We start from the raw sequence: 115343 nt of genomic DNA, 5'->3' as shown, positions 1-115343 counted from the left end.
GCTTTTTGAACTGGCTACACCGACCCGAGATGCGTTGTGCAGCAACAGATTCTTTCGGTGACCATCCGACCCAATCCATTGAGCTAATGTGTTTGCGAAACTATCATGGCCGTAAGCGATATTCTCTGCGGCACGATCCGATCTTGAAGAGGCTACACGCGAATTGAACGGCGCGAGCACACTATGGTCGAGCGTCTGTTTGGAGGCCATGGCAGTGGCCTGTTCCTGTGCAATCTTAGTGAGCGCAGGATCCAGGGTCACCCGCCCTTCGCCGTGCTGAATGCGATAGTTCGAGATCATTTCCGCCGGAGTTGGAGGCGCTGGTTGGGCGAATGCCTGTGCATAAGGGATTAGGGTCAGCCCAAGCAAAACGAGGCACACTGACTTGATAGGGCCTCGCCGTGAGAACAGAACAAAATTCATCGATTTATTTTCGATCAATCGAGCAACGAGAACGACACCCAAAGCTCTGGCTTATGTGAAGGCGAATTGAGCCTTTCAGTTGACGTTGTGGCTTCTTGGAAGGCGTAGACCAGTCTCCATACGATGGAGACTAAACCACATGAAAACGAATGTCGTTGACCTCGCGGTCCGGTGTGCGATCTGTGCGATCGGGCTCGGGATTTGCGCAATTATTTTTACGGCCGGCAGCGCAAATCCATCGTGGGCAAAACCTAAAATTCACAAGACTTGCGACCAAAAGGCCGAGGAATGCCACAAAAGATGCCTCCATCGTTACCCAAACAACGTTGAGCAACAGGGTAGTTGCGTAGGGCGCACCTGCGCAAAACAAGAAAAAAACTGCTTCGATGCGGAAAAGAAGCCAAGTAAAAGAGACGGCAGTTCCACCCGACGGGACCAAAATCCGGGCCCGGTGCAGCGCAAGTGCCACCGAAGCTTCCGCCTAGAGTTGGTGCCGGTACGCCTCCAAACGGTGGAATTCTCAATCAAGGATCGCCGGGATTTACGCCTTCGCGTCCGTCAGCAATAGGGACGCGGGCTCCAAACTGATTGGGCCACAAACTGGGCCACATGGATTTGGCGGCCCTCTGAAAAACTCAGTAAAATAAGGGTTTTTGGAGGGTCGTTGAGCTGGGTGGCGCTCCCTAGCGGAATCGAACCGCTCTCTCCACCGTGAAAGGGTGGCGTCCTAACCGATAGACGAAGGGAGCGAAAACGTCCGCCTGGCCACGACCGAGGCTGGTCGGGGCATCGCCGTTTCGCTGTGGTCACAAACAAATATACCCGGCAAATCAACGCTTTGGCTCGCGATGACGCCGTACCGAACCCGGACCGTGGCGAATTGATCCCGATGGCGGCGGGCGAACGTATAGTGGCGTTTGCGCGGCCGGGCAAGCCGCCGGGAAATTGGTTTTTCGTGGCGGGCCGAGCGCCTTCGGTGCAGCGAGAACCGCCCAAACATTGACCGAATTTCAACGGTTCTCGCGGCTCTCCTTGGGGTGGGGCCGAACTCTCAGCTTAATGGCCGCAGCCATGAAGGAAGCGGGGATTGCGCAGCCCGCTGCGAGGCCGGAGCTGCGAAGTGGTCTGGCGCCGCGGCAAGTCGGTCGGCCTCAAGTCCGTCCGGTAGCCTAAACAGGCCGCAGGCGATAAAGAGACGGGATGAGAAATATCGTCCTTGCGATTGCTGCTATGGCGCTGCTGCCGGCTTCGATGGCCGCGGCCGAGCAGTCCGGTATTCGGAAGTCGGACAAATCCAGAGCCTCAGCCAGGCCGCTCCCGCTGAAAGATGCAGCCCGCCGCAACTCCTGCGCCGACTATGGTCCGGGGTTCGCCAAGATCGAGGGCACCGAGACCTGCATGAAGATCGGTGGCGCGGTCAGCATCGGAGTGGGTAGTTCCAGCGGCTGGCGCTGAGCGGCAACAGGACGAGCCATTGCACCTCGATATCATCGTTCCCGTCGTGATGAGTTGCGCGCTGCTGTGGTGGGTGAGCCGCGGCATGAGCTGGACCGCGCGCCTGGCGGTGGCGGTCGTCACGCTGCTCTTGATTATTTGCATTGTGCTGTTCGAGCGATCGGGGATCTAGCACTGGATCGCAAGGACGCCTTCTCAGAACAGCGGCGGCGCAACGAATTGCGCAAATCCTGCGCGGCCGGCGAGCTGCGCAAACCAGCGCTCGAGATGTGTTAGCTGCGGCTTGCTGATGCCTTCGACCCCGAACCAGCGCCGCGCATAGGCGCCGAGCGCGATATCGGCGAGCGTAAAATCATCGCCTTCGATGAACCGCCGCGTCGCCAACTGCCTATCGACGATGTGCCATTGCTCCGCTTCGGCATCGGCGTCCTTCTGGATTGCGGCCATATCGCGCTGTTCGATCGGCGTTCGTACCAGCGCCCAGAACACCGGTCGATCGACCGGCTGCAAGGTCGACAGCGTCCAGTCCAGCCACCGATCGACGGCGGCGCGCTGTCTCGGCGCCTGCGGATAGAGCGATGTGCCCTCGCCATAGGCGAGTACGAGATAGCGCATGATCGAATTGGATTCCCAGAGCACGAAACCGCCGTCCACCAGCGTCGGCACGCGCCCGTTCGGATTCATCGCGAGATAGTCGGCATCGCGATTGCGGCCGAACTGCATGCCGGCATCGACGCGTTCATACGCGAGATCGAGTTCGCGCACGCACCACAGCACTTTTTGAACATTCACCGAATTGGCCCGGCCCCAGATCTTAAGATGCCCCCGATTGTTGTCCGCCACGCGTTTGCACTCCCAATGATTGACCCTGGGTCATATCGGAATTTTTGCAAAAAAGCGTCCGCCGCCGCGGATTTCCCAGTCAATCACGCTCTGCAAAAAGGCCGCGCCATTAGCCGGGCCTGATTGACGCAACCAGATCGATCCTTCGCGGTCAGTGGCCAAGGAACAACCACAGCAGAATAATCACCGGAATTGGCACACCTAACAGCCAAAGCAGAATTCCTCGTCCCATCATCTCCTCCATAAACACCTCTTGGTTGAGAACGCGAGAGGGAGACGCCGGTTCCGGTGAAAGCAACGCAAAACCGGATTTTGCAAATTTGCCTAACGCGGCGCGACCAGGATGGGCCCTGGCATTGGCGGCCGCGGCTTACGGCTCTGGAATTTCGGAAAGCGGGAGGCCGTTTTTGAAAAGCGAGTAGCCGTCTCGATCGAACGGCCTTGCGTACTTCTGCGTCGACGTCGATGGCCTCGTGGCTGCGGCTAGATCGCCAATCGTCTTCGGATGCGCCTGGCGAAAACGGCGCATCCGCTCTCGTCACCAGCCGGTCGAAGGGATGCCGGAGATGCACAAAGAATTTATGCAAGGTTTACCAGTGCCCGGTGTTTGGCATCGAGGTCCACGGCTCCGCCGGCGGCTTCGCGTCGCCCTTTTGCAGAAGTTCGATCGAATGCAGATCGGGCGAGCGGACAAAGGCCATCTGGCCGTCGCGCGGCGGGCGGTTGATGGTGATGCCCATTTTCATCAGACGGTCGCAGGTCGCATAGATGTCGTCGACCTCGTAGGCGAGATGGCCGAAATAGCGGTCTTCACCGTATTTTTCCTCGTCCCAGTTGTAGGTCAGTTCGACCAGTGGCGCGCCGCGTCCCTTGGATGCTTTCAGCAGTCCCTCGTCTTCGGGGGCGCACAAAAACACCAGTGTGAATTTCGCCTTGTCGTTGTCGACCCGGCGGACTTCCTTCAATCCCAGCGCGTCCTGGTAAAATTTCAGCGCGGTATCGAGATTGCGCACGCGCAGCATGGTGTGGAGATAACGCATGTTTCTCTTGCTCCCTGAGATATTGAAGAGATTGTGCTTGGTTTCGAAGGCTTCAATAGCAGCAAAACAGGAATGAGGGCAGGGGGCGTTGCGTGCGGATCCCTCTTACTTTCGTGCTGATCCGAAAACCTGTAGCCCGCATCAAGCGCAGCGAAATGGCGGTCGGTCTTGATGAAGGTGGGGTAAGCCCCGGTTGCGCTGCGCTTCGTGGGGCCACGTTTGCCATCCAGCATTCACAGGCCACGCCGACAATTGAGAATTGCAGGCGCGCCCAGTCCGCTGCCGTAGTTTGGAATTTCCTGATGACCTGGTTTAACCGGCCGGTGTATCCAAATCTGCAATGACTCTATCCCTCAAATAATTTCTGTTCGGTTTCAGCCGCGGACGGTTCCATCGGTTCCGGCATGGCTCCCCTTCCTCAGCTTTCGTTTTCCCGGGCGTTGTCTTGGGGAAGGGAGGGCAATTATGCCGACTTATAGAGCTTATCTGATTGATGGAGACAATCGCGTAGCCTCGTCCAAGCCCATTGACGCCGAAACGGATGCGGAGGCCTTGAAGGCCGCGCGTCAGTTTGTGGACGGCTGCGATGTTGAAGTTTGGTATCTAGATCGCAAGATCGGGCGGCTTGAAGGCCAGAAAAATTAGCGTTTCAACTTTGCTTATGATGTCGAATGCCGTTGAAGCGTGCGAGCGCGTTCGCGCATGGACGCGCTCGCAGGCGAGGCCACATCAGACACGCGATGCCCCGACGCCGCGGTTTCGTTCCGGCCAGCTCATTTTTTTGCAGGACCAAACGGGTGTTCTGCAACGTCGGGTCCGTCGGTCGCGATTCCCGCTGCGGAACCCCTGGGGTTCCTGCGCAACCATGCAAAAGCGTTTGCGTTATCTGTGGGGCACTCAATGGAGGGAGATGCGTATGAAAAAGACGTTAGCAATCCTGGCGACGGTTGGTGCGGTTGCGACAACCGCCGTGAGCGCGCCGGCTGAGGCGGGGGGTCGGGGTGTCGGCCCCGGATTGGCGTTCGGCCTCGCTGCAGGTGCACTCGCCGCCGGAGCCGCCGCTAGCGCGTACCCGTATTATTACGGACCGGGCTATGGTTACGGCCCGCGCTCCTATTATGGACCGGGGCCTTACGCCTACTACGGCGGGCCTTACTACCGGCACCGCTACTGGCGGCACTACTAGTCCTGGTCATCGAAAAGCCCGGAGCATCGCATCCGGGCTTTTTGTATTTGCTGTGACGGCGCTCGAAAGTTCGCCATAGGGCCAGAACGGCGACCGCTCAAAGTGACGAATTTTCGGAGTGACGCGCGTTTTCCAGCGTGGTGATGAAATATTCCTCGCGCTCGCGTTCGAACTTTTCCTGAGTGGCTCTGAAAAGTGCCAGGCGCGCTGCGATTTCTTCCCGTTCCTGAGCGGCGCTGTCTTTTTGGTCGGCCATGCCCATCCCCCCTTTTCAAGTCGTATCCCGACACTCATTGATGGCCTCGATTGGGGCACGAATTGGGAGGAGGCGTTGCAGGATTGTGATTGCCGCGCGCCGACCTTCACGGTGGATAAGACCTCCACCGTGCTTGTGGCTTGCGCGCCGCCCCGGTAGCCAGAAGAAAACCGGAGGCCCCCATGGCAAAAATCGACCTGGATTCGCTTGGTATTGAAGAACTCGCCGCGTTACGCGACAACGCGACCGACAAATTGATGGAAAAGGTCGCGGCGCGGCAGGCCGAGCTGGAAGCTGAGTTGGAAAGATTGTCGCAGTACGGCAAGCCAGCGAAGAAATCGTTCGCCTCGGCGCCGGTCGCGAAGATCAAAAAGAGCGACGAGAAGAAGAGCGACGAGGCCAAGGAGCCGATCGCAGAGGCGGCGTGAACGCAGCGCCCGATGCCGGCGCGGTCAACTGATCTCTGACCCAGCGAAGGTGCAGTCCGACGGGCCGTGCTATAGTGCACGCGTTCAAGTTTTTCGGATTACTCCCATGATCGCATCGGATCTTCGCAACGGCGTGGAACGGCTCGGCGATATGATCGCCGAGGCATCAACCATCGTTCCCTTCACAGGCGCCGGCATTTCGACCGAATGCGGCATTCCCGATTTCCGCTCACCCGGCGGATTGTGGACCCGCAACCGTCCGATCCCTTTCGACGAGTTCGTCGCGAGCCCTGACGCCCGGGATGAGGCATGGCGGCGGCGCTTTGCGATGGAACCGACATTCGCGGCCGCGCGGCCGGGGCGCGGCCACCGCGCGCTCGCCTCGCTCTACAGGGCCGGCAAGATTCCCGCCATCGTCACCCAGAACATCGACAATCTGCATCAGATATCGGGGGTTGCGGCGGATCACGTCGTCGAGCTTCACGGCAACACCACTTACGCCCGCTGCATCGGCTGCGGACATGCTTACGATCTCGTCTGGGTCAAGCAGCGCTTCGACGAAATCGGCGGCGCGCCGGACTGCACTGTCTGCGACGAGCCGGTCAAGACCGCCACCATCTCGTTCGGACAGGCGATGCCGGAGGATGCGATGCGCCGCGCCACCGAGCTTGCCCGGCATTGCGACCTGTTTCTTGCGATCGGATCCTCATTGGTGGTCTGGCCGGCCGCCGGGTTTCCGATGCTGGCGAAAAACTGCGGCGCCAAACTGGTGATCATCAACAACGAGGCGACCGAACAGGATGATATTGCCGATCTGGTGATCCACTACGATATCGGGGAAGCGCTCGGGCCGTTCGTCGGGAACTGATTGCCTAATTGATTCGCGGCCGCGCAAGACTGTTCATAGCTTTCGACGAATTTGTTTTTTGTCTATCCACCGCACGCGGGAGTGTTATCTTTTGATTCGAGAGATTCGTGTGGCGTCATCATGGCAATTCATGAATGGACGCTTGTTCCAGTGCCGTCGCGCTAGACGACGGGCTGCAATCATGTGTGGGGTCCGGGGTCATGGGGTCGGACGGTTTTGAGTCCAAGAAGCTCGGCGGCCCGCCATCAGGCGGTACGGTATCGAACCAATTCGGACCGGGCGAATTTTCAGGCAGGATCGAGCGCGATCCGGCGATGGATGCGCTTTCCGGTCTCGGCGACAGCGCCGCAGACCTCGTCGAAATCTCCGGCGTCATCAAATGGTTCGACGCATCAAAGGGCTACGGCTTCATCGTTCCCGACAATGGCTGGCCCGATGTGCTTTTGCACGTAACGGTGCTTAGGCGCGACGGCTATCAAACCGCTTACGAAGGCGCGCGACTGGTCTGCGAATGCGTGCAGCGGGCCAAGGGCTATCAAGCGTTCCGCATTCTATCGATGGACGAATCGACGGCAATCCATCCGGCGCAAATGCTGCCGCCGCGAACCCATGTCAGCGTCACCCCGACCAGCGGCCTGGAGCGGGCGCAGGTCAAATGGTTCAACCGGCTTCGTGGATTTGGATTCCTGACCTGCGGCGAAGGGACGCCGGATATCTTCGTGCATATGGAAACCCTGCGGCGCTTCGGGATGACCGAGCTCCGCCCTGGCCAGTATGTGCTGGTGCGGTTTGGGCCCGGCTCCAAGGGGATGATGGCCGCCGAAATTCAGCCGGAGAAGGGCGCGCCGGGACTATCCTCGCACTAGAGCCTCTTCCGTTTCGATAGAATCGAAACGGCGCTCTAGATTCTTGTTTTGACGCGTTTTCTTGACGCCAACCGGTCTCCACTTCGCTTGAAAACACTCTAATCGAGCGGCTTCCCGTACCCCTGAACGGGACCGCCGGCCGTCACGCAGCCTTGAAGACGATCTGAACGGCATGGGTCTGGTATTTGCCAGGATCCTCGGGCTAGGGTTCCCCAAATCTTCACGGCTGGGTAAAGCGTTGTCTATGAGTTTCTCTCGAGGTGTTCATCCCCATCGCGCGCGCGGATGGCTTTGGGTTGCTGTCGCTGCGGTCGGCGTGCTCTGCGCATTTGCCGGCGCCAGCGCCCGTGCGGCTAGCTTCCAGCCGCTCGAGATCGTCACCAAGTCAGGCGTGCAGGTTTTCTCGGTCGAGATGGCAACCACCGACGAGGAGAAGGAAACCGGCCTGATGTACCGCAAGGAATTGCCGGACGGCAAAGGCATGCTGTTCGACTTCTCGCCGGAACGGCAGGTCTCGATGTGGATGAAAAACACCTACATTCCGCTCGACATGATTTTCATTCGCGCCGACGGCCGTATCCTGCGAATTGCGGAGAATACCGAGCCGCTGTCCACCAAGATCATCTCGTCAGGGGGCCCGGCGAAGGGGGTTCTGGAGGTGATCGCAGGCACGGCGCAAAAATACGGGATCGCGCCCGGCGATCGTGTGGCGCACCCGCTGTTCAATGGCCGCTGAAACGGCCGGAGCCAGCCTTGCTGGCGGGACTTTAAGCGTGTATCGACGTGGTTTCCCAAACAGATCGGGGTATAGCGCAGCCTGGTAGCGCGGCAGTTTTGGGTACTGCAGGTCGTTGGTTCGAATCCAGCTGCCCCGACCAAAACGCTAATGAAATCAATTGTTTATAACGATCGATTGATTCCTTCGCGCGACAGTACTTCGCACTGCAGGTCGTGTGCAGAATCCCTCGCAAATTCTAGTGCTTTCCTCGCATCAGCATCAGCAGTGTCACTTGGGGACGCACGCGCAGGCCCCAATACGGGCTACGCGCCGCGAATGACACGCGCCTGTTCGGTCTCGCCGCACCGTCGCCTGCTAGGTCTGCCTTACGACAAAGTCGAGGCCGTTTGGGACCGAGAGGCGCTTCATCACGTCTAAGATACCTTCGGCTGGGTCGGCGGATAGCTCTCTACCAATTTTGTCGTCGCCTTTGTTACAGCGCAGCCCATCGGCGATAAGTTCCCCAACTGATGACGATCCTGTAACGCGCTGTAGAATGGGCTTGGATGCCAGGGGAGCTTTGACCGAAAGGATGCGATCCCTCTCGTAGACCCACACATACGAGGACTTTTTGGAGCGTCGGTGCATCTGCTTGCACTGATTTCCCAAACGTTGTGGCTCACCGCTCCTGAGCATGGCATCTCGTCGTTTCGTTTGGACCAACATGCCTTTGCTTATTTGATTGTCCGTGTTCTTGCGGACAACCGAGATGTAGAGGTCGGCGCCGGCCACTTTTTCCTGCGGCTTGGTGAACTCCTCCGCGTGCACATCCAATACTAAGCCGGGTGCTGTGATTGGATGGCTGCGAATGGCAGAGTTGATGGCCTGCGCCAAACGTGAAGTCGTGTACTCCTCATGCCTGCCGAATTGCTGTGACTCGTTTGCGATACCGTTGGCTACAGCATCAACGCGCTCGGTCAATTCGTGGAGTAGCTGTTCAAATGGATCGTGAAAAGCAGAGCCGGTAAGCGTAGTGAGACTCATCAAAATCACGCGGGGGTTAGCTACGCGGCGGCGCGACGAGGGTCGTGGATCTGACAGTGTTCGAACTCGGGCGGAAGCTTCAGCCCCCTCGAGGGGATGAGTAACTCAGTGCCGGTTCGTTTGATTTGTACCGAATAGTTGAGGGCGAACTTTTCGTAGAGGAAAATGCACTCAACGCCGATGTCTTCGATATCCATGGACGATTAGCCCCCCAGCTAACGCGGCGCTGCCCACGCCTATTGATGACCACGGCTCCTCGTGCGCAGAATAGCAACTAACAGGTGCAAACGGGTGAGCTTCCCGAATAAAGAGACTCAATTCAAAAAAGGCAAGAGCGGAAATCCCGCCGGACAGCCAAAAGGGTTCATCAGTTTGGATACAATGGTGCGCCGCATCCTCGAAGGCGACGAGATGCAGCCTGCCATTGACCATCAAGGGAGCTATGGCTTTGGTCCGCTCGAAAGGGACGGAGGTGAAAATGACGTCGAAATTGGCGTTGAAAGCGAACGACGAGTTCATTCAGGACTTCCGCCGCTACCTGAATGACGTGGATGGCGTGTCCAACGTTATTCTGAGAGGGCACCTGGAAATTGAGGGCCATCTCGACACGGTGCTCGATCTGATCTTCTTTCGGCCCGAGTATCTCCGGAAGGTGCGGCTCGACTTCTCAGACAAAATCCTATTGGCGAAAGCGTATTGCCCAGACCCGGATGCGAGGGACTGGGCCGTGATCAAGCCTCTAAATGAAGCGCGTAATTCGATCGCGCATAGGCGGACGGCTGAGGTTCGTGCCACGAAGGTAGCAGCAGTACGTCAATCGATATCGAAATTTGGAACGGAAGCCTTTCAGAAAGACGTTCGTGAAGCGGACGACAAAGAGGTCATTGTATTAGCGGCGGCCGTGGCTTCCGGGTTTCTTGCATACTTGGAGGATTGCGTCCGGAACGTACGGCGCGTTATCGCGGAGGCGCTCGAAGTTCCGAAACACGCGGAGTCGTAAGATTGATCGCTTTATCTCGGGCATATATTCGAGGCGAGGGGATTTTAGACGGTTGTGCGCAGCATGATCTGAGGCTGCTTCATCCAGATTGAGCCACGGCAAGATCCGAGACATGCAGCGACTGTCTGAAAGCGAAATCTGCTTAAGTTCTTCAGGTCCCGGGGACCTGAAATCGCGATACTGCTTGAATGCAAATGGCCAATGTGACGAGGTTGGAATCAGCAAATTCAATGGCTTAGCGTTTGCAGCGCGTGCCAGCTTGACCATACGAATGCAAAGGAAACATTTTTGGGTACTGCAGGTCGTTGGTTCGAATCCAGCTGCCCCGACCAAAAATTAACGGTCCGTTCCGGACACATAGGTCACGTTTCATACCGAAGACATAGGTAACAGTTTCGGCCCGAAGGGGTTTGCAAGGGGTTCGAGCCTGCAAGTCTCGTCGTCGAAGTAGCCGAGATCATAATCCATAAAACTGACGAGCCGCCTCAACGGACCTTTGAAACCGGACTGGGTGATACTGTGAACTGGTATTTGCAATGGTTCCGCGCGGCTCGGCGGGTTGTCTGCGCCGCCACGTCTTGGGTCATGGGGTATATGTCGTCGGTGAGTTCGCAAAATTTCGAGGCGCTTTGTGTATAAGGCTTCGCTACTCTAGCCTCGCTGCTATCGTCCCCGGCGACCACCAGCATCACGTCGGCGCCTTGACGCTCGATGCGGTTTCGTACGCGGTACGAAGCAGGGCGCGTGTTCACTCTCACGCCGCCATCGGGTGCAGGATCGTGCGCCGATGTAGAAATCTCGTCAATTTCACGTATGGTGCGTTCAACGGAGTTAGATATGGCAGGTAGGCAGCGTCCTAATTTGCGGGAATCTTGAGAAGTGCGTCGAGTATTTATTCATCGAGAAGGTCGGTTCTACAAACCCTCGGATAGCGTTGTTCTTGAAGGGGCACTTCAGGAGCGGACGAAACTACGACTGTGAGAATATTAAACAACTCTTGTTTCGCTTTGATTCCGAGTGGGGCGAAACCTTTGGTAAGTTTGTTGAGAGCAACGGTTTGGTCAAAGAAGGTGTCTCAGGATGTTACTCGGCGCGTAATTCCATAGCTCATGGCGGCGGACAGTCTCTCGGTCCGCGCTTGTTGAAGCAGTATTACGAAGCATCGTTCACGTTAGTTGCCGAACTGGAAAGATGATTCGTTAGAATTGACAGCGCCGGCGAGCTGTGCACACAAGGCGGCACGCATCATGGCGGCGCGCTGGCACAGAGGTCGTCGTCCGATTGAGTTGGCTCAATCGCATGCGCCGAGGTTTTTAATGCTGCAACCCGCCGCGATCTTCGATCCAATCGCCAGCGAAATTTATTTCGGTCTTAAAAAGAAAATCAGGTGCACTGGTCGACCGATGCACCTGATTTTTATTTTTTGTTCGAGCCTTGCGTAGCGACGACGCCGATTGAGCCGCGATCAATACCGGCAGACGGTGCGACCCCAACGGGGGCTCCAGTAGCATCCGCGGCCGACGCCGCCGTAGTAGCCATAGCCGCGACCCCAACCTCTGCCGCGGCCCCAACCGCCGTAGCCGCGACCCCAACCCCTGCCGCGACCCCAGCCTCCGCCGCGGCCCCAACCACCGCCGCGACCACGGCCTCGCGCCTCGGCTTGGGTGGTGGATGTACCTACCAGGATGGCAGACGTGCTGACGAAATAAATGAATACTAATGCCATCGCTGCGATGCAGCGGCTAACGATATTGTAGCGTTTAGCCATTCTAGATCTCCCACCAAAACTTCCAAGCCTGTCTCATCTAAACTTGCGAGACCTGCTTTCGGTTCCGATGTATCCTAAGGTCATTTGCATTATTGCTCTTGTGACCTTTTAGAATGCTATGGGGAAGCGCAACCGGGGTCAAGTTACACAGTCTATCGGCGAAAGTGAGGAAGGGTTCAAGCATCGCAGCCGTGTTTATCGAGTCGTACATTGCGTTTGTTTCGCGCACGGCGAATGAACGTTTCAAATCTGCCGAAAATGTGACTTGGCAAGCGGCAACGTTCGACCTCGCAAGCCTGACAACTCATCTTCGATCAAACCCCACAGCCATCCTTCCAAACAGCCATCTTTCCAAAGAGTGTCGATGCCCAAACAACACTGCTACGTTCTCGGCCTGAACACCTACGATCACGATGTGAGTGCCTGCCTGCTGCGCGATGGCGCTATTGCGTTCGCCATCGCAAAAGAACGAATCACGCGCGAAAAGCATGCCAGTGGCTTCTACAGGGAGGTTATCGACTATTGCCTGGATGCCGAAGGCATCACCCTTGATGACGTCGAGCTGATCGTCCGCAATTGCTACGTCCTCCCCGTGGCGGAAATGGAAGAACGTCTGGCGTATCAGGACATGCCGGGCTTCCTTCCCCCACACGAGCGGACCGAGGCCTCCAAACATCCGTTGTATCTGTCGCGTTCCGACAAGGTGGTGTCGATCTCCCATCATCTGGCGCACGCCTACAGCGCGTTTGCCGTGTCGCCATTTGAAGAAGGCGTCGTGATGATTGTCGACGGCGTCGGCAGTTATCAATCCGACGTCGCCGAATCCTATCCATCGACCGATACCGCGACCCCGCTCGCCCGGGAATCCGAGAGTTACTACAAATTCAGCGGCTCAAAGCTCGAATGCGTGAAGAAGGTCTGGATGGAGCCCGACCGCGGCTTCCTGAGCGATGAATTTTACAACATGCCGGGGCTTGGCGCGCTCTACAGCCGCGCCTCGACTTATATTTTCGGCGACTGGAACAAATGCGGCGAGCTGATGGGACTTGCACCCTACGGCCGGCGCGAGCAGGCCAAGCATCTGCTCGAACTCACCGACGGCAAATTGCACGTTCCGCATTGGACGACCGAATTCAAGCAGCCTTACGTCATGGATAGCGGCAGCTGGGAAGGCAGTCCCTCGATGCGACATTGGGAGGATCTGGCCTGGCGGGTTCAGGATGACACCGAAAACGTGCTGCTGGCGCGGGCCCGGTGGCTGCGCGAGACAACCGGCGCCAAGAATCTGTGCATCGCCGGCGGCGTCGCGCTGAATTGCGTCGCCAACGGCCGGGTTGCTCGGGAGGCGGGTTTTGAGAATGTCTGGATTCAGCCGGCGGCTGGCGACGACGGAATTGCGATCGGCTGCGCCTATTACGGCTATCTCGAAATTCTGAAGCAACGCCGATCGTTCGTCATGGATCACTCCTATGTCGGCAAGCGCTATACCAACCAGGACATTAGCAACGCCACGGCGAAGTTTCTCGTGCGGATACAAACCTCAGCCGTTGGCAGACACGATATCTGCCGCGACACGGCAAAACTGCTCGCCGACCAGCGCGTGATCGGCTGGTTTCAGGGCAGCTCCGAATTCGGACCGCGCGCGCTCGGCAATCGCAGCCTGCTTGCCGATCCACGCAAAGCCGAGATGAAGGATATCCTGAATAAGCGGGTCAAGCACCGCCAGGCGTTTCGGCCGTTCGCGCCGATCGTGCTCGCCGAACGGGCCAAGGAGATATTCGAGGGCGAGGAGGACTCGCCGTTCATGCTGATCGCCAAGCGCGTCCGGCCGGAGTGGCGCGACAAGATTCCGGCCGTCGTCCATGTCGACGGAACGGCGCGCGTTCAAACGGTTCGCGAGCAAACCAATCCGGTTTTGTATCGGCTGCTCAGGGAATTCGAGGCGCTGACTGGCGTTCCCGTGTTGATCAATACCTCATTCAACGTCAAGGGTGAACCGATCGTGGAGACGCCGCGCGACGCCGTGATCTGTTTCCTCACCACAGGGATCGATAATCTGATCCTGCACGACACGGTGATCTCGAAAAATGCGCTGCACAGGATCGTTGCGCCGCTGGTGGAAATTTATTCCGACGTTGCGACCATGGTCATGACGAGCACACAGCCGACGTGAGTTGGCGCACCCGCTGGACGGCACGCACGTATTCCGCAAACATAAAGACCGTCTTTTGCGATTAGAACACACGCAAACCGTTGAGCCGCGTCAGCCGGACTTGGCCGCCGCCGGTTTGGGAAGCGGTTTGTCCTGCCTTTTCGACCAGGAGATGTAGTAGGCAACGACGGTCATGATCGCTATTCCCGTCACGCTGATGAAGATCTGCGCGAACAGCGAGCCCGAGCTTATCATCAATTCGAAATGCCCGACAAAGGAGAGGAACACGCCGACGCAGAACACGGCAAGCGATTGCTGACCGCAGACGATGAGCGGATCGAATACCTTCCATTCCAGGCCCGGCCAGTCCTTCGGTACGAACCGGATGACCATGATCACGATCACCACGAAATGCAGAAAACGATAGGGCGCGAGGTTGGTCTTGTCGTTGGGATTGAAGGTCGAATAAAGCCACTGCGGGAACAGCGCGCCGAAATCCGGAAATTTGCCAGCCATCGTCATGACAAGCGCCAGGATCAGATAGCCGATGCAAAAATAGAGGGTGATGGGCGAATTGATGATCGACATCGACGTCCGGGCGCCGCCCAGCGCGCACCATGAGCCAAACACGAACAGCAACTGCCAGCAGAACGGGTTGAAGTACCATGTCCCGGCGGGATAGCCCGGCAGGTTCCAGCCGAACTGCCGGGCCGCGAGCCACAGCGCGATCGAAGCCAGCAGGGTCAAATTCGGCTGGCGCAGCATGATCCACAGCACCGGCGGGAACAATCCCATCAGCACGATGTAAAGCGGCAGCACGTCCAGATTGACCGGCTTGAATTTCAGCAGCAATCCCTGGCGCAGCGTTTCAATCGCCTGGTCGCCGGCTAAGCCCGCGAGGTTGAACTCGTTGATGATCTGCGGATCGCTGAAACGCAGCGCGACATAACCGATCGAAACAATGTAGATGACGAACAGGACGATATGCGCGACGTAGAGCTGCCAGACGCGTTTGGTCAGCCGGGTGGCGCCGACGATAAAGCCGCGTTCGATCATCATCCGGGCGTAGACAAAGGAAGCCGTATATCCCGAAATGAAAACGAACAGGTCGGCGGCGTCGCTGAAGCCATAATTTCGCGTGGTGACCCAGTTCACGACGTTGTCAGGAATGTGATCCAGAAAAATCGCCCAGTTCGCGATTCCGCGAAACAGATCGAGCCGGAGGTCGCGTCCTCTATCAGGCAGGGTTGCGTTGATTTTCATGAATGGTGCCGTTTCGCAGTAATGCCTTCGAGAGGATCGAGCCGCGGGCGAGGGGCGTCAGCCGCGCGAGCGGCGAAGATTGTCACAGCGCAGCATAGTGACTATACCGGTCAGGAAAATGTAACATCCATGGGGAATCACCGATCAAAACACTTGAAAGGTGTCTCTATACTATCTTGGCCGTTTCCACTACCCGCTCCGATGCCGCATATCTCACGGGACCCGATCATTCATGACCGCACGCATCTTTAAGCCCGCCAAAAACGCGATGCAATCAGGGACCGCCAAAACCAAGGAATGGCAGCTCGATTACGAGCCTGAGCAGCCCCGAGCGATCGAACCATTGATGGGCTGGACCAGCTCCGGCGACATGAAGCAGCAGCTCACCATCCGCTTCCACACCAAGGAGGAGGCGATAGCATATTGCGAGCGCAAGGGCATTCCCTATCAGGTGATCGAGCCGAAGGAGCCGGTGCGGCGGCCGGCCGCCTATGCCGACAATTTCGCATTCCGGCGCGCCGAACCCTGGACCCATTAGCGGTCGCCATCGCTGAAGCCACTTCCCGGTATGCAGTGGGAGCGAAAGTTCTGGGTTGCCTAAGACGGCGGCGCAATGACACCATGGCGCAACCCCGTTGCCGGATTTGCGGCGCACCATAAACTGCTGAAGGCCATGCCGCTTCATTCCAGCACTGACCCCACCTCGTCCGATTTTGCCAGCAACGCCGAAGCCATGCGCGCGCTGGTCGCAGAACTCCGCGAGAAGCTTGATCAGGTGGCCGGCGGCGGCGGCGAAGTGTCGCGTACCAGGCATACCTCACGCGGCAAGATGCTGGCGCGCCAGCGGGTCGATCTCTTGATCGATCCCGGCACGGCGTTTCTCGAACTGTCGCCGCTCGCGGCCTATGGCCTGTACGGCGGCGACGTGCATTCGGCGAGCATCATCACCGGTGTAGGCCGGATATCGGGGCGCGAATGCGTCATCGTCGCCAATGATGCGACCATCAAGGGCGGCACCTATTATCCGATGACGGTGAAGAAGCATCTTCGCGCGCAGGATATCGCGCGGCAGAATAATCTGCCCTGCGTCTACATGGTCGATTCCGGCGGCGCATTCCTGCCGATGCAGGACGAGATTTTCCCCGACGAACGGCATTTCGGCCGCATCTTCTACAATCAGGCTCAGATGTCCGCGCTGGGCATCCCGCAAATCGCAATCGTGATGGGCTCCTGTACCGCCGGCGGCGCCTATGTTCCGGCGATGTCGGACGAGAGCATTATCGTACGCAACCAGGGCACGATCTTTCTCGGCGGGCCGCCGCTGGTGAAGGCTGCCACCGGGGAAGTGGTAACGGCGGAAGAACTCGGCGGCGCAGACGTCCACTCGCGGCAATCCGGCGTCACCGATCACTATGCGCAGAACGACAGCCATGCGATCGGCGTTGCACGGCGCATCGTCGCCACGCTGAAGCAGCCCACACGCGTTGCCCTGAACATGCGCGAACCGCGCGAGCCGCTGTTTGCGCCTGAAGAGCTTTATGGCGTCGTTCCCGCCGACGGCCGCAAGCCGTACGACGTGCGCGACATCATCGCGCGCGTGGTCGACGGTTCGGAGTTCGATGAATTCAAGAAGCTGTACGGCCAGACCCTGATTTGCGGTTTCGCCCATATCTGGGGCTATCCAGTCGGCATCATTGCCAACAATGGCATCCTGTTCAGCGAGAGTTCGCTGAAGGGCGCGCATTTCATCGAGTTGTGCTGTCAGCGCAATATTCCGCTGGTGTTCCTGCAAAACATCACCGGCTTTATGGTCGGCAAGAAATACGAAGCCGGCGGTATCGCGCGCGACGGCGCCAAGCTGGTGACGGCGGTTGCGACCGCGGGCGTGCCGAAATTCACCGTTGTGATCGGGGGCTCTTATGGGGCCGGCAATTACGGGATGTGCGGCCGCGCCTATAGCCCGCGTTTCCTGTGGATGTGGCCGAACGCCCGCATCTCCGTGATGGGCGGCGATCAGGCCTCGATGGTGCTGAGCCAGGTCCGTCGCGATAACGTCGAGGCGAAGGGCGATGCGTGGTCGGCGGAGGAAGAAGACGAGTTTCGCAGCCCCATACGCGCGCAGTACGAAAAGCAGGGCAATCCCTATTACGCCACCGCGCGGCTCTGGGACGACGGCGTGATCGATCCCGCCGATACGCGGCTGGTGCTCGGCCTCGGGCTTTCGGCCGCAGCCAATGCGCCGATCGAGCCGACGCGCTTCGGCCTGTTCAGGATGTGATGATGAAACCGGCAGCTCAGTACCGGCGATTTCGCACCCTGCTGATCGCCAATCGCGGCGAGATCGCCTGCCGCGTGATCCGCACCGCCCGGGCGATGGGCCTGCGCACCGTGGCGGTCTATTCCGAGGCCGACCGCGACGCGATGCATGTCGCCATGGCCGACGAAGCCGTGTTACTCGGACCGGCGCGGGCGCGCGACAGCTATCTCAACATCGAGCGTGTGATCGAAGTGGCGCGCAAGAGCGGCGCCGAAGCCGTGCATCCCGGTTACGGGTTTTTGTCGGAAAGTGCTGAATTCGCGCAAGCCTGCGCGGGCGCGGGATTGGTATTCGTCGGCCCGACCGCCGAGATGATCAAGGCGATGGGCTCGAAGTCCGGCTCCAAATTGCTGATGGAAAAGGCCGGCGTACCGCTGGTGCCGGGCTATCACGGGGAGGCCCAGGACGACGCGACACTGGCGAAGGCCGCCGACCAGATCGGATTTCCGGTTCTGATCAAGGCATCCGCAGGCGGCGGAGGGCGCGGCATGCGCATCGTGCATTCGCCCAGCGAGCTTGCCGCGGCCGTCACAAGCGCCAGACGCGAGGCGAAGGCCGCCTTCGGCGACGATCGCATGCTGATCGAAAAATTCGTCGAAAATCCGCGCCACATCGAGGTGCAGATCATCGGCGACAGCCACGGCAATCTACTTTCGCTGTTCGAGCGCGAATGCACCTTGCAGCGGCGGCATCAGAAGGTGGTCGAGGAGGCGCCATCGCCGACGCTTAATGCCACGCAGCGCGTGGCGGTCTGCGCCGCCGCGCGCAAGGCCGCGGCCGCGGTGAGCTATGTCGGTGCCGGCACCATCGAATTTGTCTCCAACGGCAAGGACGTGTTCTTTATCGAGATGAACACGCGGCTGCAGGTCGAGCATCCCGTGACCGAACTGATCACGGGCATCGACCTCGTGGAATGGCAGCTGCGCGTGGCGTTCGGCGAAAAGCTGCCGCTGGCGCAAAATGAAATCAAGTTGCACGGGCACGCGATCGAAGCACGGGTCTATGCCGAAAATCCACACAAGAATTTCATGCCGTCGGTCGGTCGTATCCGGACCTGGCGCACGCCCGATCAGTCGAACGGGTTGCGGATCGATGCCGGATACCGCGAGGGGGACGCGGTCTCGCCGCACTATGACGCTATGCTGGCCAAGGTGATCGCGTGGGCGCCGACCCGCGATGCCGCGATCGAGCGGCTTAACCGCGGGCTCGAGGAGACGGATGTTCGCGGCATCGTCACCAACATTCCCTTCCTTTCGGCGCTGGTGACGCATCCGGACGTGCGCGCCAATGCCATCGACACCGGCTTCATCGAGCGTGAGTTGAAGGAGCTGACGCCAGTAGCTGCGCCGCCCGGCGATCTCGAGCTTTGCGCGGCCGTCGCGGCCATTCTCGGCGAAGAAGCGAAAGCGGCGCGCGCGGAATCGCATTCGCCGTGGCGAACGTCCGGCTGGATGCCGGTGGGCCGGCGGCAGCGGTTATTCACCTTCCGCCATGGCCAGGCGACTGAACAGATAAGCCTCACATACGGTAACGGTCCCGCGACGCTCTCGATCGGCGAGCGCGAGTTTGCGTACGCCTTTTCATCCAGCGACGACCGCAGGTTAGATCTCACGCTTGACGGCATGAAGTCCCATATCGTCGCCGTCATCGAAGGCCATGAACTCTATCTGCGAACCCGCAACGGGCGTTTCGACCTGCACTGGGTCGATCCGTTCGGCGGTGAAGACGAGGAGCAGGTCGGCGAGGACAAGATCGTCGCGCCCTTGCCGGGCACAGTGGTGGCGTTGCTGGCCGAGGAGGGCGCCCCGCTGGAGAAAGGCGCGCCGATCCTCACCCTTGAAGTGATGAAGATGGAACAGACGCTGCGCGCACCATTTGCCGGCGTGCTGAAACGGATAAAATGCAAGGTGGGCGATATCGTGCAGGAGGGCGTCGAACTCGCCGAGGTCGAGCCTTTGGCTACGTGAAATCAGCATGAGCGATTCCGTTCGCATCGTTGAAGTCGGCCCGCGCGACGGTCTGCAAAACGAAAAGACGCCGGTCAGCGTCGCCGATCGCATTGCGTTCATCGAGGCGCTGATCGGCGCCGGGCTGCACACGGTGGAGGTCGGAGCCTTCGTGTCGTCGAAGGCGATCCCGCAGATGGTGAATTCGGATCAAGTGCTGCGCGGCGTCAACCATCATCCCGAGAGCGAATTCCATGTGCTGGTGCCGAACGAAAAGGGCTATGAGGCCGCGCGCGCGGCCGGCGCCAAGGTAATCGCGGTGTTTGCTTCGGCCTCTGAAGGCTTTTCGCGCGCCAATATCAACTGCTCGGTCGCCCAATCGATAGAACGATTCAAGCCGGTCGTCATCAGAGCGAAAGCCGATGGAGTCAAGGTGCGCGGCTATATCTCCTGCGTGCTCGGTTGTCCCTATGACGGCGAGGTCAAGCCGCAAGCGGTCGTGGATGTCGCGAAGCTGCTGTGGGATCTCGGTTGCTACGAAGTTTCGCTCGGGGACACCATCGGCGTCGGCACGCCGCTCAAGGCACGGCAGTTACTACGCGCGGTGGCCGGCGCCGTGCCAATGGCCAGCCTCGCGATGCATTTTCACGACACCTACGGCCAGGCGCTCGCCAATCTCTATGCCGGATTGGAAGAGGGAGCGCGCGTGATCGATTCCGCGGCCGGCGGTCTCGGCGGCTGCCCCTATGCGCCCGGCGCAACCGGCAACGTCGCGACCGAGGACGTGGTGTACATGCTGGAAGGCATGGGGATCGCGACCGGCGTGGATATGCCAAGATTGGTAGCGGCCACCAACCAGGTGAGCGGCTTGATCGGCCGGCCGCCGGTAAGCCGCGTGGCCGCGGCCTTGAATGCGAAGCGGGCGATTTCGTAGCGCGGTCATCACCCGCGGCAGGACACGGCGCACTTTTGGCGGAAAAATTTTGAGCCGCGGGTAACAAACGGGACCAAGGACCGTTGAGATCATAGCGGCATCAGTCGCTTTCAACCCCAATTGCGAAGGACCAACCTATGACCATCAGCACCCGCATCGCCCTCGGCGTATCTGCCGCCGCTCTTTCGCTTAGCCTGGCGCTTGCGCCCGCCGCCTTCGCCCAGGACAAGATGGGCAAGGACGACGGCATGAAGAAAGATTCGATGTCGAAGGGCACCACGAAGAAGGACACCATGTCCAAGGGCACGACGTCCAAGGACACCATGTCCAAGGACACCATGTCGAAAGACGGCATGAGCAAAGACGGCGGAATGAAGAAGAACTAACCGCCGTTCGCTCGGTGCAGGCTCGCCTCTTCAGGGGCGGGCCTGTGACGTCTGGAAGTTACGGCGAACAAGATGTTCGGCTATTTGCGCTTCTTGCGCGCGGCATAGCGGGCGTCGCGCGCCGCCTTGCGTTCGGCCTCAAGCGCGGCCTCTTTCACGGCAGCCTCTTCCTTTTCGCGCGCGAGCTGGGCAGCGGCCTGCGCCGCCGCCTCGGCCTCGCGGCGTTTTTCCTCGGCCTGGGCGGCCTCGCGCGCCAGTTTGGCCTTGGCCCGCGCGGCGGCCTGGGCTTCACGCTCGGCCTGCCGCTGCATCACCGCGGGATCGTCGGGACCCGGTTGGCTGCGAAACTTGTTCAGGATGTCTTGCCTGGCCTGCTGCGCCGCCTTCTGTCGATCTGCAAAGCTAGGTTCCTTAAATCCACTCATTGAACGCCCTTGTTGCTTTCATTGTTTGTTGTGAGACAATCGGTTTTCGCGGTCGCGGTAGCGCGCGACAAAGATGCTCGCACGATTTGGAGCGGTGTACAGCCGCACGCGGCGGGAAGCCATCAATTAATCCGCCAGCCAGCGCAATGTCGCGCGAAAACTGATGCTTCGGCTACCCACCAGGGAAGTGCCAAAAACCTCGGATTCGCCTCCTCGATAGGTCCCGGAAAAGCCCGTGGTTACTTCCCGGCCTGCAAAGACGGGACGCGCCGCGCTGTCGCGATACGGTGTGTGCTGGTTGGTGACCAGTTCACCCTTCCAAGTGGCTTCCTTGCACGTGTAGGTGCCCACCGTCCAAAAATAGGGGTCGCCCCCGATCAGCCTGCCGTCGTGAAGGATGATCACACCGCTGGACCAGCCCTTCACCCCGTCGAGCATCTGGATGTGGATCGAGTAGAGCCCGTTCTTCATAATGTTAATGCCGCCCGAAAGGTCACAACCGGAGGGGGCCATGTATTTTTCTTGGAGATGACGGATGCCGGGCGTCCGGCGTCTCCCGTTATCGACCCGATTATTTCTCATACAGGAATAAATCGTCATCATGTGTCCAATCGTTGATTTCGCATCGCGAAATTCCCCCTAGCCGGCGTTTTGATGATGAAAGGAGGCCATGACAGCCGCTGACGCGGCGGGGTACTGAAGCAAGATGCTGAAATATAGAAGGATTTTCCGGCAAGATTCGATGCCATCTGCCTTCCTGATGGCGAATACTTGAAGCCTTCCGGCCCTATCAGAGCTTCCAGATGGCGCTGAGTTACTGGATCGGGGAGCACGTTCATGCCGCCGTGCCCTGACTGCTCCCTATCTCAACGGCGTGATCGACGCTGTACTCGATTGATGGTCTGCGAAACGCCATCGCGAGAGCCGCTTTGAGTGCAGCGACGCGCGGGGGGGGGGGGCGGGGCCGCCGGCGGGAGGTTAAAAAAGCCGGCGACCCCTGTCGTGCAATTGAAATCGTTGGTGTGATGCGACTCACGACCAGCTCTGCGCGACGTAAAGTTAAGTTTTCCCGAGCGCTATTGGGTTCGACCAGGTTCGACAAATTTATCGATCAAAAACAGTTGATCGTGGGGAATAATTTAGGGAAGTGCCTGAAGTTGGGGAGGGGGCGGACGCGCAACATCCGACGCGAGCCTTCAGCGACCGTGCCATAGCAACTTAAGCTACCGGCTTGGGTACATCTGGAAGTGGAGAGGTGAAAGGGAACTGAAGCCGACCGCCTGCGCCAAACGCTGCGGTTCAGCCCAGAAATCTGATGCCAAGTGTATTCCCACGACGCCAAACGACTTCGCACGGACGCTTCGGTGCGCGCGGCACCAGAGAAATAGCGAACTGACTTCCAACCTCCGCGGCGATGCCGGTTATTTTCGCGCCAGCTTGTGAAACATCCTCCACCCGGCATTCGCAATCGGCTTTTTCTCCATCAAACGCGATCCACGCGGATTGACGGCGACGCCTGCGCGTTGGTTGGCGCTTTAGTTTGAGTTTTTGTCTCATTTTGTCCACACACCGTCCCTTACCGTTAAACGGTTAAGGTTCGCTAACGGCAATGCGTCGCTTTTGGGCGTAAAAAGAATCTGGCCAATCATGCAGACGGACCGAGCTTGCAGGACCGGGCTTGAAGGATCGAGCTTGCGGGATCGAGCACGTCATCAACCGCGCGCTGAGCGCCGCCGTCGCTTTTTCTGCTGTCCGATCTACCAGACTTTCGATGCTCAACGTCGCGATACTCCGCGCGCTTTTCAGGCAATCGTCGCGCGAGGGTACCGGCGCATTTCAACCAGCCGTGCTCGGCAATACGCTCGGTAAAGTAAGCTGATGAACGTCCACATGATCGAACCCCGTTGTCTGACTACCGGATTGACTCGTAGCAGCCATTCGTTTCAGGCCGTCGGCGCGGGGCGGGGAAATGGTTTCGTGGGCGCTGCGGGTTGTTTCGTGGCCGCCAGGCCCATGAAACCTGTTCACGGGTTCGAGATCAGCAGGCGGACGAAAAACGGAAGGCGATGCCCAACAATGGAGGGCGATGCCCAACGTCGATATGATCGATTTCAACCGACGCCTGCGTGACCGCGTTAGCGAGCCGATGAGCCGCGATAGTCGCGGTCGCCCGTGGCGCCCTGTGGCACGGCACGGGACCGGCCGCCGGTTCATGCCGGCGGAGGGCAAGGTTTGGACATTTCAGTTCAGTGCCAGTAAGCCTGATTTCAAGCTGTCTTGGCGAACATCGTCAGGACACCGTCGGCGATATTGATAGCAACGACGTGTGACGAAGAGAGGCCCTTGGCTTTAAGCGCGGACGCCGCCTCCGGTGTCGCGTCGATGGCTTTCCGGAGTGACTGAATATCTTCGTCGCTTGTGCGCGCAACGATCTCATCGACCTTGGAGCGCACCGCCGGTGCCAGTTCCTTGATGTCGACGACCTGTATGCTTCGTATGACCGTACTGGACTGGGCAGGCGGTGTCTGGGCCTCGGGTTGCGCGGGTGTTCCCTGTGCCTGCACGAAAGCCGGCGTCCCGAGGGAGAGGGCTGCAATAATGACGGATGCTGTAAAGATGCGCATGGTCATTCCTTTCCACGTTGAAAAACAAGAAGATTGCTATTCACGAAATTTGGTTAGCGTCTGATTCTCATGTGGCCATTCGGTGAAACCAATGCGGCTGCAATGCGCTCGCTCAAGGGCTGTTCATTGCTCACATGCGGCGGAGGCCTAGAAACCGGCCGATACCAACAAAACTGCACCGATTGCCAAAAGGACAATGCCGGGCCAGTTCGTTCCGACCCCCAAGAATCCCAAGCCGCGCCGTGGTGGCTCCAGCGTGTCGCGAGGCGGCTGGGAGGAATCCCGGCCGCTAAGTGGTCCCCGCCAAATGGCGGTACGTGCCATGTACAAGATTCCGCCGAGAACGAGCAGCGCGCCAAGTCCCATCAGGAACATTCTCGCCTCTCAATTCATCGATGCCACGCACAAAGAACCCAGGATTCAAGCCGGCGGCCACCGATTCGTTCCGAGCATCCCGACCGAACCCTGTAGGGCGGCCGTGTGTCTAGCGAAGGTCGCCCAAAATAGCGCCACCAATTTGGAGGTTCGTTCCGTGGATCAAGAATTAGGCCAAAAGTAACGGCCTCAGCTGTTGGGTGAAAGCTGAGGCCGTTGGATTTGCGCCGAGCCGGCGAGGAATCGGCGCGCGGTATAAGCTGCCAATGTCAAATCGGTTCCAAGCCGCAAAATCTTCACGAGACTCTTGGGGGAGGGCGGTGACGTTTTTCAAAATGTTTGCGTGCAGAGGACTTTCGCACGAACTTCTTACTTCAAACCGAGTTGATTGAGCGGGCTGTGAACAATGCTCCCGCGTGACCCTGCTCATCCCCCAACGGCCACCAGAGGGCGGGGCTGCGGCTTCCCATTCGGAGGAAACGATGGACGATCTGAAGAAAAAAGGCGCGGCCACGCGCACCAGGATAAGCGTGCACATAACAGACATGCACAAGATAAACGTGCATGAGCCATGGGAAATGGATCATTGGACCAAAGAGCTGGGTGTCTCGAAAGGCGAGTTGCAGCGACTGATCGAAAAGGTCGGCAATTCATCTGCCGCCATTCGGAGGGAATTGGGGTTGTGAGGCAAACCTCTCCACCAATTTACCCACATTGCGCGCTGCTAGAACTGGGTTCGACCTGACTACCACAACAGGCAATGCCATTCGAGGTTCCCCTCGTTGCATGGCAGTTTTTGCCCGATTTATGTCATTTCGGACAGGCCATGAGAGCAGCGGCTACGAGTTAAGACACGTAACTGTAGACCGTTGAGGCAAGTATCCATGAATTGGCGGCTTGTATTGTGGAGCGGTTTGGGCGCCGCCGCACTTCTCGTGACAATCGGCGGCGCCTGGATTTTCACGCTGCCTCCGGCGCCGTCGTTTGGAGCCGCGCCGCCGATCGCGAAGGACGAGGCCGACGCCACGATCGCCGCCTTGAAGCCGCCGAAACGCCAGCGCCCGCTGATCGCGATCGTCGGCGTTAATGACAGCAGCGAGACCACCGACTATCTGATGCCCTATGGCGTCCTCCAGCGCGCCGACGTCGCCGATGTGGTGGCGCTGGGAACGAAGCCGGGACCTGTGACGCTTTTTCCGGTGCTCAAGGTTGAGCCGCAGGCGACGGTCGCGGACTTCGATGCGCAGCATCCGGAAGGCGCCGACTATGTCATCGTCCCCGCCATGAGCCGCGATGACGACCCGGCGGCCCTGCAATGGATCAAGAGCCAAGCCGCCAAGGGCGCGATCATCATCGGCGTCTGCGCCGGAGCCAAGGTCGTCGGCAATACCGGACTACTCGACGGCAAGCGGGCGACGACCCACTGGTATTTCCTCAAAGAGCTGCGCGACAAGCATCCCGCGATCCACTATGTCGCGGACCGTCGGCTGGTGGTCGACCGGGACGTTGCGACGACGACGGGGATCACCGCGTCGATGCCGATGTCGCTCACCCTCATCGAAGCCATCGCCGGCCGGGACAAGGCCGAGGCGGTCGGCCGGGATCTCGGCCTCACCGAGTGGGACGCCCGTCACGATAGCAACGCGTTCCAGTTCACGCGGCCGTTCGCGTTGACGGCGATCCGCAACGCACTAGCCTTTTGGAACCAAGAGCAGCTCGGCATCGAACTTGTGCCCGGCGTTGACGAAGTGTCGCTAGCCCTCGTCGCGGACGCCTGGTCGCGGACCTATCGCTCACGCGCGGTGACGTTTGCTGGCGCCAATGGTGCGCAGCAAACCCGCGGCGGCTTGCGCATTTTGCCTCATCAGGTCGCCGCAGGCTGGCCCCCGGAACGACTGCTGCCGGCGATCGGGGAGCTACAACCAGCGAAAGCATTGGACCAAGCCCTTTTCGGAGTGGAGGCCCGCTACGGAATGCGCACAGCCGACTTCGTCGCCATGCAGCTCGAATACCCCAGGCATAGGGCATCGCATTGAAGAGGCCGGGCTGGACTATCCCCGCCCGCCCGGGCGGCTTTCGTGGGGTGATCGAGTTCAGGCGGTTCGCTGGACATGTGCTGAGAGGCCCGAAAGGGCGTAGAGCCAGCCCAGCAGTGTGACGACCGACAGCAGCGTTGTGATCGAGACTGTGGCGGTGACCAGATCCTCCTCCACCTTGTACTCGCCGGCGAGGATGAACACCGTCTTTGCAGTCGGCACGGCGGCGCAGACGACGGCGGCAATGGTGTAGAGCGGATTGAGGCCCGAGATCGCGCACAGGCCGTACACGACCAGCGGCATGATCACGAGCTTGACGACCGTCAAGGCGAGGGACGCCGCGAGCTTCGAGCGCATGGCTTCGACCGACAGGCCGAGCCCGATGGCGAAGAGCGCGCACGGGGTTAGCGCAGCCGCGAAGATGTTGAGATAGGCCGCGATCGGCGCCGGGACCGGCCAGCCTGTGATCGCCCACGCGAGACCCACGAGGGTTGATAGCACCATCGGATTGAGCGCGATCTGCTTCACCAGGACGACGGGACGCGCGGAGGACCCGGGCCGGCCGTGTCCCTCGCTTTCCAGCAGGATGACGCTCGCGGGGAACATCACCGCTGCCACGAACACGGTCGCGATGGCGGCGGGCAGAACGGCGGGCTGACCGTAGATGGAGTGCAGGATCGGCAGCGCCACAAATCCGGTGTTGGTCATCGCCGCCGTCATTCCCAGGATCGTGCTGCTGGCGAGATCGCGTCCCCAGGCGATGCGAACCACCAGGAATACCAGCGCGAAGCAGAGGACGGACCCGCCTCCGAACGCCATCAGGAAGCGCCATTCCAGGAGATTGCGCGCCGGTTCCTGCGCGACGGTGATGAACAGCAGCGCCGGCATCGCGACGTTGTAGGCGAAATGCACGAGTCCGTCGGCCAGCGAGCGCGAGATGTAGCCCAGCCGCCCGGCCAGCCAGCCGGTGACGATGACCGCAAATACGGGAAGTACGAGGTCGGCGACTTCCATAGGTCTGCCTCCTCGCTGTTCTCGATCCGAGTTTCGGACCAATAGGCGCGCGCGTGCACGAGGCTATCCCCTGTAGTTTGTGACACTTCTGACTGTCCCGGGCAATGCTCGCGGGTAGTTCGTGGTCACCCGTGGTGGGACCTCCCGCAGCCGAGATTTTGGAACCGTCTAGGTAGATCAAGCGGCTGCGTGATGCCGATCCTTGCTTGCTCTCGCCAACGTCCGCATCGGAGCGCATTACGGACTCAAGTTAGACACCGCGTCAGGTCCGAAATGTGCCACCCCGGACTTTCGCCCGATTTCGGCTTTTTGATCCTAAGCGGAATACCGATTATGTCTGGTGCCCTCGAGAAGGTGCTACGTTGTGGCCGGCGCGGTTCTTCGTGCCGCAAAGGCCGGCAGGAATGTTCCTAATTTGCACGGGAAATTCCCCGCCACGATGATGGAGCATCGGATGCGGACGACACGCCGAACGTTCGTGCGGGCCTCCTTGGCGACGGCCGCTGCGGCGCTCCTGCCAATTTCTCTGCATGCCCAGGAAGGCTCGCCCGCCCGCCGTCCCATACCCTCGACCCGCGAGGCCATGCCGATCGTAGGGCTAGGGACCTGGATCACCTTCAACGTCGGCGGCGATCCGGTGCTCAGGGACGAATGCGCTGATGTCATGGCCGCCTTCTTCGAGGCAGGCGGCCGCATGATCGATTCCTCCCCCATGTATGGCTCGTCGCAACCGGTGGTCGGCTACGGCCTTCAAAAGCTCGGACGACCCTCCACGCTGTTCTCGGCTGAAAAGGTCTGGACGTCCTCGGCAACGGCAGGCCCGACCCAGATCGAGCAATCGCGTCGCTTCTGGGGCGTGCCAAAGTTCGACCTCGTTCAGGTTCACAATCTCCTCGCATGGAAGGCGCATCTGCAGACGCTCTTTCAGATGAAGGCGGCCGGTGCGGTGCGCTATGCTGGAATCACCACGTCGGAAGGGCGCCGTCATGATCTTCTCGAACAGATCATGCGGAACGAGCCCATCGATTTCGTGCAGTTCTCCTACAACGTCGTCGACCGCGAGGCGGAGCAGCGGCTGCTGCCGCTGGCGTCGGAGCGCGGCATTGCCGTGATTATCAACCGGCCGTTCCGGCAGGGCGCGCTGACCCACCGGCTCAAGGGTGAGCCGCTGCCCGAATGGGCGATCGAACTCGGGGTGTCGAGCTGGGCGCAGCTCGTCCTGAAGTTCATCCTCTCTCATCCAGCCGTCACCATCGCAATTCCGGCGACCACCCGCGTCGACCACGTGCGCGAAAACCTCGCGGCTGCCGCCGGACCCATGCCGGACCTAGCCATGCGGGAGCGCATCTCGGCCTACGTGCAGGCTCTTTGATGTCGGAGTGGTGGACCTACCGACCGGAAAATTTCCTGCTCTTTTCTCCACGTGTCTACTGGCGGATGTTCGAATTGCACAATGCGGCGCTCTGGCCTCTGCAAGTGCTCGCGCTCGCCGCCGGCCTCATCATCATCCTGCTCGTCGCGTGGCGGCCGAGAAGCGCTGCACGGTGGCTCGCGCTCCTCCTCGCGATTCTCTGGATCTTCGTCGGATGGTCCTTCCTGTGGAACCGCTATGCGACCATCAACTGGGCTGCCGCCTATGTCGCGCCGGCCTTCGCCGTTGAGGGCGTGTTGCTCCTCGTCTCCGGGCTTTTGCTCGACGGCCTCGCCTTCGACCGGCGCGGGCTTGCCGGTTGGACAGGATACTTCATCCTTGCCTTCGCACTCGCCGGACAGCCCTTGCTTGCGCCGCTGCAGGGACGTGGCTGGGCCTCGTCCGAGGTTTTTGGCATCGCGCCGGATCCGACGGCGATCGTGACGCTCGGCCTTCTGCTCCTCGCCCGCGGCAGGCTTTTGCCATTGCTGCTGCCAATCCCCGTTCTCTGGTGCCTCTTGAGCGGCATAACCCTTCGGACGATGGGAGAGCCGCAAGCGTGGGCTCTTCATGCCGCCTTGGCGCTGGCCGCTGCAGCCGGCACCTGGACGATCATCCGTCAGCGCGGATCGCCTCAAACCGCGTGATGCAGGGATGGAACCGTATCCATCGTCGCCGAGCGCGACGCCGAAGGCCCGGTGCGCGTCGTTCGGAGCATAGGCATCGAACGCCTGATACACGCGACCGCCGTCGCGAAGGCCATCGTGGCATTTCTGCCGGAGGCCGAACTTTAGGGCCTGCTGCCGCGGCTACGTTACAACGCCTTTGCGTCCTGGATGCAGGAACTGCATCAGTGTAGGGCCATTCGAAGGCGAGGATGCAGGTTACCGTTGTAGCCAAATAGATCAAAACGCAATGCTATCGTGATCTATCTGATATTGGCTTGGGTGAGGGGTAACCGCCACTTCCGGCGTTGTCCTTCTGACAAACTCTCAGCAAACAGGCAGGTCGACATGACGTCACCGACAAAGCAGCCGAGCTTTTGCACGGCCATCAAGGCAGCGGTCGGCGACCACAAACAATCTTGGCTGCCGCATTGTCAGACCGACTTTGCCAGCAGGTCTTCACAGTATCGATCCACCTTTCTCTGAGAGGATCAACCTGATGCTCGGAACTGCCGGACTTCGTTTGGCGCAAGCCGACGGTGCCCTCCCGGCTACGCTGGCAGCTGGGAGCGCGCCAGGCGAAAGTGGCCTTTCAGTGCTCAGCGTACGGTTTCGGGACGGTGCTCACTTCAATGTTGAGACCCGAAAGCACCTCGTCTGCTTTGTCTCACAGGTGTCCATCGATTGCCGGATGGCAGGAAGGGCGCTCCGGCACGAGGCGCCGGCCGGGTCGCTGGCCATCTGTCCTGCCGGGATAGACGCCCGCGCGGACGCGGAAAAAAGCGTCGATGCTATTCTCGTTACAATCGATCCAAGCAAATTTGCGCTGGCAGCCGCGGACGATGCGGCGCTCGAAGCACAGTTGGTAGAGCGCCTGTCAGGCTATGACAAGGCGCTGCTTCAACTTGCGCAGACCCTGGCGTCGGAGAGCGCGCGCGGCTATCCGAACGGACCGCTGTTCTGGAACGAGATTGCCAGCGGCTTCATTGATGGGTTGGTTGTCCGTCATACGTCGGAGCACGAACTCCCGGCACGCGGCGCGCTGGGCAAGGACGTCCTCGCGCGCCTAAAAGAGTATGTAATTGATCACATTGACGAACCGATCGAGGTCTCCACTCTTGCAAAGATAGCGGGGCGCAGCCAGTACCACTTCACCCGCATCTTCACCCGATCCGTGGGTATCAGCCCCCATCGCTACATCGTGCATCTGCGCCTGCAACGCGCGATCGAATTGGTTCGCGATGGTCGATCCGGTCTGGCTGAAATCGCAATACGCACCGGTTTCGCCGATCAAAGTCATCTCACCCGTTGGGTCCGGCGCGTTCACGGGGTTTCCCTTACGCAACTGGTCGGCTGACCACGCCCCCAAACAGCATAATTTTTCAAGACGATTTGCCCCGCTCTCTCTACGTCGCAACGCTCGGCGTACGCTGTCGCGTTGGCGCCTCCACCGGGAGAAAGAGCAATGACGGATCTGATTGAAAGGAAACTTCATCGTCTGGCCGGAAAATTGTCGGGACGATTGTCGAGGCCGGGCCAACAGCTGTACGCCGCAGCAACGGCGATCTGGGCAAAACCGGTCGGCCGCATGCCGAGCGTGGTGGCTCATTGCCAGACACCCGAAGATGTGCGGGCAGCAATCCAAACCGCGCGCGATTGCGAGCTCCCATTGTCAGTCCGCGCCGGAGGTCATGATTGGGCCGGCCGCGCGTTGTGCGAAGGGCTCGTCATTGACTTGAGCGGCATGAACAGTGCGGTCGTCGACTCCGTCAAGCGCACCGCTCAAGTTGCGGGAGGCGCACGTGCTTCGGACGTTCTCGCGGTAGCGGATCCGCTCGGCCTCGCGGCCGTGACGGGCTCGTGCAGTTCTGTCGGTATGGCGGGGCTCACACTTGGCGGCGGTTATGGATCGCTGATCGGCCGATTTGGTCTAGCGCTCGATAATCTGCTTGCCGCTGAGGTGGTCCTCGCGGATGGGCGCATCGTTTCCGCCCGGCAAGACAGCGAAGCAGAGCTATTCTGGGCACTGCGCGGCGGCGGCGGAAATTTTGGCGTCGTAACAGCAATGCAGTGTCGCTTGCACGATGTACCCAACGTGCGCTCTGGCATGCTGCTTTTCCCGTTCGGCGAGGCCAAGGCTGTTCTCGAAGGATGCGTAAGTATCACGGCTAATGCGCCCGAAGAGTTGACGGTTCAGCTTGGTCTCGCTGGCGGGCCCGACGGCACGCCGCTGGCGATGGTCGTCCCGACATGGTGCGGCCCGCCGGAGGCGGGCGAAGCGCGCCTCGAGCCGTTTTCCAAGCTCGGAACGGTGGTCGCAGGCGCCATGGACGCGATGTCTTATGGCGACTCGCTCGCGGCATTCGATCCGTTTCTGGTCATCGGACAGCGCGTATTCATGGAGAGCTGTTGGCTTCCCGCACTCGACGGCAGGAGCATCGATGCCTTTATTGAGGCGATTGCAAATGCGGTGTCGCCGGGATGCGCGATTTTTACCCACGAGTGCCGGGGTGCCGCTTCCCGCGTGCCGGTGGAGGCAACGGCCTTCGGTTTGCGCCGCGACCATGTGCTGGTCGAGATTCTCGCTACCTATGCCGATCGTTCAAATCCAGTGGATGAGGACCAGCACCGACGGTGGGTTCAAGATACGCTCGATGCGTTCAGCACGATGGCACTTCCGGGCGGATATCCGAATTTTCTCCCCAGCGGCGACGTGGAGCGTGCAATGAAGAGCTATGGCTGCAATGTCGATCGGCTGATCAAAGCCAAACGGCACTACGATCCGGACAACGTATTCGGCTCCGCCATTCCGTTGCCGGCTTCTATGCGGACGTTGGCTGCCGAATAGCCCCGCACCTCAAACTTAGCGAGCGCCGCGTCGATCGGCGCTCGCGCTGCACTAAGCGATTTGGGGACATCCGGGTTTTTCAGCACTCATCCCCAACGGGATATTGGGGTCGCGGCGCGAACGGCTTTCCTTGCCACTGAAATGTGAGAGTTGCGGGTGCTGGCCTGACGGCCATGACCGTTTTCCAATCTAGACTGGTTGCAAGCCGAGCGCCTGCGCGCTCTCCATCCAGACCGGCAATTCGCGCTGGTATAAAGCATTGCTTTCCTTAAAGTCGAGCGGCGATTCCAGCACGAACGTGCTGAGAATTTCCTTCACTTTCGGATCGTTGTTGGCCGCCACGCAGAGTTCCGCTAGCCGATCGACGATCGGCTGCGGCGTCGCCTTCGGCAACGCCCATCCCGTGAAACCGCTCACGGTGAAGAACCTCGATGTCGCGCCTTGTTCAGGCAGAGTCTTGACGTTCGGGATCGCGTCGACCTTCTTCGAATGCACCGCGAACACAATGCCGCGATCACTTTGCAGGACGGATTGCGCGGCCGTGTAGCTGCCCATCGCGACATCGAGCGTGCCTTCCGCCAGCCCCGTCCACATCGGCGCTTCGCCTCGGTAGTGGATCGGTTCGATGTTGAGATCATACTGCTTGTTGAGTTCATTGATCGTGATGTGCGGGGCTGAGCCCGCGCTATAGGTGCCGAAGTTCACCTTGCCGCTCTTACGCGCGAAAGCGACGAATTCGTCCAACGTTTTGACGCCGGACTTCGGGCTCGCGACCAGCAGCAGCCCGGCGCCCGGGATGACACTGACGAGCGTCAGGTCTTTGTCCATGTCGTAGCCGGGGTTCTTCATCATTATTCTGTTCATCACGTAGGTGGTCGAGATGGAGCACAGGATTGTGTGGCCGTCTGGCTCCGCGCGCGCGACTTCCGCCGCGCCTATAGAGCCGGAAGCGCCCGCTTTGTTTTCTATGACGACGGTCTTCCCCACCTGCTTGGAGATGAATTCGCCGAAGGCGCGCGCGAGCAGGTCGGTCTGCCCGCCCGCCGGGTAGCTGCAGATCATACGGATCTGCCGCGACGGCCATGCGGCCTGCGCCGAGGCCCTGCGCAAGAGGAAAGGCATCGCGGCGGCTGCCGTACCGGCAGCGATGAAGTGACGGCGATTAAATTTCGCGAACATGATTGCCTCCCTGAATTTTCTACGACGGTATCGCATCGTCAGGCTTCTGCCACGTGCGACAGACGGGACAGATTGGCGCATTCAAACAAAAAGTCGGGCTTTCCTCCCATGACCCGCGATTGCCCGTAGTCCTGAAAGCGGGAGCTAGGACAAAGACGCTCCTGGCTCAACCGAAGGGAAATGGTTCGAGCCCGGCTACTAGAAAGGATTAAATAGCGTGCTGGATATCTATCGCCGAAAGCCTTGGCCTCAGCGTTTTTAAAGCCGAAGAAGAGCCCTAGCGAAACGTCCTAGGCTGCCGGCTTCGACTTAAGAGAGATAACGCTGCTGCCAACCTGCAGAGTTGACAGAACCGTCCTGTTCACGATCAGTCAGCGCTTGTGCCGCAATGACAACTTCGAGGCGATTGCGAGCGTGAAGCTTCTGCATGAGGATTGTCATGTAGTTCTTGACAGTCTTCTCGCTGATTTTTAACGAAACAGCGATCTCTTTATTGGTATTGCCCCGCAACAATAGCCGGACGATCTGCTCTTCGCGGATGCTGAATCTGACGGCTTCAGCCGCCATCCGTCGCAGTGACGTGTTTCGCAAGGCTGCAATGACCTGGCTCGCAAAGCTTTGCGTAATGTATGTCTCGCCATGCCGAACCGATTTCACAGCCTGGATGAGCTCTTTCGCGCTACTGCCTTTTAGGACGTATCCGCTTGCGCCGGCATCGAGTGCTCGGATCGCGGAATCCACGCCGGTTGCGGCAGTGAACGCGACAACTTTTGTGTTCGGCGCGACTTTGATGGAAGTTGCAATCGCTGCGTAGACATTGCCCGGCATGCTCAGATCGACAATGAGGACGTCTGGACGGAAGCGCATCGAAATGTCGATGATATCTCTTGCCGTCGAACCAGTCGACAATACCTGGAGACCCTGAGCGCGCGACAAAAGGGCGACAATACCCTCAATCATCAAAGGATGATCGTCTACCAAACCAATGGAAACCGTACTCATACTGGCTCCATAAAATACGCTTGGTACATATCATTTTGAAAAATTAACTCAACGATGTGGCGAATATAGCTCAAGCAAGTGGGAAATGTAAATGTCGATGTTTATGCACCATTAATTCGTTAATGACCATCTGTGCGCGAATGTACAAACGTCTGCTCGTGAAGAGACACACGCACCAATCGACTGCAATTCTAGCTTTCCGTGCGAGCGATTGGAAGCTTCGCTCGAATTGTGGTTCCACTGCCGCGCTGCGATAGCAGTTCAAAGGTGCCGTGGAGCGCTTCGACACGGTTCCGCAGACCTGTGATGCCGAGGGCTCTTCTGCTGCGCGAGTCCCGGTGATTGTCTTCGGCACATCCGGAACCGGTATCGCTTACCGCGATGGCGATCCACTGCGTATCCGCCGACACCGCTACGCGCTGTCCTTTTGCCTTCGCATGATGGAAAGCATTGTTCAGTCCCTCCTGCACGATTCTGTACAGGCATATTGTTAGCGGCTGTGTCAGGTCTTCGGGCAAGTCGCCAATTCGACAGCCAACCTCCACCCCCGTCGCGTCCTCGTACTGTTGCACGGCGAGCCAGAGTATTTCATTCGGCGTCAATCCATCCAATTGGGGCAGCACAAGACCGCTCGAGATATCGCGGAGCTCGGTTAGTATCCGTGCGGTCAGGACTTGGAGGCTGGCGTCACGCGGACCGTCATATCCAGTTCCCGCCGATTTTCGATCGTTCGACTCGGTCAGCTTGAGCATCAAGAGGCTGACGAGTTGGATCGGACCATCGTGCAGATCCTGTCCAATCCGGCCAAGGAGGTTCTCGTTGGAACTCCCGGCCTCAAGCCGGGCGTCGTCTGCCATCCGTCGCAATCTGTCGTTCTGCGTGGCGAGGTTCTTTGCCTCGATCACCTTTTGGACGAGGGACGTTTGGTGGCTGGTGACCAGGTCTGAAGCACGACGAACCATGAGGAACAATATCAGCATCATCGGAGCGCTGACTGCGCCAACGATCCCGATGGCTGTGAGCCGGATCGAAGCCAGATCGGCCGCGAGTCGCCTGCCGTCGTTATACACCTCGCCGACGGCGATGATCTCCGGTGTCCCCGTACGGAATAGCGGCGCATAGATTTCGACGACTGCAACATGCAGCTGGCGCTCGGTAGCATTTTCGATGTCGTCCAGATAATCGAAATGGCCAAACACCTTGCCTTCGACGGCCGCGGTGATATGAGGCGAAGGAAATCGTCCGCCGATGGTTTCCTTACTGGTCGAGTATACGAGCGTGGCGTCGGGCAACCAGATCTTGATCAACCTCACACGTTCGCCAAGCTTTCCCGCAAGCAAATCATCCAGATTTTTTACGCTCTCTGGAGACAAGGTGCGGGAAGTGGCGAGTTCTTGCGCGGACGGACCGAGGAAGAATTCGGTGAAGAGGGCACCTTCTTCGGCCGCCGTTTGCATCATGCTGGCTTCGATACGTTGCGAGATTGCGAACGAAAGCACCGCCATCGAGACGGCTATCGTTATGCCGGCCGCGGCAACAAATTGGTGAGAAAGTCCAAGCCGAGAATTCTTGCCGGTCCTAACAGACGGCCAAATCATCGTCATGTGTCCTTGCGCAAAGCGAGGTGCAGCGTTTGAAATTCATGCGCGCTTTAAAAAACGTTCCTCATCTTCGTCGATCGTTTAGATTGGTGCACACGCGATTGTAGCACATCCACGGCGCGAAGTAGCACCCGACTGAACTTAAGGGAGTTAACGCTAACGGCAGCGGCGCAATCGATCAACGAAGCAACCTCAGCCAGACGATGTTTCGGGACCTTGGTCCTGATTTTTAACGGGACCTTGGTCCTCGCCTTCCCGGGACCTTGTGCCTCGTTCTTCTCGGGACCTTGTCCCCTTACCGACGCCCTTCGAAAAATTTTAGATGACATCGGAGAAGCGCATTTGCGCAGTGAGACCAGCCGCCATTGCGGTCGGGTTCAACAACGGGTGAGGGCGTCATGGTTGCATATATCAGAAGCGACTTGGATTTCATTCTCGCGCAGATCAAGATTGCCGAGGCACATGCGGCCGGTCAGCCGCTGTATGGGCCGGGCGGCCTGATCCCCACCTATAATCTGGCTTGGGGTCTGCGGACGGTCGATGGCACCTACAATAACCTGCTGAACTCGGAGCTCGGCGCAGCCGACAACGAATTTCCCGAATCGCTCGGCACGGATTTCCGCACGATCATGGTCCCAGCCGGCCCCGGTGGCGCACTGGTTCCCGTGAGCTATACGCCGGGTGTCGACAACGATGGTGATGGCCCTTCGGACCCAAGCGATGTGTTCGATCCCCACGTTCGCACCATCTCCAATCTGATCGTCGACCAGACGCTAGGCAACCCGTCGGCAATCCTCACTGGGCTGCAGCGCGCCGGGATTGTCGCGCCTGCGGACCAGATGACCGTCACGGCGCAGATTTCTGCGGCCTACGAACCACTGGCGCCGCTGTTCAAGGATGTGTCCGAGGCTGAACGGGAGAACGCTGCAGCGCAGGCGGCGGCTTCCGCCAGCCCCGGTAACGCGGCTCTCCAAGACGCGGCTGCAGCGACCGCGGCGGCTCTCGAAGCCGCACAAACGGCGCTGAATGCGGTTGATGATGACCTTATGGCGCTGCTCAGCGCAATTGGCATAGAACTCGATGGCGCCAATGTCGTGATCACCAATACCGCGCCGGACGGGGGTCTGTCGGCTCCGTTCAACTCCTGGTTCACGCTGTTCGGCCAGTTCTTCGATCATGGCCTCGACCTGGTCGCCAAGGGTGGCAACGGCACCGTCTTCATCCCGCTAATGCCGGACGATCCGCTATACGTCCCCGGTGGCACCACTAATTTCATGGTGTTGACCCGTGCAACGCTGGCAGGGCCTGGCGCCGATGGCGTGATGGGAACCTCCGACGACACCGACCGTCCCGTGAACACCACCACTTCATTCGTCGACCAGAACCAGACCTATACGTCGCACCCGTCGCACCAGGTCTTCCTGCGTGAGTATGTGCTTAACGCCGCTGGCGACCCGGTCGCTACCGGCAGACTCATCGAGGGTGGCAATGGCGGCATGGCCACCTGGGCCGATTTGAAAGTCCAGGCCGCTGACCTTCTGGGCATCCAATTGCTCGATTCCAACGTGGGCAACATTCCGCTCCTGGCGACCGATCAGTATGGCAACTTCATTCGCGGTTCGAATGGTTTCCCGCAATTGGTGACGTCAGCAGGACTGATCGAGGGTGATCCGTCCGCGAATGGCGGACTAGGTATCCTTGTCGATGACCCCGCCCACGTCCCCCCTTACACTGCCATCCGGACCGGCCACGCCTTTCTCGCCGATATCGCACACAATGCGGTTCCAGACGGCCTCGCGGATGGCGACATCGAGATCGGCCTCGGCAATGGGGACGGTAGCGCGACAGACAACAACTACGACAACGAATTGCTTGACGCGCATTACGTCGCAGGCGACGGCCGCGCCAATGAGAACATCGGCTTGACCGCCGTCCACCATGTCTTCCATTCCGAGCACAACAGGCTCGCCGAACACACCAAGACCGTGGTCTTCGCGGATGCCGAGGCCATGCTCGCCGACGGGGCGTCACAGGCACAAGCCGTGGCCTTCCTCAATGAGTGGCTGATCGACGACGTGGCGGCGGTCCCGGCCGGGCCAGAGGGGCTGATCTGGGATGGCGAACGGCTGTTCCAGGCGGCCAAGTTCGGCACCGAGATGCAGTACCAGCATCTGGTGTTCGAAGAATTCGCTCGCAAGATCCAGCCCAACATCAACGTCTTCCTGGTTCCCGATGGGTACGACGTCACCCTCGATCCCTCGATCGTCGCCGAGTTCGCGCATGTGGTCTACCGCTTCGGCCACTCGATGCTGACCGAGACGATCGATCGCTTCGACCCCACCTTTAACGCCAATCACATCGGCCTGATCGAGGGCTTCCTCAACCCGCTTCAGTTCGAGAACAACGGCACCGGTAGCACCGTCGACGCCAATATTTCGGCGGGCGCTATCATCCGCGGCATGACGCGGCAGGTTGGCAACGAGATTGACGAGTTCGTCACCAGCGCGTTGCGCAACAACCTGCTGGGCCTGCCGCTCGATCTCGCCACCATCAACCTGGCTCGCGGCCGTGACACGGGCGTTCCGTCCCTGAACGCTGCCCGTGAGCAGTTCTACGCCGCAACCAACCAGGATGCGCTGCTCAAGCCATACGAGAGCTGGGCGGATTTCGCCGGGCATCTCAAGCATGAAGCATCGATCATCAACTTTATCGCCTCATACGGCACCCATGAATTGATCACAAGTCAGACCACGATCGAGGCCAAGCGCGACGCGGCACTGACCATCATCACTGGCATTTCCGTCGGCGGTCTAGCAGTTCCGGCGGATGCCACCGACTTCCTTAACGCCACCGGTGCTTACGCCGGCGGCACGCTGGGCGGCCTCAACAACGTCGACCTCTGGATTGGCGGCCTTGCGGAAGCAATCATGCCGTTCGGCGGTATGTTGGGCTCGACCTTCAACTTCGTCTTCGAAGTCCAGATGGAGAACCTGCAAAGCGGCGATCGCTTCTACTATCTGCAGCGGCTCGACGGTCTGCATCTCTTTGGCGAGATGGAGAACAACTCTTTCGCCGCCATGATCATGCGCAATACAGATGCAACCCACCTTCCGTCGGACGTATTTTCTACTCCAGGTCTGATCTTGGAGGTGGATACGACCAAGCAGTTCAACGACCTGGATGGCGATGGCATTTTGGAAAGCGCCGACCCGATTGGCGGGGGAATCCTGACGCCACTTGTCGTGCGCAATAATCCAGCGACCCCGGGCACCGACACGAACTACCTCAAGTATACCGGCGGTGACCATGTCGTCCTCGGTGGGACCAACAATGCCGACATCCTCATTGCCGGTATCGGTGACGATACCCTCTATGGGGACGCCGGCAACGATCGGCTGGAAGGCGGCTTCGGCAACGACATCATCAATGCCGGCGCGGGCGATGACATCATCGTCGACTCCGGCGGCGACGACAACATCAAGGCCGGCGCAGGTAACGACGTGGTCCATGCCGGTCCCGGCCTCGACCTCGTCATGGGCAATGATGGCCAGGACTTCATCGTCCTGGGTACCGACATGGGCTCGGAGGTGTTCGCCGGCACCGGCAACGACTTCATCTACGGCAACAAGAACGCCGAACGCATTCTTGGCAACGAAGGCAACGACTGGATCGAAACCGGCACCTTCGACGGCGCCCCGGGCGACAACTTCGACGAAATATTCGCCCATGACGGTATCGACGGTCATGATGTGTTTCTTGGCGACGGCGGCTTCGACGAGTTTATCGGCGAGGGCGGCGACGACATCATGGTCGGCAGCGCCGGCCGCGGCAAGATGGTGGGTATGTCCGGCTTCGACTGGGCGACCTACAAGGACAACGCCATCGGCGTGAACGCCGACCTGTCCATCCCGATCATTTTCGACGAGGCGCCGACCTTGCCGCAGAATGCGGCGCTCGATGAATACGAGTCGATTGAAGGGCTCTCCGGCACGAAGTTCAACGACGTGCTCAAGGGCACCGAAGACGTGGCCGCGGATCGGTTACCACTGTTGGCCGGCGGCACGACGGGCTACCTCGGCAGCGTGCTGGATGCGGAAGGCATCGCCCTCATCGCAGGCTTGCAGGAAGTGCTTGGTGCCGGCGTCACGTCCTTCGATGGTGGCGACATCATCTTGGGCGGCGACGGCAGCGACACCATCACCGGCAATGCCGGCGACGACATCATCGACGGCGACAAGTGGCTCAACGTGCAGATCGGCGTCTTCGCTCCCGGCGATACGGAGCATGCCGGCGAACCGATCGCCCTGCACAATTCCATGACGACACTCGCCGCCAGCATGTTCAACGGCTCGATCAATCCGGGCCAGCTGGCCATCGTGCGGACGATCCGCAACAGCAACGATGAGACCGACAGCGATGGTATTCCTGATATCGATCGGGCGGTCTTCTCTGGCGCCCGGGCCGAATACGACATCGACTTCAATGCCGATGGAACCATTACCGTGGCCCATACCGGGGGTCTGGCGACCGACGGCACGGACACCATCCGCAATGTCGAAGTGCTCGACTTCACCGACCAGGACATCCTGCTGCAAGCGCCGACGCTGGACCTGCATGGCCCCACCACGGTCACAACCACCGCGACTGTGGCGCAGGCCTACCGGGATACGTTTGCCGCCAATGCCTACAACAACAACAATGGCACTTCGAGCTGGACGGGGAACTGGACCGAGACTAACGATGACGGCAGTGCCACGACTGGAGACGTCAGAGTCGCGGGCGGCAGACTGCAATTCATCGAGGGAACTGATGGCAATGAAACCATTGCCCGTGCGGTCAACCTTACGGGTGTCACCAGAGCCACTCTGTCCTTTGACTATCAAGCCGACGACCTCGACGGCGGCGAGAACGTGGTGGTCGAAGCGCGCAACAGCACGACTGGAGCGTGGACCACGCTGACCACGCTGGGCGGCGATGTGACCGACGACTTCTCCATCCAGTTGCCGACTGCGCTGGTCGGGGCGAATACGCAGATCCGCTTCCGCGCCCAGGGCACCTATGATGCGGGGCAAGGCGAGAACTTCTTCATCGACAATGTCAATATCCAGACCGAAATCGACACGATCACACCGGTTCCGGGCGCGCCCGGCAACAACTACGAGACTAACTACGCAGAGAATGCCGCCGGGGGCGTCGCAATCACCGCCGGCACCGTGGTCACCGATGACGGCGGGACCATCGGATCGGCTCGCGTCGTCCTCACCAATGCCAGTGCAGGTGACGTCCTCTCCGTGGCAGGTGCGTTGCCAAGCGGCATCACCTCCGCAGTCAACACCAGCGTCTTCGGGCAGATCACCCTGACCATCACCGGCAATGCGTCGCCGGCGAACTACCAGACTTACCTTCAGCAAGTACGGTACTCCAACTCCTCGGAGAACCCGGCTGCTGCCGACCGCATCCTGCAGGTCACCGTCAATGACGGCCTGCTCGACAGCGCGGTCGCGGTGACCACTGTCCACGTCTTGCCGTCGAACGATGCGCCCTCCGCCAACAACGACGCGGTCATCACCAACGTCGCCGCGAACACTTCGTTCTCCATCTCGCAGGCAGCCCTGCTTGCCAACGATGCGGATCCCGAAGGGTCAGCCGTCACCATCTCGGCTGTTGGCGGCGCGTCCGGCCTTGCAACCGGACCCACGGTGGGGGCCGGCGTGATCACTCTCTCCGACAATACTACGGCCGGAGGCTCCTTCACCTACACCGGCAGCGACGGGACGGCCGGCGATCTAGCGACCGTCAGTGTCACCCGTGTCACGACGGCCAACATCGCCGGCACCGGCGCCAGCGAGATCATTGTTGGCAACACCGGAATCAATTCGATCACCGGCGGCGGCGGCAATGACAACATCAATGCCGGCGACGGCGGCGACGCGATCAGCGGCGGCACCGGCAACGACATCATCCTTGCCGGCACTGGCAACGACACCATCACGTGGAGCGCCAATGCTTCGGGTGACACGGATGGCTTCGACATGGTGGATGGCGAAGCCGGTGGCACCGACACCTTTGTTGTGAACGGGCGGGCCGGTACGGCCGAGACGTTCCGGATCTATGCAAGGGAAGCCGCTATCACGAGTGGAATTACGGTGCTGGGAGCCACCACCGAGATTGTAATCACTCGCACGGTCGCAGGGGTAACAACGGTCATTGCCGAACTCGACAATATCGAGGAGATCGCCATCAGCGGTCTCAACGTATCGGCCAACGACGGAAACGGCGTCCCGAACAGTGGCAACAGCGTGCCGGCCGGCGACACCATCCAAGTGATCGGCGACTTCAACTCCCCGTTCACCAGCCTCAACTTCAGCACCATCACCATCGACGGCAACGCCGGCGATGATACCATCGACATCTCGTCGCTCGACTCGGCTCACCGCATCGTGTTCCGCTCAAACGGCGGCCACGATACGATCGTCGGCACCCTGCGGCCGCAAGATGTCATCGAACTGCTCGACGGCGAGACGGTCGATGACTACGTCCAGACCGTTGCCAATGGTGTGACCACCCTGACCAATGGGAATCACAGCATCTCGTATGTCGCCACTGGTGATGGGCCGCAGATCGGCAATAACGACGATGACGAGACGACATCGGCAGCTCGAACCGGGACTGCGCAGTCGGATGTGCTGATCGGCACGGCAGGCGACGACAACATCATCGCCTTTGCGGGAGACGATGTCGCCATGGGTAATGGCGGCGCCGATGCGATCTCGGCCGGAGAGGGCGCCGATTTCGTCAATGGTGGAGCCGGGAGAGATGTGATTTTCGCCGGAGCCGGCGATGACCACGTGTTTGCTGGTGCGGACGCTGACATCGTTTACGGTGATGCTGGTGCGGATCGTATCTTCGGCGAGCAGGGCAACGATCTGATCACAGCCGGAGCGGGTGATGACACCGTCTTCGGCGGCGCCGGGGATGATCTGATCGTAGCGGAAGTTGGCGACGGCAACGACGTCTACTTCGGCGACGAAGGCGGCGGAGGCACCGGCATCGACACGCTCGATATCTCCGCGGCGACCGCGAATGTCACCGTCAACCTGGGATCCGGCCCGTTGTCGAACGGCACCGCGTCGAGTTCCCAGACCGGCAACGACACGATCTGGGGAATCGAGAACGTCAATACCGGGTCCGGCAACGACACCATCACCGCGAGCAACGCAGTCAACGTGATCAATGGCGGCGCAGGCAACGACACCTTCAAGTTCACGTCGGCTTCGGCCGCCGATGGCGACACCATTCTCGGTTTCGAGCCTGGCGACCGCCTCGATCTGACGGCGATCGACGCCAATGTGGGTGCTGTTGGGGACCAGAGCTTCACGCTGGTCACCGCGGCGGCCTTCACCGCGGCGGGGCAACTCGCAGTGAGCTTCGAGACGCGCACCGATGGCGACTTCACCGTGGTCCAGGGCAACATCGACGGCAACGCCGATGCAGACTTCAAGGTCGAGATCGCAGGTCATCAGAACCTGACCAACGCGAACCTCGGTCTCTAACGGGCCTGCAATGACGATCGGGAGGCAGGTGCCAATCCTGCCTCCCGTTCGGCGTCGCCTCTGCCGCTTTCGATGCCATCACTTCAACCGGGGCGCATCACATGGCTAACTCAAAAGAGCTAACTCCCGCAAAACGCCGCAACCTTGCGGAGCTCACGCGCGGCTTCCGCGGCATCGTCCTGTTTCTGTTTTTGATCTCCGGGATGATCAACGTGCTGGCGCTGACCGGCTCCTTGTACATGATGCAGATTTACGACCGGGCGCTGACCAGCGGCAGCATCCCAACCCTTCTCGTTCTTTCGGGCCTGGTCATTGGCCTTTATCTCTTCCAGGGCGGCTTCGACGTCATCCGCTCGCAGGTGCTGGTGCGTGTCGGGGCACGGCTGGACCGGAAGATCGCGCCATTGGCGCACCGGGTGGCGATCGACATGCCGCGGTTCGGTTTCTCGACGTCCGAGGCGCTCGAACGGGGGCGGGACGTCGATACGGTCCGCGGCTTTCTCGGCAGCCAGGGGCCGGCGGCGCTGTTCGACCTGCCATGGATGCCGATCTATCTCGCCTTCATCTATTTCCTGCATCCGCTCCTGGGCGCGCTGACATTCGCGGGCGCGTTCGTGCTTACGGTTCTGACCGTCGTCAGCGAAATCATGACGAAGCGCCTCAGCCTTTCCACCCGGAAGGCAGCGATGGCCCGCAATAGCATCGCCGACAGCAACGCGCGCAATGCGGAAGTACTCAAGGCGATGGGCTTCGCGGGCCGTGCAGTGAGCCGCTTCAACGACGCCAACGGCGAACATCTGGAGCTTCAGACCAAGGCGAACGACATCACGGGTACATTCGCTGCGGTGTCCCGGGTGCTGCGCATGCTGCTGCAGTCAGCGGTGCTTGGCCTCGGTGCCTATCTCACGATCAAGGGCGAACTTACCGCCGGAGCCATCATCGCGTGCTCGGTGGCATCCGCGCGCGCCCTCGCGCCGGTGGACCTGGCGATCGGCAACTGGAAATCGTTCGTCGCGGCGCGGATGGCCTACCAGCGGCTTCGCGACACGGTCGTGGCACTTGCCGCCGCCGACCAGCCGATGAAGCTCCCCGTGCCGAGCAAGCGCCTCAGCGTGGAGAAGATCACGGTCGCGGTGCCCGGGTCCGGGCAGGTCATCTTGAGCGACGTCGGCTTCGAACTGGAGGCAGGCCAGGCGCTCGGCATCATCGGACCCAGCGCCGGCGGAAAGACGACGGTGGTGCGCGCTCTTACCGGCATCTGGCCGGTGCTGCGCGGCAGTGTCCGGCTGGACGGCGCGGATCTCACTCAATGGCGCGAGGACGAGATCGGACAGCATATCGGCTATCTCCCGCAAGAAGTCAGCCTGATGGATGCAACGATCGAAGAGAATATCTGCCGCTTCGAGCCTGAACCAGATTACCGGAAAGTTGTCGAAGCGGCGCAGGCGGCGGGCGTGCACGACATGATCGTGAGAATGCCGGACGGATACCGGACACAGCTCGGCCCCCAGGGTGCGGCCTTGTCGGCCGGTCAGCGGCAGCGCGTGGCGCTGGCGCGCGCGCTCTACGGCAATCCTTTCGTCGTCATCATGGACGAGCCCAACTCGAACCTCGATGGCGAGGGAGAGGCTGCCCTCACTCAGGCGATCGAGGGCATCAGCGCGCGGGGCGGCATCACGATCGTGATCGCGCACCGGCCAAGTGCACTCGTCGCCGTGGATCTCGTCGCCATCGTGCAGAACGGCCGCATGGTTGCGTTCGGCAAGAAGCACGACATCATGACGCCCGGACTCCAATCGACGGCGAGGCCTGTTTCCGAAGAACTCCAAGCGCAAGTGAGGAGGCCGGCATGATCAGCGCCAAAGCGTTCAAACCAGCATCGAAGCTGTCGCAGCCAACGCGTGACGATTACGCCGAGCCGGAACCAGAGAAAAGAAAATTCCTGCCTCTCGCTTTCCTGCTATTTCTGACCGGATGTGCTGCGTATCTGAAGAGCTTTCTCCCCGCAAAGCTGGAAGCGCGCGAGGAGCGGCAGGATAGTAAGCGTAGTGATAGCGAGCAAAGTGACCCGCAAAGAGACGACGAAATCGGCGCTGCGACGGATGGAGATACGACCACGGGAGCGACCGACCGCGCCACCAAATCTTCCGACAATGTAGTCCCGATCCGGATCGTCCTGCCGCAGGAGATCGGCGATTTCCTGGCGAGTGATTCTCCGCCCATTGACTTCAAGGCACTAACATCTCCTCGTGTCGACGCCTATCCGATCGGTGATCCAGTTCGGGCCGGCAATGACAACCGCCCACCCGCCCAATCCAATTCCGGCGCAGGAGGTAGCGGCGGCGGTAGCGGCGGCGGTAGCGGCGGAGGAGGTGGCGGGGACGACAAGCAACACGAACGGTCCCCTAATCCACCAAGGCCTGGCGGGACGGACGTCGACCCTGCTCGCAATCGCGCGCCGCGGATCAGCGGGCCGGTCCATCTGCGCGATGTGGTCGGCTGTGAGGCATTGATGATCTCGGTGCTGACCCTGCTGTCCGGCGCCACCGATCCGGACGGCGACAATATGAGGATCGTCAGTCTCTCGGCGAGCTCCGGCACCATCACACTGGCGCAAGACGGCAGCTGGGTGTTCGCCCGTGACGATGGGATGATCGGCGACGTAACATTGACGTATAGGATTAGCGACGGCACGGCATCGGTCGTGCAGACAGCCTATTTCAGGGTGGTCGAGGCGCCGCCGATCATTGGGACCGCCGCGGACGACAATCTTCTCGGCACACATTGCGCCGATACCATCGACGCCGGCGCGGGCGACGACAACATCGTCGCCCGCGAAGGCAACGATATCATCATCGGGGGATCCGGTGCCGACCACATCGTTGCGGGGACCGGCAACGACGTTGTTTACGCAGGAGCTGGCAACGACGTGGTGTTCGCGGGCGCGGGCAACGACATCGTTTTCGGTGGATCCGGTGATGACCGTTTGTTTGGCGAGGAGGGCGACGACACGATCATGGGTGAGGACGGCAACGATTTCATCTCGGGCGGTCCAGGCCCGGATGTTCTGATGGCCGGCCCTAACAACGACACCGTGCAGGGCGATGCCGGCAACGACAAGATCGACGGCGGCCCTGGCGACGACACGCTCGACGGTGGTGAAAACGACGACGTCATTGCGGACGGCGCGGGGCGTGACACGGCCCGCGGCGGCCCTGGCGACGACCATGTCATGGCTGCAGCCGACGCGGACGATGATGTCTACGATGGCGGCGACGACCAGGATACTTTGGATTATTCGACCGCAACGTTGAGCGTAACGGTCGATCTCGGAAGGGGCAAAGCCGACGGGCAAGATATCGGTCACGACCTGATCTCAGCCTTCGAGAAGGTGCTGGGCGGATCCGGCGATGACCATATCGTCGCCGGATCCACCTCCGTCTCAATGACCGGCGGCAAGGGACGTGACACGTTCGAATTCCAAAGATCCTACGATGATGACTCGCAAGCGATGATGGTTCGCAAGATCACCGATTTTACGGTGGGCGACCGGATCGTCGCTGCGACCTACGAGATCAGCTACCTCCGGGAGGAGGGGGCCGAAGACCAGATCTCCGACATGTTCGACGACATCTATCTGTCAGCAGACGGCAACCACCGGCCGGTGCGTTTCCGCTTAGAGCAGATCGACAGCAACGATGTAACCTTCGTCGATGTACACGACCGGTCCGACTCCGATGATTTTTATTCCATCGAAGTTCTCGGACATCATCATCTTCAGTTCACCGTTGCCGTCTCGTAAGCCAATCGAGGAAATCAGGCCATGAAACATTACGGTTCGAAAGATTTTACCTCCGACGGCTCGCCCTCCGCCAGCGCTCACTCTTCGGAACGGTTTTTCCGGCTGTGGCCACGGGTGCTGGGTGGTCTGGCGCTTGTGGTTCTGTTGGTGGTCGGCTGCGGTGGATGGGCGGCTATCGCGAAGCTTGAAGGCGCTGTCGTCGCCTCCGGTATCGTGAGAGTCGACCAGAACCTCAAGGAGGTCCAGCACAGAGATGGTGGCATCGTGAAGACTCTCGCGATTCGGCAGGGCGATCTTGTCAAGGAAGGCCAGGTTCTGGCGACTCTGGACGACATCCAGATCAAGGCAGAGCTTCTTATCGTGCGCTCGCAGCTTGGCGAAGCCTTGGGCCGCCAGGCGCGGCTGGTGGCGGAACGAGACAATCTTTCCTCGATCGAATTCCCGTTCGACCTCGGGCGGACATCGAGCGCTGCGAACATGGTGATCCACGGAGAAAGCCGCCTGTTTGCGGGTAATAAATTGGGCAGGGACAGCCAGAAAGAGCAGCTGGAGCTTAGCATCAATCAGACCCAGGAAGAGATTAAGGGAATGGAGGCGCGGCTCGCCGCCAAGGAGGAGGAAATCAAACTGGTTGGCGCCGAGCGCGACAAGCTGGAACTTCTGTTCGAGAAGAAGATCGTCGAGTACACGCGGGTCTATTCGGCGCACCGGGATTGGGCGAGGATATTGGGGGAGCGCGGCGAGATCTCGGCCAGCATCGCCCGCGCGAAAGTCCGCGCCAGCGAGATCAGAGTGCAGATCATCGCTGTTGATCAGAACGCCAGCACCGAGGCGCAACGCGACCTGCGGACTGTAGACGCCCGCATTTCCGAACTGAGTGAACGCAAATTGGCGATCGAGGACCGTCTGTCCCGCACCGAAATTCGATCCCCCGTTTCGGGCTACGTAAACGAGCTGTTCGTGCACACGGTCGGCGGGGTCATAACGCCGGCGGCGAAGATCGCTACAATCGTTCCACAAAATGCAGAACTCAAATTCGAGATCAAGATTTCCCCGGCCGACATCGACCAGGTAAGGGAAGGGCAGCCCGCTCGGGTCCGTCTCACCGCGTTTAACCGAACCACGACGCCGGAGATGAAGGGCAGTGTCGTCATGGTTTCACCTGCCTCGACGCGCGATCCAACGAACGGCCAGGAGTATTACATCGCATACGTCAATCTGCTCCCGACCGAGGACGCCATTGTTCAACTAAATGGAATGAAGTTGGTGCCAGGCATGCCAGCAGAGGTGTTTGTTTCGACCCAGGAAAGAACGGTGGCCTCCTATCTGGTGAAACCATTCACCGATCAGATGAATCGCGCCTTCCGCGAACGCTGAGCATTGGCCGGCAGCCAGAGGAGCGAGCTATGTCTTGCGTGCGAGTTTCGCGAGGGCTAAACGCATTATGTCCGGGTGAGTCTGCCCAAAGCGGGCTTGGGTAATGACTTGGGCGAGGTCTTCGATCGGCAGCAGATTTCTCCACTGCTCGTAATTCAGCTCAGCTGTGCCGAGCAAATCAGCATTCGGATGCATCATCACCACCACTCTTGGGGTTTCGTCCGAAGTTCAACGTGAAGACTTCCAAATCAGATTTTTCCATGGACCGCACTTGTCAAATCTCGGAGACGCGCGCAATCGTGATATTGGAAGAGCCCGGCCGGTGCAGGGTCGGCGCGGCGTTCACCGTCGACGGCGGTTATCTGAGCTGAACCGCCGCATTCCTAAGCGGCGTCTTGTTCAACCCGGCAGGTGCGTCAAATACTCATAGACCGCACGGAGTTCTTCATCGCTCATTCTTCCAATTGGCCGCCACGGCATGTCCTTGCCAAGTTCATGGCCATTGGGATCGACGCCGGTGCGCATGGTTGCGACGAAATCCTCAAGCTTCCACCCCTTTACGAGATTGAGGTCTGGCCCGAGCGGCCCCAACTGCCCTGGCGCGCCGCCGGTCAGATTGGCACCGTGGCAGGCGCGGCAGTCCTGATACGACAGGATGTATTCGCCATACTGCAACGTGGGACCCGCCAACGGTGCCTTGACGATGCCGGTCGATACCGGTTTCCCCTCCGGCAGCATGCCGACGCCTAGCATCACGATTCCCAGCAAGTTGAGACGATCCGGTGGATTCCCGGTCGGCTTTCCGGCCGCCGGCAGACTGCGGATATAGGCGGTTACGGACCGTATATCGTCATCGCTCAGTTTTCCGGCATTGGTATAGGACATCATGACTAGCCAGCGCCCGTCCCGGTCAACACTGTTGCGAATCGCCCGAAAGATGTCGCCATCCGACCAGCTATTCAATTGCCCGGCGGGGGTAAGGTTGGAGGACACGAACGAGCCGACAGGCATGGGAAAGTGCTCGCCGAGGTCGAGGCCGCCCGTGAGCGTGCCGGTCTTTGAGTGGCAGGCGCTGCAAAAGCCGTCGGAGATTGCTTTACCGCGTTGAATTTGTTTTGGGGTGCCAGCCACTTTCAAATCTGGTGCCGGGGCGCTGCGGGCATGCACCTTGAACAGCCCGACGATTGCGATCACGCTGATTAAAGCGGTGGCAGTCGAAAAAAAAGCTGCCAGCCCACCGCCGCCCCACTTTATGAAAGGGTTGCTTGTCCGCCAGGCGCGAAGGCCCGACCAGGCGAGCAGTGCGGCGATGATGATCAGCATCGCCAGCCCGAATAGATCAAGCATAGTTCTTCCCCGGAAATATCGAGCAGAATAAGGTCCGCTGTCACCCGCGGCACGGCAGTGCTAGAAAGACCTACGCTACGGCTGGAAAAATTATGAAGCGATTTCGATACGGGCTTGTTGAGTTACGATTGTAACGTTAAGCGCCGTGGCGACGTCGAAGGCTTAGCGGCTGGTTCATCATGTGAAAGACGACGCGATCGCTCGGTCCAACTCCGCGCGCCGCCATTCCCAGCGCGAGGCGTCGTAAGTCCAAACCTCGTCATGAAAGGCAAGCGCCGTGCTCGTCGGCCGGGTCTGCGCCTAGTGCATCATGGCGCTTGCTGGGGTCATTTTCACTGGCCGGTCTCCCGCTGCTGATACGCAGCCAAACTGGGCGCGCTCCGCCACGGCACTATTTCAGCCTCGGGAAAAGCGTTGCGATTGTAGGCGCGAGAACAACAGATGTAGAGCCGATGTCGACAAACGATGTCGCGACAAGGATGCCGCGGCGCCGAACGAATGCGACATCGCGTCAGGCGCAACCGTCGAATTCAAATCAACATCAGCACGCTCACATCGCCGCCGCGAGAAGTTCGTTACGAACCCGTAATGAAAATGCATCTTCTTGCATAAGGCTTTGCATCGCGCGCTCATCACATTTGGATCGCACGAATTTCATTCGAAACGTCTCGTGGATCGGCGATCAATGCCCTTGCAGCATTCAGCAATGACACTGGATCTGTTCAAAAAAAGGGAAGAAACATGCTTAAGAAACTACTCGGCGCAGCCGCAATGGCTGCCGTTGCCTACGCCGTCGTCCCAGCCTCCGCCGCGAAAATGGCAGGCTGCAGCGGTGAAAACCTAGAGAAGACCGAAGCCGCGACCGAAGCCATGCCCAATGGCGCCGGCAAGATCGCGGCACAAAAAGAGATCGCGCAGGCCTAGGAGGCCATGCTCGGCGGCAAGAGCGGTGCATGTGCGATGCATCTATCCAGGGCGATGCACGCGGGCACGATGAACCATGCCGCGTACGGCGGCACGATGAACCAAGCCCCGGCCGAAACCACAACCCAAGCCCCGTACCAATCCCAAGGGCAATGGCAGTGGAAACCGATCCAAGCTGCGAAGTAAGCCTGGCAAAAGGGCCGATTGCCTCGCGATCGGCCCTTTAGGCCGCAGGATTTGTTCCATCTGGGCCATGGTGGCTACTCAGCGCGCGAACCGACTGCGCGCACGTCAGACCAACGGCGTCAGACGGCCGTAGCGACCGTATCGGTGGTACGGTTCAGCTATGTCACGCCTTCGTCGGGAATATTCAGGACCGTGCCGCACGCCTTGCAATGCACGGCATCGCTGTCGTGGCGCTGCAGGCCGCAGGTCGGGCAAGGAAACCGCACCTTGTTCGGGCTCAACAGCGCGCGGGCGAGATTGAAGAACAGGGTCACGCCAAAAATCATGATGACGACCGAGATCAGGCGGCCGACCGTGCCTGGCAGGGTGATGTCGCCAAAGCCGGTTGTCGTCAGCGCCGTGACGGTGAAATACAGCGCGTCCGCATAGTTCGTGATCTGATCGTTGCGAAACTTCTGGGTTTCGTAAACGATCGCGGTCATTACGAAGATGAACACAGCAAGGTTGGTGACGGCAAAGATGACTTCTTCATTGCGCCGAAAGAACGGGCTATCGACGCGCAGCCGCACCAGCATTTGATAGTCGCGCAGCAGCCGCAACGTTCGCAGGATACGGAGAAAGCCGCCGGCCTCTCCCGCGAGGGGCGCCAAAAATGAAACGATCGCGACTATGTCAGTCCACGTTGAGAAGCGGGTGAAATCGCGCAGCCGATGCCGGCTGACGAGCAGTCGTGCTGAGAAATCGGCAAGTATCGCGATACCGAACAAGACGTCGAGCGTTTCAATTATCTCGCTGGAGGGCAGGAACGACGTCGCGATGATGAACAGCACTGTGACCATATCGAACGCCAGCAGGGCATAGCGGAAACCGACGCCGCTCGGCGTAGCGCCCTCGTAAAGGCGACGGATACTCCTGCTCAGGGAGGCGAAGGTTTTCAGGGAGGCGACAGTCATAGCGACATATTCAGCGGTTTACGCCTAATATTGCAAATCGTGGGACCGTGGCGGGCTGGAGCATAGAATTCAGCCGTTGGCTTGCCGAAATAGGGGCGGGGCCTTGATCTAGGAGCGAAGTCGCTCCGGCGGGTCACGCCGGCCGGTCTTTCTGCCGCAGCCGGGATGGCTCCCAATAAAATCGTGCGACGTAGAATCATCCTGATGCTCGGTCGGGCCGGCAGTTGAGGATGTCTGACCTACGAACACAGCCCGATGCCGTTCGACCACCGCAATGGCATTCGGCGGGCGGGCGACGCGAAACCTCAGCGTCGCGCCTGAAGCCGTCATACTGAAGCTAAAGAGTGCGTCCCGATTCAAGGCTTCGCACGCCGCGACCGACAGCTTCGTTCCACCCTCGCGGCGTCCCGACGGGCAATGGTTAATAAACCGTCACCGCGTTGTAACTAACGGCTGTTTATACTCCGCTCGTTGACGCCACACACAACCTCACACGCGTCCCCCCAATTTCAAATGCTGCACGAGCCCTTCGTGCCGCTGCGGTTTGCTTTTGTCTATTTCGCAATGGAGATTTATCAATGGCCACGACTCGCATCTTCTCGGAGAACTTTGCTAACTTCACTGCGGATGGCTTCAATCCGAATCCAGTCGCTGGCCAACTTGATTCAGACATCTGGCGTGTGGCGGGACTGAGCGATAACCCAAACCCTGCCTATGGTTTTTCTGCCGGTGGCGACAATGCGAACAATGATTTCTCGCGCGGTGATATCGCTGCAAACGATCCAACGACTGCAGGCGTCTACTCGCCTACCTCCAATCGCGCGCTCATGCTCCAGCCAACCGGGGCTGAGCTTGACAACAACGGCTTCATCGAAGCGCGCATTCAGAACACCTCCGGCACGGCTGCGAACAGCTTTGCGATCAACTTCGACTGGGCATTCCGCAACAGCGGCGATCGTGCCGACAATCTTCAACTTTCTTTTTCCACAGACGGACTGACCTTCACGCCAGTCACGTTGGCAAATTTTTCAACCCCAACGACTGCTGTCGCCGGCTCGGCCTTCAGCCTTCAGAATGAAGTGATCAATCTGACCGGTCTCAATGTGGCCGACCAGGGCTTCCTTTTTCTGCGCTTCACGCATCCGAATTCGACGGGCAGCGGCAACCGCGACGAGGTCGGCATTGACAATCTGACGGTGGATGTCGTCACGCCTGACGCGCAACCCCAGACCGTCGCTTTCGCGGCCGGCTCTGTCTCGATTTCCCAGGCGGAAGGCAATGCCGGAACAACCAGTTTCACGTTCACGGTCGAGCGTGCGGGTGGCACCACCGGTGATGTCAGCTTCAGCGGTCAGGTTTCATCGGCTGCTGCCGACGCCGCCGATTTCAGCGGACCGGCGTCTGTGCCGTTCGCCTTCAACGGCACGATCCCAGCCGGTCAGACCTCGGCTATTGTCACCATCCAGGTGCAAGCGGATGCGATGATCGAGCCGAGCTTGCGAGCGAGGTTGGCCGCGAGCTGCGTGAGATCGACGGAAAGGTAAATGAGTACACTGAGCGGAAGGTGGCTGCCGAAGATCAACTGCGGCGGACCGATATCCGCGCCCCGATTTCAGGTACCGTGCATGAGATGAACGTCCATACGGTCGGCGGTGTGATCAGCGCGGGTGAGCAGTTGATGCTGATCGTCCCGGCGGCCGATCGCCTGACGGTGGAGGCAAAGGTGGCTCCGCAGGACATCGATCAGGTGCGCGTCGGCCAGGTCGCGTCGCTTCGTTTTTCTGCATTCAGCCAGCGCACCACACCCGAAATCAACGGCACCGTCAGTCGCGTGTCTGCCGACGTGACCACCGAGCAGCGCACCGGCATCACGTACTACACGGCGAGAATTGCAATCGAGCCGGCGGAAGTCAGTCGGCTGGGCGACGTCAAGCTGGTACCCGGCATGCCGGTTGAGGCGTTTATCAAAACGGGGGACCGGACCGTGGGCTCCTATCTTACTAAGCCGTTGCTCGACCAGGTTGCCAGAGCATTTCGTGAACGATAGCTTTTTTCAGTCTTGCGGGACTTTGACGAAGCGAAACGACGCAGCAGCAATGGTTCGTTCGCCTACTATTCGCGAATCCTTCATGCCCGCCGTCAAGGCCATCAATCAGGAAGCGAAGAAGCGGAAGCACAACAAGAGCCTCAATTCCGCCTCCTAGCGTTCCGCCTTGGAGGCATCGCAGGACCTAGCTTCGAAGCGCCGGACTCGATTGAGCGGTGCTCGCGGCGCCTTCTGGGGTTTTCACCTCAGGCCCTGCCGGTTCACGCCGGCGGGTTTTTTTCTACTTGCGACGGATATCCTGTTTTCAATGTCGCAAAGTGAACAGACGGCCAAGCGCGCATCGGCTTTAAGCCTTCGCGTTTGAGTACCGAAATAGTTGGGTTCTCAGGCTCAAGGCCCGACGTATGTCGTCCGGCAACGTCGTGCGTCGGGCCGCCTTTCCTGCTTTCGATCGCTCCCCGTTCGAACACCACAAACCAGAACAAATAACGAAACGCCGTGTTGCGTGGACTGAGCGGGACTAGACGGGAAAGCCTGAGATCAAAGGGCAGGGCTTTTTACATTACAGAACGCAACACCAAAAACGACCCGCCGAAACAATCATCTCGTTGATATCATTGGCGATCCCAGCAGGATTCGAACCTGCAACCCACGGAGTAGAAATCCGTTACTCTATCCAGTTGAGCTATGGGACCGTCGGGCATTCATAGCACTCCCAATATGAAAAATCCGCTTTCCCGCCAAGCCCGTTCCGAACCGTTTTCATGGACCGAGCGACAAAGCCTAAGCGGTGGACCGCTGCGTCAGTCCACCCTCAACGTATTGCTCCGCCGCGCCGCCGACGGCCGGCGCAGCGAGGGGTTCGCTTTGGCCATGTCGTATGCGACTTTTTTGCCGCCTTGTTCCATCGCCATGAGCCCGTCACCTTCCAGCGCACCTCTGTTCATCACGCGGCCTTCGTCCGCGCAGGGAGTTCCATCATGATTGGTTTGGTTCGCGCCGCAACGCTTTGCGCAACGCTGGCGCTTGGCCTCGTCACGGCGCAGGCGGCGGACAAGGCGTTCAAGCGCGACGATCTGGCCGATTCGGCGCTCAAGCTGGAAGCCCAGATCAAGAGCGAAGCCGGGCCGGTCGCGAAGTCGGGGGCGACCTTGCGGACCGACGCCGATGCCGCCTTCAAGCGCAGCGACTTCCGGACCGGCCTGCAAATCCTCGGGCAAATTGCAGCCGTCGCCCCGGAGGATAGCGGCAATTGGCTGCGGTTGGCCCGCGTCATCTTCCAGATCGGGCCGAAGAACAGCAGCGAGCAGACCTTGCTCCTGGAACGCGCCTCAACCGCTGCCTACATCGCCTATCAGCGCGCCGGCAATACCGGGGAAGAGGCCGACGCGCTCGCCGTGCTCGGACGCGCGATGTCGGAGCGAAAGCTGTGGCGCCCGGCGCTGGACACGCTGCGGCTGTCGCTCGATCTGCGTGAAGTCGCCGAGGTGCGCGGGCCATACGAAAAGATGCGCGACGAGCATGGTTTCCGGCTGCTGGATTACACGGTGGACTCCGACTCGGCGTCGCCGCGGGCCTGTTTCCAGTTCTCCGAGGACCTCGCCAAACGCACCGACTTTGCGCCATTTTTGGCGCTGGCGGGCAGCGACAAGCCGGCGCTGTCGTCGGAAGCCAAACAACTCTGCGTCGACGGCCTGAAGCACGGCGAGCGCTACAACATCAATCTGCGCGCCGGGCTGCCGTCCACTGTCAAGGAAACCCTGCCCAAATCGGCTGAATTCAATATCTATGTGCGGGACCGCAAGCCGTTCGTGCGCTTTACCGGGCGCGCCTATGTGCTGCCACGGACTGGCCAGCGGGGCATCCCCCTGGTCAGCGTCAACACCCCTGCGGTAACGGTTGACGTGTTCAGGATCGGCGATCGCAACCTGATCAATACGGTGATCGGCAGCGACTTTCAGCGGGCGCTGAGCAAATATGAGCTTTCCGACCTCGGCGACGAGCGGGGTGTGAAGGTCTGGTCGGGCGAACTCGCGACCGCGACCACGCTCAATCAGGACGTCACCACGGCATTTCCGGTCGACCAGGCGCTCGGCGATCTGCAGCCGGGCGTCTACGTCATGACGGCTGCGGCCAAAGGCCCGGGCAGCAACGACGACTCGTCGCTGGCGACGCAATGGTTCATCGTTTCCGATCTCGGCCTTACGGCATTTTCGGGCAACGACGGCATCCACATTTTTGTCAATTCGCTGGCGTCGACGGGTGCGGTCGCGAAAGCCGAGGTGCGTCTGGTCGCGCGCAACAACGAGATTCTGGCAACCCGGAAAACCGACGATTCCGGTCACGTGCTGTTCGAGGCGGGGCTCGCGCTCGGCGAGCGCGGTCTGTCGCCGGCAATGTTGACCGTGACCGGCGAAAAAACCGACTACGCGTTCCTCAGCCTCAAATCCAACGCCTTCGACCTCTCCGACCGCGGCGTTTCGGGGAGGGCCGTGCCCGCAGGCGCCGATGCCTTCGTCTATGCCGAACGTGGGGTCTATCGGTCCAGCGAGACCGTGTATCTCACCGCGCTGCTGCGCGACGGCCAGGGCAATGCCGTGACCGGCGGGCCGCTGACGCTGGTAGTCGAGCGGCCCGACGGCGTCGAATTTCGCCGGGCTGTGTTGGCGGACCAAGGTGCGGGCGGTCGCAGCATGACATTGCCGCTCAATTCGGCCGTCCCGACCGGGACCTGGCGGGTGCGGGCCTTCACCGATCCGAAGGGCTCGTCAGTTGGCGAAACCACTTTCATGGTCGAGGATTACGTCCCCGAGCGCATCGAATTCGATTTGTCCAGCAAAGACAAGCAGATCAAAGCTGAATCTCCCACAGAACTTAAGGTCGACGGCCATTTTCTTTATGGCGCGCCTGCTTCGGGGCTGCAGTTGGAGGGTGACCTGCTGGTCGCCCCGGCCTCGAGCCGGCCGGGCTTCCCCGGCTATCGGTTCGGCGTCGCCGACGAAGAGACCGCTAGCAACGAGCGCACGCCGATCGAAAATCTGCCCGAGGCTGACGCCAACGGCGTCGCGACTTTTCCGGTAAGCCTTCCAAAGCCGCCGTCATCGACCCGTCCGCAGGAAGCCCAGATCTTTATCCGCATGGCGGAAGCCGGCGGCCGCGCGGTCGAGCGCAAGCTGGTACTGCCGGTCGCCCCAGTGGCGGCCATGATCGGCGTTAAGCCTCTGTTCGGCGACAAGAGTGTCGCGGAAGGCGACAAAGCCGGTTTCGACGTTGTGTTCGTCGCCCCCGACGGCAAGCAGCTGGCGCGCGATGGACTGCGATACGAGCTGTTGAAGATCGAATCCCGCTACCAATGGTATCGCCAGAGTTCGTTCTGGGAATACGAGCCAGTCAAATCGACCTCGCGCGTCGCGGATGGCGATCTCGGCATTGCTGCGGACAAGCCGTCGCGGATCACCCTTTCGCCGCAGCCCGGTCGCTATCGCCTCGACGTTAAATCGGTCGAGGCCGACGGGCCGCTGACGTCGGTGCAATTCGATGTCGGCTGGTATTCCGACGGCAGCGCCGATACGCCGGACCTTCTGGAAACCTCGATCGACAAACCGGAATATCAATCCGGTGATATCATGGTGGTGTCGGTCAATGCGCGCTCGGCCGGCAAATTGACCATCAATGTGCTGGGCGATCGGCTGCTCACGACGCAGACTACCGACGTCAAGGAAGGCACGGCGCAGGTCAAGATTCCCGTGGGCAAGGATTGGGGCACCGGCGCCTATGTCGTGGCGACGCTGCGCCGCCCGCTCGATGCCGCCGCACTTCGGATGCCGGGACGGGCGATTGGGTTGAAATGGTTCGGCATCGACAAGAAGACCCGCACGCTCCAGGTCAATCTTTCGCCGCCGGCTTTGGTGCGTCCCAACACCACGCTGAAACTGCCGGTCAAGCTCGGCGGCCTCAACCCGGGCGAGGACGCGAAGATCGTCGTCGCCGCGGTCGACGTCGGTATCCTCAACCTGACCAGTTACAAGCCGCCGGCGCCGGACGACTACTATCTCGGCCAGCGCCGCATGACGTCGGAAATCCGCGATCTCTACGGGCAGTTGATCGACGGCATGCAGGGCACCCGCGGCCAGCTCAAGACCGGGGGCGATTCCGCCGGCGCGGAGCTGCAGGGCAGTCCGCCGACGCAAAAGCCCCTGGCGCTGTATTCCGGGATTGTCACGGTCGGCGCCGACGGCTCGGCCGAAATCAGCTTCGACCTTCCGGAGTTCGCCGGCACCGCACGGGTGATGGCGGTGGCGTGGACCGCCACCAAACTTGGGCGAGCCACGACCGACGTCACGGTGCGTGATCCTGTGGTCCTGACGGCGACGCTGCCGCGCTTCCTGCTCAATGGCGACCACGGCACCCTGAGCCTCGATCTCGACAACGTCGAGGGCGCGCCGGGCGACTACACTATCGACGTCAAGACATCGGGGCCGGTGAAGGTCACTGGCAATCCCGCGACCACGGTGAAGCTCGCGGCCAAGCAGCGGACCTCGATGTCGCTGGGGCTCGATGCCGGCGGCGCCGGAACCGCCCAGCTCGACGTCGATATCAGGGGACCGAACGGGCTGACGCTGGCGCGGCACTATGCGCTCGACGTCAAGGCGGCGACGCAGATCCTCGCGCGCCGCGCGATCCGCACGCTGGCTAAGGGCGAAAGCCTGACCCTGACCTCCGACATGTTCTCGGACCTGGTCCAGGGCACCGGCGGCGTCTCGCTATCCGTCAGCCTCTCCACGGCACTCGATGCCGCGACCATCCTGAAGGCGCTGGACCGCTATCCCCATGGCTGTTCGGAACAGATCACGAGCCGCGCCATGCCGCTGCTCTATGTCAACGATCTGGCGGCCGGCGCGCATCTGGCAATGGACACTGAGATCGACCAGCGCATCAAGGATGCCATCGACCGGCTCTTGGCGCGGCAAGGTTCGAACGGGTCGTTCGGACTGTGGTCGGCCGGCGGTGAGGACGCCTGGCTTGATGCCTATGTGACGGACTTCCTGACCCGCGCCCGCGAAAAGGGATTTGCGGTGCCGGATGTCTCGTTCAAGAGCGCGCTCGATCGCATCCGCAACTCCGTCGTCAACGCAAACGAGCCTGAAAAGGACGGTGGGCGCGTTCTCGCTTATGGCCTTTACGTTCTCGCCCGCAACGGCGCGGCGCCGATCGGCGATCTGCGCTATCTCGCCGACACCAAACTGAGCAATCTGGCGACGCCGATTGCAAAATCGCAATTGGCGGCGGCGCTGGCGCTGGTCGGCGACAAGACCAGGGCAGAGCGGGTCTATGCCGCCGCACTCGAAAGCCTCGCGCCGCAACCGGTGCTGCAGTTCGGACGCGTCGACTACGGTTCGGCGCTCCGCGATGCCGCAGCATTGGTTTCGCTTGCGAGCGAAGGCAACGCACCGAGGGCGACGCTGACGCAGGCGGTCGCGCGCGTGGAGGTGGCACGCGGGCTGACGCCGTATACGTCGACCCAGGAGAATGCCTGGCTGGTGCTGGCCTCGCGCGCGCTGTCGAAGGAAACGCTGACGCTCGATCTCGATGGCGCGCCGGTCAAGACGGCGCTCTATCGCAGCTACAAGGCCGCCGAGATGGCCGGCAAGCCGATCAAGATCACCAACACCGGCGATGCGACGGTGCAGGCGGTGGTCTCGGTCAGCGGCGCGCCGATCACGCCGGAGCCGGCGGCGTCGAACGGATTCAAGATCGAGCGCAATTACTTCACACTCGACGGCAAGCCCGCCGATGTGTCGAAGGCCAAGCAGAACGATCGCTTCGCCGTCGTTTTGAAGATCACCGAGGCCAAGCCGGAATACGGTCACATCATGGTGTCGGATTATCTCCCGGCCGGCCTCGAGATCGATAATCCGCATCTGGTCTCGTCAGGCGATACCGGCACGCTGGACTGGATCGAGGATGGCGAAGAGCCGGAAAATACCGAATTCCGCGACGACCGTTTCACGGCGGCAATCGACCGCGCGGCCGATGACCAGGCGGTCTTTACGGTGGCCTATGTCGTGCGTGCGGTGTCTCCGGGCAAGTACGTGCTGCCGCAGGCCTATGTCGAGGACATGTACAACCCCTCACGCTACGGCCGCACCGGCACCGGTTCAGTCGAGGTGCGTGCGGCGAAATGAGCACTTCGACACCCATAGCGCCGGAGACGCATCGAGAGCGGCGTCGGCGAAGGATCAAGCCGGTAGCGGCGGTCACCGCCGCTCTTGGCTCGATCCTGATGAGTGTCTTTGTGGCGTGGGTCGTCTCACTCGGGCCGCTGCCGCTGGCTCAGGCCAGAAAGGTCTCCATCACCATCGTCGACCGCAATGGCAAGCTGTTGCGCGCTTACGCCATGGCCGATGGCCGCTGGCGGCTGCCGGTCGATGCCAAAACCGATGTCGATCCGACCTACCTCAAGCTGCTGCTGAATTACGAAGACCGACGCTTCTATTCCCATGCCGGGGTCGATCTTCTGGCCTTGGGCCGCGCCGCGTTTCAGCTGATCACGCGTGGCCACATCGTTTCCGGCGGCTCCACCATCACGATGCAGCTGGCGCGGTTGATGGAGCCGCGTCGCGAGCGCTCGGTTTATGCCAAGCTGCGGCAGATGGTCCGGGCGCTGCAAATCGAGCGGCAGCTGAACAAGGAACAGATTCTCGATCTGTATCTGGCGCTGGCACCGTTCGGCGGCAATCTCGAGGGCATTCGTGCAGCCTCAATCGCCTATTTCGGCAAGGAGCCGAAACGATTGTCGCTCGCGGAATCGACGCTGCTGGTGGCTTTGCCGCAGTCGCCAGAAACCCGCAGGCTCGATCGTTACCCCAATGTCGCACGTCTGGCGCGCGACCGCGTTCTCGACCGCATGGCTGAAGACGGACGCGTGCCGGAGGAAGACGCCGCTCACGCGAAAGCCGTGCCGGTGTCAAAGCTGCGCAAGCCGATGCCCATTCTGGCGCCGCATTCCGCCGATCAGGCGATGGCCATCGTGAAAGATGCAACCGTCCTCAAGCTGACGCTGGATTCCGGTTTGCAGAGAAATCTGGAAGCGCTGGCGCGCGACCGCGCGGCCGCATTGGGCCCAAATATTTCCGTCGGCATCATCGCGGTGGATAGTGAAAGCGGCGACGTGCTGGCGCGGATTGGGTCGCCTGATTATTTCGACGACCGGCGAGCAGGGCAGGTCGATATGACCCGCGCTGTGCGCTCGCCGGGATCGACGCTGAAACCGTTCATCTATGGTCTCGCGTTCGAAGACGGCTTCGTTCATCCGGAAAGCCTGATCGACGACCGGCCGATCCGGTTCGGCAGCTACGCGCCGGAAAATTTCGATATGACGTTTCAGGGAACGGTCCCGGTGCGCAAGGCACTGCAACTGTCGCTGAACGTACCGGCGATCGCGCTGCTCGATCGCGTCGGCGCCAGTCGGTTGTCGTCGCGGTTGAAGCAGGCGGGAGCCAATCTGGTGCTGCCGAAGGATGAGGCGCCGGGCCTTGCGATGGGTCTCGGCGGTGTCGGCGTCACGCTGCAGGATCTGGTGCAGCTTTATTCCGGGCTGGCGCGGCTCGGAAACACGCGGACGCTGCGCGAGATCGCGAAAGACGACCAGGGCGATACGCTGCGGCTGCTCGACCAGGTCGCAGCGTGGCAGGTCGGCAACGTGCTGATTGGCACGCCGCCGCCTGAGAACGCCGCGCACAACCGTATCGCGTTCAAGACCGGCACCAGCTACGGCTATCGCGATGCCTGGTCGGTCGGCTTTGACGGCCGCATGACTATCGGGGTCTGGGTCGGACGTCCCGACGGCGCACCTGTGCCCGGTCTGGTCGGCCGTACCGCCGCGGCGCCCATTCTGTTCGATGCCTTTGCCCGGACCGGAAAACTCCCCGCAGCCCTGCCGAAGCCGCCAAAGGGGGCACTGGTCGCGAGCAATGCCAAACTTCCGCTGCCTCTGCGGCGATTTCGTCCTGTGGGCGACCTGGTCCGGCCTGGAAGTGAGCAGGCACCGCGCATCCAGTTCCCATTGAACGGTTCGCGGATTGACGTGGACCGCTCCGGCGGCACGGAATTCTCCGCGATGCCGGTCAAGGTTGCTGGCGGCGTGCTGCCGATGACCATGCTGGTAAATGGCGTGTCGGTGGGTGAAATCGATGGTCGGCGCCAGCGCCTGATCGATCCGCCCGGCCCGGGCTTTGCCAGATTGACCGTGATCGACGCCATGGGCGCCGCGGACACAGTTGTCATCAGAATTCAATAGAAGTTCCCTAACCGGTTGTCCTGATAGCGGTTTCGGCGTATGCGGAACCGATGGTCGAGACCTATGCCAGCCCCCGATTTGGAGCACCGCGCGAGCCGAAAAACCGGGCAAATCCGGGTAGCAGGCTCGCCGGAGTGCTCGATTTCGTCACGAGCAGCCATTTCCGGGCGGTCGCGTTCCTGACCCTCTGCGGTCTGTTGTTGTTCCTGCCGGGTTTTTTCAACATCCCGCCGATCGACCGCGACGAGGCGCGGTTCGCGCAGGCGACCAAACAAATGGTCGAGACCGGCGATTTCGTCGACATCCGTTTCCAGGACGAGGTGCGCTACAAGAAACCGGTAGGGGTGTACTGGCTGCAGGCAGCCGCGGTCGAAACCGCCTCCGCGTTGGGCTTGCCGCGGGCGCAAGTGCGCATTTGGCTCTATCGCGTTCCGTCCCTGATCGGTGCGATCGGCGCGGTGCTGCTGACCTACTGGACGGCGCTGGCGTTCGTGACGCGGCGCGGCGCGATACTCGCCGCGCTCATCCTGTGCAGTTCGGTGTTGCTCGGCGCTGAAGCTCGGCTCGCCAAGACCGATGCGATGTTGTTGCTCACGGTCGTCGCGGCGATGGGCGCGCTGGCGCGGGTATATCTGTCCTGGCAGCGGGGCGAAGATCCCGTGCATCCGCCATGGACATGGCCCGCGATTTTCTGGACGGCGCTGGCCGGCGGCATCCTGCTCAAGGGACCCTTGATCCTGATGTTCGTGGCGCTGACGATCGGCACACTCGCGATCCTCGATCGGTCCGCAACGTGGCTGTGGCGTCTGCGTCCGGTATGGGGCCTGATGTGGCTACTGGTGCTGGTGCTGCCCTGGTTTGTCGCGATCTTCTGGCGTGCCGGCGATACATTCTTCGCGGATTCGATCGGCGGCGACATGTTGAGCAAGCTGGGCGCGCAGGAATCCCACGGCGCGCCGCCTGGGCTTTATCTGCTGCTGTTCTGGGTGACATTCTGGCCCGGGGCGCCGCTGGCGGGAATGGCGGCGCCGGCGGTGTGGCGCGCGAGGCGGGAGCCCGGCGCGCAGTACCTGCTGGCGTGGCTGGTTCCTTCCTGGATCGTCTTCGAGATGGTGCTGACCAAGCTGCCGCATTATGTGCTGCCGCTCTATCCGGCGATCGCGATCCTGACGGTCGGCGCGCTCGAGCGCCGCGTGTTGTCGCGATCCTGGCTGATGCGTGGCGCAGCCTGGTGGTTTGTCATCCCGGCTCTGGCTTCAATCATCGCCGTCATCGGCGCGATTACGCTGACGCGTCAGCCGGTGTTTCTGGCGTGGCCCTTCGTGGCCGCGTCGCTCATTTTCGGACTGTTCGCGTGGTGGCTTTACGACGACAATCGCGCCGAACGCTCGCTGCTGAACGCGGTGGTCGCCGCGATGTTTTTGGCCGCGGCCATCTATGGCGTCGTGTTGCCGGCGCTGACCCGGTTATTCCCGAGCGCCGAGATAGCGCGCGCGCTGCGCAACGTCGTCTGCGTCGGACCGAAAGCCGCCGCAGCGGGGTTTCACGAGCCGAGTCTCGTGTTCATGACCGGCACCTCGACGCTGCTGACCGACGGATCGGGTGCCGCGGACTTTTTGGGCCAAGGCAGTTGCAGGTTCGCGCTCGTGGAGTCCCGCTCCGAACGTAGTTTTGCCCAGCGCGCCGAGGCCATCGGGCTGCGTTACAACGTCGCCACCCGCATCGACGGCTATAATATTTCGCAGGGCAAAGCGATTTCGATTGCGATCTTCCGCTCCGAGGGAACGGAGTAAGATGTCCTCTCAGAGCGGAACCGGCGTACAATCGAACTATCTCTCACGGTTTTTCACCCTGGTGGTGCTGTCGGTGACGCAACTCGTGCGGCCGCCATCGCACTCGCAGCGCGCGGAGGCGGCACGGAGAGCGGCACGCCACGTATGGCTCGCCACCGCAGGCATTGGCGTCGTCATCATCGCGATGATGTACATGCTGGATGTGCGAGAGATCGGCCTGATGCCGCCGCGCGGCACGGCGAGCCTCTGGCCGGTTCGCATCCTCACCGACTTCGGGAAATCCGCCTACGTGCTGTGGCTGTTGGCGGCGATGCTGTTCGTCGTTGCGCTTGCTTCTCCACGTTTGCACGGAGCCTCGCGATCCCTGCTGCTTGGCCTGGGCACACGGCTGCAATTTCTGTTTTTTGCCGTGCTGGTGCCGGTCCTCACTGGCGAAGTCCTCAAATGGATGGTGGGACGCGGCCGGCCTTTTGTCGGCGGTGAAGCCAACGCGTTCAAGTTCGCGCATTTCGATGGGAGCGAAGCCTATGCCAGCTTCCCTTCGGGTCATGCGATCACGAGCTTCGCCTTGGCTTTCGCGGTATCAGCGATTTGGCCTCGGGCCCGGATTGCGATGGCAGTATATGCTGTTCTGATCGCGCTCAGCCGCCTCGTGTTGCTGGCCCATCATCCCAGCGACGTGGTCGCGGGCGCATTGATCGGTGTGATCGGCGCAATGGCCGTTCGATACTGGTTCGCGGCACGCCGTCTGGGCTTCGCCATCCGCCGCGACGGCGCAATTGTGCCGCTGACCGGACCCTCGCTGGGCCGTTTCAAAAGGGTTGCCCGCGAGGCGTTCGCCCCATAAGAAGCGGACGCCGCAAAGCACTGGCACGGCGGTTCCGGGCGCAGGCCTACTCAAACCATGAGTGTCGAATTGCCTTCCTCTGACACAGCCGCTGTGGCCGTTTCTATCGTCGTTCCCGTGCGCAACGAAGCCGAGAACGTAAGTCCGCTGATCGCCGAGATCGTTGCTGCCCTCGACGGCCGATGGGCTTATGAAATCATCTACGTCAATGACGGCTCAACCGATGCGACCGCGGAGCGGCTTGCAGCTGTTATGAAGCAGCGCGCAAATCTGCGTCAGATCCGCCACGCGACATCGTCAGGTCAGTCGGCGGCGGTGCGCAGCGGGGTTCGCGCCGCGCGCGGCACGATCGTGGCGACGCTCGACGGCGACGGGCAAAACAATCCGGCATTCCTGCCGGATTTGATTTCGACGATCGAGAAAGGCGGCGACCGCGTCGGTCTTGCCGCCGGGCAAAGGGTCGGACGCAAGGACACCGGGTTTAAGAAGATTCAGTCGCGCATTGCCAACGGCGTGCGCAGCGCAATCCTGCGCGATGGCACCCGCGATACCGGCTGCGGCCTGAAGGCATTCCGACGCGAGGTATTCCTGATGATGCCCTATTTCGACGGGTTGCATCGCTTTCTGCCGGCGCTGATGCGCCGCGAAGGTTACGAGATCGCCTATGTCGACGTGATCGATCGGCCGCGCCGTTCCGGCGTGTCAAACTATGGGTTCTTTGATCGGCTGTGGATCGGGATCATGGATCTCGCAGGCGTATGGTGGCTGATCCGCCGCAAGCAGCCGACGCCTGTTGTGACCGAGGTGACGTGCCATGACTGAAATCTTCAACGCACTGGCCACCTATCTGCACGATGTCTTCGTCATCAAGTTCGATGGCTGGGTCGTCCTGGGATTCGTGGCGCAGGCGTTTTTCACCATGCGCTTTGTGGTGCAATGGATCGCCTCGGAGCGCGCGCGCAAGAGCGTGATCCCGGTGGCGTTCTGGTTCTTCTCGATTGGCGGCGGCGTATTGCTGTTGATTTACGCGCTGTATCGCAGGGACCCTGTATTCATCGCCGGCCAGGCATTCGGCCTCGTAGTCTACATTCGCAACCTGTATTTCATCATCGTCAACGGACGCCAGGCCTCGACAGCGGGCGACTGAGCGTTGCGCACCACTAAGTATCCGCTGCGGGATGGTTACTGCGGCATTTATAGCGATTCACGGCAATTCGAGATGTGTCTGCGGAATTAGATAAAAAGAATTCAAAAAGAAAGATACATTGCAACAGGTCCTGCTAGGCAGATTCCAACGATTCTTCTTTAAAAGCGGTCGGAATGGCGGAAGAACCATTATCGAACAAGGTGAAGGATCGACATGTTGGCGAATCGGCGTGGAAGTGAACGTCGTCTATGTAGAAGTATCGCGAGGATCCAATTCGGGACCGGCTCGTTGCCGCGCGACTGCTTGATCACGGACGTGTCGGAAGGCGGGGTGAAGGTAATCGCCGAATATCTCGACATTCCACGCGAGTTCACCATCATATTCTCAACAGGTCGCCCGCGCCAATGTCGGCTGGCATGGCGGATCGGTTGCGAATTGGGCGCTCAATTCATCGACTAGATCGAAAGGCCCCCGTCAAGGCATCGAGGCCGGTCAGCGCCCTTGGTCCATAAGCGCGAGGCCGGCCCCAACGATCTCGCTCAGGTCGCCCGTGACCGCAACCGGGGGCATACCGCCGGTTTAACCGGAACTTAGGGTTAACCTGCGAGCATTTTCTGGTCGGTCGCCCGACCAGAAGGTCAAAGTACATGCTCCAGCACTGTCGCTTCGCGAGACTTCTCGGATCCACAGCATTGTCCGCGATTTTGGTGTTGGGGCTGAGTAGCTGCCAGACCGCGGGCCCGTCGGATATCACGGGGTCGCTGGGTGAGAAAACCGAGGCAAGCGGCGCGGCCGACCCTCGGCGCGAGGTAGAGCTTTATCGCGATCGCTTTCGCGCTAACCCCAACGACGCCGTCACGGCGTTACAATACGGAAAGGCGCTGCGAGCCGCGGGGCAGCGGTCCCAGGCGGTCGCGGTGCTCGAACAGGCTACGATCGCTCACCCCAGTGACAAAACGCTTCTTGCTGGTTATGGGCGAGCGCTGGCGGACAATGCCAATTTCCAGCAAGCATTCGACGTCCTCAGCCGCGCCCATACCCCCGACGATCCCGATTGGCGGATCCTCTCGGCTCAAGGAACCGCACTCGATCAACTTGGCCGATACGACGAAGCGCGGCAATACTACGCGAGCGCGTTGAAAATTGTGCCCGAAGAACCCTCAGTGTTGTCCAATCTCGGTCTGTCGTACGTTCTTTCAAAAGATCTGGCCAAAGCGGAGGAGACTTTGCGCCGTGCGCAGAGCCGCCCGGATGCTGATCAACGCGTGCGTCTGAATTTGGCGTTGGTGGTTGGCCTGCAGGGCCGTCTTGCCGAGGCTGAAAGCATTGTGAAGGCCGATCGGCCGGCCGACGAAGCGGCGGCGAATGTCGCTTATCTGAGGCGAATATTGTCTCGGAAAGGGAATGCGCGTGCGGACGCGGCTAAAATGCCGGCGACAGCTATCGGGCGCCCTGATTGACCTTTGACGAATGGGCTTCGGGTTCAGTCGTCGGCGATCCCTTATGGCTTACGAACCGCCGGCGGTCTTTGCTCGCAACTTCTTGATGATAGGCGAGAGGAACGAAGCCCGCGGCTTTTTGGTTTCGCCACGGCCTGTCAACCGTTGCGCGATCTGCAGGAACATTTCAGTGGTGCGGTGTTTGGCGTTGATTTCCGCGATCATCTGACCGTTGTTGGCAGCTGCGCCGAACATTCGCGAATCGAACGGAATAGCCGCGATCGGCTGGCTCTCGATGGTCTTGGCGAATTCGCGCGCGGTGATTTCCGGGCGCTTCGGCATCCCGACCTGATTGAGACAATACAACGGCGGCCGGTCGTTGGGCCGCGACGCTTTCAAGATATTCAGCATGTTCTTGGTATTGCGTAGATTAGCGAGGTCCGGCTCGGCAACTATCAGAATGTCATCCGCCCCGACCAGAGCGCGCTTGGTCCATCCCGACCATTGGTGTGGAACGTCCAGCACGATGCAAGGCGTCGTCATGCGTAACGTATCGAAGATCGAATCGAAGGCGTCGTCGCCGAAGTCGTAGACCCGCTCGAGCGACGCCGGCGCCGACAGCAGGCTGAGGTGGTCCGTGCATTTCGCCAGCAAGCGTTCCATGACTGCGGTATCGAGCCGATCGGGCGAAAACACCGCATTGGCGATTCCCTGCAATGGATCCTGATTGTAGTCGAGGCCGGCGGTACCGAACGCGAGGTCGAGATCGATGACGACGGAATCCAGCGCGACATCGCGCGCGATCGCCCAGGCTACATTGTGCGCAACGGTGGATGAGCCGACGCCGCCTTTTGCGCCGACGATTGCGATGATCCGACCGACGGTTATTGCTTCCGACGCAGAGAACAAGCCGCAAATCGAGCGCACGACATCAAGGGTGTCGACCGGCCCGACTACGTAGTCGCTGACGCCACGACGCACCAGTTCGCGATAAGGCGCGACATCGTTGTCACTGCCGATCACGACGACGCGGGTGCCGGCATCGCACACGGTTGCGAGCTGATCGAGGCCGGCAAGGATATCGCTGCGGCCTTCGGTTTCCAGGATGATCACGTTCGGAGTAGGCACAGTGCGATAGGCTTCGATGGCGGCTGCCACGCCGCCCATTTGCACCGAGAGATGGGCCTTGCCGAGACGGCGGTCTTCGCCCGCCGATCGCACGGCGGCTCCGGTTTCCGCGGTTTCGCAAAAGGCCTGCACCGACACACGAGGTGCCGGAGCGATGTAATCGTCCGCGGGCGGTGCGATGTCCGGCTGCTCTTGGGGATTTTGGCGGGCGTGACTGATCATTTGCCTGTACTGCTGAGTTTGGCCTGGTCCGCTTCGGGATAGGTGGTCGTGGTCGACTCGCCTTTGCGATACTTCTCGAAAGCGGCCGTGCGCCGCGCCGTATAGGCGGGGGTTTCAGAGCGCGGCTGCACGAGGTCCGACGGGTTGTCGACCATCGCCGCCAGGTTGCGCTGGTTGGCGCAACCGAAATTGTGATACGGCTTGTTTTCGAAGTAGTTCTTGTTCTCGATCGAAGGTCCGAGATCTTCCGGCCACAGACCGCAGGGTCCGGCAACCGCCGCAATCCTTGGATAGCTCAGCCTGATCGTCGCGAGCGTTCGAGGGTCATTCGGACGGTAGTGACGCAGCTTAATTCCGCGTGGAGGTACGCCGCCCGCGGCAAGTAGCGCCTGAACTTCCCGGAAGGTAGCCCCCGCGGCGCGTGCATTCGGCGTGTCGACCGGCACATCGACCACAATCGCACCGGTGCCTTCGCGAACCCATGTCTGCGCCAGTCCAACGACGTCAGCGCGTTGTGAAGCGGACAGTCCGCCGCGTGCATGACCGACGAAAATGACGACTGAGCGGTCGGCTTCCTGAATCGCGATCGGATGACGCAGGCGGTAATCATTGGGGACACTCGCCGTCACGACTTCTCCACCCGTACTGGTGCACGCACCCAGCGCGGTTGAAAGGCCAACTATTGCGCTCAATAAGCGCAGGGTCCTAAGGCGATCGACCGGTATTCTGTTTATCATCGTTCTGTCCTCGTCCCGCATTGGTCGGGCGCTCCGCCTCAGTCAGTGATAAAGCCAAAGTTGCTCTGATAGCTGCCAACTGGTTCGACGGGGCCGGAAACGCCGTAAATCCGGCTGATCTGGGCCAGCAGTGTCGATTGGGCATCCGATGCAGGCGCAAAGCCGTCATCAGGACGCGACAACTCTTGCTGGGCAACCGCCCGAACGACATAGGGCGTCACGATGACCATCAGCTCGGTCTGGTTGTTGACGAAGTCCTGGCTCCTGAAAAGCTGCCCAAGAATCGGCACCCGGTCGATGCCGGGCATTCCGTTGACGGCTTGCTTGGTTTGCTCCTGGATCAGGCCTGCCATCGCCAAAGACCCGCCTGACGGAATTTCCAGCGTGGTTTCCGCGCGACGGGTCTTGATCGAAGGAATCGTCGTTCCACCGGCGCCGCCAGTCAAAGCGTTTTCGGCCGAGACTTCCGACACTTCGGTCATCACGCGCAGGCTGATCCGTCCTTCGGTCAGTACCACCGGCGTGAAGTTGAGCGAGATGCCGAATTTCTTGAAGGCGACCGTCTGGACGCAATTGCCGAGCGCGCCCCCTGTCGTCGTTTGGCAGGTCACGCCGGTCGGAATTGGAAACTCACCGCCCGAGATAAATGTCGCCGACTCGCCGGAGATCGCTGTCAGATTCGGCTCTGCCAGCGTCCGCACCACGCCAGCGCTCTCCATCGCGCGCAGGGTAGCGACGACCGAGGGGAGACCCTTGGTTAGGGCCGCTGCGCTCAAGTGGTTGTCAGGGACGAGCGGCGCATTGTTTGCAGTGAACGGATTACTATTGTTGAAATTGACCACGGCGGTGCCGTAATTCATGCTGGCACTGAGATCGACGCCGATCTGTTTGACGATGTCCCGCCGCACTTCCGCGACTGTGACCTTCAGCATCACCTGATCGCGGCTGCGGACCACGATGGAGTTGACGACCTTGTCGGCACCGCCCACCAGCCGCGCGGCGACATCGCCCGCCTGCTGGGCCTCGATCGGACTGGACACCGAGCCCGTCAGCATGACGCCGTCGCCGATGCCTTCGGCCTGAATTCCCGACGTAGGCAGCATTTGCCTCAGCGCGGCGCGCACGCCGTTGAGATCGCGCTTGACCGCGATGTCATAGGCTAAAATCTGCTGGCCTTCGGCATCGAAGAATACGACGTTGGTCTGACCGACCGCGGCGCCGATAATGTAGGCGCGCTGCGCGGAACGTATGACTGCGTTTGCAATCTTCGGATCGGCGACCAGCACGTCCTTGGCCTCACGCGGCAAATCGATCACGACGGATTTCCCAATGCCCAGCGCAAGGAAGCGAGTCTTAGTTTGTCCGCCAGCGACGGCTGGCGTCGCGTAGTCGCTCGCCACAACCGGCGTCAAAGCCGGAATAAGTGTCAGCGCAGCGACCGCCGAAAACGACAAGGCGCGGACCAGAAAGGTTCGCATCGCCAGCTGATTTTCCCCGCATTTCATAGCAAACGTCCCTTCAGTCACTTCTATGTCGTCGTCGGGCTGGAGACGCCGCGGCGAATAAAGCTGTTGTTTGCGGTCGCTGCCGGCCAGATCTGCCATTGCAGGGTCTCAGGTGCGACCGACCGGCCAAGGCCGATGTCGGACGTCGCAACGAGAGCGTCCACGGTCTGCCGCTGGGCAACCGGTGTGATCGGAGAAGGCTTGTTATCAGAGCCGCTCGCAAGATCTGCGGCAACGCTGCCGGCACTGAGGGCGATGGTCAGGACGACGATCCGTGCGGTATACATACGCTTTCACTATCTGCATTTACGCGCAATGCCTGGACTGCATGCGGTGACAGCCTCTCCTGCAAGCATGACTAAGCAGCAAAGGTATAAGCGAACTTGCGGGCAGACCGATTTTGCAGAGAGGAGGTCAGGGATTTATTCTCATGGTGAACGGAGTGTTATTGTCCGGAGCCAGCCCCGCAAATCTGCGTGCCCTGCGCTAGCTGATCCACAACGTCCCGATTCACGAGTAATGGCTTGGTTTGCGAAAATGCCTGAGCGTGAGGCGGTTTACCATCGTCAACGGACGGCAGGCATCCCGCTGGCGATGGATAGCGTTACTGCGGCGTGGGGTGCGCCGCGGGCGCGGGGCAGGGTGCCAAAATCGCTTTCCGCGCTCTGCCGGGCCGGCAGTTCGCCGGCTGCCTTGAGCACGGGATAAGCCAACGAGCAGATATGCGAGATTGATGGCGAAGGAAATGATCTCCATCGCCGGCTGTCTCTCGCGCTCGCCGAGGCTTCCGCGATTGAGCTTGGTCGGGTAGAGTTTGATCGCCCCGTCAAGGCCGTCGGAAGGCAGCCTCCCGCGCGCTATGCGGCATTGAATGCCGCGAACCCGCGCTCAAGATCGGCTTTGAGATCCTCGACATTCTCGAGGCCGATGTGGAGGCGCAGGGCCGGGCCGCCCGGGGCCCATTTGGTCGCCGTACGATAGGGCGCGCAGTCGAATGGGATGACGAGGCTCTCGAATCCGCCCCATGAATAGCCCATGCCGTATAGTTTCACGGCGTCGAGCAATGCATCGACGGCCTTCTGCGGCGCGGGTTTTAGAACGATACTGAACAGCCCGGATGCACCGGTGAAATCCCGTTTCCAGATCGCGTGGCCCGGATCGCTTTCCAGAGCAGGGTGTAACACCCTGATGACCTCCGGTCGCGTCGCGAGCCATCGCGCCATCTCGAGCCCGGATCGATAATGCTGTGCGAGCCGCACCGCGAGCGTGCGCAAACCGCGCAGCGCCAGGAACACATCGTCCGGACCTGCGCAAACGCCGAGCAGCCGGATCGCCTCGGCAACCATCGGCCACGCCTTGGCGTTCGCCGAGATGGTTCCGAACATGATGTCGGAATGTCCGCCGATATATTTGGTCGCCGCCTGCATGCTGATGTCGACGCCTTGATCGAGCGAGCGATGATATAGCGGCGTGGCCCAGGTGTTGTCGTCGATCACAAGCGCGCCGCGCGCATGCGCGACAGCGGAGATGGCCGGAATGTCGGGCATCTCGAAGGATTGCGATCCCGGCGCTTCGACCAGCACCGCCTTGGTGTTCGGCTTGAACAATTCGGCGACGCCGGCGCCGATCAAAGGATCGAAATAGGTGGTCTCGACGCCATAGCGGGCAAGCAGGCCATTACAAAAATTGCGGGACGGCCGGTAGGCGTTGTCGCAGACCAGCAGATGATCGCCGGCGTTCAGCACCGCGAGCAGCGTGGTGGCGATTGCCGACAGGCCGGAGGGCGCAAGACCGACGCCCGCGCATTGCGGGCCTTCGAGCGCCATCAGCGCCTCCTGCAGTGCCCTGGTGGTCGGCGTCCCGTGGCGGCCGTACTGGAACTCGCCGCGATGGGCATGCAGATCCTCGGCCGTCGGATAGAGCACGGTCGAGCCGTGGACGACCGGGGGATTGACGAATCCTTTCTGCCCCTTGGTGTCGCGGCCCGCAGTCGCCAGCGTGGTTTCTACCTTTGGCGGATTAGATCGTCCGTCGTCTCTTGAAAAACTCATGCGTCTGCCGCCACCAAAGACTTTTTCCACAGCCGCGATGCTTCTTCGACCGCCGGGCGGCGGGTTCGGGCTGGGTTGGTTAATAACAGGACACGGAAGCCGGCCGTCAACCCCTTGACCCGGCAGGCCAATCGTTCTGTGATGCTTGGGAGCTATTCTATCGCTGCACGTTGAGGGGCCTGCCGCGATCCCAAAGATCCATCGTTTGGCTGGACTGCGTGTTAAGCTACCCGTCGGGCTGGCGTTTGCAGCAGTGGATCACGGGGTTGGCCCATCGGCAGGCGCGATGATAAGCAAGACGTTCCCGGACGACCTTGAAAGGCTTTGCCATGAAACGCGTATCCCTGGTTTTTACCCTTGCTCTCGCTGCCGGTCTTTCGACCGAGGCCGCCACGGCGCAAACGCTCAAGACGGTCAAGGACCGCGGTATGTTATCCTGCGGGGTAAGCCAGGGCTTGCCGGGCTTCTCGACGCCCGACGACAAGGGCAACTGGACCGGACTGGACGTCGACGTCTGCCGCGCGATCGCCGCCGCGATCTTCAACGATGCGACCAAGGTCAAGTTTGTGCCGCTGTCCGCCAAGGATCGCTTCACGGCACTGCAGTCCGGGGAAATCGACGTGCTGTCGCGCAATACGACCTGGACGCTTTCCCGCGATACTTCGCTGGGCGCCAATTTTACCGGGGTGACCTATTATGACGGCCAAGGCTTCCTGGTGAAAAAATCGCTCAAAGTGAATTCCGCGCTGGAATTGAACAGCGCATCGGTCTGCGTGCAGACCGGCACCACGACAGAGCAGAACCTCGCCGACTACTTCAAAGGCAACAATATGAAGTATGAGGTGATCGCGTTCGGCACCGCGGACGAGACCGTCAAGGCTTACGAGTCCGGGCGCTGTGACGTCTTCACGTCCGACATTTCGCAGCTCTATGCCGAGCGTTTGAAGGTTTCAAAGCCAGCCGATCACGTTGTGCTTCCTGAGGTCATCTCAAAAGAGCCGCTCGGTCCGATGGTGCGCCATGGCGACGATCAATGGTTCGATATCGTGAAGTGGACGCTGTTTGCGATGGTTGGCGCTGAAGAACTCGGCGTTACCCAAAAGAACGTCGATGAGATGGCAAAATCGGACAAGCCCGAGCTCAAGCGGGCCTTCGGCACCGATGGCAATCTCGGCGAACAGCTCGGGCTGACCAAGGATTGGCTATCTCGGATCGTCAGGGCGGTCGGCAACTACGGCGAATCTTTCGATCGCAATGTCGGCGCCGGTTCGAAGCTCGGGATTGCCCGTGGACTCAATCAGCTCTGGAACAAGGGTGGAATTCAGTACGCCCCGCCAATCCGCTGATCGCAACCAGCGGCTGCGGCGATGACCGTCGAGCCCCGAAAACCACCGCCGCAGTTCGTCGCAAAATTGCGGCGTGCCCTCGGCGGCCGTGCGGGCTGGGGAGGATTTGTCCTCCAGATCTTGTTCGTCGCCGCGCTGGTCTGGATCGGCTATGAGATCGTCGCCAACGCCCGCGCCAACCTGCAGGCGCAGCGGATCACGTCCGGTTTCGGGTTTCTGAACAATACGGCGGGCTTTGACGTCAGCCAAAGCCTGATCCCGTATTCCGGATCCGACACTTATACCCGCGTGTTCCTGGTTGGTTTGCTCAACACGCTGTTGGTCTCGATCATCGGCATCTTCTTCGCCACCGTGATCGGTTTTCTCGTTGCGCTGGGCCGGCTGTCGCCGAACTGGCTGCTGTCGCGCATCTGCGGCGGCTATGTCGAGCTGATACGCAATTTGCCGCTGCTGTTCCAGATCCTGTTCTGGTATTTGGCGGTCCTCAGCACCCTGCCAAACCCGCGGCAAAGCATCTCGCTGTTCGGCAGCTTCTTTCTCTCGAACCGCGGGTTCGTAATTCCGAAGCCGATCGCCAATCCTGGCTTCGAGCCGTTCGTTTTCGCTATCCTGATTGCGCTCGCAGCCGCGTTACTGTTGCGGCGCTATGCGCGCCGGCAGCTGTTCGAGAGCGGCCGATTGGTAACTATCTGGCCTTACGTGGTGGGCTTGCTGATCGGGCTGCCGCTCGTGACCGCGCTGGTGTTTGGCGCGCCCGTTGCCTTTGAAGTTCCCGAGCTCAAGGGCTTCAATTTTTCCGGAGGCTCGCGCATCATCCCGGAGTTTGTGGCGCTGACGCTTGCGCTTTCCACCTATACGGCTGCCTTTATCGCGGAAATCGTGCGGGCCGGAATCCAGTCGGTACATAAGGGGCAGATGGAAGCCGGCTCATCGCTCGGGCTGCAGCGTGGTTCTGTGTTGCGATTGATCGTGGTGCCGCAGGCGATGCGGGTCATCCTGCCGCCGCTCACCAACCAGTATCTCAATCTCACCAAGAACTCGTCGCTGGCGGTGGCGATCGGATATCCCGACCTGTTCTCGGTGTTTGCGGGAACGACGCTGAGCCAGACCGGGCAGGCGATCGAGATCATCGCAATCACCATGGGCGTCTATCTCCTGATTTCGCTGGTGACCAGCGCGGTCATGAGCTTCTACGGATGGCGGCTTGGCCGGAGCATGGGTTAATGAGCGACATCACGGCTTCGTCTTTCGTCCGCCGGGACCTCGTTCCCGAGCGCGCCGCGCCGATCAAGACCACGGGCCTTGTCGGTTTCCTGCGCACGCGCCTGTTCAATTCGCCGACCAATATCCTGCTTACCATCGTCAGCGTGCTCTTGCTGTGGTTCACCGTCGTCCCGGCGGTGAAATTCCTGCTGCTCGATGCGGTCTGGACCGGTAAGGACCGCACCGCATGTCTTTCGGAGACTGCGGGACACGCCGTGGGCGCATGCTGGCCTTTTGTGCAGGCCAAATTCAGCCAGTTCATTTATGGTTTTTATCCAGAAGCCGAGCGATGGCGCGTCAACCTGACGTTCTTTCTCGCAGCGTTGTTGCTGCTGCCGCTGTTGATTCCGCGGCTGCCGGCCAAGGGCCTCAACGCCGGTCTGTTCTTCATTGCGCTTCCGGTGATCGCCTTCTTCCTGCTGCACGGCGGCGGGTTGGGCGGTTTCGGCGTCAGCTGGACGGCCGAACTGTTGTCAGGGTTCAATGACAGCATCGGCGACGGCGGTCAGAAGCTTGCGAGAGCAGGCGAGGCCACGGCAGTCGTCGGACCGCTGCTGTTGTTGTTGGGAAAGCTTATCGTCCTGCTCAGCACCGCCATTTCTTATGTGATTTGGCCGCTGACCTGGCTTCGCGATCAAATTCAGGCTTCGGTGCGCCCGGTATGGACTGATCTTGCCGCGACCGCCGCGATCATTTCGATCCTGCTGTTCGTCCTCAATGGCGGTATCCGCACCGGTTGGCGTTCGCTCATCGTCAGCCTCGCGACCTTTGCCGGCATCGGCATCGTAATTGCGGTCATGGCCCTGGACCGCGGTGGGTTGCCGGTCGTCGATACCAGGCTTTGGGGTGGCCTTCTGGTGACGCTTGTGGTCTCGGTTACCGGCATCGTCGCCTCGATGCCGGTCGGTATTGCGCTCGCCCTGGGCCGACGTTCGACGATACCGCTGATCCGCGTTTTTTCGGTGGCCTTCATCGAATTCTGGCGCGGCGTTCCCTTGATCACGGTGCTGTTTTTCGCAACCTACATGCTGCCGCTGTTCGTGCCGACGGGCTTCACGATGGATGGGCTGGTGCGCGCCTTGATCGGCATCGCGCTATTTGCCGGCGCTTATCAGGCCGAGGTGATCCGCGGCGGGCTGCAGGCGATCCCGCGCGGGCAGGGCGAGGCTGCGAGCGCGCTAGGCTTGTCCTATTGGAAGACGACAGGGCTGATCGTGATGCCGCAGGCCCTTCGCCACGTCATTCCCGGCCTGGTCAACAGCTTCATCGCCCTGTTCAAGGACACTTCCCTGGTGTCGATTGTCGCGCTGTTCGATCTGCTCGGACAGTTGCGCGCCGCATTCGCCGATCCGGTCTGGGCGACACCGTCGACATTGTTTACCGGCTTTGCCTTCACCGGACTGATCTACTTCGTCTTCTGTTTTGGAATGTCGCGCTATTCGCTGTTCGTCGAGAACAGGCTGAACGCGCACAGGCGGACCTGAGTGAAATCATCATGACCACGAATTCGATTGTCAGCATTAAAGGCCTCAACAAGTGGTTCGGCGATTTTCATGTGCTGCGCGACATCAACCTAGAAGTCGCGAAAGGTGAGCGCATCGTGATCTGCGGCCCCTCGGGCTCGGGCAAATCCACGCTGATCCGCTGTATCAACGCGCTCGAGGAATTTCAGGAAGGTGAGATCGTCGTCGACGGCATTGAGTTGGGGCCGAACCTGCGGCGTGTAGACGAGGTCCGGCGCGAAGTCGGCATGGTGTTCCAGAGCTTCAACCTGTTTCCGCACCTGACGGTACTGGAAAACTGCACGCTGGCGCCGATCTGGGTGCGCAATATTCCGAAGAAGGATGCCGAAGCGGCGGCGATGAAATACCTGGAGCGGGTGAAAATTCCGCACCAGGCGAATAAGTATCCCGGCCAGATGTCCGGCGGTCAGCAGCAGCGCGTCGCGATCGCACGAGCCCTGACCATGAGCCCGAAGGTCATGCTGTTCGACGAGCCGACCTCGGCGCTCGATCCCGAAATGGTCAAGGAAGTGCTCGACACCATGGTCGACCTTGCCAGGGAAGGCATGACCATGCTCGTCGTCACTCACGAAATGGGATTTGCCAGGGAAGTGGCGAACCGCATCGTGTTCATGGATGCCGGGCAGATTATCGAGTCCAACACGCCGGAGAATTTCTTCGCCAATCCGCAGCACGCGCGGACGAAATTGTTCCTCAGCCAGATTTTGCGCTAGTCTGGAAGAGCGCGCGTCCCAGCTTCCGTCAATGCGAGGAGCGAGGCGACGAAGCAATCCGGTCTTTCCTTGTCGCTCTGGATTGCTTCGTTTTGCTGAAATGACGAATGCAAGGCGTCATCAGACCTTCTCGAACGGCACGTCGATCTGGCTGCGCTTCTCCAGCCATGCCGGCACCGGCAGGTTTTTCGAGCGCATGAATTCCGGATTGAACAGTTTCGACTGATAGCGGTTTCCGGAATCGGCGAGCACCGTCACAATGGTATGACCCGGCCCCAATTGCCGGGCGAGGCGGATCGCGCCGGCAACGTTGATGCCGGTGGAGCCGCCGAGGCAAAGACCTTCGTGCTCGAGCAAATCGTAAATGATGGGCACGGCTTCTTCGTCCGGAATAAGATAGGCCTCGTCCACCTTGGTGTCCTTGATGACAGGCGTGACGCGCCCGAGCCCAATGCCTTCGGTGATCGATCCGCCCGGCGTCGCCTTGGCTTCGCCGTGCTTGAACAATTCGTACATCGCCGCGCCCCGTGGGTCGGCGACGCCGATCACGATACCCTTGCTCTTTTCGCGCAAATAAGCGCTCGCGCCCGCCAGCGTCCCGCCGGTCCCGATCGAGCAGATAAACCCGTCGATCCTGCCGCCGGTCTGCTGCCAGATTTCGGGGCCGGTCGAAACGTAGTGGGCCTTGGGATTGTCGAGGTTGTTCCACTGATCGGCGAACAACACGCCGTTCGGCTCGGATTTGCGCAGTTGATCGGCAAGGCGCCTGGCGACGTGTTGATAATTGTTCGGGTTGCTGTAGGGCAACGCCGGAACCTCGACGAGCTCTGCACCGCAGAGCCGCAGCGTGTCCTTCTTTTCCTGGCTTTGGGTTTCCGGAATGACGATCAGGGTTCGGTAGCCGCGCGCATTGGCGACGACCGCAAGACCGATGCCGGTATTGCCGGCAGTGCCTTCCACCACGAGGCCGCCGCGCTTCAACTCGCCGCGCTTTTCGGCTTCGAGGATCATCTGCTTTCCCGCGCGGTCCTTCACCGACTGGCCCGGGTTCATGAACTCGGCCTTGCCGAGAATGGTGCAGCCGGTCGCTTCGGAAGCTTGCTTCAGCTTGATGAGCGGCGTGTTGCCGATCGCTTCGACGACGTCGTTGTTGATGGTCATGTATGCAATTTGCCGGTTGTTGCTCAATCGCCCCTTTGACCCTAATGGACCCCCGCAGGGCGCACAAGCCAACGACGCGCGATCGGATTTGGGAGGACGGGCGTGCCGTCATTTCCGATTTCGGAACCGGTCGTCGAAAGCGAGCGGCATCAGGTTCGGCCAGGCCGCGCGGAAATTGTTCCGCCAAGTCGCGAGCGTCTTGGCATAATCTTGCCCGAAAATGCGTTCGCGAATGACGGGGAACGCTGAACCGCTCGCCGAGCGATTTCAGCACCTGCGGCGAAGACAGCATTCCGCCGGGAAAAACGTAACGCTGGATGAAATCGACCTTGCATAGGTTTAGCGGCGTATTCCGCAAAGCCGCCCCAGCGAAGTTTTGGTAACGGTCAGAGACGCTTGGAAGCGGTTGTCCGACCATGGAAGCCAGATGAAATCTTGGTAAGATTGCGACATCCGGCGGACCGCGTCGATTCGCAAAAAGCCCATGGAATATGGAAAACTCTCCATTTTATGTGACGAGTCGGCGCCGTCGGTTCGATAACGACGGCAGGGGAGGGACACGCAACAGGACTGTGCGCGCCGTAATCCCCCGGCTAGTATGGCAATCAGGTTCCAGAGGAAGCATCACTCCGGTGAACGTCTCGCAGGCAGTCCCCACAACCGTCATCCGCGAATCGGGCTGGCGATTCTCGCAGTGTCGGAGGCCGGGCTTCATGCCCGGCGGAGGGGGAATGTGAGCCAGAGTTCCCCGGGGGTTGTCGCTGACGGCCTGCTTGCGGCTATTCCTTGCGTGGATCGCGTGGCCAAATGGCTCGCGACATTCTGCATTGTCGCCAGTTGTGCCGGCTGCATTCTGACCCAGGATCTGCCCGATCCGGCGCTGGACATCCCCGATGGATACAAAGCCGCGCGGTTGACCGACAAAGATGCGGCGCCGACCTTGGATTGGTGGCGCGGATTTCGCTCGTCGGAATTGACCACCCTGATGGAGGAAGCCCAGACGGTCAATCTGGACATCGCGGCGGCCACCGCGCGCTTTATCCAGGCCGACGCGCTGGCGCGCGTGGTGGGCGCAGCGCTGCTGCCGAGCCTCGGCGGCTCAGGTTCGGAGAGCTATTCCCGAACTTCCGGCTCGAGCGCTAGTGGATTGAGCATCGGCGGGCGCGAGGTCGTCAACTATTCGGCTTCGCTCGCCGCCAGCTATGAACTCGATTTCTGGGGCAAGAATCGCGATGCCACGCAGGCGGCGGAGGAAACGGCCATCGCCAGCCGCTTCGATCGCGATGTGGTGGCGCTGACGACGCTCACCAGCGTCGCCAATGCCTATTTCCAGGTGCTCGCCTCGCAGGACCGGATTCGCACCGCCGAGCGCAATATCGCCAGCGCGACCCGCATCCTCGATGCGATCAGGGAACGGTTCAAAGCCGGCACCGGGACCGATCTCGACGTTGCGCAGCAGGAAAGCGTTCTCGCCAATCAACGGGCGCTCATTCCGCCGTTGCGGCAGCTGTTGGCGCAGAACATCAACGCGCTGGCGACGCTGGTGTCGCGTCCGCCGGAAAGCGTGCGCGTCACCGGCGGCTCGCTCAATCACATTTCGTCGCCGCGAGTTACTCCGGGATTGCCGTCGGAATTGCTGACGCAGCGGCCGGATATCCGACGCCAGGAATCGCAGCTCGCGTCCGCCACCGCCAATGTCGGCAGCGCTCGCGCGCAGTTCTTCCCAAGCATCCAGTTGACCGGGCAGGGCGGCTATCAAAGCTCGTCGCTGGTGTCGCTGTTCCAGCCGCACGCGGCGTTCTTCAACATGGTCGGCGGTCTGACGCAGCCGATTTTCGACGGCGGAAGAATTCTCGGCAATTTCGAGTTCACTAAAGCCCGGCAGGATGAATTGTTGCAGATCTACCGCAAGACCGTGGTCTCGGCATTCGCCGACGTCGACAACGCGCTGACGTCGATCCGCGAGACCACCGAAAGGCTGCGGCTGCAACGACAGGTAGTGGCGGCTTCGCGGCGGGCGTTCGAACTGTCCGAGCAGCAGCTTCGGGCCGGGACCGCGGACATCGTAACTGTGCTAAACACGCAATTAACGTTCTTTCAGGCGGAAGATGCGCTTTGGCAGGCGCAGCTTGCGCGGCTGCTTGCCATTGTCAGCCTGTATCAGGCGCTGGGGGGCGGCTGGGAGCCGCGGATAGTCAATGCTCTTTAAGCCGGATTTGAACGAAACCGCGAAGGTCGCGGGCGACCGTGTTGCCCGCGTCGCATCACGCGCGCGCCGTCGAACCGTTTCGATAACGGTTACACTGCTGATCCTTGGCGGCCTCGGCTACATCGCCTGGACATCGCTGCAGAAGAAAGCCACGAACCGGGCGACGCCCGATCTCCCCGTGCCCGTGCTGGCCGCGACACCGCGGATCCAGGACGTGCCCGTTTATCTCGACGGCGTCGGCGCCGTTCGCGCACTGAACAACGTGTTGGTGCGCTCCCAGGTCGACGGCAAATTGATCGCCGTCAATTTCACCGAAGGACAGGATGTCAAGAAGGGCGACGTGCTCGGCGAGATCGACCCTGTACTCTACAAGGCGGCGCTCGATCAGGCCGTCGCCAAGAAGGCGCAGGATGAGGCGCTGCTCGCAAATCAGCGCCTCGACCTGACGCGCTATCAGCAACTGGCCGCCTCCAACGCCGGGTCCAAGCAGCAGGCCGACACGCAACGCGCCGTCGTCGCCCAGCAGGAAGCGCTGGTGAATGCCGACCAGGCGGCGATCGACAACGCGCAGGCGATGCTGGGCTATACCAAGATCATCGCCCCGTTATCGGGCCGCGCCGGCCTGCGTCAGGTCGATCAAGGCAACATCATCCATGCCTCGGATGCCACTGGACTTGTCATCATCACCCAGCTGCAGCCGATCGCGGTGCAGTTCAGTCTTCCTCAGCAGCAGATCGTTCGGGTCAATGCTGCCTCCGCCAAGGGAACGCTGAGCGTCGACGTCTTCGGCAACGACGGGGCAACGGTGATCGATACCGGGGTGTTGAAGGGCATCGACAATCAGGTCGATCCGACCACCGGGACGCTCAAGCTCAAAGCCGAATTTCCAAATGCCAATTTCCAATTGTGGCCGGGGCAATTCGTCAATGTGCGGCTCAAGGTGGACACCCTTTCGAAGGCGATTGTGGTGCCGACCTCGGCGGTGCAGCGCGGCCCCGCAGGGACCTTCAGCTACGTCATCGGCGAGGGGAATGTTGTAACCGCGAAGCCGGTTGCGGTGACGCAGCAGAACGAAATCGACGCGGTGATCGCGAGCGGATTGTCGCCTTCCGATCGCGTGGTGACGACCGGCTTTGCCAATCTGTCCGACGGCGCAAGGGTCATCATCGGCAAGGACGAACAGACGCCGGCCGCCGATCTCGCGCCGCGTAAAAAGGGCAGCAGGGGCGCGCAGGGCAAGGACGCCCAAGGCAAGGAAGGTCAAGGCGAACGCCCCGGCAGGCGGGGCGAGGGCGGCCTAAGCGAGGGCGATCAAAAGCGTCAAACCGGACCCGCACAAGGGAGCGATCAGTCAGGCGGCGGAGCGAAGGCGCAGCCATGACCTCAGAACCCGCCGCTTGATGTCTGACTTCGCAAGCGTGAGCACGCAGCCATGAGCGTCTCTGAACCGTTCATTCGCCGTCCGATTGCGACCTCGCTGTTGGGGATCGCGCTGTTGATCGGCGGTGCGCTCGGCTATTGGGCACTGCCGGTATCGGCACTGCCGCAGGTCGATTTCCCGACGGTACAGGTGACCACCCAATTGCCGGGCGCCAGCCCCGACGTGATCGCCTCGCTGATCACGGCGCCGTTGGAGCGTCAGCTTGGGCAGATTCCATCGCTGTCGTCGATGACGTCGACGAGTTCCTTCGGGGTCAGCCTGGTATCGCTGCAATTCGATCTCAACCGCGACATCGACGGCGCCACTCAGGACGTGCAGGCTGCGATCAACGCCGCAGCCGGAGTGCTGCCGAAAAATCTGCCGTATCCGCCGACTTACGCCAAGGTCAATCCGGCGGACGCGCCGGTCCTCACGTTGGCGCTGACGTCGGAGACGACCTCGCTGCGCGCGCTGAGCGATCTCGCGGACACCATCCTCGCGCAACGTCTCAGCCAGATTTCGGGCGTAGGACGCGTCGCGGTGCTGGGCGGCCTCAAGCCGGCGGTACGGGTCCAGGCCGATCTGGCGCGGCTTGCGGCCTATGGCATCTCGATGGAAGATTTGCGCAACGCGATCGCGGGCGCCAACGTCTCCGGACCGAAGGGATCGCTCGACGGCGCGCAGCAGGCCTACACCATCGCCGCCAACGACCAGATCGCGACCGCGGCGGCCTACAAGCCCATCATCATCGCCTATCGCAATGGCGCGCCGGTCACCATCGGCGACGTTGCTGTCATCGTCGACGGGCTGGAGAACGAACGCACCGGCGGCTGGTATCAGGGCACGCCGGCGGTCATCATCGACATCCAGCGGCAACCCGGCGCCAACGTCATCGAAGTCGTGCGCCAGATCCGCGACGAAATTCCAAAGCTGCAGCGCGCGATACCAGCCGGCGTCAACCTGACCGTGGTCAGCGACCGCACGGTGACCATTCGCGCCTCCGTGCATGACGTGCAGTTCACGCTGATTCTGAGCGTGGTGCTGGTTACCCTCGTGGTGTTGCTGTTCCTTCGCTCGTTGCGGGCGACGCTGATCGCGGGCGTGGCACTGCCGCTATCGCTGATCACGAGCTTCGGCATCATGTATTTTGCAGGCTTCAGCCTCGATAACCTGTCGCTGATGGCGTTGACGATCGGCACCGGCTTCGTGGTCGACGACGCGATCGTGATGATCGAAAACATCGTCCGGCACATGGAGGACGGCGAAACCGCGATGGAGGCGTCGCTGCGAGGCGCCCGCGAAATCGGCTTTACGGTAATTTCGCTGACCGTGTCGTTGATTGCCGTTTTCATTCCGCTGTTGTTCATGTCGGGACTGGTCGGACGCATGTTCCGTGAGTTTGCACTGACATTGACCATCGCGGTCGTGACGTCGGCGATCGTGTCGTTGACGCTGACGCCGATGATGTGCTCGCGGCTGCTCAAGCACGCCGGCGAGGAAATGGTGGTGCCCGGCCTGGCCGCGATCAGCCGCGGCATCGACCGCATGGTCAATTTCTATCATCGCACGCTGTTGTGGGTGCTCGAGCGCCAGCGCGCGACGATGCTGGTCACCTTCGCGACGATCGTCGCAACGCTGGTCCTGTACGTTGTGGCGCCCAAGGGTTTCCTGCCGTTGCAGGACACCGCATCGATCACCGCGGTGACCCAGGCCGGCCCCGACGTTTCCTTTGCGGAAATGCAAAGCCGGCAAACCCAGGCGGCGAATGCGATCCAGGCCGACCCGGATGTGACCGGCGTCGTCTCGGTGATCGGGGCGGGCTCGGTCAATCCGACCACCAATGTCGGCCGGCTGGTGATGACGCTGAAACCGCGCGGCGAACGGCGCGACGACGTTGCCGCCGTGGTCGCGCGCCTGAAGCAGCGGGTGGCATCGATCCCGGGCATGACAATCTATTTTCAGCCGGTACAGGACGTGCAGATCAGTACCCAGTCCAGCCGCTCGCAATATCAGTACACGCTGACCGGCACTGACTCCGCGCTGGTGACGCTGTGGGCCAATAATCTCGTTGCCGAACTGCGCCGCGACCCGCTGTTCCGCGACGTCTCTTCGGAAGCGCAGGAGGGCGGATTGCGCGCCGCGCTCGACATCAACCGTCAGCGCGCCGGTCAGCTCGGCGTCAGCCTCCAGGCCGTCAACGATACCCTGAACGACGCCTTCGCGCAGCGGCAGATTTCGACCATCTACGGACAGTCCAACCAGTACCGGGTGGTCCTGGAAGCGTTGCCGGTCTATCAGAGCGATCCATCGATCCTCTCAAAACTCTATCTGCCCGGCGTGCTCGGCGCGCAGGTGCCGCTGTCGGCGGTCGCGACCCTGACGCGCACCACCGCGCCGCTGGCGATTTCGCATCAGGCGCAATTTCCTGCCGTGTCGCTCTCCTTCAATCTCGCGCCTGGTGCTGCGCTTGGCGACGCCGTCGATGCGGTCAAGAATATCGAAACGCGCATCGGCATGCCCGGCAGCATCGTCGGCCTCTATGCCGGCGACGCCGCCGAGTTCTCAAAGTCGCTGGCGGGACAACCCTGGCTGATTCTTGCGGCAATCGTCACGATCTACATCGTGCTCGGCGTGCTCTATGAAAGTTACATTCATCCGATCACCATCTTGTCGACGCTGCCATCGGCGGGCGTCGGCGCCATTCTCGCGCTGATGCTGTTCGGACAAGATCTGTCGGTGATCGGCCTGATCGGCATCATTCTCCTGATGGGCATCGTCAAGAAAAACGCCATCATGATGATCGATTTCGCGCTCGAGGCGGAGCGCAATCAGGGCATGTCGGCGACGGATGCCATTGTGCAGGCCTGTCTGTTGCGTTTCCGTCCGATCATGATGACGACACTGGCGGCCTTGTTCGGCGCGCTGCCGTTGGCGGTGGAAAGCGGCACCGGCGCCGAATTGCGGTTTCCGCTGGGCATCTCGATCATCGGCGGGTTGCTGCTCAGCCAGGTGCTGACGCTCTATACGACGCCGGTGATCTACCTCGCGCTCGACCGGGTGAACCGCCGCATCGAAAGAGCGGTGCCGCCGGTCGGGCCTGAACTGCCGTCACCGCCGGTCGCGGGAGCCACCGAAGGGATGCAGTAATGGCATCGATCTCGGAGCCCTTCATCCGCCGGCCGGTCGGCACCACGCTGCTGGCGATTGGGCTTTTTCTGGTCGGCGTCGTCGCCTATCAGTTTCTCCCGGTGGCTGCGGTTCCCAATGTCGACTTTCCGATGATCCGGGTATCGGCGACGCGGCCAGGCGCGGACCCATCGGTAATGGCGGCAACCGTTGCCGCGCCGTTGGAACGGAAGCTAGGCGTCATCGCCGGCCTCGATCAGATCACCTCGACAAGCTCGCTCGGCACGACCAGCATCCAGCTGCAATTCGCGATCGGCCGCAACATCGACCGCGCCGCGCGCGACGTGCAGGCCGCGATCAACGCCTCGCTCGCCGATCTGCCGAGCGACCTGCCGAGTTTGCCGCGCTTCCGCAAAGCCAATCCCGCAGCGGCGCCGGTCGTCGTTTTGGCACTGACCTCGAAGACGATATCATCGAGCGCGATGTATGATGTCGCCGACACGGTGATCGCGCAGCGTATCTCGCAGGTCCCGGGCGTGGGCGAGGTCACCGTCAGCGGCGCCGATCAACCCGCGGTCCGCATTGCGCTCAATCCGGTGGCGCTGTCGAATGCCGGGATTGCAACCGACGATGTCAGGCTCGCGATCATCAATGCCAATCCGTTGGGACCGGTAGGCATCTTCAATAGCGGCCGACAGAGCGAAACATTGTCGACCAATGGGCAGATGCGAACCGCGGCCGAATTCCGCGATATCCTGATCAAGAGTTCGAACGGCAATTTTGTCCGGCTCTCGGATGTGGCCGAGGTCGAGGACTCCGTCCGCAACAGCCGATCGATTGCCTGGTTCAACAAGCAGCCGGCGGTATTGATCCAGATTACCAAGCAAGGCGACGCCAACGTAATCGATACCGTCGATCGCATCAGGGCGTTGATACCTGAACTGAGGCAGTGGATTCCCGGCGGAGTTGAAATTTCCACCCTCGTCGATCGCACTGGAACCATCCGCGCCAGCGTCCATGACATGCAATTGACGCTGCTGGCGACCGCATTCCTGGTCATGGTGGTGGTGTTCGCATTTCTGCGCCGGATCACGCCGACGATCGCGGCCGGCGTCTCGGTGCCGCTGGCTTTGGCCGGGACCTGGGCCGGCATGTGGGTCGCCGGTTTCTCGATCGACAACCTGTCGCTGATGGCGCTGGCGATCTCAGTCGGCTTCGTGGTCGACGATGCCATCGTCATGATAGAGAACATGTACCGCAACCTCGAGCAGGGCATGCGGCCCTATCAGGCGGCACTCGAAGGTGCGAAGCAAATCGGCTTCACGGTGCTGTCGATCAGTCTGTCGCTCATCGCCGCCTTCACACCGCTGATTTTCATGGACGGAATTGTCGGCCGGCTGCTGCGGGAATTTTCGCTGACCCTGACCTTTGCCATCGTGGTTTCCACCGTCGTGTCGCTGACCGTCACGCCGATGATTTGCGCCCATTACATCAAGACAGCCACTTCCGATAACGCGACCTGGCTCGACCGGATCGTCGAAGGCTCATTGTCGCGCATCGTCTCGTTTTATGCGCGGACGCTGCGCGTAGTGCTGGGGTTTCCGATGTTGACCCTGGTCGTGTTCTCCGCAACGATCGCATTGACGGTGACGCTGTATATAAAGACCCCCAAGGGATATTTCCCGGTCGATGACAGCGGCTTTGTGATCGGCTCGACGCGCGCGTCCCCCGATATCTCGTTTCAGTCGATGCTTGGGCTTCAGCAACAACTCGCCGACATCGTGATGGCCGATCCGGCCGTTGCGGGAATCGGGTCGATGCTGGGGGGAGGCGGCGGCGCCGGTGGCGCGGGCTCCAATCGCGGTACGATGTTCATCAGCCTCAAGCCGCCTGAGGAGCGGGGCGGTTTATCGACGCAGCTCGTGATCGACCGGCTGCGCAAAGACCTCTACAGGGTCGCGGGTATCCGGCTGTTCATGTTCGCGGCGCAGGATATCCGCACCGGCGGCCGACAGAGCGATTCCGACTACCAATATACGCTGTCGAGCACTGATCTCGATCTGTTGCAGAAATGGGCGCCCATCGTCGGGAAGCGCATGGAAACGGTCGAAGGCATTACCGATGTTTCCAGCGACCGCGATCCCGGCGGGCTGCAACTGACGCTCAAGATCGATCGGCAGAAGGCATCGAGCCTCGGCGTTCGCGTCCAGGACATCGACAACGCGCTGAACAATGCGTTCTCCCAGCGCCAGATATCGATCATCTACACCCAGCGCAACCAGTACATGGTGGTGCTGGAAATCGATCCGAAATTCCAGAGCGATCCGTCGAACCTCGAACACATCTTCGTCGCCGGCGCCAATGGCGCGCAGGTGCCGCTATCCGCCGTGGTGCATTACACGCGCGGGCTGTCGCCGCTCGCGGTGTTTCATTCGCAGTCGTTTCCTTCGACCACGGTGTCGTTCAATCTGCTACCCGATGTGCCGCTCGAAGTCGCGACGTCAAATATCCAGCGCGCGGTGGAGGAACTGCATATGCCCGAGGGCATCCGCGGCAGTTTCGAGGGCAACGCCGGCGATTTCAACAGAACCAGCGGGCGCCAGCCGCTGCTGATTCTTGGCGCCCTTGTGGCGATGTACATTGTGCTGGGCGTGCTCTACGAGAGCCTCGCCCATCCCCTGACCATCATCTCGACCCTGCCTTCGGCAGGGCTCGGCGCGCTGTTGGCGCTGCAGATTACCAACACGCCGCTGACGATCATCGCTTTCGTCGGGATCATCCTCCTGATCGGCATCGTCAAGAAGAACGGCATTATGATCGTGGACTTCGCGCTGGATGCCGAGCGCCATCGTGGACTGTCCTCGGCCGACGCCATTTTCGAGGCGTGCCGCGCCCGGTTCCGGCCGATCCTGATGACGACGATGGCAGCGCTATTCGCAGGCATCCCGCTGGTGATCGCCACGGGGCCCGGCACCGAATTGCGCCGGCCGCTTGGCATCACCATCATCGGCGGCCTGTTCGTCTCGCAGATCCTGACGCTGTACACGACGCCCGTAATCTATCTCCTGATCGACCGGCTGCGGCGACGGTCCAATCCCGCCGCAATAGGAGCGCCGGCCGAATAGCGGGGATGCGATGTTGAAGCGCGCCGCCGCGGGGCGTATACGGGCGCATGTCAAAACAATCCGAGCCTGAAACCGGGACCGCCACGGCGGAGGCGATGCCCGACTGTCCGCGCTGCCTCAAACCCTTGCCGCTGTGCATTTGCGACAGCGTTAAACCGATTGAGAGCCGGCTCTCGCTCTTGATCCTGCAACATCCGCAGGAGCAGGACAGGGCGCTCGGCACCGCGCGGCTGACCGCCCTGCACTTCAAGGATGCGGTCCTGAGGATCGGATTGTCGTGGCCCAGCCTTTCCAAGGCACTGGGACGACCGGTCCACGATCCCTCGCGCTGGGCGGTGCTCTATCTCGGGTCCGCGAAGGTGGCCGACCTCGACACGAAAAGCGATATCGTCGCGATCAACCGCAAAGGCGAAATCGAGGACAATCAGCGCGCCATCCTCAGGGATATCGAGGGCATCGTGCTGCTCGACGGCACCTGGAGCCAGGCCAAGGCGCTGTGGTGGCGCAACGCCTGGATGTTGAAATGCCAGCGCGTCATTCTCGGCCCGGCGCATCCGTCACGTTACGGGCAGCTACGCCGTGAGCCGCGCCGCGACGGTCTGTCCACGATCGAGGCGGCGGCGATGCTGGTCGCCAGCCTCGAAAAGCGGCCGGATATCGCCGAGACGCTGCACGCGAGCTTCGAGCGGATGCTGGCGAAATATCGCGCGGCCCAGAGCGTGCTTCCCGAACTCGCGCCCAAACCGAGGCCCAAACGGGACTACCGCCGCCGCAAACGGGCCTGATCAGGCCCTCGGTTGCCACGGTCCCCGAGCAAATGCGGCGGTCAGCGCGAGCTCTTGCTGACGCGGGAACTAACAAAGCGCTCTACCGACCGCACCCGCAAACTCGCCAAGACGCCGGAGCTGATTTGCTTTCTCGTGCCGTTGCGGTGTTTCTCTTTCGAAAGGCGCGACCAGCTTTCGGCCTCAGCCATCCAGAGAATTCCGTTAGCGGGCTCACGCTTTGCGAGTTGTCTGCATAGCGCAGCCAGCGAAGTAAGTTCTAGTTGACTGGTCATTGCCACCCCCTGCCTGAGGGTTGAACTATCCCCGCCAAGCTACGACAGGTGCCGTTATCCGGACAATTGCCCTTTGGGCCATTGTCCCAACGGGCATGTGACGTCGGCTCCTCCGTTTCGCTTGATCTGGGTCAAGCCTCAAGACGGACGAGCAAAGGCATGATTTGCGCTTCTGGATCTAGCGTGTGCCGCAGCAGAAAGGGCCGCCGCTGAGCAAGACCATGAGGAGGATAATATTATGGCCTATGTTCTAATCGTCGTCAGCTGGCTCGGCGGGGTTGTCAATGGCGCCGCAATATCAACCCAGGAATTTACGAGCGCAGAGCGGTGCGAAGCAGTCCGGCTGGCGCTAATCGAGGACGCTAAGGCCCGTAACTTTGACGACACGCTGAAGACCTTCTGCATGCAAAAGTGAAGCGCGCGGTTCGACCGTTGCCGATCGTTCTTGCGACGGAAACGTTATCCAGCTTCGTTACGCTTCTTGGCGGTACGATAACAACGTGGCCGCTCGACGCGCGCAGCCAAGGCGAGCGCATGCGGCGCGTCGGTGAGGTCGCGGCCACCACCGCGGAGACGACAGGAGGTGACCATGGCCGAGCCCGATCGCAATGGGATTTCCGCGCGGTTGTGGAGGCTCCCTGGACAGTTGCTGCTGGCGCTGATCAATGCGACAGCGATCCTGGTGATCGTCGCCGCGATTCTTGCACTGGTCGCAACTGTGCGCATCGAGCATTTTGCCAAAAACGTCGCCGCAACGATGACGGAGGCCGTGTTGTCGAAAGTCGATCTGCCGTCGAAAGACGCGCTGGCGAATCTCCGAAACCTGACGGCGGAAGTCCGCACGCTTGGCAACGCCCTTCGGGAGATTAGGGCAGGAGAACACCCAGCTCTTCAATCCGAGATCGCGCAATTGAAGGAGGCGTTGACCGTCCTGAATGTCAGCGTCGACCGGCTCGGAAGCGCGAAATCGATCCTCACCGACGAAGCGATTGGGCAATTGGGCCGGACGGTCACCGACGCACTGATGAAGTTGAGGGACTGCTCTTCCAGCGCCCGCCAGGTGGCGCCTCACCGCAACCTCGGAAACAAGACGGTCGAAGCCTGGAAGACCGGCGGCCCTCAGTAGCCGCGGCGATAATATCGTCCCGGGGGCACTCGCGCGCTCGCAAAATCAAAATATGGATTGATGATGCACTGGGCGGCGCGGCCCGATGCCGACGCGTTGCACTGAGGCAGCGACGTGTACATGCATTCGTAATAGTTGTTCCGGCCGTACACATGCAGGCACACCGGATAAGCCGGATCGTACGTCTGGGCCGCCGCCGGCCCTATTGAGATCGTCCCAATCGCCAAAATCGCCAAGGCCAGAATGCGCATCAGAACCTCCTTGGGATATGCGCGGCGCAGCAGACCGCGGCCAAAATGCCCTTCGCATTGCGTCCGCCGTTCCGGCCTCGGCCGGATTTTCAGATCGCAAGCAGACAGGCCCTTTGTTCCCAGTCAATTCACGTTCGCACGTTGGGGCAGGCTGGAACAGGCCGGATTGCGAAATCATTTCGGCTTGCGTTCCAGTCGGATTATCAAGCGTGGTCCGCTCCGAAGCTCTATGTCGTGACCATCAACCAGCTGCTTTGCCCACTCGATTGCGTCGGGATCGTTATCGCAGGAGAACGCTCGGGAGTTGATGAAATGCCCATCGTCGCCGATGGTGTACACACGGTAATCTGCCATTCCCACTTTCCAGCCGACTCTTTTTGGTCCGTGGTGGTATTCCGATTCCGTTTCATGAAATCAATGCGGCGTCTGGTCTCGGACTCAGATTCAATTTAGGCCGCTCCATGTTGGCGAAAGCGCCGAACAGAAAACCCGCTCGAATATCTTGCGGCATCGGGCGCGGTGCCGATCATCGTGACCGAACGCAGCGGCGTTTGCAGCATTCACGCGGGCGGCAAATTCCGCACGGTGCGGAATTTGATCTAGACGGTATGGCTTGGCGAACGGATGGCGCCCGTAGCCAGAGAAGCCCGCAAGCGACTGCCCGGATGTTGCTATCGTCGCCAACTGAAGCGGCCTTATTTCGGAGCGCCCCTGCCTTTTATCATCTGGCCGTATCGCTCGGTTTGATTGGCGATCCTGACCCAGCTATGGGAAAGACTTTGTAGGACCCGGGCCTCGGCTTCGCTCTGCGCCAATTTCATCAAATGAAGGCATTCTGACGATTGATCCCTGCAACGGTTTGCGGTGTCCATGGCAATTTCCCTGAAATCGCCACCAAGCTGAATAATGCTCGGCGCGTTGGCTTAAATCCGGACAGTGCAATCCTCCGGTAACCATCTGTCGGCACAAAGCGCGCCAAGGTTCATGTAATAATTTGGGACGGCAGATGAGGATGACGGGAAAGGGCCTGAAACGAAAGAGGCCGTCGCATAATCGGTTGCTCTGGCGGGGATGATCGGAGCAATTTCGCGGATCATCCGATGAGCCATCGCCCATTGTGAATATCGAACTTCACCAAACCTTCGCCGCGCATTTTCAAAAGGAGGGATTGGCAGACTTCCTCATTCACGACATTGGCGCGTTTCATGATCTCGTAGACTTTGAGCGGCTTCTCGCGAAGCACATTCAAGATATTCTCCCGATCATTCAGCATGACTACTCCTTGCAAACGAAACCCTGATGTTCACTCTTCAATGAGTCGTTTAGTTCATTACGAGTTTGATCTGGCCGTCTTCAAGGGTTCCCGTCGCAAGTGCGTCGCGGGCCATCTTTTCGATGATCGGCCAATGTGTGAGAAGGTATTTCTGCGCCTGCGCCTTCGTAGGGAGCTTGGTTTGCAGAATGCAGCTCTGCCGCGCGTTCCCGTTCGCTATCTGAAAAGATACCGTTTGCGGTCCCTCGTTGATCTCTTGTTCGGTGGGAATGGAAGGTTTCCGCATACGCTGTTCCTTTATGAACTTTGGTAAGGCTAAGCTATTGGAACGGACACCAACTGCCGCGACTGCGTTGGTTTCGTGTCGGCGGATATGATCGATGGACGGCCAGCTAGGGCTGATCTTTGTCGGGCTTCGGCGGGTGTTTCGGCCTGTGGACCGCGCTGGGCTGCGTGTTGCGGACGGCCTCGGCCAGCATCTGACGGAGCTCAGCCTTCGTCTTCGGTGGTTCGCGCGTGATAGATGCCTGCCAGTGAGCCATGAATTGTATATGGGGATGCCCGGGGGAGAATTAAACCGCGCTGAAGGCAGCAACCTGCGGATAATCCACGTCCGCTGGGGAGCGATTAGCGGCTAAAGTCGGACAGCGCGCCATGGCCCGCGTCAACATAGCGCCGCCGGAGCAGGACGTGAGGCCGGTTGCCTAAGTGCCTGATGCTCTATATTAAACGGCCCCAATGGGGCCACGTGGCGGAGTGGTTACGCAACGGTCTGCAAAACCGTGTACACCAGTTCAATTCTGGTCGTGGCCTCCACCTCATCTTGTTGATTTCACATAATTATTTTATTCGCCATCTGTTCCGTCAGGCTGGCCTGGTACCGCTTTGCTGCCATTTGCCTTTTGCTTCCGGTTTCGCATGGCCGATTTCAGCGCGGTATCCACCATCGCGGCGGCCTCCTGGCGCTGACGCTGTGGCAAAGTCGCAGTTCGACCGGTTCTGGTCGAGCGGCTGGAACTCGGCCGAAAAGGCACCCGGTGGGGATCAGGTGCTGTTCGCTGGACAGAATCTAACGCCCTCTCACTCGCAAGTTGACCGGAGCCTCTCCATCCTCCGTGTCCAGGATGTAGGCTTTCACTCTGGGCAGAGTCTTCTCCATGGTTTCAAGATAGAGGCGGGTGCGCGTCAGCTCGGGGGCCTTCGGATACTCTTGCTGTAAGGCTTTGAGACGGGTGGTCGTGCCTATGGCTTGCGCGATGCGCTGCTCACGCCGACTCTGTGCTGCCTGGATCAATGTGTGCGCCTCCCCGCGAGCCTTAGGCAGGAGGTTGGCCGCATAGACGCGCGCCTCGTTGCGTGAGCGTTCGCGATCGGCCATGGCGTCCGCCACGTCTTGAAAGGCCTGCGCCACCGCCGCGTCAAGCGTCATGGCCATGATGCTGGAAGCCGTGATCTGAACGCCGCTTTGGTAGCGATCGAGGAGCTCCTGAGTCTGTATCTTCACCCTGTCCTGGATGGCAAGCCGGCCTGTGGTCAAGACCTCATCAACCGACATGCCGGCCAAAACCTGGGTGAGCACACTTTCGGCAAGCCCGCCGATCAGCGCTCTTGTGTCCTCGACATGCAGCAGGAAGTCGGCAGGATCGCGTATCACGTATTGTAGCACGAGTGCGATGCTTAGGATGTTCGTGTCACCCGTCAGCAGCTCCATCCCAATCACGGTCTCCTGCTCGCCCTCGGGCAAAGCGAAGCCCACGCCGACTTTCGAGACACTTGTGGTCTTGACCAGGTCGACCCGGTCGACGGGCCAGGGGAAACGCCAGTGCATGCCGGGACCCAGGCGGTCATGGGGCACGCCGAGGCGGCGCGCCAAAGCTTGCTCGTCCGTTGCGACGAGATGGAAGCCCGTGGCGAAGTAGGCCGCGATCAGCAGGAGCAAGAAGACGACACCGCCCCGGAGCGCGTGAGCGCGCCAGCGCGGATGTCTGGGGGCGCTTTCCGCGCCGTCCTGCGGCGCCATGTGGCTGGCCGTCATGGCGATCCCCCGCGTGACGGTGGCTGCAGACCTTCGACACCAGCGCCCACGGTCTCGCCATTCCTGGGACGAGCCTTGGGCGGCTGGTTAAGATCCCGCGCGACCGATGCGCTAGGCTGCAGCATCTGCAGGAGTTCGGACTCGGCCGGCAGGAACAGGGTCGTCTTGTCGTCGAGGATACGATCATAGGCCTCGAGCGTGCGGACGAACTTGAAGAAGGGTAGATCGGCGGCAAACTCGCGCGCGTAGACACGCATCGCCTCAGCCTCTCCCTCGCCGTCGAGTCGCCTTGCATGTTCGTTGGCCTCGGCGAGGATGCGTGCCTTCTGGCGATCAGCTTCGGCGATGATCCGCCTCGACTCTGCCTTCCCCTCGGAGCGCAGCTGCATGGTGATGCGGGCCCGCTCCGCCTTCATCCGCTCGAAGACGCTCTGCCGGTTCTGCTGAGGCAGGGCGAGTTCACGCACACCGAGATCGATCACCTCGATACCATAGGCGGGCGCAACAAGAGCCTGAACTCCGGCACGTACCTCCGCGATTATCGCCCCGAACCGGTTCTCCGAAGTATGCGGCGCGATGAGGGAGGCGAAGCTATGGCGGCCGAGCACTGCACCGACTTCACCGACGATAGCCTCCGTAAGCCGCTGCTCGGCATCGCCGCGCGTGGCAAGCGTCGCGAGGAAGTGCGCCGGTTCGGCGATGCGCCAGGTAGCGAGCGTGGCAACGGACACGTTCTTCCTGTCCGCCGTGACGTACTCAACGGGCCGAGTGCTCAAGTATAGGAGGCGCTTGTCGAACCGCTGCACACGCTCGAAGGGCAGTTTGAAGCCTAGGCCCGGCTCTTCAACGAGTCGCACGATCCGGCCGAAGCGCGTGACCATCCCGTGCTCAGTGATATCTAACGTGAAGAGGCTCGCAAGAGCCGACAGCACCAGCACGGCGATAGCGGCAGGCGTCAGCACCCGCAGCGCCGTCCTCCGTCTGCCGCCCGCGCGGCTCATCTGCCAACTCCAGGGTAAGCTGCCTTCATCGGTTGCCCCCCGCGCTGATCGGAGGCTCAAGGAGCCAAAGGTCGAAGTCTTTGATGGCACTCGCCTTCGGCCGGACAAGCTTGTGCACCTTCGGCAACACGTCCTCGATCGTCTCCATCTGTAAGCGGAATGCGGCCAATTCCGGCGCCTGCCGAAACGCCTCGACCTGTAGGCTGAACGCTAGCGCCTCGCCGCGAGCGCGGCGGACCTGTTCGTCCTGGACGGCGAGGGCACCCTCGACCGTCGCCGCGGCCTCGCCTTTCGCTTCGTTTACCTCCTCGGTGGCGAACCCCTTGGCGCGGTTGATCGTGCGCAGCTTGTCCTCCTGTGCACTAGCCACGTCCCGCTCGGCGTCGTGTGCCTCCTGGGGCGCGTGCACGTAGACCAAGCGCACCGAGACGAGCGCGATGCCGGCGTTCAGACCGTCCAGGCGCGCCTGAACGAACTCATGCAGTCGCACCTCGACCTCTGCTTTGGCGCTTGTTAGCAACGCGTCGATTCGCTGAGTGGCAATAATGCTACGCAGCCCTGCGCGAGTAACGCTTCGGACGAGCGCCTCCGGTTCCGCGAGGTTTGTGACGTAGGCCACCGGATCCTTGACGCGGTACTGCACGGTTGACCGAAGATCGATGAGGTTGGCATCACCGGTCAGGAGGAAAGACTCGCCCTCCAGCATCTCGCGCTGGAACCAGGAGCCCTTGGCCTTGATCGCCTCCGGCACTGGATTCGAAGGCCCGCCCACTGTGAGCCGCTCGCGGGCGAGTGTGCGCGTCGTCAAGCTCTCGTCCGCCTGACTGCGGAAACCGAGCTCTGCACTCCGCGTGCGTTCGGTTTCGACGAGACGGTGCGTCTCGATTGGCGAGGGCAGGCGGTAGTGTAGGCCTGGGCCGAGGTCGGCCGCGACGATGCGAGCAAACCGGAGGCGCAGGCCGATCTCCCCGGACTGGATCGTAAAGAAGCCGCTTGCGAGCCAGAGGACGACCAGGCTTGCCAATGCCGCGATCTTAACGCGAGTGTCAGTAACAAACACGCGGGTCGCGGCCGCAAATCTGTCGCGCAGCCGGGCCCAATCCGGCGGCGCGTGCGTGTGCGGCACGTGCGTGTGGAGTGAGATTTCCCCGGTTCGGAGCTCACGCACCGCCTGTCGCAGGATTTGAGCGGATGACCACAGGAACAATCCCGCCATGATGGCGGCCACGATCAGGTCGGGCCACCTGGTCGCGGTTGCCCAAACGCCGAGCGCAGCGAGCATCACGGCGACGTTGCCGATCGCATCGTTACGCGAGCAAAGCCACACGGAGCGCACGTTGGCGTCGCCATCCTTGTAGCGCACGAGGATGACGACGCTAGTCACATTGGCAGCGAGAGCCAGGATGCCGATGGCGCCCATGATCTCGGCGCGGGGCACACCGAGCACAAGCACGTGATAAGCGGTCGCCCCAAACACCCACAGGCCCATCAGCGTGAGGCTGACGCCTTTCACAAAGGCCGCACGCGCCCGGACCCGAACGGATGCACCGATGACCGCGAGGCTGAGACCGTAGGTCGCCGCGTCGCCCAGAAAGTCGAGTGCATCGGCCTGCAGCGCTTGCGAGCCGGCGAGTGCGCCGGCGCCTATTTCCACCAGGAACATCCCGGCGTTGATCGCAATGACGAGCCAAAGCCGCCGCTTGTAATCAGCCGACAAGCCTTCGAAGGTAGCGCCTTCTCCGCAACAGGCTACGCCCATGTTCAGAGCCCTACGCTTGCTGAAGTTTCCCTTTAGTGCAACCTCACCGCGGCAGGTAGCGCTTGTCGAGTTGACAAGCCACGGAGTACTGTGGATCGACAACGTTGGCGATCTCGAGATTCGCTGCTTGGCCTAAAAGCTGAAGCGCCTCGATCTTGTCGTAGCCGTGATCCTGCACCAGCCAGTTGATGAGATCGACGCAGGCGATCCGCAGCGCATCGATCAACGGCCGCGTGCTGCCGATCGACATGATCATTCTGTCGTTCTCGAGCCGGGGCCAGTTGATCTTTTTTCCCTTGATGAGATTCACCGTGAAGGTGACGTCAAACGAGGTCTCGATAGCGGCGCCGTCCACCTCGCCGTCACCCTGCGCGGCGTGCCCGTCGCCCAGCATGAAGAGCGCACCCGGCTCGAAAACCGGGAAAGACATCGTCACACCCTCAACGACCTCATTGAAGTCCATGTTCGCGCCATGGGGGCCGGGTATCAGCGAGCTGATGCATTCCTTGCCACCAGGTGCGGTGCCGATTGTCCCGAAGAATGGCCGCAACGGGACCTCGACTTTGCCGATCTTGCTGTTGGGCAGGTCGAGCACACCGACCATTCTCGATTTGTCGAGCCGCCAGATAAAGAGCCGGTCCGGCACCGGGTCGGTTATCATCGCCGTCTTGTATTCGGGCGCCAATGCTCCGAAGTAGGGGATCGAAGCTCCCCAGCCCCAGTCTCTGTTGAGGCCGATCCTGTCGATACGCACGACGAGCGTATCGCCGGGCTCGGCGCCCTCGATGAAGAATGGCCCGGTCTGCGGGTTGACTCTGGTAAGGTCGAGTCTCGGAAACACCGTCTTGTCGGTCGGCTGGAAGACGTCGTTCGCCGCGTCCTTGGTCCTTGTGATTACCGTGTCGCCTGGCTTGATGCGGATCGCCGGCGGATGCGCATGGCAATAGGTGAAGTAAACAGTGTCTCCCGGGTCATAGCGGACTTCCGCGGCCGAGCCAGGCGCGACCCCAATAACTACGAGTGCCGAAGATAGAGCCACGATGGCCGCTCGTGCCGACTGCTCGTTCATTCGCATCATAGAAAATCCTCCTCTGTTGGCAGCGTGGATTGTTGCTATGGGGGCGGCGTAAGATTTCCACTCGTCATCTCATGGGCGTGTCCTTTCTCGCACTGTCGGCCAAGCTTGCCGGCGGCTTGGCGCGCTCATAGAACCCGCTGTCGTTCAGCAGGCCGAAGAGATCGGAGTTCGCCGGCAACACCATCGTCGTGCCCTCCTTGACGAACTTGCGCGACGCGTCGAGCGTCCGCCGCAGCGCGTAGAACTGCGGTGCCTCGCGAAGCGAGTCGGCGTAGATGCGGGCGGCCTCTGCTTCGCCAGCGCCGCGATGCCGCTGGGCGACCTTGAAAGCCTCGGCTAGAATGCTCGTCTTCTCGCCCTGAGCCGTGGAACGGATCTTGAGACCTTCCTCCTCGCCTTCAGAGCGGTAGCGCATGCTGATTGCCGCGCGCTCGGAGCGCATGCGAGCGTAGACCGTGAGCCGGTTGCGCTGAGGGAAGTCAAAGCGCAACAGCTGCACATCAAGGACTTCGATGCCGTAGTCCCGAAGCGCAACATTCCGGCACTTTCCGGCGACCTCGGCGAGCAAGGCCTCTGCTCGATAGGCTTCGGCCGAGACAAAGGCAGTGAGCGGACTTCGGCCGATGGCGGCGCCAAGCTCCGCAGAGAGGATGTCGCCCAAGCGCGATTCCGCACCCGCCTTGTTGAGAACCGTCTCAAAGAAACGTTTGGGCTCGGCTATGCGCCACATGACGGCGCCCGCTGCCGTCACGGCAGTCTTCTCAAGCGTCAGGAATTCGCTCAGTGGGGGCTGGTAAACAAAAAGCCGGCCGTCGAACTTGGTCACGCTTTCGTAAGGCAGCTTCACGCCAAGACCCGGCGTGGTGACTACCTGCACCGGCCTGCCGAACGACGTGACTACGGCCTGCTCCCCATCGCCAACGGCGAAAAGACATAACGTGGTCGCCGCGACAGCGCCAAGCACTCCGGCGGCGCCCAAAATGGCTTGCCTAGGCTTCGAGCTTGAGCGGGCCATTGCTCATTTGCCTAACGAGCTGGGGCTGTTTTCATTCTGTAGGGCGTGCTTCGGGTGGTCAAGGCATTTGTCTCCGGTGAGCTGCTTGCTTCCGTACGCAGTCCAGCCGGCTGGCGCGGGTCCGAGGCCGTCGGTCCCGGCGAGCACCTCGAGAAGCTGGGCGGCACCGCTGGCGGTACGAGCGATAGGCCCGGTATGATCAAGTGCACCGGCATCGAGGATGCGGGTCACAATGGTCGCGTCCACGTCGGGGACGTAGCCCTCCAGCACGTTGGAACCGTTCATCATCGGAATGCTGGCGACGATCGCCCGCGTGTAGCCGAACTGGCGTCCTGCCACGGGCGATTTCAGCGATGCGAGGGTGATCAGGAAGTTCGGCAATGTGCCGGATGAATTGATTGCGTTGTAAGGGCAGTTCGAAACCGCCAGCTCACCTGCTTAGATGGGGCGTTGGTCTGCTGCCATTTTGCTACCGAACTCCTGAACATAGGGCAGGATAGGGTGGTATCCGACAATCAAAGGCGGACAGCAAAGCCCAACGAAATCAGCCAGATCCACATCAACGATGATCAGTAGGAACAGGGGCCAGCGAACTGCAAAACCGTGTACACCAGTTCAATTCTGGTCGTGACCTCCATCAACATAATCAATGTCTTGTGCTGATCGGTTCAGAGACCGGAAAAAATTCCGCGCGCCCTGGTCAGCAGGCGGCGTACCAGCCTTCGGGAAACGGAATAAACGGCCAGACGAGGTGGTTATCGTTGGCAGCTTTCGGCGGCTGGAGGAAAGTCGACGGATGGGGCTCGAAATCCTCCTTCGGCTCGATCGCCGTTCTCACGGCATCCAGCATTCGGTTGAATTCGGCTTCGCTCATCGCGGCTCTCCTGGGTTCGAGAGCGCACGATCTCAAAAGTCCTTTGTTTTCAGATTGAAGCGATCGCTCAAATTGTAACGATCCGGCCATCGCCGGTGGCTTGGTTACTGAAGTGTTGATCCCCGAGCGGAAGGTCGATCGCCCCGGCCGCAATGGAGTGTGAGAGGGGTCACATCTCGCGGAAAATCGTTCGCGTATTGCCTGATGGAGACGGCGCACACGTAGGCGCCGGCAGCACCAGGAGGATACCGTCATGTCAGCAAAATTCAGGAGACGTTGGGCGTCGGCGAACCGCGCGAATCTTGCTTTGGCGCTCACCCTCGCCACGACCGGTTCCGCGTTAGCCGCGGTTGCAACGCCGGAACAGAAAAAGGCCTGCATGCCTGACGTCTATCGACTTTGCGCCAGCGAAATCCCGAACGTCAGGGCCATCACGGCCTGCCTGCGGCGCCAGAAGGCCAGTCTCAGCGACGCCTGCCGGGCGGTGTTCGAGTGGTGAGGGCTGACGCACTCTCGGGCCGTTGACGACAACCCATCCGAGGAGTCACCGCTTTTGTAAATACGATAGAAGCTCGTATCTTGAACAGAAGCGGTGAAGTCCAGGGAAGGCGGCGTCTGGAGGATGCGATCATGATTGAGACTGTCATGTCCGGCCTGCTTTGGTTTTCCGCGATTGGATGCGGATTGCTGGCGGGACTCTATTTCGCCTTTTCGACCTTCATCATGACGGCGCTTGGCGGGATCGGGCAGGCGCCGGGCATCATGGCGATGAACGCGATCAACACGACAATCTTGCGGTCGCTGTTCATGCCGTTGTTCCTTGGAACAACGCTGACGAGCCTGATGCTCGCCATCGTCGCGGTCTTTCGATGGGGTGAGCCCGGGACCATTGCGACGGCGGCAGGAGGCATTGTCTATGTCGTAGGCATGTTGGTGTGCACGATGATCTTCAACGTACCGTTGAACAACGCGCTCGCTGCGGTCGATCCGGCCAGCGCGGAGGCCAAATCAGTATGGGCGCGCTATCTGAACGACTGGACATGGTGGAACCACGTGCGGACGGTCTCATCCACCGCGGCGTGTGCGCTTTTCATCTCAGCCATCGCGGCCAGATAGCAGGCGTGAGCCGCGACGGCGACGAGCGGGCGATTTTTTCCGGAAAACCGCTGACCGTAATGTCTTTGGAATATCTTGGCGTTCACGCAAAATGGATTGGACGTTACGACCGGCCCGGCGTCAAAATGCAGCATGGGTCAGTCCTATTCACATGAGCGATGCGAGCACTGCGGCGGCTTGATGGTGCTGGTGATGGCGCCTGACGGTAAAGGGCCGGGCACCCTTCGATGTTTGGAGTGCGATCAGATTGATCCGCTGCAGTTGCCAACGATTACGGCGTGGCTTGTCGGCGAACTTCGTCCTCCAAAGTAATCGGAAGGTGCGCGATACCTGCGGCACCAGCTTCCGTCGTCCCCATTTCGCGTCTTTGCGCAGGGCGTCGTGGCGGCGCCTTGAGCCTGTCAGGCGGGAACAGGCGCGTCCTGTTCGATGAGTTTGCGCTCCTTCAGCTCGGCCCAGAACTCCGCCGGGGTCTTGACCTGCATGGAGCTGTAATCAGCGACAATCTGCTGCTCGTTCGCGGCGCCGACCACCAGGGCCGAGGCGATATCCGGCGTTGCGGAGAATTGCAGCGCCGCCGTCCGGAGATCGACGCCGTGCCGTCCCGCTACCGCGCGCAGCTTTTCGCGCTTTTCGATGATCGGCTGCGGGATCTTGTAGTTTTCCTTGCCGTAATTGTACCGCTGACTGCCGCTGATGAAGCCGGCGTTAAGCGACGAACCCACCACGAATGAAACGCCCTTGGCGCGCGCGGCCGGGAAAACCTGGTGGAGCGCGTTCTGGTGGTCGATCAGCGAATATTGCGAGGCGAGCAGGCAGACGTCCGGGTCTGCGACCTCCAGCAGCTTCAGGATCGGTTCCGGCCTGTTCACGCCGAGGCCCCAGCCCTTGATGATCCCTTCCTCGCGCATCCGCGTGAGAGCTAGGAAGGCGCCCTTGCGCGCAATCTCGAATTGCTCCTCCCAGGGCGATGGCAGAAGACTATTGTCGGGCGACAGATCGTGCACGAAAGCGATATCGAGCGTATCGACGCCGAGCCGTTGCAAGCTGTCCTCGATCGAGCGCTTCACGCCATCCGCCGTGTAGTCGAAAACCACGTTGTTCGGAGACGGCGTGAAGGGGAAATACTCCTTGGCGTTATTCTGGCGCGAAGCCTTGAGGAGTTTCCCCACCTTGGACGAGAGGACATAGTCGCGGCGGTCCTTGGTGTGGAGGAAATTGCCGAACCGGCGCTCGCACAGGCCGAGGCCATACCACGGCGAGGTATCGTAGTAGCGAACACCCGCGCTCCACGCGGCTTCGAGCGTGGCGTAAGCGTCTTTCTCCGTGATGACCGCGAACTCATTGCCGAGCGGCACGCCGCCCAGGCCGAAGCGGACCGGGGGCTTGTAGTGTTCCGACGTAGTTGTTGGCATGCTGGTTTGCCCTTTTGTCTGCGCGGCGGCCGAAAGGCCGGGCAGGGTAGCTGCTGCCGCGACCGCCGAGCCCTGAATGGCCAAGCCGAGGAAATCTCGGCGGCTGTGCGGGAGCGTCGCAATCTTCGGTGTTTTCAACATTCAGTTCTCTCAACGTCATGGCGCGGCTGACCCGACGCCCTGCGCTGCCGCCGACGCCACGCGACTGCCCCGTCCGTCATCGCAGCACCAATTGCTGGCCGGGTTCGCCGGTGACGATGATGGTAGCGGGAGGATCGATCACAAGGGGCGGCAAGCCTCACGTTTCGTTCAGATGCTCCGGCACGTCGCTCGGCCTGGCGTTTCGGCTTGTCGGCGTTGAGCGGCAAATCTTGAAAATGCCGGGGATGCCGGACGCCGCGATTCTCGCCTGCGATTCACATAGTCAAGCTGCCGCAGAAGCGCGGGATTTCACCCTACTTCCCGGTGCATCCGGACGAGGAGCGTTGAGGCACCAAACGGCCCAGCGCGGGCGCCAAACGACCCCGCCTTGCGGAGCCGCAGCAAGGGCGAGGCCGCTGGCGGCGGCTGGAGGTGTGGTTCCGCCGCAGCTTGGAAACGGCGGCTGTTCAACTTCGTTGCACCATCGCTTCAAATTTGAATTATCGCAGCCCTCACCGGCGCCCACCCGCGCCCGGCGCTGCCTCGCCAGGAACGATGCCGCCTTGCGCCTTCGCGGGACTGACCGGCGAAAGCCGCCTGACGAGTAGCGATCGCCGTAAATCAGGTGGGCTTTTTGCTTGTTGGCCTAACCCCGGCGCTCGACGGCAGGCCCAATTTCATGCGGAGATTGGAGAGCGAGCCCCTTCCAAAGTCCGGGAGGCTGATCATCAGCGCCTCGTCTGATATCTCGCGCACCTCGCCGACGGTTTTCAGGTCGGCTGCCCGGAGCGCGTTCTGGATCCTGCTGGAAAGTAGGACGCCTTCGATCGGCATATCGTCCGGCAATTCGGGAGTGGGAGCGACCATCGGACCCGCGGCCGCCTCTCCACCCATGCGTTCTTCCCGTCGCCGTTCCCGATTTTTATGGAATGCCTTCCGAGCGGATTGATGATCCGCGATGGCCTCTTGTGCGTCGTGCTCGCCAAGTGTTTTTCGCTCAGCGGCCGACAGGCCTGGATCGGTGCTTTTCTTGTCGCCGATCATTTTCCCTGCGCCTTCGCCCTCGACCCGGCGGGATTTTCTATGGCTTTTGCCGCGCGGCGCATGTTGACCGGCGGGTGTTTCAGTCCGGCTTTCTTTGGCGTGGCCGGGCTCATCGGCGAACCGAACCGAGCAGCCCAGCGCTGCTCGCAGCGTCTTTGAAGGTGAAGAGGAATGGTGCTCATGGCTGGAGTTCCCGTTACGGATCGCCCCAACGACATTCATAGCAACGCGTCCCCATCGCTTAAGGTCCCTCGTTCACGCCGAAGTGCTCATCCGGACCACGAGAGGCGAGGGGCCAGTATCGGCAATTCGGCTGCAACAGTCAGGAAAGAGTTGGGACGCACCTCAGGCTAACAAAAAGGACCCCGGATCGCTCCGGGGTCCTCGACCGCGCCGGTATGTCCGCCGATCGGTCGTTCGCTTTAATGTTGCCGTCTCAAACAGGTCTGTCGATGTCGTCGTCGTCGATCCACTCGGTGCCCGGCTTGATCGGATGAGGCAACGGACCCCGGTGCTCGGCCAGACTGGCAGGATCGCTGCCGTTGACCCACTTGCCGCACCATCGGCAGTGCACGTAGTGGCTGCCGTCGTACACGACATCGCTGGAGTTGGCGTTGTCGATGGCGGCTGCTTTCTTTCTCTTGCTCATGGCGGAAATACAAAACGACTTAGCTGCCTTTCGTTCCACCCGAGCGCGGCACAAGCCGCAATTTTTTCACAGCTAGCGCCCGATCAAGCACCCGCTCCGCTTCCCTAGTAGGTGTCAGCCGCCTTTCCGGGAGCAGGCGAGCCGCGCCTCGAACGGGAGGACTTCGGGTGATAGGCATAAGCGTTCTTGCTGTCGTTAGCGTTCTTGCTGTCGTTGAGGTACGGATCGCGGAAACAATCGCCGCCGATACCGGACGATGCTGCCTGGCATTGCGCCATGCTATCGAAGCCGCAGCTCGTCATATGCCCGGAGACATCCATGCGGCAAAACTCGGCAGCGCGTGCCTCAGGCGCGATCATTGCACCAAAAGTGAGCGCCGCGACTAACGCCGCAGCGGAGGCGGTTGCTGCTTTCAAAAGCTCTTTCATCATGTTCTCTTTGTTCTTTCTCGTTTCAGCTTGGGCCCCGCAGCCGAGGTGGGATATCAGGGATCGATGCGCCGCAGTCATCAATCAAGTATCAATCAATTTTGAAGTATGACGATCATATGAAGCCCTGTGCCGTTTGATTTCTTATCGAGCAACTGATTCCATCGAGCAACGTGTCGCCCCTGATCGGCGATCGTTCAGTGTGGAAAGCCGTAAGCGTCTTCGTAAATGTGCTTCAGTATCGACGATGGTCGTTGCCAAGCGCCACACACGGAGCGAGCATCGACGCTTTTGCTCCTCCTCGTTTTTCCGCGGCTGAGAGCGCAACAAAGCTCAGAGTCCAACGACGTGGATTTGCGAAATAAATTCAACCTGGGACAGGGCGCGACGCGACATAGTTCAGCGGCGCATCCGGATGAGGAGAGGTGAGCGACAAGTTGCGGCAGCGCTAGCCGAAAGCGAGCATGAGCAATCCAAGGCCGGCAACGGCAAATGAATTGTCCACCCCGTTCCTGTCGGCTCTGCCTTAACTTGGGTTTTCCGGAAATCCCAACGAACAATCAAAACGGAGGTGGCGGTGGCTGCTTCGGCTTCGGGCCGAATGCTCGCGCGGTGTCCCGCTGTGGGCGGCTCACTTTGGATAGAGCGAGTTGCCGTGCATGCTCCTGATCACCAACTTCTTTGTATTGGGGGCTTGTCAGTGAGGCAAGCAAGGCCACCACGTCATCGATCTCCGGCTCCGTCAACGCCAACGGCTGCATGTCCTTGTCGAGCCAGGGGTTAGTGATTCCATCACCCTTGTTGTAATGATCCATGACATCCCACAGTGTTTGCATCGACCCGTCGTGGAAGTAAGGCCCGGTCACGAGGACATTTCGCAGGTTCGGCGTCTTGAATGCCGCGATATCCTTCTGCTTTCTCGTAACGAGGAAGCGCCCGAGAACCGACATATCTTTCGTAATCGCCGCGACGTCGACATCCGGCAGATTGCCTTGCGCCAGCTCGCGCTCAGCCTGCTGCGCAAGGGCGGCTACGTTATGCCGGAGGATTCCGATGCCAATGTTGTGAAAATCGTTATCCATGAAGAGGGTTACATCCGGCTGATTGTCCGTCAAAGCATGGCAGAGCTGGCAACGGGCCTTGGCGTTGAACAATTGCCAACCGCGTTTGGCCGAGTCGCTGATGGCGTTTGCATCTCCCGCGATGAAATGGTCGAAGGGAGAATCGAATGAGGCCAGCGTCCGTTCGTACGCTGCGATGGCGCTCACCATATCCTGCTCATTCGCGCCCCGGCCGAAGGCCTGCATAAATTGGGTCTGATAGTCCTTGTCCTCGGCGATCCTGGACACAGCATCGCCGATGCTGGCCGAGCCCATCTCGAAAGGATTCGTAATCGGCAGTGCCGCCTGCTGCTCCAGCGTAGTGACCCGGCCGTCCCAAAACTGTGTCTTGTTATAGAGCGCATTCAACACGGTTGGGGCGTTGCGTTGGCCGACGCGGCCGTGGATGCCGACTGACACGGGCCTGCTGTCGGCGAAAGCGCGATCCGGATCGTGGCAGGTGGCGCAGGCGACAGTGCCATTACCTGAGAGCCTCGGCTCGAAGAACAGCTTCTGACCCAATGCAACTCTGGCAGGCCTGAGCGTGGCCGGCGAGATAACATACTCGGTCAAGACCGTGGGAAAGCCGACCTGGCTTGATGAGCGCGGCTCGGCCAGCGGGCCCGGCTTGGGCAGGGGCGGTGCCTGCCCGGGCGCCACCACGGGCGGTGGAGCGACGCCAGCGTCTTCATCAACGGCCCGAGCAGCAATTACCGCGAAAACATATGATAGGAGCAATAGTACCGCGAGGGATGTGGTGCGCATCCGACATGCCTTTGCTCTTGCGACGAACACGAAGTTCGTAAGAATCGCTCCTCCTGGATTGCCCTAAGTGCTTTGAGATTGCTCTAAACCGGTCCGTCGTCCCTCAAGGCAAGCGTATCGTGGCTTACGGGACATTTCGCATGCTGCCGCGCGGCATCGCGCCGTAGCGTAGAAAAGGCTCTGGCTCCCCGGGCTGGATTCGAACCAGCGACCATTCGATTAACAGTCGAATGCTCTACCGCTGAGCTACCGAGGAATAGGCGAAACCTGTTCGCGACGGGCAGCGTATAACAAAGCCTCCGAGGCTTGCAAAGGACGAAATAGGCCATTCCGGCGCGGCATTAATGGGGAACGGAAACGACCTGCGCCACAATCATTTGCGACCCATTTCGACTGAACATGACTCGCGGTCCGCCACGTCTTTGGAGATCCAGCGGCTTCTCCGTGCCACGAACCGAGCGCCAAAAGGACGTATTCCCCGACGATGCTCGACCATGCCGGATTTGAGCCGTTGAGGTGATTCGATGCCAGATATCCCGACCGACCTCGTGAGGCCGGTGCCGTCGATCGTTCCGAGCGACCTACCCGCAATGAGCGACGAGGAATGTCTCATTCGGCTGGCGCGAGCCGTTGAGAACCACGATTCCGAGCAGCTGGATGAGGTTGCAAGGCTGATCGGGCGGCTTGCGGTTACCATCGAATAGATCGCTTCAAACCAGCAGTGTTATGAGGGGATGGCGGATCGCCGACTTGGGCCGGCGATTTCGCCGTGTTGCGTTTTGGCGCACCTTGTACCAAAGATGCCGGGGTTCTAGCTCCTCCCGCGGCCATGCCCGCGACTCTCAGGGTCCCTCAATGTTTGGTTTTTCGACCGCGCGCCAAAACATGGTCGATGGCCAGGTGCGCCCCAGCGACGTCACAGATATCAGGATCCTCGATGCGATGCTTGCCGTGCCGCGCGAGGCATTCGTTCCGGAAAATAAGCGCGCGCTGGCCTATCTGGATCTCAATCTCGATATCAGTGAAGAGGCTTCCGCGAAGCGCTTCCTGATCAAACCCGCGGTGTTGGCGAAAATGCTGCAGGCCGCCGACATCAGGGATACCGACAATGTTTTGGTGGCCGGCTGCGCGACCGGATATGCGGCTGCCCTGGTTGCCAGGCTTGCCGCACGTGTGACGGCGACCGAAACCAACCCGGCGCAGGCCGCGAAGGCGAGGGATGTTCTGGCCCAGCTCGGGCTTGGAAATGTGACATTCCGGGCTGCCGCGCCGGCCGCTGGGGACCCGGCGAACGCTCCCTACGACGTGATCGTGCTCGATGGGGCGACCGAGATCGTGCCCGACCGCCTCTGCGGACAGCTTGGGGAAGGCGGCCGGCTGGTCGGGGTTTTCGCCATGACACAGCCGCCGCGGGCCGCGATCGTGACGCGTTCCCATGGCGATTTCGGGAACCGGCCGCTTTTCGACGCGTCGGTTCCGGTCTTGCCGGGCCTCGAACGGCTCCCCGCGTTCGTTTTCTAGCCTTTCGCTGCCGAAATCCAAATCCTGCCCTGGATCCGGAGGTGTGGCCCGGATGCCGCAGGTGAAGAGTTTCCGCTTCGTTTCGCCGCTGCGGGGTTCCGGCCTGCTTGCGCGGGGAATATGGTGCGGAGAGACTGACTCGGAATTTGGCCGCTACCCGGTTCAAGCGGCGTGACCGGCTAACGGTATGAATGGATTGCCAGGAATGCGTGGGGTGAAGGTCGTTACCGGAGCTGCGGCTGCGGTCCTCCTGATGGGATATTTGGGCCCGACGCTAGCCTTGGCCGATACCATCGAGGCTGCGCTGGTGCGCTCGTACCAGAACAACCCGCAGCTTAACTCGCAGCGCGCACAGGTGCGGGCCACGGACGAAAACGTGCCTCAGGCGCTTTCGGGCTATCGCCCTCGCGTCGCGCTCACGGCCAGCGCCGGATACCAATATACCGATACCCTTACCAACCTGGGCGGCGGGACTGGCGCGTTTATAAATAACGGCACCAACGCGCCGCGGAGCGTTGGCCTCACCGTCACGCAGACGGTTTTCAATGGCCAGCAAACCGCCAACAGAACCCGGGCGGCGGAGAGCCAGGTCTCCGGCGCCCGCGAGGGCTTGCGGGTTCTCGAACAGTCGGTTCTGCTCTCGGCCGCTACCATCTACATGGACTACTTACGCGATTCCGCAATCGTCGAGGTTCAGCGCAGCAACGTGCGCGTTCTCGAACAGACCTTGAAACAGACCCGCGATCGCTTCAACGTCGGCGAGGTCACCCGCACCGACGTCGCGCAGTCGGAAGCGCAGCTTGCCGCCGGCAAGACGCAACTCTTGACCGCTGAAGCCAATCTGACGACGACACGAGCAAACTTCCGCCGCATCATCGGCAATGAACCGGGACAACTGGCCCCGGGCTCCCCGGTGGATCGCTATTCGCCGGGAACGCTGCCCGCCGCGGTCGATCTCGGTTTGATCCAGAATCCGAACGTGACTGCGGCGATGTTCGGGATCGATGTCACTTTTCTTCAGGTCAAGGTGAATGAGGGCGCGCTGCTGCCCTCGGTCACTTTGCAGGCCTCGGTGCAGCAATCCTATGAACAGACCCTGACGGTCTTCAGGTCGTTTGGCGCCTCGGCGGTCGCGCAGCTTTCGGTGCCCATATATCAGGGCGGCGCCGAGTACTCGTTGATCCGTCAATCGAAGGAATCATTGGCTCAGCAGCGCCTCGTTCTCGAACAGGTTCGCGACCAGACTCGTGCCAACGTTGTTACCGCATGGGGGCAACTGGTGGCGGGCAAGGCGCAGGTTGCGTCGGCGCAAGCACAGGTCAGTGCATCGGAGATCGCACTCAACGGCGTGCGTGAAGAAGCCAAGGCCGGGCAGCGAACCACGCTCGACGTGCTGAACGCCCAGCAGGCGCTGGTCAACGCCCGTGTCGCGTTAGTCACTGCGCAGCATGATCGCGTGGTCGCATCCTATGCCGTCTTGAACGCGGTGGGACGGCTCTCGCCGCAGGTGATGAATCTCGCTACCAACGTCTACGACCCGAGTGTGCATTATAAGCAGGTGCGCGATAGCTGGTACGGCGTTCGCACGCCCGACGGTCGCTGATCGCGATAGCGTCGGTGTCGGTTGAGAGAGCAACGAGATCCCTGGAACGCGATCAACAAAGGGGAGTCCGGTTTTGCCGGACAAATGCCTCGGTTTGTCCCGAGATCACGTTTCAAATTACTGAAAACGCGCACGATCTTTTCGCCAAACCGCCCACAACCCCGAGTCAAGCACGAGGGTATGTTTTGCCGCATCAAGCGCGGCGGCGTTGCTTGCAATCATTTGTTGCCATGACGTACGTTTCTTAGGGGCAGCAGAGCGATTCGCGCCGCGACGTTTCAGTGCCCGGAGCAGGGGCGGGTCCCGCACGATGTGTCGAGCGGCGCTTGATCTGGGGACAAGTCAGGGTTGTGCGATGAAAATCCTGGCCTGCACATCCGGAATTGGAAAATCCTCTCGTGCTTGGTGTTAAAACGCATACGAGCGCGTTGATGATGTGGGGTCGGAAATGACGCAGCCTGCAAAGGTCCAAGAGCCCTCGATGGAGGAGATTCTGGCGTCGATCCGGCGCATCATTGCCGACGACGAGGCCAAGCCGCCGGCCGCCGAAAAGCCCGCTAGCCCGGCGCCCACAGCACCCGCGAAACCTGAGAAGCTTGTCGCAGCGGCGCCGCCAGCCAAAGCGCCCGCGATGAAAGATATTCCGCCGTCGGCCATTCCAGCAGCACAAGCCGCGGCTGCAAAGGTGTCGGCGCCACCCGTCAAGGCCGCCCCTCGCGTCGCACCACCTCCACCTCCCGCGCCGGCACCTGCGCCCGCTGCGTCCAACGGTCAGGACGACATTGACGCCTTGCTGTCGGGCCTCGATGAAGCGACATCCGCGGACGAGATAAGGCCGCCCCTGCTCGACGGTGATGTGTTCGAGCTCACCGATGAAATGGCGCTGCCGGATCCGCCGCAGCCTTCGTTCCACAAAGCCGAACCTGAGGACGATCTCGAATTTGCCGAAACCGCGGCGGCCAAGGCGATGCATCGGCAGGCCGCATACGAAGCGCCAACGTTTGAAACCTCCGCGGCGGCCCCGACTCCTCCGCAGATCCTGTCGCGCTCGACGGTGGCGGCCGTCGAATCCGCCTTCCATACCCTTGCCAATACCGTGCTCAGCAACAACGCGCGGACGCTGGAAGATCTCGTCAAGGAAATGCTGCGGCCGATGCTGAAATCCTGGCTGGACGATAACCTGCCCGGGCTGGTGGAGCGCATCGTCAAGGCCGAAATCGAGCGGGTTTCGCGCGGGCGTTAGCTCTGGGGCTGATTGCAAGCCCCAATTCAGCCACCACATCAGACGTTATCTGAGCTTTCGACGGGCCTGTCGTGTTGACTTGGCGCGTTCCGGCGGCTTTCTAGCCCACTCCACATCCCCGATTGCAGCGTCATGATCGAGAAAAACTACCAGCCTGCCGATATCGAAGGCCGCATGTCCCGCATCTGGGAGGAAGCCGGCGCATTCAAGGCCGGCCGCCCCGAGCGGCGGAACGCAAAACCGTTCACGATGGTGATCCCGCCACCAAACGTGACGGGTTCGCTGCATATGGGCCATGCGCTCAACAATACCTTGCAGGACATTCTCTGCCGCTTCGAGCGGATGCGCGGCCGCGATGTGCTGTGGCAGCCGGGCACCGATCACGCGGGCATCGCGACCCAGATGGTGGTCGAGCGGCAATTGCTGGAGCGGCAGGAGCCGGGCCGGCGCGACATGGGGCGGGCCAAGTTTCTTGAGCGCGTCTGGCAATGGAAGGCCGAGAGCGGCGGCGTCATCGTCAATCAGCTGAAGCGGCTTGGCGCGTCCTGCGACTGGTCGCGCGAGCGCTTCACCATGGACGAAGGACTGTCGCGCGCGGTCGTCAAGGTGTTCGTGGAGCTGCATCGTGAAGGGCTGATCTACAAAGACAAGCGGCTGGTGAACTGGGATCCCAAGCTGCTCACGGCGATTTCCGATCTCGAGGTGCAGCAGGTCGAGGTCAAGGGCAGCCTGTGGTATTTGCGCTATCCGCTGGAAGACAAGGCGTTCAATCCCGACGATCCCTCGAGCTTTATCGTCGTCGCCACCACGCGGCCCGAGACCATGCTCGGCGACAGCGCCGTCGCGGTGCATCCGGACGATGAGCGATACACGCATCTCATCGGCAAGCACGTGATCCTGCCCCTTGTGGGGCGCAAGATTCCAATCGTGGCGGATGAATATTCCGATCCGGAAAAAGGCTCGGGCGCGGTGAAGGTGACGCCGGCGCATGACTTCAACGACTTCGAGGTGGGACGGCGGCACAATCTGCCGCAGATCAATGTGCTCGATCAGGAGGGCCGTCTCGCCCTCGTCGGCAACGAAGATTACCTGCGCGGATTGCCCGAAGGCTCGATGCAGCTTGCGGAGGAATTGCACGGCGTCGACCGCTTCGCCGCCCGCAAGCAGATCCTCGCGCGGCTGGAAGATTTCGGTTTCCTGGAGAGGACCGAGCCGAACACGCACATGGTGCCGCACGGTGACCGCTCCGGCGTCATCATCGAGCCGTACCTGACCGACCAATGGTACGTCGACGCCAAGACCATGGCGCGGCCTGCCATTGAAGCGGTGCGCACCGGCGCGACATCGTTTGTGCCGAAAAATTGGGAGAAGACCTACTTCGAGTGGATGGAGAACATCCAGCCCTGGTGCATCTCCCGCCAGCTCTGGTGGGGTCATCAGATTCCGGCGTGGTACGGGCCGGATGGCAAGGTGTTCGTCGCCGAAACCGAAGAGGAAGCCGTCGGCAACGCGCTTGGCTATTACGCCGAGCAGGAAGTCATTACGCCCGAGCAGGGGCGGGAGATGGCGCTCGATCCCGCCAAGCGCGAAGGTTTCATCACACGCGATGAAGATGTGCTCGACACCTGGTTTTCCTCGGCGCTGTGGCCCTTCTCGACGCTGGGCTGGCCCGACGACGATACCGACGTAAAGCGCTACTATCCGACCGACGTCCTCGTCACCGGCTTCGACATCATTTTCTTCTGGGTCGCCCGAATGATGATGATGGGCCTGCACTTCATGAAGGACGTTCCGTTCCCGACGGTCTACATCCACGCCCTCGTCCGCGACGAGAAGGGCGCCAAGATGTCGAAGTCGAAAGGCAACGTCATCGACCCCTTGCACCTGATCGACGATTACGGCGCCGACGCGCTGCGTTTCACGCTTGCCGCGATGGCGGCGCAGGGCCGCGACATCAAGCTCGCCACCAGCCGCGTCGAGGGTTACCGCAATTTCGCGACCAAGCTGTGGAATGCCTGCCGTTTCGCCGAGATGAACGCCTGCGTCCTGCCTGCCGGGTTCGATCCGACCCAGGCGAAGGAAACGCTGAACCGCTGGATCGCGCACGAGACGGCGCGCGCCACGCGCGAGGTGACCGAGGCGATCGAAGCCTATCGCTTCAACGATGCCGCGGGCGCTATCTATCGCTTCGTCTGGAACGTCTATTGCGACTGGTATCTCGAACTTGCGAAGCCCGTGCTGATGGGCGAGGAGGGCGCCGCCAAGTCTGAGACCCGCGCCATGGTGGCGTGGGCGCGCGACGAAATCCTGAAGCTGCTGCACCCGTTCATGCCCTTCATCACCGAAGAGCTCTGGGCGGTGACGGCAAAGCGCGCCGGCCTGCTGGCGCTGGCGCCATGGTCACGCAGGGGCGACGAGCTTACGCCGACGCAACTGGCGCTGATGTCGACCACAAGTCCGGGTGATCCGTTCATGCCGCCGGTTCTTGTTGCTTTCGACGCTGCCGACTTCAGTGACCCTGCCGCGGAATCCGAAATCGGCTGGGTCGTCGATCTCGTCACCGCGATACGCTCGGTGCGCGCGGAGATGAATATTCCGCCGGCGACGCTGATACCGCTGGTGCTGGCCGGAGCGTCCGCCGAAACCAAAGGGCGTGCGCAGCGCTGGAACGATGTCGTCAAGCGCATGGCCCGGCTCGCCGACATTTCCTTCGCCGATGCTGCGCCGGAGGGCGCAGTGCAGCTATTGGTGCGCGGCGAGGTCGCGGCCTTGCCGCTCAAGGGTGTGATCGATTTTTCGGCCGAGAGAGCCCGGCTCGACAAGGAATTGGCCAAAGCCGAGGCCGACATCAAGCGGGTCGACGCCAAGCTCGGCAACGAGAAATTCGTCGCCAACGCGCCGGAAGACATCGTCGAAGAGGAAAAGGAGAAGCGTGAGGCAGCGGTAGCGCGCAAGACCAAAATCCTCGAGGCGCTGGAGCGGCTGAAGAACGCGGCATAGTGGAAGATCGATGCTGGACCACTTTCCATTACCGTGTCGGATATCCCCGCTGCCGGCCGTTTTGGGCAAAAACTAGTCGACCGGTCGGAGAATTTATAGGGGGCGATTTGTTGAACGGGATCAATCTGATTTGGGTAGTCCAGCCCCATTTGCAAAAATATTCCGCTTCCCGTTTGACCCAAATCACTTCTAGAACCCTCGCCGTCTCACCCCATGAGAGCAACTGTGCTGAAGGTAGACCGGTGAATCGGCCGGGCTCAAGGCTGGCGCTGGGCGCCACCGCCTTCGGCGGCTGACGGCCTTGACCCCGCCCGCTCACCGGTCTGTTGGCTTTACATCGCGCTCGGTCGAGGATCGAGCGCGATGTAGACGCGCTCATTAGGCGACGGCGTAGCGGCTGGGATCCCATTTCTGTCGACGTGCGATCAGGATATTGAGGATGACGATCAACTTGCGCATGCAAGCGACGAGCGCAACCTTCGGCTCCTTTCCTTTGGCAATCAGGCGGTTGTAAAAGGCCTTGAGCACCG

Annotated in this window: 96 protein-coding genes, 5 tRNA genes and 4 pseudogenes (1 of these 105 running past the window's edge); 59 read left to right on the top strand and 46 right to left on the bottom strand. The window is 60.9% G+C overall.

Annotated elements, in window-relative coordinates; all coding sequences use genetic code 11:
- Both N554_RS38015 and N554_RS0107135 read right to left on the bottom strand, forming a co-directional pair.
- On the bottom strand, positions 1-300 hold the 5' portion of the coding sequence (locus N554_RS38015; RefSeq protein ID WP_371259466.1) for a CAP domain-containing protein. The gene continues 129 nt to the left of window position 1, outside the view; 300 of the gene's 429 nt are visible here — the first part of the coding sequence; it begins with the start codon at positions 298-300; its stop codon lies off the left edge, out of view.
- Positions 301-1097: 797 nt separating this feature from the next.
- Positions 1098-1172, bottom strand: a tRNA-Glu gene (locus N554_RS0107135).
- A gap of 451 nt (positions 1173-1623) precedes the next feature.
- On the opposite strand from N554_RS0107135, the gene N554_RS0107125 reads away from it, so the two are divergent.
- The gene (locus tag N554_RS0107125; RefSeq protein ID WP_029582836.1) at positions 1624-1878 is read left to right on the top strand and encodes a porin; all 255 of its coding nucleotides are present in this window, start codon (positions 1624-1626) and stop codon (positions 1876-1878) included.
- 19 nt (positions 1879-1897) lie between these two features.
- The gene (locus N554_RS39690) at positions 1898-2050 is read left to right on the top strand and encodes a hypothetical protein (RefSeq protein WP_156041830.1); all 153 of its coding nucleotides are present in this window, start codon (positions 1898-1900) and stop codon (positions 2048-2050) included.
- Between the two features lie 23 nt (positions 2051-2073).
- On the opposite strand, the gene N554_RS0107115 is transcribed toward N554_RS39690, so the two are convergent.
- Together N554_RS0107115 and N554_RS0107100 are read right to left on the bottom strand one after the other, a co-directional pair.
- A complete protein-coding gene (locus tag N554_RS0107115) occupies positions 2074-2721 on the bottom strand; it encodes a glutathione S-transferase family protein (RefSeq protein WP_029582835.1) in 648 nt (215 codons plus the stop codon).
- A gap of 590 nt (positions 2722-3311) precedes the next feature.
- Positions 3312-3761 (bottom strand): VOC family protein, encoded by a 450-nt coding sequence (locus tag N554_RS0107100; RefSeq protein ID WP_029582834.1) that lies wholly within the window; start codon positions 3759-3761, stop codon positions 3312-3314.
- A 465-nt stretch (positions 3762-4226) separates the two neighbouring features.
- Between N554_RS0107100 and N554_RS0107095 the strand changes: the two genes are divergently transcribed.
- Both N554_RS0107095 and N554_RS0107090 read left to right on the top strand, forming a co-directional pair.
- Positions 4227-4406, top strand: a complete 180-nt coding sequence (locus tag N554_RS0107095) for a hypothetical protein (protein ID WP_029582833.1) — start codon at positions 4227-4229, stop codon at positions 4404-4406.
- A 271-nt stretch (positions 4407-4677) separates the two neighbouring features.
- On the top strand, positions 4678-4947 hold the full coding sequence (locus tag N554_RS0107090; RefSeq protein ID WP_029582832.1) for a hypothetical protein: 270 nt from the start codon (positions 4678-4680) through the stop codon (positions 4945-4947).
- A 97-nt stretch (positions 4948-5044) separates the two neighbouring features.
- Here N554_RS0107090 and N554_RS40855 read toward each other — a convergent pair whose 3' ends face one another.
- On the bottom strand, positions 5045-5203 hold the full coding sequence (locus N554_RS40855; protein WP_197033467.1) for a hypothetical protein: 159 nt from the start codon (positions 5201-5203) through the stop codon (positions 5045-5047).
- Between the two features lie 182 nt (positions 5204-5385).
- Here N554_RS40855 and N554_RS0107080 point away from each other — a divergent pair, with 182 nt between their 5' ends.
- The 5 genes from N554_RS0107080 to N554_RS0107060 all read left to right on the top strand — a co-directional run bounded on the left by N554_RS0107080 (position 5386) and on the right by N554_RS0107060 (position 8243).
- On the top strand, positions 5386-5631 hold the full coding sequence (locus N554_RS0107080; RefSeq protein ID WP_029582831.1) for a hypothetical protein: 246 nt from the start codon (positions 5386-5388) through the stop codon (positions 5629-5631).
- A 106-nt stretch (positions 5632-5737) separates the two neighbouring features.
- Complete coding sequence (locus N554_RS0107075) at positions 5738-6499, top strand: SIR2 family NAD-dependent protein deacylase (RefSeq protein WP_029582830.1); 762 nt, start codon at positions 5738-5740, stop codon at positions 6497-6499.
- A gap of 200 nt (positions 6500-6699) precedes the next feature.
- Positions 6700-7365, top strand: coding sequence for a cold-shock protein (locus N554_RS0107070; RefSeq protein ID WP_029582829.1), 666 nt, complete (start codon positions 6700-6702; stop codon positions 7363-7365).
- 244 nt (positions 7366-7609) lie between these two features.
- Positions 7610-8101, top strand: coding sequence for a DUF192 domain-containing protein (locus tag N554_RS0107065; RefSeq protein WP_029582828.1), 492 nt, complete (start codon positions 7610-7612; stop codon positions 8099-8101).
- 65 nt (positions 8102-8166) lie between these two features.
- Positions 8167-8243 (top strand) — tRNA-Pro (locus N554_RS0107060).
- 215 nt (positions 8244-8458) lie between these two features.
- Here the strand turns inward: N554_RS0107060 and N554_RS37215 are convergent.
- Together N554_RS37215 and N554_RS39680 are read right to left on the bottom strand one after the other, a co-directional pair.
- Positions 8459-9127: a hypothetical protein gene (locus N554_RS37215; RefSeq protein WP_051677363.1), complete on the bottom strand. Its 669-nt coding sequence runs from the start codon at positions 9125-9127 to the stop codon at positions 8459-8461.
- Positions 9128-9147: 20 nt separating this feature from the next.
- A complete protein-coding gene (locus N554_RS39680; RefSeq protein ID WP_156041829.1) occupies positions 9148-9324 on the bottom strand; it encodes a hypothetical protein in 177 nt (58 codons plus the stop codon).
- Between the two features lie 94 nt (positions 9325-9418).
- Between N554_RS39680 and N554_RS40850 the strand changes: the two genes are divergently transcribed.
- The 4 genes from N554_RS40850 to N554_RS39670 all read left to right on the top strand — a co-directional run bounded on the left by N554_RS40850 (position 9419) and on the right by N554_RS39670 (position 11569).
- Positions 9419-9673, top strand: a complete 255-nt coding sequence (locus N554_RS40850) for a DUF5681 domain-containing protein (protein WP_197033459.1) — start codon at positions 9419-9421, stop codon at positions 9671-9673.
- Positions 9606-10127, top strand: a complete 522-nt coding sequence (locus tag N554_RS0107045) for a hypothetical protein (protein ID WP_156041828.1) — start codon at positions 9606-9608, stop codon at positions 10125-10127. The genes N554_RS40850 and N554_RS0107045 overlap by 68 nt, the downstream gene beginning before the upstream one ends.
- An 835-nt stretch (positions 10128-10962) precedes the next feature.
- Entirely contained in the window at positions 10963-11322 is a 360-nt protein-coding gene (locus tag N554_RS39675) for a HEPN domain-containing protein (protein WP_197033463.1), read from the top strand.
- Between the two features lie 52 nt (positions 11323-11374).
- Positions 11375-11569, top strand: a complete 195-nt coding sequence (locus N554_RS39670) for a hypothetical protein (RefSeq protein WP_156041826.1) — start codon at positions 11375-11377, stop codon at positions 11567-11569.
- A 23-nt stretch (positions 11570-11592) separates the two neighbouring features.
- Here the strand turns inward: N554_RS39670 and N554_RS38010 are convergent, their stop codons facing one another.
- Complete coding sequence (locus N554_RS38010; protein ID WP_081851155.1) at positions 11593-11895, bottom strand: hypothetical protein; 303 nt, start codon at positions 11893-11895, stop codon at positions 11593-11595.
- A gap of 364 nt (positions 11896-12259) precedes the next feature.
- On the opposite strand from N554_RS38010, the gene N554_RS0107035 reads away from it, so the two are divergent.
- Positions 12260-14068: a carbamoyltransferase family protein gene (locus tag N554_RS0107035; protein ID WP_029582824.1), complete on the top strand. Its 1809-nt coding sequence runs from the start codon at positions 12260-12262 to the stop codon at positions 14066-14068.
- 90 nt (positions 14069-14158) lie between these two features.
- Here the strand turns inward: N554_RS0107035 and N554_RS0107030 are convergent, their stop codons facing one another.
- Positions 14159-15310: an OpgC domain-containing protein gene (locus N554_RS0107030; RefSeq protein ID WP_029582823.1), complete on the bottom strand. Its 1152-nt coding sequence runs from the start codon at positions 15308-15310 to the stop codon at positions 14159-14161.
- Between the two features lie 232 nt (positions 15311-15542).
- Here N554_RS0107030 and N554_RS0107025 point away from each other — a divergent pair, with 232 nt between their 5' ends.
- The 5 genes from N554_RS0107025 (at position 15543) to N554_RS0107005 (ending at position 20893) form a co-directional block, all read left to right on the top strand.
- Positions 15543-15848: an ETC complex I subunit gene (locus N554_RS0107025; RefSeq protein ID WP_029582822.1), complete on the top strand. Its 306-nt coding sequence runs from the start codon at positions 15543-15545 to the stop codon at positions 15846-15848.
- 135 nt (positions 15849-15983) lie between these two features.
- On the top strand, positions 15984-17588 hold the full coding sequence (locus tag N554_RS0107020; RefSeq protein ID WP_029582821.1) for a carboxyl transferase domain-containing protein: 1605 nt from the start codon (positions 15984-15986) through the stop codon (positions 17586-17588).
- Between the two features lie 2 nt (positions 17589-17590).
- Positions 17591-19594, top strand: a complete 2004-nt coding sequence (locus N554_RS0107015) for an acetyl/propionyl/methylcrotonyl-CoA carboxylase subunit alpha (RefSeq protein ID WP_029582820.1) — start codon at positions 17591-17593, stop codon at positions 19592-19594.
- 7 nt (positions 19595-19601) lie between these two features.
- Positions 19602-20507: a hydroxymethylglutaryl-CoA lyase gene (locus tag N554_RS0107010; protein ID WP_029582819.1), complete on the top strand. Its 906-nt coding sequence runs from the start codon at positions 19602-19604 to the stop codon at positions 20505-20507.
- A gap of 137 nt (positions 20508-20644) precedes the next feature.
- The gene (locus N554_RS0107005) at positions 20645-20893 is read left to right on the top strand and encodes a pentapeptide MXKDX repeat protein (RefSeq protein WP_029582818.1); all 249 of its coding nucleotides are present in this window, start codon (positions 20645-20647) and stop codon (positions 20891-20893) included.
- Positions 20894-20973: 80 nt separating this feature from the next.
- Here the strand turns inward: N554_RS0107005 and N554_RS0107000 are convergent, their stop codons facing one another.
- The 4 genes from N554_RS0107000 to N554_RS0106985 all read right to left on the bottom strand — a co-directional run bounded on the left by N554_RS0107000 (position 20974) and on the right by N554_RS0106985 (position 23942).
- Positions 20974-21318: a DUF6481 family protein gene (locus N554_RS0107000; RefSeq protein ID WP_029582817.1), complete on the bottom strand. Its 345-nt coding sequence runs from the start codon at positions 21316-21318 to the stop codon at positions 20974-20976.
- Between the two features lie 126 nt (positions 21319-21444).
- On the bottom strand, positions 21445-21918 hold the full coding sequence (locus N554_RS0106995) for a GrlR family regulatory protein (RefSeq protein ID WP_245283543.1): 474 nt from the start codon (positions 21916-21918) through the stop codon (positions 21445-21447).
- Between the two features lie 699 nt (positions 21919-22617).
- The gene (locus N554_RS42900; RefSeq protein ID WP_371259465.1) at positions 22618-22875 is read right to left on the bottom strand and encodes a PilZ domain-containing protein; all 258 of its coding nucleotides are present in this window, start codon (positions 22873-22875) and stop codon (positions 22618-22620) included.
- 710 nt (positions 22876-23585) lie between these two features.
- Entirely contained in the window at positions 23586-23942 is a 357-nt protein-coding gene (locus N554_RS0106985; RefSeq protein WP_036052617.1) for a hypothetical protein, read from the bottom strand.
- Between the two features lie 857 nt (positions 23943-24799).
- On the opposite strand from N554_RS0106985, the gene N554_RS0106975 reads away from it, so the two are divergent.
- Positions 24800-25003: a DUF3606 domain-containing protein gene (locus N554_RS0106975; RefSeq protein ID WP_029582812.1), complete on the top strand. Its 204-nt coding sequence runs from the start codon at positions 24800-24802 to the stop codon at positions 25001-25003.
- 198 nt (positions 25004-25201) lie between these two features.
- On the top strand, positions 25202-26353 hold the full coding sequence (locus N554_RS0106970) for a DJ-1/PfpI family protein (protein ID WP_029582811.1): 1152 nt from the start codon (positions 25202-25204) through the stop codon (positions 26351-26353).
- A gap of 57 nt (positions 26354-26410) precedes the next feature.
- On the opposite strand, the gene N554_RS0106965 is transcribed toward N554_RS0106970, so the two are convergent.
- Positions 26411-27367: an AEC family transporter gene (locus N554_RS0106965; RefSeq protein ID WP_029582810.1), complete on the bottom strand. Its 957-nt coding sequence runs from the start codon at positions 27365-27367 to the stop codon at positions 26411-26413.
- Between the two features lie 454 nt (positions 27368-27821).
- Between N554_RS0106965 and N554_RS0106960 the strand changes: the two genes are divergently transcribed.
- The 4 genes from N554_RS0106960 (at position 27822) to N554_RS0106940 (ending at position 32291) form a co-directional block, all read left to right on the top strand.
- Entirely contained in the window at positions 27822-28739 is a 918-nt protein-coding gene (locus N554_RS0106960; RefSeq protein ID WP_029582809.1) for an aldo/keto reductase, read from the top strand.
- Positions 28739-29425 (top strand): DUF6064 family protein, encoded by a 687-nt coding sequence (locus N554_RS0106955; RefSeq protein WP_029582808.1) that lies wholly within the window; start codon positions 28739-28741, stop codon positions 29423-29425. The genes N554_RS0106960 and N554_RS0106955 overlap by 1 nt, the downstream gene beginning before the upstream one ends.
- Before the next feature lie 517 nt (positions 29426-29942).
- Positions 29943-30800, top strand: coding sequence for a helix-turn-helix domain-containing protein (locus N554_RS0106945; protein ID WP_081851154.1), 858 nt, complete (start codon positions 29943-29945; stop codon positions 30798-30800).
- A gap of 108 nt (positions 30801-30908) precedes the next feature.
- Complete coding sequence (locus tag N554_RS0106940; protein ID WP_029582806.1) at positions 30909-32291, top strand: FAD-binding oxidoreductase; 1383 nt, start codon at positions 30909-30911, stop codon at positions 32289-32291.
- A gap of 189 nt (positions 32292-32480) precedes the next feature.
- Here N554_RS0106940 and N554_RS0106935 read toward each other — a convergent pair whose 3' ends face one another.
- The 3 genes from N554_RS0106935 to N554_RS0106925 form a co-directional block, all read right to left on the bottom strand.
- On the bottom strand, positions 32481-33470 hold the full coding sequence (locus N554_RS0106935; RefSeq protein ID WP_029582805.1) for a Bug family tripartite tricarboxylate transporter substrate binding protein: 990 nt from the start codon (positions 33468-33470) through the stop codon (positions 32481-32483).
- 309 nt (positions 33471-33779) lie between these two features.
- Entirely contained in the window at positions 33780-34472 is a 693-nt protein-coding gene (locus N554_RS0106930; RefSeq protein WP_029582804.1) for a response regulator, read from the bottom strand.
- Between the two features lie 191 nt (positions 34473-34663).
- Positions 34664-35977: a sensor histidine kinase gene (locus N554_RS0106925; RefSeq protein ID WP_245283542.1), complete on the bottom strand. Its 1314-nt coding sequence runs from the start codon at positions 35975-35977 to the stop codon at positions 34664-34666.
- 494 nt (positions 35978-36471) lie between these two features.
- Here N554_RS0106925 and N554_RS0106920 point away from each other — a divergent pair, with 494 nt between their 5' ends.
- From N554_RS0106920 to N554_RS0106905, 4 genes are all read left to right on the top strand, one after another.
- On the top strand, positions 36472-43626 hold the full coding sequence (locus N554_RS0106920; protein ID WP_051677361.1) for a peroxidase family protein: 7155 nt from the start codon (positions 36472-36474) through the stop codon (positions 43624-43626).
- A 101-nt stretch (positions 43627-43727) separates the two neighbouring features.
- Complete coding sequence (locus N554_RS0106915) at positions 43728-45479, top strand: type I secretion system permease/ATPase (protein ID WP_029582801.1); 1752 nt, start codon at positions 43728-43730, stop codon at positions 45477-45479.
- Entirely contained in the window at positions 45476-47428 is a 1953-nt protein-coding gene (locus N554_RS0106910) for a calcium-binding protein (RefSeq protein ID WP_029582800.1), read from the top strand. Before N554_RS0106915 ends, N554_RS0106910 begins: the two co-directional genes overlap by 4 nt.
- Positions 47429-47449: 21 nt before the next feature.
- Positions 47450-48805 carry an HlyD family type I secretion periplasmic adaptor subunit gene (locus N554_RS0106905; protein WP_029582799.1) on the top strand — a complete coding sequence of 452 codons (1356 nt, stop codon included), beginning with the start codon at positions 47450-47452 and terminating at the stop codon, positions 48803-48805.
- A 27-nt stretch (positions 48806-48832) separates the two neighbouring features.
- Here the strand turns inward: N554_RS0106905 and N554_RS39665 are convergent, their stop codons facing one another.
- Together N554_RS39665 and N554_RS0106890 are read right to left on the bottom strand one after the other, a co-directional pair.
- On the bottom strand, positions 48833-49012 hold the full coding sequence (locus tag N554_RS39665) for a hypothetical protein (protein ID WP_156041825.1): 180 nt from the start codon (positions 49010-49012) through the stop codon (positions 48833-48835).
- Positions 49013-49204: 192 nt separating this feature from the next.
- Positions 49205-50128, bottom strand: coding sequence for a c-type cytochrome (locus tag N554_RS0106890; RefSeq protein ID WP_245283541.1), 924 nt, complete (start codon positions 50126-50128; stop codon positions 49205-49207).
- Between the two features lie 765 nt (positions 50129-50893).
- Here N554_RS0106890 and N554_RS35510 point away from each other — a divergent pair.
- Positions 50894-51076: a hypothetical protein gene (locus tag N554_RS35510; protein WP_371259464.1), complete on the top strand. Its 183-nt coding sequence runs from the start codon at positions 50894-50896 to the stop codon at positions 51074-51076.
- A 344-nt stretch (positions 51077-51420) separates the two neighbouring features.
- Here N554_RS35510 and N554_RS0106880 read toward each other — a convergent pair whose 3' ends face one another.
- The gene (locus tag N554_RS0106880) at positions 51421-52215 is read right to left on the bottom strand and encodes a potassium channel family protein (RefSeq protein ID WP_029582797.1); all 795 of its coding nucleotides are present in this window, start codon (positions 52213-52215) and stop codon (positions 51421-51423) included.
- Positions 52216-52793: 578 nt separating this feature from the next.
- On the opposite strand from N554_RS0106880, the gene N554_RS41805 reads away from it, so the two are divergent.
- On the top strand, positions 52794-53759 hold the full coding sequence (locus tag N554_RS41805) for a hypothetical protein (protein ID WP_029582796.1): 966 nt from the start codon (positions 52794-52796) through the stop codon (positions 53757-53759).
- A pseudogene (locus N554_RS0106870) lies at positions 53708-54262 on the top strand (HlyD family type I secretion periplasmic adaptor subunit); the annotation flags it as partial. The gene N554_RS41805 and the pseudogene N554_RS0106870, both read left to right, overlap by 52 nt.
- Before the next feature lie 618 nt (positions 54263-54880).
- On the opposite strand, the gene N554_RS0106860 reads toward N554_RS0106870, so the two are convergent.
- Positions 54881-54957 (bottom strand) — tRNA-Arg (locus tag N554_RS0106860).
- A 285-nt stretch (positions 54958-55242) separates the two neighbouring features.
- Here N554_RS0106860 and N554_RS0106850 point away from each other — a divergent pair.
- The 8 genes from N554_RS0106850 to N554_RS0106815 all read left to right on the top strand — a co-directional run bounded on the left by N554_RS0106850 (position 55243) and on the right by N554_RS0106815 (position 67808).
- Complete coding sequence (locus N554_RS0106850; protein ID WP_029582794.1) at positions 55243-60447, top strand: alpha-2-macroglobulin family protein; 5205 nt, start codon at positions 55243-55245, stop codon at positions 60445-60447.
- Positions 60444-62561: a penicillin-binding protein 1C gene (gene pbpC, locus N554_RS0106845; protein WP_051677359.1), complete on the top strand. Its 2118-nt coding sequence runs from the start codon at positions 60444-60446 to the stop codon at positions 62559-62561. The genes N554_RS0106850 and pbpC overlap by 4 nt, the downstream gene beginning before the upstream one ends.
- Positions 62562-62611: 50 nt before the next feature.
- Positions 62612-64354 carry an ArnT family glycosyltransferase gene (locus tag N554_RS0106840; protein ID WP_029582792.1) on the top strand — a complete coding sequence of 581 codons (1743 nt, stop codon included), beginning with the start codon at positions 62612-62614 and terminating at the stop codon, positions 64352-64354.
- 1 nt (position 64355) lies between these two features.
- Complete coding sequence (locus N554_RS0106835) at positions 64356-65201, top strand: phosphatase PAP2 family protein (protein ID WP_029582791.1); 846 nt, start codon at positions 64356-64358, stop codon at positions 65199-65201.
- A 57-nt stretch (positions 65202-65258) separates the two neighbouring features.
- On the top strand, positions 65259-66023 hold the full coding sequence (locus N554_RS0106830) for a glycosyltransferase family 2 protein (RefSeq protein ID WP_029582790.1): 765 nt from the start codon (positions 65259-65261) through the stop codon (positions 66021-66023).
- Positions 66016-66348, top strand: coding sequence for a lipid-A-disaccharide synthase N-terminal domain-containing protein (locus N554_RS0106825; protein ID WP_029582789.1), 333 nt, complete (start codon positions 66016-66018; stop codon positions 66346-66348). The genes N554_RS0106830 and N554_RS0106825 overlap by 8 nt, the downstream gene beginning before the upstream one ends.
- A gap of 213 nt (positions 66349-66561) precedes the next feature.
- The gene (locus tag N554_RS42895; protein WP_029582788.1) at positions 66562-66807 is read left to right on the top strand and encodes a hypothetical protein; all 246 of its coding nucleotides are present in this window, start codon (positions 66562-66564) and stop codon (positions 66805-66807) included.
- Between the two features lie 188 nt (positions 66808-66995).
- On the top strand, positions 66996-67808 hold the full coding sequence (locus N554_RS0106815; protein WP_029582787.1) for a tetratricopeptide repeat protein: 813 nt from the start codon (positions 66996-66998) through the stop codon (positions 67806-67808).
- A 48-nt stretch (positions 67809-67856) separates the two neighbouring features.
- Here the strand turns inward: N554_RS0106815 and N554_RS0106810 are convergent, their stop codons facing one another.
- The 5 genes from N554_RS0106810 to metC all read right to left on the bottom strand — a co-directional run bounded on the left by N554_RS0106810 (position 67857) and on the right by metC (position 73430).
- A complete protein-coding gene (locus tag N554_RS0106810) occupies positions 67857-69137 on the bottom strand; it encodes an AAA family ATPase (RefSeq protein ID WP_029582786.1) in 1281 nt (426 codons plus the stop codon).
- Positions 69134-69874, bottom strand: coding sequence for a CpaD family pilus assembly protein (locus N554_RS0106805; protein WP_029582785.1), 741 nt, complete (start codon positions 69872-69874; stop codon positions 69134-69136). Before N554_RS0106805 ends, N554_RS0106810 begins: the two co-directional genes overlap by 4 nt.
- A 38-nt stretch (positions 69875-69912) precedes the next feature.
- The gene (locus N554_RS0106800; RefSeq protein WP_081851159.1) at positions 69913-71352 is read right to left on the bottom strand and encodes a type II and III secretion system protein family protein; all 1440 of its coding nucleotides are present in this window, start codon (positions 71350-71352) and stop codon (positions 69913-69915) included.
- Positions 71353-71402: 50 nt separating this feature from the next.
- Positions 71403-71666: a CpaB family protein gene (locus N554_RS0106795; RefSeq protein WP_029582783.1), complete on the bottom strand. Its 264-nt coding sequence runs from the start codon at positions 71664-71666 to the stop codon at positions 71403-71405.
- A gap of 570 nt (positions 71667-72236) precedes the next feature.
- Complete coding sequence (gene metC, locus N554_RS0106790; RefSeq protein ID WP_029582782.1) at positions 72237-73430, bottom strand: cystathionine beta-lyase; 1194 nt, start codon at positions 73428-73430, stop codon at positions 72237-72239.
- Between the two features lie 329 nt (positions 73431-73759).
- Between metC and N554_RS0106785 the strand changes: the two genes are divergently transcribed.
- Genes N554_RS0106785 through N554_RS0106770 form a run of 4 tightly spaced genes read left to right on the top strand, consistent with a single transcriptional unit; the run spans position 73760 to position 78275 of the window.
- On the top strand, positions 73760-74776 hold the full coding sequence (locus N554_RS0106785) for an amino acid ABC transporter substrate-binding protein (RefSeq protein ID WP_029582781.1): 1017 nt from the start codon (positions 73760-73762) through the stop codon (positions 74774-74776).
- 21 nt (positions 74777-74797) lie between these two features.
- Positions 74798-76000 (top strand): amino acid ABC transporter permease, encoded by a 1203-nt coding sequence (locus tag N554_RS0106780; RefSeq protein ID WP_029582780.1) that lies wholly within the window; start codon positions 74798-74800, stop codon positions 75998-76000.
- Positions 76000-77523 (top strand): amino acid ABC transporter permease, encoded by a 1524-nt coding sequence (locus N554_RS0106775; protein WP_029582779.1) that lies wholly within the window; start codon positions 76000-76002, stop codon positions 77521-77523. The genes N554_RS0106780 and N554_RS0106775 overlap by 1 nt, the downstream gene beginning before the upstream one ends.
- Before the next feature lie 11 nt (positions 77524-77534).
- On the top strand, positions 77535-78275 hold the full coding sequence (locus N554_RS0106770) for an amino acid ABC transporter ATP-binding protein (protein WP_029582778.1): 741 nt from the start codon (positions 77535-77537) through the stop codon (positions 78273-78275).
- 120 nt (positions 78276-78395) lie between these two features.
- Here the strand turns inward: N554_RS0106770 and N554_RS0106765 are convergent, their stop codons facing one another.
- Both N554_RS0106765 and N554_RS38000 read right to left on the bottom strand, forming a co-directional pair.
- Positions 78396-79436 carry a cysteine synthase A gene (locus N554_RS0106765; protein ID WP_029582777.1) on the bottom strand — a complete coding sequence of 347 codons (1041 nt, stop codon included), beginning with the start codon at positions 79434-79436 and terminating at the stop codon, positions 78396-78398.
- A gap of 120 nt (positions 79437-79556) precedes the next feature.
- A pseudogene (locus N554_RS38000) lies at positions 79557-79767 on the bottom strand (class I SAM-dependent methyltransferase); the annotation flags it as partial.
- Between the two features lie 459 nt (positions 79768-80226).
- Between N554_RS38000 and N554_RS0106755 the strand changes: the two are divergent.
- From N554_RS0106755 to N554_RS0106725, 7 genes are all read left to right on the top strand, one after another.
- Positions 80227-81645 (top strand): efflux transporter outer membrane subunit, encoded by a 1419-nt coding sequence (locus N554_RS0106755; protein WP_029582776.1) that lies wholly within the window; start codon positions 80227-80229, stop codon positions 81643-81645.
- Positions 81635-83026 carry an efflux RND transporter periplasmic adaptor subunit gene (locus N554_RS0106750; protein WP_029582775.1) on the top strand — a complete coding sequence of 464 codons (1392 nt, stop codon included), beginning with the start codon at positions 81635-81637 and terminating at the stop codon, positions 83024-83026. The genes N554_RS0106755 and N554_RS0106750 overlap by 11 nt, the downstream gene beginning before the upstream one ends.
- Positions 83027-83077: 51 nt before the next feature.
- Positions 83078-86212, top strand: coding sequence for an efflux RND transporter permease subunit (locus tag N554_RS0106745; RefSeq protein ID WP_029582774.1), 3135 nt, complete (start codon positions 83078-83080; stop codon positions 86210-86212).
- On the top strand, positions 86212-89316 hold the full coding sequence (locus tag N554_RS0106740) for an efflux RND transporter permease subunit (RefSeq protein ID WP_029582773.1): 3105 nt from the start codon (positions 86212-86214) through the stop codon (positions 89314-89316). The genes N554_RS0106745 and N554_RS0106740 overlap by 1 nt, the downstream gene beginning before the upstream one ends.
- A gap of 47 nt (positions 89317-89363) precedes the next feature.
- The gene (locus tag N554_RS0106735) at positions 89364-90101 is read left to right on the top strand and encodes a tRNA-uridine aminocarboxypropyltransferase (protein WP_029582772.1); all 738 of its coding nucleotides are present in this window, start codon (positions 89364-89366) and stop codon (positions 90099-90101) included.
- Between the two features lie 513 nt (positions 90102-90614).
- Positions 90615-90791 carry a hypothetical protein gene (locus N554_RS40845; protein WP_197033457.1) on the top strand — a complete coding sequence of 59 codons (177 nt, stop codon included), beginning with the start codon at positions 90615-90617 and terminating at the stop codon, positions 90789-90791.
- A 174-nt stretch (positions 90792-90965) separates the two neighbouring features.
- Positions 90966-91502 (top strand): hypothetical protein, encoded by a 537-nt coding sequence (locus tag N554_RS0106725; protein ID WP_156041823.1) that lies wholly within the window; start codon positions 90966-90968, stop codon positions 91500-91502.
- On the opposite strand, the gene N554_RS0106720 is transcribed toward N554_RS0106725, so the two are convergent.
- The 4 genes from N554_RS0106720 to N554_RS0106695 all read right to left on the bottom strand — a co-directional run bounded on the left by N554_RS0106720 (position 91496) and on the right by N554_RS0106695 (position 93312).
- Entirely contained in the window at positions 91496-91753 is a 258-nt protein-coding gene (locus N554_RS0106720; protein ID WP_029582770.1) for a DUF3551 domain-containing protein, read from the bottom strand. The two genes, N554_RS0106725 and N554_RS0106720, sit on opposite strands and share 7 nt — an antisense overlap.
- A 174-nt stretch (positions 91754-91927) precedes the next feature.
- Positions 91928-92107 (bottom strand): hypothetical protein, encoded by a 180-nt coding sequence (locus tag N554_RS39660; RefSeq protein WP_029582769.1) that lies wholly within the window; start codon positions 92105-92107, stop codon positions 91928-91930.
- Between the two features lie 739 nt (positions 92108-92846).
- Entirely contained in the window at positions 92847-93026 is a 180-nt protein-coding gene (locus N554_RS35505; RefSeq protein WP_036052581.1) for a hypothetical protein, read from the bottom strand.
- Positions 93027-93075: 49 nt separating this feature from the next.
- Positions 93076-93312, bottom strand: coding sequence for a hypothetical protein (locus N554_RS0106695; RefSeq protein ID WP_029582768.1), 237 nt, complete (start codon positions 93310-93312; stop codon positions 93076-93078).
- A gap of 456 nt (positions 93313-93768) precedes the next feature.
- On the opposite strand from N554_RS0106695, the gene N554_RS0106685 reads away from it, so the two are divergent.
- Positions 93769-93842: transfer RNA gene (locus tag N554_RS0106685), tRNA-Cys, on the top strand.
- Positions 93843-94095: 253 nt separating this feature from the next.
- Here the strand turns inward: N554_RS0106685 and hflK (N554_RS0106680) are convergent.
- The 8 genes and pseudogenes from hflK (N554_RS0106680) to N554_RS40835 form a co-directional block, all read right to left on the bottom strand.
- A complete protein-coding gene (gene hflK, locus N554_RS0106680) occupies positions 94096-95061 on the bottom strand; it encodes an FtsH protease activity modulator HflK (protein WP_029582766.1) in 966 nt (321 codons plus the stop codon).
- Positions 95058-96062 carry a protease modulator HflC gene (gene hflC / locus N554_RS0106675; RefSeq protein ID WP_051677358.1) on the bottom strand — a complete coding sequence of 335 codons (1005 nt, stop codon included), beginning with the start codon at positions 96060-96062 and terminating at the stop codon, positions 95058-95060. Before hflC (N554_RS0106675) ends, hflK (N554_RS0106680) begins: the two co-directional genes overlap by 4 nt.
- A 25-nt stretch (positions 96063-96087) precedes the next feature.
- A pseudogene (gene hflK, locus N554_RS41800) lies at positions 96088-97032 on the bottom strand (protease modulator HflK); the annotation flags it as partial.
- Between the two features lie 177 nt (positions 97033-97209).
- A pseudogene (locus N554_RS41795) lies at positions 97210-97821 on the bottom strand (cation transporter); the annotation flags it as partial.
- A gap of 43 nt (positions 97822-97864) precedes the next feature.
- The gene (locus N554_RS0106660) at positions 97865-98899 is read right to left on the bottom strand and encodes an acetamidase/formamidase family protein (protein ID WP_081851150.1); all 1035 of its coding nucleotides are present in this window, start codon (positions 98897-98899) and stop codon (positions 97865-97867) included.
- Between the two features lie 64 nt (positions 98900-98963).
- Complete coding sequence (gene hflC / locus N554_RS0106655; protein ID WP_051677357.1) at positions 98964-99863, bottom strand: protease modulator HflC; 900 nt, start codon at positions 99861-99863, stop codon at positions 98964-98966.
- A gap of 54 nt (positions 99864-99917) precedes the next feature.
- On the bottom strand, positions 99918-100295 hold the full coding sequence (locus tag N554_RS0106650; RefSeq protein WP_029582761.1) for a hypothetical protein: 378 nt from the start codon (positions 100293-100295) through the stop codon (positions 99918-99920).
- 319 nt (positions 100296-100614) lie between these two features.
- Positions 100615-100788, bottom strand: a complete 174-nt coding sequence (locus N554_RS40835) for a hypothetical protein (protein ID WP_197033447.1) — start codon at positions 100786-100788, stop codon at positions 100615-100617.
- 253 nt (positions 100789-101041) lie between these two features.
- On the opposite strand from N554_RS40835, the gene N554_RS0106640 reads away from it, so the two are divergent.
- Both N554_RS0106640 and N554_RS0106635 read left to right on the top strand, forming a co-directional pair.
- The gene (locus N554_RS0106640; RefSeq protein ID WP_029582760.1) at positions 101042-101287 is read left to right on the top strand and encodes a hypothetical protein; all 246 of its coding nucleotides are present in this window, start codon (positions 101042-101044) and stop codon (positions 101285-101287) included.
- 131 nt (positions 101288-101418) lie between these two features.
- Positions 101419-101904 carry an anthrone oxygenase family protein gene (locus tag N554_RS0106635; protein ID WP_029582759.1) on the top strand — a complete coding sequence of 162 codons (486 nt, stop codon included), beginning with the start codon at positions 101419-101421 and terminating at the stop codon, positions 101902-101904.
- 401 nt (positions 101905-102305) lie between these two features.
- Here the strand turns inward: N554_RS0106635 and N554_RS0106630 are convergent, their stop codons facing one another.
- The 6 genes from N554_RS0106630 to N554_RS0106600 all read right to left on the bottom strand — a co-directional run bounded on the left by N554_RS0106630 (position 102306) and on the right by N554_RS0106600 (position 107702).
- A complete protein-coding gene (locus N554_RS0106630) occupies positions 102306-103460 on the bottom strand; it encodes an aldo/keto reductase (RefSeq protein ID WP_051677356.1) in 1155 nt (384 codons plus the stop codon).
- 621 nt (positions 103461-104081) lie between these two features.
- Entirely contained in the window at positions 104082-104504 is a 423-nt protein-coding gene (locus N554_RS37995) for a DNA-directed RNA polymerase subunit alpha C-terminal domain-containing protein (RefSeq protein ID WP_197033445.1), read from the bottom strand.
- Positions 104505-104940: 436 nt separating this feature from the next.
- The gene (locus N554_RS0106615) at positions 104941-105153 is read right to left on the bottom strand and encodes a hypothetical protein (protein WP_029582755.1); all 213 of its coding nucleotides are present in this window, start codon (positions 105151-105153) and stop codon (positions 104941-104943) included.
- Positions 105154-105257: 104 nt separating this feature from the next.
- Entirely contained in the window at positions 105258-105662 is a 405-nt protein-coding gene (locus N554_RS37210; RefSeq protein WP_051677355.1) for a DUF3551 domain-containing protein, read from the bottom strand.
- 479 nt (positions 105663-106141) lie between these two features.
- Positions 106142-107446: a cytochrome-c peroxidase gene (locus N554_RS0106605; RefSeq protein WP_029582753.1), complete on the bottom strand. Its 1305-nt coding sequence runs from the start codon at positions 107444-107446 to the stop codon at positions 106142-106144.
- 181 nt (positions 107447-107627) lie between these two features.
- Positions 107628-107702 (bottom strand) — tRNA-Asn (locus N554_RS0106600).
- Positions 107703-107970: 268 nt separating this feature from the next.
- On the opposite strand from N554_RS0106600, the gene N554_RS0106595 reads away from it, so the two are divergent.
- The 5 genes from N554_RS0106595 (at position 107971) to N554_RS0106575 (ending at position 114813) form a co-directional block, all read left to right on the top strand.
- Entirely contained in the window at positions 107971-108150 is a 180-nt protein-coding gene (locus tag N554_RS0106595) for a hypothetical protein (protein ID WP_029582752.1), read from the top strand.
- A 151-nt stretch (positions 108151-108301) separates the two neighbouring features.
- Positions 108302-108967 (top strand): protein-L-isoaspartate O-methyltransferase family protein, encoded by a 666-nt coding sequence (locus tag N554_RS0106590; protein WP_029582751.1) that lies wholly within the window; start codon positions 108302-108304, stop codon positions 108965-108967.
- Positions 108968-109172: 205 nt separating this feature from the next.
- Complete coding sequence (locus tag N554_RS0106585; RefSeq protein ID WP_029582750.1) at positions 109173-110570, top strand: TolC family outer membrane protein; 1398 nt, start codon at positions 109173-109175, stop codon at positions 110568-110570.
- Between the two features lie 448 nt (positions 110571-111018).
- The gene (locus N554_RS0106580; protein WP_029582749.1) at positions 111019-111813 is read left to right on the top strand and encodes a PopZ family protein; all 795 of its coding nucleotides are present in this window, start codon (positions 111019-111021) and stop codon (positions 111811-111813) included.
- A gap of 132 nt (positions 111814-111945) precedes the next feature.
- Positions 111946-114813: a valine--tRNA ligase gene (locus N554_RS0106575; protein WP_029582748.1), complete on the top strand. Its 2868-nt coding sequence runs from the start codon at positions 111946-111948 to the stop codon at positions 114811-114813.
- Positions 114814-115343: the final 530 nt, after the last annotated feature.

Source organism: Bradyrhizobium sp. URHD0069, assembly GCF_000701345.1.
Classification (GTDB): Bacteria; Pseudomonadota; Alphaproteobacteria; order Rhizobiales; family Xanthobacteraceae; genus Bradyrhizobium.
This window is presented reverse-complemented; position numbering and strand designations above follow the sequence as displayed.

Bases quoted from the DNA above. Each gene is read 5' to 3' on its own strand.
- N554_RS0107125 (WP_029582836.1), top strand. From the start codon at position 1,624: ATGAGAAATATCGTCCTTGCGATTGCTGCTATGGCGCTGCTGCCGGCT.
- N554_RS0107100 (WP_029582834.1), bottom strand. From the start codon at position 3,761: ATGCGTTATCTCCACACCATGCTGCGCGTGCGCAATCTCGATACCGCG.
- N554_RS0107095 (WP_029582833.1), top strand. From the start codon at position 4,227: ATGCCGACTTATAGAGCTTATCTGATTGATGGAGACAATCGCGTAGCC.
- N554_RS0107090 (WP_029582832.1), top strand. From the start codon at position 4,678: ATGAAAAAGACGTTAGCAATCCTGGCGACGGTTGGTGCGGTTGCGACA.
- N554_RS40855 (WP_197033467.1), bottom strand. From the start codon at position 5,203: ATGGCCGACCAAAAAGACAGCGCCGCTCAGGAACGGGAAGAAATCGCA.
- N554_RS0107080 (WP_029582831.1), top strand. From the start codon at position 5,386: ATGGCAAAAATCGACCTGGATTCGCTTGGTATTGAAGAACTCGCCGCG.
- N554_RS0107075 (WP_029582830.1), top strand. From the start codon at position 5,738: ATGATCGCATCGGATCTTCGCAACGGCGTGGAACGGCTCGGCGATATG.
- N554_RS0107070 (WP_029582829.1), top strand. From the start codon at position 6,700: ATGGGGTCGGACGGTTTTGAGTCCAAGAAGCTCGGCGGCCCGCCATCA.
- N554_RS0107065 (WP_029582828.1), top strand. From the start codon at position 7,610: ATGAGTTTCTCTCGAGGTGTTCATCCCCATCGCGCGCGCGGATGGCTT.
- N554_RS37215 (WP_051677363.1), bottom strand. From the start codon at position 9,127: ATGAGTCTCACTACGCTTACCGGCTCTGCTTTTCACGATCCATTTGAA.
- N554_RS39680 (WP_156041829.1), bottom strand. From the start codon at position 9,324: ATGGATATCGAAGACATCGGCGTTGAGTGCATTTTCCTCTACGAAAAG.
- N554_RS0107045 (WP_156041828.1), top strand. From the start codon at position 9,606: ATGACGTCGAAATTGGCGTTGAAAGCGAACGACGAGTTCATTCAGGAC.
- N554_RS39670 (WP_156041826.1), top strand. From the start codon at position 11,375: ATGGCGGCGCGCTGGCACAGAGGTCGTCGTCCGATTGAGTTGGCTCAA.
- N554_RS38010 (WP_081851155.1), bottom strand. From the start codon at position 11,895: ATGGCTAAACGCTACAATATCGTTAGCCGCTGCATCGCAGCGATGGCA.
- N554_RS0107035 (WP_029582824.1), top strand. From the start codon at position 12,260: ATGCCCAAACAACACTGCTACGTTCTCGGCCTGAACACCTACGATCAC.
- N554_RS0107030 (WP_029582823.1), bottom strand. From the start codon at position 15,310: ATGAAAATCAACGCAACCCTGCCTGATAGAGGACGCGACCTCCGGCTC.
- N554_RS0107025 (WP_029582822.1), top strand. From the start codon at position 15,543: ATGACCGCACGCATCTTTAAGCCCGCCAAAAACGCGATGCAATCAGGG.
- N554_RS0107020 (WP_029582821.1), top strand. From the start codon at position 15,984: ATGCCGCTTCATTCCAGCACTGACCCCACCTCGTCCGATTTTGCCAGC.
- N554_RS0107015 (WP_029582820.1), top strand. From the start codon at position 17,591: ATGAAACCGGCAGCTCAGTACCGGCGATTTCGCACCCTGCTGATCGCC.
- N554_RS0107010 (WP_029582819.1), top strand. From the start codon at position 19,602: ATGAGCGATTCCGTTCGCATCGTTGAAGTCGGCCCGCGCGACGGTCTG.
- N554_RS0107005 (WP_029582818.1), top strand. From the start codon at position 20,645: ATGACCATCAGCACCCGCATCGCCCTCGGCGTATCTGCCGCCGCTCTT.
- N554_RS0107000 (WP_029582817.1), bottom strand. From the start codon at position 21,318: ATGAGTGGATTTAAGGAACCTAGCTTTGCAGATCGACAGAAGGCGGCG.
- N554_RS0106995 (WP_245283543.1), bottom strand. From the start codon at position 21,918: ATGACGATTTATTCCTGTATGAGAAATAATCGGGTCGATAACGGGAGA.
- N554_RS42900 (WP_371259465.1), bottom strand. From the start codon at position 22,875: ATGAGACAAAAACTCAAACTAAAGCGCCAACCAACGCGCAGGCGTCGC.
- N554_RS0106985 (WP_036052617.1), bottom strand. From the start codon at position 23,942: ATGCGCATCTTTACAGCATCCGTCATTATTGCAGCCCTCTCCCTCGGG.
- N554_RS0106975 (WP_029582812.1), top strand. From the start codon at position 24,800: ATGGACGATCTGAAGAAAAAAGGCGCGGCCACGCGCACCAGGATAAGC.
- N554_RS0106970 (WP_029582811.1), top strand. From the start codon at position 25,202: ATGAATTGGCGGCTTGTATTGTGGAGCGGTTTGGGCGCCGCCGCACTT.
- N554_RS0106965 (WP_029582810.1), bottom strand. From the start codon at position 27,367: ATGGAAGTCGCCGACCTCGTACTTCCCGTATTTGCGGTCATCGTCACC.
- N554_RS0106960 (WP_029582809.1), top strand. From the start codon at position 27,822: ATGCGGACGACACGCCGAACGTTCGTGCGGGCCTCCTTGGCGACGGCC.
- N554_RS0106955 (WP_029582808.1), top strand. From the start codon at position 28,739: ATGTCGGAGTGGTGGACCTACCGACCGGAAAATTTCCTGCTCTTTTCT.
- N554_RS0106945 (WP_081851154.1), top strand. From the start codon at position 29,943: ATGCTCGGAACTGCCGGACTTCGTTTGGCGCAAGCCGACGGTGCCCTC.
- N554_RS0106940 (WP_029582806.1), top strand. From the start codon at position 30,909: ATGACGGATCTGATTGAAAGGAAACTTCATCGTCTGGCCGGAAAATTG.
- N554_RS0106935 (WP_029582805.1), bottom strand. From the start codon at position 33,470: ATGTTCGCGAAATTTAATCGCCGTCACTTCATCGCTGCCGGTACGGCA.
- N554_RS0106930 (WP_029582804.1), bottom strand. From the start codon at position 34,472: ATGAGTACGGTTTCCATTGGTTTGGTAGACGATCATCCTTTGATGATT.
- N554_RS0106925 (WP_245283542.1), bottom strand. From the start codon at position 35,977: ATGGCGGTGCTTTCGTTCGCAATCTCGCAACGTATCGAAGCCAGCATG.
- N554_RS0106920 (WP_051677361.1), top strand. From the start codon at position 36,472: ATGGTTGCATATATCAGAAGCGACTTGGATTTCATTCTCGCGCAGATC.
- N554_RS0106915 (WP_029582801.1), top strand. From the start codon at position 43,728: ATGGCTAACTCAAAAGAGCTAACTCCCGCAAAACGCCGCAACCTTGCG.
- N554_RS0106910 (WP_029582800.1), top strand. From the start codon at position 45,476: ATGATCAGCGCCAAAGCGTTCAAACCAGCATCGAAGCTGTCGCAGCCA.
- N554_RS0106905 (WP_029582799.1), top strand. From the start codon at position 47,450: ATGAAACATTACGGTTCGAAAGATTTTACCTCCGACGGCTCGCCCTCC.
- N554_RS0106890 (WP_245283541.1), bottom strand. From the start codon at position 50,128: ATGCTGATCATCATCGCCGCACTGCTCGCCTGGTCGGGCCTTCGCGCC.
- N554_RS35510 (WP_371259464.1), top strand. From the start codon at position 50,894: ATGCTTAAGAAACTACTCGGCGCAGCCGCAATGGCTGCCGTTGCCTAC.
- N554_RS0106880 (WP_029582797.1), bottom strand. From the start codon at position 52,215: ATGACTGTCGCCTCCCTGAAAACCTTCGCCTCCCTGAGCAGGAGTATC.
- N554_RS41805 (WP_029582796.1), top strand. From the start codon at position 52,794: ATGGCCACGACTCGCATCTTCTCGGAGAACTTTGCTAACTTCACTGCG.
- N554_RS0106850 (WP_029582794.1), top strand. From the start codon at position 55,243: ATGATTGGTTTGGTTCGCGCCGCAACGCTTTGCGCAACGCTGGCGCTT.
- pbpC (WP_051677359.1), top strand. From the start codon at position 60,444: ATGAGCACTTCGACACCCATAGCGCCGGAGACGCATCGAGAGCGGCGT.
- N554_RS0106840 (WP_029582792.1), top strand. From the start codon at position 62,612: ATGGTCGAGACCTATGCCAGCCCCCGATTTGGAGCACCGCGCGAGCCG.
- N554_RS0106835 (WP_029582791.1), top strand. From the start codon at position 64,356: ATGTCCTCTCAGAGCGGAACCGGCGTACAATCGAACTATCTCTCACGG.
- N554_RS0106830 (WP_029582790.1), top strand. From the start codon at position 65,259: ATGAGTGTCGAATTGCCTTCCTCTGACACAGCCGCTGTGGCCGTTTCT.
- N554_RS0106825 (WP_029582789.1), top strand. From the start codon at position 66,016: ATGACTGAAATCTTCAACGCACTGGCCACCTATCTGCACGATGTCTTC.
- N554_RS42895 (WP_029582788.1), top strand. From the start codon at position 66,562: ATGTTGGCGAATCGGCGTGGAAGTGAACGTCGTCTATGTAGAAGTATC.
- N554_RS0106815 (WP_029582787.1), top strand. From the start codon at position 66,996: ATGCTCCAGCACTGTCGCTTCGCGAGACTTCTCGGATCCACAGCATTG.
- N554_RS0106810 (WP_029582786.1), bottom strand. From the start codon at position 69,137: ATGATCAGTCACGCCCGCCAAAATCCCCAAGAGCAGCCGGACATCGCA.
- N554_RS0106805 (WP_029582785.1), bottom strand. From the start codon at position 69,874: ATGATAAACAGAATACCGGTCGATCGCCTTAGGACCCTGCGCTTATTG.
- N554_RS0106800 (WP_081851159.1), bottom strand. From the start codon at position 71,352: ATGCGAACCTTTCTGGTCCGCGCCTTGTCGTTTTCGGCGGTCGCTGCG.
- N554_RS0106795 (WP_029582783.1), bottom strand. From the start codon at position 71,666: ATGTATACCGCACGGATCGTCGTCCTGACCATCGCCCTCAGTGCCGGC.
- metC (WP_029582782.1), bottom strand. From the start codon at position 73,430: ATGAGTTTTTCAAGAGACGACGGACGATCTAATCCGCCAAAGGTAGAA.
- N554_RS0106785 (WP_029582781.1), top strand. From the start codon at position 73,760: ATGAAACGCGTATCCCTGGTTTTTACCCTTGCTCTCGCTGCCGGTCTT.
- N554_RS0106780 (WP_029582780.1), top strand. From the start codon at position 74,798: ATGACCGTCGAGCCCCGAAAACCACCGCCGCAGTTCGTCGCAAAATTG.
- N554_RS0106775 (WP_029582779.1), top strand. From the start codon at position 76,000: ATGAGCGACATCACGGCTTCGTCTTTCGTCCGCCGGGACCTCGTTCCC.
- N554_RS0106770 (WP_029582778.1), top strand. From the start codon at position 77,535: ATGACCACGAATTCGATTGTCAGCATTAAAGGCCTCAACAAGTGGTTC.
- N554_RS0106765 (WP_029582777.1), bottom strand. From the start codon at position 79,436: ATGACCATCAACAACGACGTCGTCGAAGCGATCGGCAACACGCCGCTC.
- N554_RS0106750 (WP_029582775.1), top strand. From the start codon at position 81,635: ATGCTCTTTAAGCCGGATTTGAACGAAACCGCGAAGGTCGCGGGCGAC.
- N554_RS0106745 (WP_029582774.1), top strand. From the start codon at position 83,078: ATGAGCGTCTCTGAACCGTTCATTCGCCGTCCGATTGCGACCTCGCTG.
- N554_RS0106740 (WP_029582773.1), top strand. From the start codon at position 86,212: ATGGCATCGATCTCGGAGCCCTTCATCCGCCGGCCGGTCGGCACCACG.
- N554_RS0106735 (WP_029582772.1), top strand. From the start codon at position 89,364: ATGTCAAAACAATCCGAGCCTGAAACCGGGACCGCCACGGCGGAGGCG.
- N554_RS40845 (WP_197033457.1), top strand. From the start codon at position 90,615: ATGGCCTATGTTCTAATCGTCGTCAGCTGGCTCGGCGGGGTTGTCAAT.
- N554_RS0106725 (WP_156041823.1), top strand. From the start codon at position 90,966: ATGGCCGAGCCCGATCGCAATGGGATTTCCGCGCGGTTGTGGAGGCTC.
- N554_RS0106720 (WP_029582770.1), bottom strand. From the start codon at position 91,753: ATGCGCATTCTGGCCTTGGCGATTTTGGCGATTGGGACGATCTCAATA.
- N554_RS39660 (WP_029582769.1), bottom strand. From the start codon at position 92,107: ATGGCAGATTACCGTGTGTACACCATCGGCGACGATGGGCATTTCATC.
- N554_RS35505 (WP_036052581.1), bottom strand. From the start codon at position 93,026: ATGCTGAATGATCGGGAGAATATCTTGAATGTGCTTCGCGAGAAGCCG.
- N554_RS0106695 (WP_029582768.1), bottom strand. From the start codon at position 93,312: ATGCGGAAACCTTCCATTCCCACCGAACAAGAGATCAACGAGGGACCG.
- hflK (WP_029582766.1), bottom strand. From the start codon at position 95,061: ATGACGGCCAGCCACATGGCGCCGCAGGACGGCGCGGAAAGCGCCCCC.
- hflC (WP_051677358.1), bottom strand. From the start codon at position 96,062: ATGAGCCGCGCGGGCGGCAGACGGAGGACGGCGCTGCGGGTGCTGACG.
- N554_RS0106660 (WP_081851150.1), bottom strand. From the start codon at position 98,899: ATGATGCGAATGAACGAGCAGTCGGCACGAGCGGCCATCGTGGCTCTA.
- N554_RS40835 (WP_197033447.1), bottom strand. From the start codon at position 100,788: ATGAGCGAAGCCGAATTCAACCGAATGCTGGATGCCGTGAGAACGGCG.
- N554_RS0106640 (WP_029582760.1), top strand. From the start codon at position 101,042: ATGTCAGCAAAATTCAGGAGACGTTGGGCGTCGGCGAACCGCGCGAAT.
- N554_RS0106635 (WP_029582759.1), top strand. From the start codon at position 101,419: ATGATTGAGACTGTCATGTCCGGCCTGCTTTGGTTTTCCGCGATTGGA.
- N554_RS0106630 (WP_051677356.1), bottom strand. From the start codon at position 103,460: ATGTTGAAAACACCGAAGATTGCGACGCTCCCGCACAGCCGCCGAGAT.
- N554_RS37995 (WP_197033445.1), bottom strand. From the start codon at position 104,504: ATGATCGGCGACAAGAAAAGCACCGATCCAGGCCTGTCGGCCGCTGAG.
- N554_RS0106615 (WP_029582755.1), bottom strand. From the start codon at position 105,153: ATGAGCAAGAGAAAGAAAGCAGCCGCCATCGACAACGCCAACTCCAGC.
- N554_RS37210 (WP_051677355.1), bottom strand. From the start codon at position 105,662: ATGACTGCGGCGCATCGATCCCTGATATCCCACCTCGGCTGCGGGGCC.
- N554_RS0106605 (WP_029582753.1), bottom strand. From the start codon at position 107,446: ATGCGCACCACATCCCTCGCGGTACTATTGCTCCTATCATATGTTTTC.
- N554_RS0106595 (WP_029582752.1), top strand. From the start codon at position 107,971: ATGCCAGATATCCCGACCGACCTCGTGAGGCCGGTGCCGTCGATCGTT.
- N554_RS0106590 (WP_029582751.1), top strand. From the start codon at position 108,302: ATGTTTGGTTTTTCGACCGCGCGCCAAAACATGGTCGATGGCCAGGTG.
- N554_RS0106585 (WP_029582750.1), top strand. From the start codon at position 109,173: ATGCGTGGGGTGAAGGTCGTTACCGGAGCTGCGGCTGCGGTCCTCCTG.
- N554_RS0106580 (WP_029582749.1), top strand. From the start codon at position 111,019: ATGACGCAGCCTGCAAAGGTCCAAGAGCCCTCGATGGAGGAGATTCTG.
- N554_RS0106575 (WP_029582748.1), top strand. From the start codon at position 111,946: ATGATCGAGAAAAACTACCAGCCTGCCGATATCGAAGGCCGCATGTCC.